The organism is Pseudomonas sp. Pseusp9, assembly GCF_059491265.1.
The window spans coordinates 6,164,825-6,277,015 of the sequence record NZ_CP168500.1 but is presented as its reverse complement, the minus strand read 5'-3'; the positions used below and the strand labels follow the sequence as shown (position 1 = coordinate 6,277,015).

108 protein-coding genes, 1 other RNA gene and 2 pseudogenes (2 of these 111 only partly in view) are annotated in these 112,191 nt (G+C 60.3%); 70 read left to right on the top strand and 41 right to left on the bottom strand.

Annotated features, from left to right (window positions below; all coding sequences use genetic code 11):
* Positions 1-113 carry the 5' portion of an accessory factor UbiK family protein gene (locus tag ACEN8E_RS28710; RefSeq protein WP_495590743.1) on the bottom strand. It extends 148 nt beyond the left edge of the window, so only the first 113 of its 261 coding nucleotides appear in the window; the start codon lies at positions 111-113; its stop codon lies beyond the left edge, outside the window.
* Positions 114-533: 420 nt separating this feature from the next.
* On the opposite strand from ACEN8E_RS28710, the gene glnK reads away from it, so the two are divergent.
* The 4 genes from glnK (at position 534) to sutA (ending at position 3,310) form a co-directional block, all read left to right on the top strand.
* Positions 534-872: a P-II family nitrogen regulator gene (gene glnK, locus ACEN8E_RS28705; RefSeq protein ID WP_002555808.1), complete on the top strand. Its 339-nt coding sequence runs from the start codon at positions 534-536 to the stop codon at positions 870-872.
* 35 nt (positions 873-907) lie between these two features.
* Positions 908-2,245: an ammonium transporter gene (locus ACEN8E_RS28700; RefSeq protein ID WP_111282964.1), complete on the top strand. Its 1,338-nt coding sequence runs from the start codon at positions 908-910 to the stop codon at positions 2,243-2,245.
* 214 nt (positions 2,246-2,459) lie between these two features.
* The gene (locus ACEN8E_RS28695) at positions 2,460-2,885 is read left to right on the top strand and encodes a secondary thiamine-phosphate synthase enzyme YjbQ (RefSeq protein ID WP_008015517.1); all 426 of its coding nucleotides are present in this window, start codon (positions 2,460-2,462) and stop codon (positions 2,883-2,885) included.
* A 101-nt stretch (positions 2,886-2,986) separates the two neighbouring features.
* The gene (gene sutA / locus ACEN8E_RS28690; RefSeq protein WP_007980816.1) at positions 2,987-3,310 is read left to right on the top strand and encodes a dormancy-specific transcriptional regulator SutA; all 324 of its coding nucleotides are present in this window, start codon (positions 2,987-2,989) and stop codon (positions 3,308-3,310) included.
* A gap of 184 nt (positions 3,311-3,494) precedes the next feature.
* Here sutA and ACEN8E_RS28685 read toward each other — a convergent pair whose 3' ends face one another.
* From ACEN8E_RS28685 to lptM, 6 genes are read right to left on the bottom strand one after another with little or no spacing between them, the layout of a single operon-like run.
* Positions 3,495-4,202, bottom strand: coding sequence for an HAD family hydrolase (locus ACEN8E_RS28685; protein WP_429370617.1), 708 nt, complete (start codon positions 4,200-4,202; stop codon positions 3,495-3,497).
* Complete coding sequence (gene xerC / locus ACEN8E_RS28680; protein WP_495590742.1) at positions 4,199-5,098, bottom strand: tyrosine recombinase XerC; 900 nt, start codon at positions 5,096-5,098, stop codon at positions 4,199-4,201. The genes ACEN8E_RS28685 and xerC overlap by 4 nt, the downstream gene beginning before the upstream one ends.
* 2 nt (positions 5,099-5,100) lie before the next feature.
* On the bottom strand, positions 5,101-5,826 hold the full coding sequence (locus tag ACEN8E_RS28675; RefSeq protein WP_495590741.1) for a DUF484 family protein: 726 nt from the start codon (positions 5,824-5,826) through the stop codon (positions 5,101-5,103).
* Between the two features lie 13 nt (positions 5,827-5,839).
* Complete coding sequence (gene dapF, locus ACEN8E_RS28670) at positions 5,840-6,670, bottom strand: diaminopimelate epimerase (protein ID WP_008015513.1); 831 nt, start codon at positions 6,668-6,670, stop codon at positions 5,840-5,842.
* A 4-nt stretch (positions 6,671-6,674) separates the two neighbouring features.
* Positions 6,675-7,922, bottom strand: a complete 1,248-nt coding sequence (lysA, locus tag ACEN8E_RS28665) for a diaminopimelate decarboxylase (protein WP_008015512.1) — start codon at positions 7,920-7,922, stop codon at positions 6,675-6,677.
* A 9-nt stretch (positions 7,923-7,931) separates the two neighbouring features.
* Entirely contained in the window at positions 7,932-8,108 is a 177-nt protein-coding gene (lptM, locus tag ACEN8E_RS28660) for an LPS translocon maturation chaperone LptM (RefSeq protein WP_007980804.1), read from the bottom strand.
* Positions 8,109-8,414: 306 nt separating this feature from the next.
* Here lptM and cyaY point away from each other — a divergent pair, with 306 nt between their 5' ends.
* The 3 genes from cyaY (at position 8,415) to rnk (ending at position 9,513) form a co-directional block, all read left to right on the top strand.
* Complete coding sequence (gene cyaY / locus ACEN8E_RS28655; RefSeq protein WP_495590740.1) at positions 8,415-8,747, top strand: iron donor protein CyaY; 333 nt, start codon at positions 8,415-8,417, stop codon at positions 8,745-8,747.
* A 4-nt stretch (positions 8,748-8,751) separates the two neighbouring features.
* Positions 8,752-8,976, top strand: coding sequence for a DUF1289 domain-containing protein (locus ACEN8E_RS28650; RefSeq protein WP_413427684.1), 225 nt, complete (start codon positions 8,752-8,754; stop codon positions 8,974-8,976).
* Positions 8,977-9,102: 126 nt separating this feature from the next.
* Positions 9,103-9,513: a nucleoside diphosphate kinase regulator gene (gene rnk, locus ACEN8E_RS28645; protein WP_495590739.1), complete on the top strand. Its 411-nt coding sequence runs from the start codon at positions 9,103-9,105 to the stop codon at positions 9,511-9,513.
* 7 nt (positions 9,514-9,520) lie between these two features.
* On the opposite strand, the gene ACEN8E_RS28640 is transcribed toward rnk, so the two are convergent.
* The 3 genes from ACEN8E_RS28640 to ACEN8E_RS28630 form a co-directional block, all read right to left on the bottom strand.
* Positions 9,521-12,364, bottom strand: a complete 2,844-nt coding sequence (locus ACEN8E_RS28640) for a class I adenylate cyclase (RefSeq protein ID WP_495590738.1) — start codon at positions 12,362-12,364, stop codon at positions 9,521-9,523.
* A 192-nt stretch (positions 12,365-12,556) separates the two neighbouring features.
* Positions 12,557-12,802, bottom strand: coding sequence for a TIGR02647 family protein (locus ACEN8E_RS28635; RefSeq protein ID WP_495590737.1), 246 nt, complete (start codon positions 12,800-12,802; stop codon positions 12,557-12,559).
* Between the two features lie 207 nt (positions 12,803-13,009).
* Positions 13,010-13,294, bottom strand: a complete 285-nt coding sequence (locus ACEN8E_RS28630) for a hypothetical protein (RefSeq protein ID WP_495590736.1) — start codon at positions 13,292-13,294, stop codon at positions 13,010-13,012.
* A 126-nt stretch (positions 13,295-13,420) separates the two neighbouring features.
* On the opposite strand from ACEN8E_RS28630, the gene ACEN8E_RS28625 reads away from it, so the two are divergent.
* The gene (locus ACEN8E_RS28625) at positions 13,421-14,080 is read left to right on the top strand and encodes a glutathione S-transferase family protein (RefSeq protein WP_495590735.1); all 660 of its coding nucleotides are present in this window, start codon (positions 13,421-13,423) and stop codon (positions 14,078-14,080) included.
* Positions 14,081-14,206: 126 nt separating this feature from the next.
* Here ACEN8E_RS28625 and argH read toward each other — a convergent pair whose 3' ends face one another.
* The gene (argH, locus tag ACEN8E_RS28620; RefSeq protein ID WP_007978825.1) at positions 14,207-15,601 is read right to left on the bottom strand and encodes an argininosuccinate lyase; all 1,395 of its coding nucleotides are present in this window, start codon (positions 15,599-15,601) and stop codon (positions 14,207-14,209) included.
* Positions 15,602-16,129: 528 nt separating this feature from the next.
* Here argH and ACEN8E_RS28615 point away from each other — a divergent pair.
* From ACEN8E_RS28615 to rsd, 7 genes are all read left to right on the top strand, one after another.
* Positions 16,130-16,876, top strand: a complete 747-nt coding sequence (locus tag ACEN8E_RS28615; RefSeq protein WP_008015500.1) for a LytR/AlgR family response regulator transcription factor — start codon at positions 16,130-16,132, stop codon at positions 16,874-16,876.
* Between the two features lie 138 nt (positions 16,877-17,014).
* Positions 17,015-17,956 (top strand): hydroxymethylbilane synthase, encoded by a 942-nt coding sequence (gene hemC / locus ACEN8E_RS28610; RefSeq protein WP_495590734.1) that lies wholly within the window; start codon positions 17,015-17,017, stop codon positions 17,954-17,956.
* A complete protein-coding gene (locus tag ACEN8E_RS28605; protein WP_495590733.1) occupies positions 17,953-18,720 on the top strand; it encodes a uroporphyrinogen-III synthase in 768 nt (255 codons plus the stop codon). The genes hemC and ACEN8E_RS28605 overlap by 4 nt, the downstream gene beginning before the upstream one ends.
* 16 nt (positions 18,721-18,736) lie before the next feature.
* The gene (locus ACEN8E_RS28600; protein ID WP_495590732.1) at positions 18,737-19,900 is read left to right on the top strand and encodes a uroporphyrinogen-III C-methyltransferase; all 1,164 of its coding nucleotides are present in this window, start codon (positions 18,737-18,739) and stop codon (positions 19,898-19,900) included.
* Entirely contained in the window at positions 19,897-21,135 is a 1,239-nt protein-coding gene (locus tag ACEN8E_RS28595; protein ID WP_495590731.1) for a heme biosynthesis HemY N-terminal domain-containing protein, read from the top strand. Before ACEN8E_RS28600 ends, ACEN8E_RS28595 begins: the two co-directional genes overlap by 4 nt.
* Positions 21,136-21,398: 263 nt before the next feature.
* The gene (locus ACEN8E_RS28590; protein WP_495590730.1) at positions 21,399-21,950 is read left to right on the top strand and encodes a disulfide bond formation protein B; all 552 of its coding nucleotides are present in this window, start codon (positions 21,399-21,401) and stop codon (positions 21,948-21,950) included.
* A 177-nt stretch (positions 21,951-22,127) separates the two neighbouring features.
* Complete coding sequence (rsd, locus tag ACEN8E_RS28585; RefSeq protein WP_495590729.1) at positions 22,128-22,586, top strand: sigma D regulator; 459 nt, start codon at positions 22,128-22,130, stop codon at positions 22,584-22,586.
* Between the two features lie 59 nt (positions 22,587-22,645).
* Here the strand turns inward: rsd and ACEN8E_RS28580 are convergent, their stop codons facing one another.
* Positions 22,646-23,311: an FKBP-type peptidyl-prolyl cis-trans isomerase gene (locus tag ACEN8E_RS28580; protein ID WP_495590728.1), complete on the bottom strand. Its 666-nt coding sequence runs from the start codon at positions 23,309-23,311 to the stop codon at positions 22,646-22,648.
* A gap of 192 nt (positions 23,312-23,503) precedes the next feature.
* Here ACEN8E_RS28580 and ACEN8E_RS28575 point away from each other — a divergent pair, with 192 nt between their 5' ends.
* On the top strand, positions 23,504-24,634 hold the full coding sequence (locus ACEN8E_RS28575; RefSeq protein WP_495590727.1) for an AlgP family protein: 1,131 nt from the start codon (positions 23,504-23,506) through the stop codon (positions 24,632-24,634).
* On the opposite strand, the gene ACEN8E_RS28570 is transcribed toward ACEN8E_RS28575, so the two are convergent.
* Positions 24,631-25,095, bottom strand: coding sequence for a TIGR02444 family protein (locus ACEN8E_RS28570; RefSeq protein WP_495590726.1), 465 nt, complete (start codon positions 25,093-25,095; stop codon positions 24,631-24,633). The genes ACEN8E_RS28575 and ACEN8E_RS28570 overlap by 4 nt on opposite strands.
* 50 nt (positions 25,096-25,145) lie before the next feature.
* Here ACEN8E_RS28570 and ACEN8E_RS28565 point away from each other — a divergent pair, with 50 nt between their 5' ends.
* Both ACEN8E_RS28565 and ACEN8E_RS28560 read left to right on the top strand, forming a co-directional pair.
* Positions 25,146-27,056: an ATP-binding cassette domain-containing protein gene (locus ACEN8E_RS28565; RefSeq protein ID WP_495590725.1), complete on the top strand. Its 1,911-nt coding sequence runs from the start codon at positions 25,146-25,148 to the stop codon at positions 27,054-27,056.
* Positions 27,056-27,637: a mechanosensitive ion channel domain-containing protein gene (locus ACEN8E_RS28560; protein ID WP_495590724.1), complete on the top strand. Its 582-nt coding sequence runs from the start codon at positions 27,056-27,058 to the stop codon at positions 27,635-27,637. The genes ACEN8E_RS28565 and ACEN8E_RS28560 overlap by 1 nt, the downstream gene beginning before the upstream one ends.
* A 95-nt stretch (positions 27,638-27,732) precedes the next feature.
* Here the strand turns inward: ACEN8E_RS28560 and ACEN8E_RS28555 are convergent, their stop codons facing one another.
* On the bottom strand, positions 27,733-28,695 hold the full coding sequence (locus ACEN8E_RS28555) for an IS110 family transposase (protein ID WP_495589505.1): 963 nt from the start codon (positions 28,693-28,695) through the stop codon (positions 27,733-27,735).
* A gap of 339 nt (positions 28,696-29,034) precedes the next feature.
* Here ACEN8E_RS28555 and rhtB point away from each other — a divergent pair, with 339 nt between their 5' ends.
* The 3 genes from rhtB to ACEN8E_RS28540 all read left to right on the top strand — a co-directional run bounded on the left by rhtB (position 29,035) and on the right by ACEN8E_RS28540 (position 32,289).
* The gene (gene rhtB / locus ACEN8E_RS28550; RefSeq protein ID WP_495590723.1) at positions 29,035-29,667 is read left to right on the top strand and encodes a homoserine/homoserine lactone efflux protein; all 633 of its coding nucleotides are present in this window, start codon (positions 29,035-29,037) and stop codon (positions 29,665-29,667) included.
* 162 nt (positions 29,668-29,829) lie between these two features.
* Positions 29,830-31,728, top strand: coding sequence for an FTR1 family protein (locus ACEN8E_RS28545; protein ID WP_495590722.1), 1,899 nt, complete (start codon positions 29,830-29,832; stop codon positions 31,726-31,728).
* 105 nt (positions 31,729-31,833) lie between these two features.
* On the top strand, positions 31,834-32,289 hold the full coding sequence (locus tag ACEN8E_RS28540) for a YaiI/YqxD family protein (RefSeq protein WP_413426465.1): 456 nt from the start codon (positions 31,834-31,836) through the stop codon (positions 32,287-32,289).
* Between the two features lie 100 nt (positions 32,290-32,389).
* Here the strand turns inward: ACEN8E_RS28540 and elbB are convergent, their stop codons facing one another.
* A complete protein-coding gene (elbB, locus tag ACEN8E_RS28535) occupies positions 32,390-33,058 on the bottom strand; it encodes an isoprenoid biosynthesis glyoxalase ElbB (protein ID WP_495590721.1) in 669 nt (222 codons plus the stop codon).
* Between the two features lie 115 nt (positions 33,059-33,173).
* Here elbB and ACEN8E_RS28530 point away from each other — a divergent pair, with 115 nt between their 5' ends.
* A complete protein-coding gene (locus ACEN8E_RS28530) occupies positions 33,174-34,409 on the top strand; it encodes a sterol desaturase family protein (protein WP_495590720.1) in 1,236 nt (411 codons plus the stop codon).
* Here the strand turns inward: ACEN8E_RS28530 and ACEN8E_RS28525 are convergent.
* A complete protein-coding gene (locus tag ACEN8E_RS28525) occupies positions 34,390-35,022 on the bottom strand; it encodes a DedA family protein (protein WP_495590719.1) in 633 nt (210 codons plus the stop codon). The two genes, ACEN8E_RS28530 and ACEN8E_RS28525, sit on opposite strands and share 20 nt — an antisense overlap.
* A 207-nt stretch (positions 35,023-35,229) precedes the next feature.
* Here ACEN8E_RS28525 and hemB point away from each other — a divergent pair, with 207 nt between their 5' ends.
* Together hemB and ppk1 are read left to right on the top strand one after the other, a co-directional pair.
* Positions 35,230-36,243, top strand: coding sequence for a porphobilinogen synthase (hemB, locus tag ACEN8E_RS28520; protein ID WP_495590718.1), 1,014 nt, complete (start codon positions 35,230-35,232; stop codon positions 36,241-36,243).
* Between the two features lie 18 nt (positions 36,244-36,261).
* Entirely contained in the window at positions 36,262-38,484 is a 2,223-nt protein-coding gene (gene ppk1 / locus ACEN8E_RS28515; RefSeq protein WP_495590717.1) for a polyphosphate kinase 1, read from the top strand.
* 149 nt (positions 38,485-38,633) lie between these two features.
* Here ppk1 and ppx read toward each other — a convergent pair whose 3' ends face one another.
* Positions 38,634-40,136 carry an exopolyphosphatase gene (gene ppx / locus ACEN8E_RS28510; protein WP_495590716.1) on the bottom strand — a complete coding sequence of 501 codons (1,503 nt, stop codon included), beginning with the start codon at positions 40,134-40,136 and terminating at the stop codon, positions 38,634-38,636.
* A gap of 243 nt (positions 40,137-40,379) precedes the next feature.
* On the opposite strand from ppx, the gene trxA reads away from it, so the two are divergent.
* The 5 genes from trxA (at position 40,380) to ACEN8E_RS28485 (ending at position 45,782) form a co-directional block, all read left to right on the top strand.
* The gene (gene trxA, locus ACEN8E_RS28505) at positions 40,380-40,709 is read left to right on the top strand and encodes a thioredoxin TrxA (protein ID WP_003206727.1); all 330 of its coding nucleotides are present in this window, start codon (positions 40,380-40,382) and stop codon (positions 40,707-40,709) included.
* Positions 40,710-40,957: 248 nt separating this feature from the next.
* A complete protein-coding gene (rho, locus tag ACEN8E_RS28500; RefSeq protein WP_003206716.1) occupies positions 40,958-42,217 on the top strand; it encodes a transcription termination factor Rho in 1,260 nt (419 codons plus the stop codon).
* Positions 42,218-42,358: 141 nt separating this feature from the next.
* On the top strand, positions 42,359-43,825 hold the full coding sequence (gene ubiD / locus ACEN8E_RS28495; RefSeq protein ID WP_495590715.1) for a 4-hydroxy-3-polyprenylbenzoate decarboxylase: 1,467 nt from the start codon (positions 42,359-42,361) through the stop codon (positions 43,823-43,825).
* The gene (locus ACEN8E_RS28490) at positions 43,825-44,793 is read left to right on the top strand and encodes a CDP-6-deoxy-delta-3,4-glucoseen reductase (RefSeq protein ID WP_495590714.1); all 969 of its coding nucleotides are present in this window, start codon (positions 43,825-43,827) and stop codon (positions 44,791-44,793) included. The genes ubiD and ACEN8E_RS28490 overlap by 1 nt, the downstream gene beginning before the upstream one ends.
* Positions 44,794-45,113: 320 nt before the next feature.
* Positions 45,114-45,782 carry a gamma-glutamylcyclotransferase gene (locus tag ACEN8E_RS28485; protein WP_057398738.1) on the top strand — a complete coding sequence of 223 codons (669 nt, stop codon included), beginning with the start codon at positions 45,114-45,116 and terminating at the stop codon, positions 45,780-45,782.
* On the opposite strand, the gene glpT is transcribed toward ACEN8E_RS28485, so the two are convergent.
* Positions 45,758-47,107 carry a glycerol-3-phosphate transporter gene (gene glpT / locus ACEN8E_RS28480; RefSeq protein WP_495590713.1) on the bottom strand — a complete coding sequence of 450 codons (1,350 nt, stop codon included), beginning with the start codon at positions 47,105-47,107 and terminating at the stop codon, positions 45,758-45,760. The genes ACEN8E_RS28485 and glpT overlap by 25 nt on opposite strands.
* Positions 47,108-47,434: 327 nt before the next feature.
* Between glpT and ACEN8E_RS28475 the strand changes: the two genes are divergently transcribed.
* Positions 47,435-48,049 (top strand): energy transducer TonB, encoded by a 615-nt coding sequence (locus ACEN8E_RS28475; RefSeq protein ID WP_495590712.1) that lies wholly within the window; start codon positions 47,435-47,437, stop codon positions 48,047-48,049.
* 45 nt (positions 48,050-48,094) lie between these two features.
* On the opposite strand, the gene ACEN8E_RS28470 is transcribed toward ACEN8E_RS28475, so the two are convergent.
* The gene (locus ACEN8E_RS28470; RefSeq protein ID WP_495590711.1) at positions 48,095-49,072 is read right to left on the bottom strand and encodes an NADPH:quinone oxidoreductase family protein; all 978 of its coding nucleotides are present in this window, start codon (positions 49,070-49,072) and stop codon (positions 48,095-48,097) included.
* Between the two features lie 150 nt (positions 49,073-49,222).
* Between ACEN8E_RS28470 and ACEN8E_RS28465 the strand changes: the two genes are divergently transcribed.
* Positions 49,223-49,630 carry a flagellar basal body-associated protein FliL gene (locus ACEN8E_RS28465; RefSeq protein ID WP_413426496.1) on the top strand — a complete coding sequence of 136 codons (408 nt, stop codon included), beginning with the start codon at positions 49,223-49,225 and terminating at the stop codon, positions 49,628-49,630.
* Between the two features lie 142 nt (positions 49,631-49,772).
* Here the strand turns inward: ACEN8E_RS28465 and ACEN8E_RS28460 are convergent, their stop codons facing one another.
* Complete coding sequence (locus ACEN8E_RS28460; RefSeq protein ID WP_495590710.1) at positions 49,773-50,225, bottom strand: EVE domain-containing protein; 453 nt, start codon at positions 50,223-50,225, stop codon at positions 49,773-49,775.
* Between the two features lie 195 nt (positions 50,226-50,420).
* Between ACEN8E_RS28460 and ACEN8E_RS28455 the strand changes: the two genes are divergently transcribed.
* On the top strand, positions 50,421-50,576 hold the full coding sequence (locus ACEN8E_RS28455; protein WP_007982896.1) for a hypothetical protein: 156 nt from the start codon (positions 50,421-50,423) through the stop codon (positions 50,574-50,576).
* A 23-nt stretch (positions 50,577-50,599) separates the two neighbouring features.
* Here ACEN8E_RS28455 and ACEN8E_RS28450 read toward each other — a convergent pair whose 3' ends face one another.
* The 5 genes and pseudogenes from ACEN8E_RS28450 to ACEN8E_RS28430 form a co-directional block, all read right to left on the bottom strand.
* Positions 50,600-51,217: a 5-formyltetrahydrofolate cyclo-ligase gene (locus ACEN8E_RS28450; protein ID WP_495590709.1), complete on the bottom strand. Its 618-nt coding sequence runs from the start codon at positions 51,215-51,217 to the stop codon at positions 50,600-50,602.
* A gap of 86 nt (positions 51,218-51,303) precedes the next feature.
* A non-coding RNA gene (gene ssrS / locus ACEN8E_RS28445) (6S RNA) lies at positions 51,304-51,482 on the bottom strand.
* Between the two features lie 30 nt (positions 51,483-51,512).
* Positions 51,513-51,830 (bottom strand): cell division protein ZapA, encoded by a 318-nt coding sequence (locus tag ACEN8E_RS28440; protein ID WP_008015432.1) that lies wholly within the window; start codon positions 51,828-51,830, stop codon positions 51,513-51,515.
* Positions 51,827-52,036: a TIGR02449 family protein gene (locus ACEN8E_RS28435; protein ID WP_007982902.1), complete on the bottom strand. Its 210-nt coding sequence runs from the start codon at positions 52,034-52,036 to the stop codon at positions 51,827-51,829. The genes ACEN8E_RS28440 and ACEN8E_RS28435 overlap by 4 nt, the downstream gene beginning before the upstream one ends.
* A 25-nt stretch (positions 52,037-52,061) precedes the next feature.
* Positions 52,062-52,196, bottom strand: a pseudogene (locus ACEN8E_RS28430) (outer membrane lipoprotein carrier protein LolA); the annotation flags it as partial.
* 34 nt (positions 52,197-52,230) lie between these two features.
* Between ACEN8E_RS28430 and ACEN8E_RS28425 the strand changes: the two are divergent.
* The 9 genes and pseudogenes from ACEN8E_RS28425 to gcvH all read left to right on the top strand — a co-directional run bounded on the left by ACEN8E_RS28425 (position 52,231) and on the right by gcvH (position 61,452).
* A complete protein-coding gene (locus ACEN8E_RS28425; protein ID WP_495590708.1) occupies positions 52,231-52,785 on the top strand; it encodes a YecA/YgfB family protein in 555 nt (184 codons plus the stop codon).
* A 27-nt stretch (positions 52,786-52,812) separates the two neighbouring features.
* Positions 52,813-54,147: a Xaa-Pro aminopeptidase gene (gene pepP / locus ACEN8E_RS28420; protein ID WP_495590707.1), complete on the top strand. Its 1,335-nt coding sequence runs from the start codon at positions 52,813-52,815 to the stop codon at positions 54,145-54,147.
* Positions 54,144-55,331 (top strand): 2-octaprenyl-6-methoxyphenyl hydroxylase, encoded by a 1,188-nt coding sequence (ubiH, locus tag ACEN8E_RS28415; RefSeq protein ID WP_495590706.1) that lies wholly within the window; start codon positions 54,144-54,146, stop codon positions 55,329-55,331. The genes pepP and ubiH overlap by 4 nt, the downstream gene beginning before the upstream one ends.
* Before the next feature lie 38 nt (positions 55,332-55,369).
* Positions 55,370-55,480, top strand: a pseudogene (locus ACEN8E_RS28410) (tetrameric acyl-CoA thioesterase); the annotation flags it as partial.
* Positions 55,481-55,489: 9 nt separating this feature from the next.
* Positions 55,490-56,707, top strand: coding sequence for a 2-octaprenyl-3-methyl-6-methoxy-1,4-benzoquinol hydroxylase (locus ACEN8E_RS28405; RefSeq protein ID WP_495593404.1), 1,218 nt, complete (start codon positions 55,490-55,492; stop codon positions 56,705-56,707).
* Between the two features lie 247 nt (positions 56,708-56,954).
* Positions 56,955-57,959 (top strand): extracellular solute-binding protein, encoded by a 1,005-nt coding sequence (locus ACEN8E_RS28400; RefSeq protein WP_057398749.1) that lies wholly within the window; start codon positions 56,955-56,957, stop codon positions 57,957-57,959.
* A 204-nt stretch (positions 57,960-58,163) separates the two neighbouring features.
* Positions 58,164-59,780, top strand: a complete 1,617-nt coding sequence (locus tag ACEN8E_RS28395) for an ABC transporter permease (RefSeq protein WP_495590705.1) — start codon at positions 58,164-58,166, stop codon at positions 59,778-59,780.
* 156 nt (positions 59,781-59,936) lie between these two features.
* Complete coding sequence (gene gcvT / locus ACEN8E_RS28390; RefSeq protein WP_495590704.1) at positions 59,937-61,019, top strand: glycine cleavage system aminomethyltransferase GcvT; 1,083 nt, start codon at positions 59,937-59,939, stop codon at positions 61,017-61,019.
* Positions 61,020-61,068: 49 nt separating this feature from the next.
* On the top strand, positions 61,069-61,452 hold the full coding sequence (gcvH, locus tag ACEN8E_RS28385) for a glycine cleavage system protein GcvH (protein WP_495590703.1): 384 nt from the start codon (positions 61,069-61,071) through the stop codon (positions 61,450-61,452).
* Positions 61,453-61,566: 114 nt separating this feature from the next.
* On the opposite strand, the gene ACEN8E_RS28380 is transcribed toward gcvH, so the two are convergent.
* A complete protein-coding gene (locus ACEN8E_RS28380; RefSeq protein WP_495590702.1) occupies positions 61,567-62,706 on the bottom strand; it encodes a DegT/DnrJ/EryC1/StrS family aminotransferase in 1,140 nt (379 codons plus the stop codon).
* A gap of 155 nt (positions 62,707-62,861) precedes the next feature.
* Here ACEN8E_RS28380 and gcvP point away from each other — a divergent pair, with 155 nt between their 5' ends.
* On the top strand, positions 62,862-65,735 hold the full coding sequence (gene gcvP, locus ACEN8E_RS28375) for an aminomethyl-transferring glycine dehydrogenase (protein ID WP_495590701.1): 2,874 nt from the start codon (positions 62,862-62,864) through the stop codon (positions 65,733-65,735).
* A gap of 219 nt (positions 65,736-65,954) precedes the next feature.
* Here gcvP and ACEN8E_RS28370 read toward each other — a convergent pair whose 3' ends face one another.
* From ACEN8E_RS28370 to ACEN8E_RS28350, 5 genes are all read right to left on the bottom strand, one after another.
* Positions 65,955-66,272, bottom strand: coding sequence for a DUF2388 domain-containing protein (locus tag ACEN8E_RS28370; RefSeq protein ID WP_495590700.1), 318 nt, complete (start codon positions 66,270-66,272; stop codon positions 65,955-65,957).
* Positions 66,273-66,340: 68 nt separating this feature from the next.
* Positions 66,341-66,790, bottom strand: coding sequence for an NfeD family protein (locus tag ACEN8E_RS28365; protein WP_495590699.1), 450 nt, complete (start codon positions 66,788-66,790; stop codon positions 66,341-66,343).
* A gap of 8 nt (positions 66,791-66,798) precedes the next feature.
* On the bottom strand, positions 66,799-67,719 hold the full coding sequence (locus tag ACEN8E_RS28360; RefSeq protein WP_495590698.1) for an SPFH domain-containing protein: 921 nt from the start codon (positions 67,717-67,719) through the stop codon (positions 66,799-66,801).
* Positions 67,720-67,802: 83 nt separating this feature from the next.
* On the bottom strand, positions 67,803-69,587 hold the full coding sequence (tfpB, locus tag ACEN8E_RS28355) for a type IV pilus assembly ATPase TfpB (RefSeq protein WP_495590697.1): 1,785 nt from the start codon (positions 69,585-69,587) through the stop codon (positions 67,803-67,805).
* 90 nt (positions 69,588-69,677) lie between these two features.
* Positions 69,678-70,016, bottom strand: coding sequence for an ACT-like domain-containing protein (locus tag ACEN8E_RS28350; RefSeq protein WP_495590696.1), 339 nt, complete (start codon positions 70,014-70,016; stop codon positions 69,678-69,680).
* Positions 70,017-70,142: 126 nt separating this feature from the next.
* Between ACEN8E_RS28350 and ACEN8E_RS28345 the strand changes: the two genes are divergently transcribed.
* On the top strand, positions 70,143-70,607 hold the full coding sequence (locus ACEN8E_RS28345; RefSeq protein ID WP_495590695.1) for an Lrp/AsnC family transcriptional regulator: 465 nt from the start codon (positions 70,143-70,145) through the stop codon (positions 70,605-70,607).
* 96 nt (positions 70,608-70,703) lie between these two features.
* Here ACEN8E_RS28345 and ACEN8E_RS28340 read toward each other — a convergent pair whose 3' ends face one another.
* A complete protein-coding gene (locus ACEN8E_RS28340) occupies positions 70,704-72,071 on the bottom strand; it encodes a CYTH domain-containing protein (protein ID WP_495590694.1) in 1,368 nt (455 codons plus the stop codon).
* A gap of 157 nt (positions 72,072-72,228) precedes the next feature.
* Here ACEN8E_RS28340 and argE point away from each other — a divergent pair, with 157 nt between their 5' ends.
* Positions 72,229-73,377 (top strand): acetylornithine deacetylase, encoded by a 1,149-nt coding sequence (gene argE, locus ACEN8E_RS28335; protein WP_495590693.1) that lies wholly within the window; start codon positions 72,229-72,231, stop codon positions 73,375-73,377.
* Positions 73,378-73,622: 245 nt separating this feature from the next.
* Positions 73,623-74,921, top strand: a complete 1,299-nt coding sequence (gene argA / locus ACEN8E_RS28330; RefSeq protein ID WP_007978929.1) for an amino-acid N-acetyltransferase — start codon at positions 73,623-73,625, stop codon at positions 74,919-74,921.
* 128 nt (positions 74,922-75,049) lie between these two features.
* Here the strand turns inward: argA and tauA are convergent, their stop codons facing one another.
* A complete protein-coding gene (gene tauA / locus ACEN8E_RS28325) occupies positions 75,050-76,039 on the bottom strand; it encodes a taurine ABC transporter substrate-binding protein (RefSeq protein WP_495590692.1) in 990 nt (329 codons plus the stop codon).
* 363 nt (positions 76,040-76,402) lie between these two features.
* Between tauA and ACEN8E_RS28320 the strand changes: the two genes are divergently transcribed.
* The 9 genes from ACEN8E_RS28320 (at position 76,403) to ACEN8E_RS28280 (ending at position 85,411) form a co-directional block, all read left to right on the top strand.
* Positions 76,403-77,743: an OprD family outer membrane porin gene (locus tag ACEN8E_RS28320; RefSeq protein WP_429373477.1), complete on the top strand. Its 1,341-nt coding sequence runs from the start codon at positions 76,403-76,405 to the stop codon at positions 77,741-77,743.
* Between the two features lie 411 nt (positions 77,744-78,154).
* Positions 78,155-79,498, top strand: a complete 1,344-nt coding sequence (locus tag ACEN8E_RS28315; RefSeq protein WP_495590691.1) for an OprD family porin — start codon at positions 78,155-78,157, stop codon at positions 79,496-79,498.
* 291 nt (positions 79,499-79,789) lie between these two features.
* The gene (locus ACEN8E_RS28310) at positions 79,790-80,428 is read left to right on the top strand and encodes a peroxiredoxin (protein WP_495590690.1); all 639 of its coding nucleotides are present in this window, start codon (positions 79,790-79,792) and stop codon (positions 80,426-80,428) included.
* Positions 80,429-80,744: 316 nt separating this feature from the next.
* The gene (gene ssuE, locus ACEN8E_RS28305; protein ID WP_495590689.1) at positions 80,745-81,338 is read left to right on the top strand and encodes an NADPH-dependent FMN reductase; all 594 of its coding nucleotides are present in this window, start codon (positions 80,745-80,747) and stop codon (positions 81,336-81,338) included.
* Positions 81,339-81,427: 89 nt separating this feature from the next.
* A complete protein-coding gene (locus tag ACEN8E_RS28300) occupies positions 81,428-82,393 on the top strand; it encodes a sulfonate ABC transporter substrate-binding protein (RefSeq protein ID WP_495590688.1) in 966 nt (321 codons plus the stop codon).
* 25 nt (positions 82,394-82,418) lie between these two features.
* Complete coding sequence (gene ssuD, locus ACEN8E_RS28295) at positions 82,419-83,567, top strand: FMNH2-dependent alkanesulfonate monooxygenase (protein WP_111282858.1); 1,149 nt, start codon at positions 82,419-82,421, stop codon at positions 83,565-83,567.
* Positions 83,568-83,576: 9 nt separating this feature from the next.
* The gene (gene ssuC, locus ACEN8E_RS28290; protein WP_495590687.1) at positions 83,577-84,359 is read left to right on the top strand and encodes an aliphatic sulfonate ABC transporter permease SsuC; all 783 of its coding nucleotides are present in this window, start codon (positions 83,577-83,579) and stop codon (positions 84,357-84,359) included.
* Complete coding sequence (ssuB, locus tag ACEN8E_RS28285) at positions 84,356-85,162, top strand: aliphatic sulfonates ABC transporter ATP-binding protein (protein WP_495590686.1); 807 nt, start codon at positions 84,356-84,358, stop codon at positions 85,160-85,162. Before ssuC ends, ssuB begins: the two co-directional genes overlap by 4 nt.
* Positions 85,163-85,195: 33 nt before the next feature.
* Entirely contained in the window at positions 85,196-85,411 is a 216-nt protein-coding gene (locus ACEN8E_RS28280; protein WP_007967989.1) for a TOBE domain-containing protein, read from the top strand.
* Positions 85,412-85,587: 176 nt separating this feature from the next.
* Here the strand turns inward: ACEN8E_RS28280 and ACEN8E_RS28275 are convergent, their stop codons facing one another.
* Both ACEN8E_RS28275 and ACEN8E_RS28270 read right to left on the bottom strand, forming a co-directional pair.
* Complete coding sequence (locus ACEN8E_RS28275; RefSeq protein WP_495590685.1) at positions 85,588-86,226, bottom strand: TetR/AcrR family transcriptional regulator; 639 nt, start codon at positions 86,224-86,226, stop codon at positions 85,588-85,590.
* 226 nt (positions 86,227-86,452) lie between these two features.
* On the bottom strand, positions 86,453-87,829 hold the full coding sequence (locus ACEN8E_RS28270; protein ID WP_495590684.1) for a glutamine synthetase family protein: 1,377 nt from the start codon (positions 87,827-87,829) through the stop codon (positions 86,453-86,455).
* Positions 87,830-88,496: 667 nt separating this feature from the next.
* Here ACEN8E_RS28270 and ACEN8E_RS28265 point away from each other — a divergent pair.
* The 7 genes from ACEN8E_RS28265 (at position 88,497) to ACEN8E_RS28235 (ending at position 96,881) form a co-directional block, all read left to right on the top strand.
* A complete protein-coding gene (locus ACEN8E_RS28265) occupies positions 88,497-89,855 on the top strand; it encodes a glutamine synthetase family protein (RefSeq protein WP_495590683.1) in 1,359 nt (452 codons plus the stop codon).
* A 59-nt stretch (positions 89,856-89,914) separates the two neighbouring features.
* Positions 89,915-91,279, top strand: coding sequence for an aspartate aminotransferase family protein (locus ACEN8E_RS28260; RefSeq protein WP_495590682.1), 1,365 nt, complete (start codon positions 89,915-89,917; stop codon positions 91,277-91,279).
* A 187-nt stretch (positions 91,280-91,466) separates the two neighbouring features.
* A complete protein-coding gene (locus ACEN8E_RS28255; protein WP_495590681.1) occupies positions 91,467-92,576 on the top strand; it encodes a polyamine ABC transporter substrate-binding protein in 1,110 nt (369 codons plus the stop codon).
* Between the two features lie 187 nt (positions 92,577-92,763).
* Positions 92,764-93,861 (top strand): polyamine ABC transporter substrate-binding protein, encoded by a 1,098-nt coding sequence (locus ACEN8E_RS28250; protein WP_495590680.1) that lies wholly within the window; start codon positions 92,764-92,766, stop codon positions 93,859-93,861.
* A 73-nt stretch (positions 93,862-93,934) separates the two neighbouring features.
* On the top strand, positions 93,935-95,077 hold the full coding sequence (locus tag ACEN8E_RS28245) for an ABC transporter ATP-binding protein (protein WP_495590679.1): 1,143 nt from the start codon (positions 93,935-93,937) through the stop codon (positions 95,075-95,077).
* Positions 95,078-95,112: 35 nt separating this feature from the next.
* The gene (locus ACEN8E_RS28240; protein WP_495593403.1) at positions 95,113-95,994 is read left to right on the top strand and encodes an ABC transporter permease subunit; all 882 of its coding nucleotides are present in this window, start codon (positions 95,113-95,115) and stop codon (positions 95,992-95,994) included.
* Positions 95,991-96,881, top strand: a complete 891-nt coding sequence (locus ACEN8E_RS28235) for an ABC transporter permease subunit (protein WP_495590678.1) — start codon at positions 95,991-95,993, stop codon at positions 96,879-96,881. The genes ACEN8E_RS28240 and ACEN8E_RS28235 overlap by 4 nt, the downstream gene beginning before the upstream one ends.
* A gap of 148 nt (positions 96,882-97,029) precedes the next feature.
* Here ACEN8E_RS28235 and ACEN8E_RS28230 read toward each other — a convergent pair whose 3' ends face one another.
* Complete coding sequence (locus tag ACEN8E_RS28230) at positions 97,030-97,671, bottom strand: HD domain-containing protein (protein ID WP_495590677.1); 642 nt, start codon at positions 97,669-97,671, stop codon at positions 97,030-97,032.
* A 305-nt stretch (positions 97,672-97,976) separates the two neighbouring features.
* On the opposite strand from ACEN8E_RS28230, the gene ACEN8E_RS28225 reads away from it, so the two are divergent.
* A complete protein-coding gene (locus tag ACEN8E_RS28225) occupies positions 97,977-98,942 on the top strand; it encodes a GlxA family transcriptional regulator (protein WP_495590676.1) in 966 nt (321 codons plus the stop codon).
* Between the two features lie 118 nt (positions 98,943-99,060).
* On the opposite strand, the gene ACEN8E_RS28220 is transcribed toward ACEN8E_RS28225, so the two are convergent.
* Positions 99,061-101,460 carry a penicillin acylase family protein gene (locus ACEN8E_RS28220; RefSeq protein ID WP_495590675.1) on the bottom strand — a complete coding sequence of 800 codons (2,400 nt, stop codon included), beginning with the start codon at positions 101,458-101,460 and terminating at the stop codon, positions 99,061-99,063.
* A gap of 102 nt (positions 101,461-101,562) precedes the next feature.
* Positions 101,563-102,144 carry a DUF6436 domain-containing protein gene (locus ACEN8E_RS28215; RefSeq protein WP_495590674.1) on the bottom strand — a complete coding sequence of 194 codons (582 nt, stop codon included), beginning with the start codon at positions 102,142-102,144 and terminating at the stop codon, positions 101,563-101,565.
* 96 nt (positions 102,145-102,240) lie between these two features.
* Here ACEN8E_RS28215 and bipL point away from each other — a divergent pair, with 96 nt between their 5' ends.
* A complete protein-coding gene (gene bipL, locus ACEN8E_RS28210; protein ID WP_495590673.1) occupies positions 102,241-103,188 on the top strand; it encodes a phospholipase BipL in 948 nt (315 codons plus the stop codon).
* Positions 103,189-103,298: 110 nt separating this feature from the next.
* On the opposite strand, the gene ACEN8E_RS28205 is transcribed toward bipL, so the two are convergent.
* Positions 103,299-104,051 carry a hypothetical protein gene (locus ACEN8E_RS28205; protein ID WP_495590672.1) on the bottom strand — a complete coding sequence of 251 codons (753 nt, stop codon included), beginning with the start codon at positions 104,049-104,051 and terminating at the stop codon, positions 103,299-103,301.
* A gap of 108 nt (positions 104,052-104,159) precedes the next feature.
* On the opposite strand from ACEN8E_RS28205, the gene ACEN8E_RS28200 reads away from it, so the two are divergent.
* Positions 104,160-104,792: a 2OG-Fe(II) oxygenase gene (locus ACEN8E_RS28200; RefSeq protein ID WP_495590671.1), complete on the top strand. Its 633-nt coding sequence runs from the start codon at positions 104,160-104,162 to the stop codon at positions 104,790-104,792.
* 2 nt (positions 104,793-104,794) lie between these two features.
* Positions 104,795-105,280: a 2-thiouracil desulfurase family protein gene (locus tag ACEN8E_RS28195; protein WP_495590670.1), complete on the top strand. Its 486-nt coding sequence runs from the start codon at positions 104,795-104,797 to the stop codon at positions 105,278-105,280.
* Positions 105,281-105,418: 138 nt separating this feature from the next.
* Here ACEN8E_RS28195 and ACEN8E_RS28190 read toward each other — a convergent pair whose 3' ends face one another.
* The gene (locus ACEN8E_RS28190; RefSeq protein WP_495590669.1) at positions 105,419-106,003 is read right to left on the bottom strand and encodes a transporter substrate-binding domain-containing protein; all 585 of its coding nucleotides are present in this window, start codon (positions 106,001-106,003) and stop codon (positions 105,419-105,421) included.
* Between the two features lie 135 nt (positions 106,004-106,138).
* Between ACEN8E_RS28190 and ACEN8E_RS28185 the strand changes: the two genes are divergently transcribed.
* Positions 106,139-106,564: a DUF4399 domain-containing protein gene (locus tag ACEN8E_RS28185; RefSeq protein ID WP_495590668.1), complete on the top strand. Its 426-nt coding sequence runs from the start codon at positions 106,139-106,141 to the stop codon at positions 106,562-106,564.
* A 61-nt stretch (positions 106,565-106,625) separates the two neighbouring features.
* Here the strand turns inward: ACEN8E_RS28185 and serA are convergent, their stop codons facing one another.
* Positions 106,626-107,855 (bottom strand): phosphoglycerate dehydrogenase, encoded by a 1,230-nt coding sequence (gene serA / locus ACEN8E_RS28180; RefSeq protein ID WP_495590667.1) that lies wholly within the window; start codon positions 107,853-107,855, stop codon positions 106,626-106,628.
* 206 nt (positions 107,856-108,061) lie between these two features.
* On the opposite strand from serA, the gene ACEN8E_RS28175 reads away from it, so the two are divergent.
* From ACEN8E_RS28175 to ACEN8E_RS28160, 4 genes are all read left to right on the top strand, one after another.
* Positions 108,062-109,456 (top strand): FAD-binding oxidoreductase, encoded by a 1,395-nt coding sequence (locus ACEN8E_RS28175; RefSeq protein WP_057398791.1) that lies wholly within the window; start codon positions 108,062-108,064, stop codon positions 109,454-109,456.
* A 37-nt stretch (positions 109,457-109,493) separates the two neighbouring features.
* Positions 109,494-110,159, top strand: coding sequence for a fumarylacetoacetate hydrolase family protein (locus ACEN8E_RS28170; RefSeq protein ID WP_007995532.1), 666 nt, complete (start codon positions 109,494-109,496; stop codon positions 110,157-110,159).
* Between the two features lie 83 nt (positions 110,160-110,242).
* Positions 110,243-111,169, top strand: a complete 927-nt coding sequence (locus ACEN8E_RS28165) for an SdiA-regulated domain-containing protein (RefSeq protein ID WP_495590666.1) — start codon at positions 110,243-110,245, stop codon at positions 111,167-111,169.
* A gap of 118 nt (positions 111,170-111,287) precedes the next feature.
* Positions 111,288-112,191: the 5' portion of an SdiA-regulated domain-containing protein gene (locus tag ACEN8E_RS28160; protein WP_495590665.1), read on the top strand. Its footprint extends 14 nt past the window's final position; 904 of the gene's 918 nt are visible here — the first part of the coding sequence; the start codon lies at positions 111,288-111,290; its stop codon lies beyond the right edge, outside the window.

Below are 112,191 nucleotides of genomic sequence, written 5' to 3'. Positions count from 1 at the left end.
AGCAACATCTTGAACTGGCTTTCGATTTCAGCTTTCGGCAGAGGCGTGTCGCCGCTGAAGAGGCGGGAGGCGGTGCCGGTCAGGGCGTCGAGGAAGTCTTTTGGTGCGAGCATGGTCAATGTCCTGGAAACAATGACGGGCAGTGTATCACGCAGTGCCTATAGTCATTTGCGCGGGCAAGGGGTGCACGCTTTTCGCGCATGGGGACGGACGGCGTCGCACCGTTGTTGTGCGTAACGTGCCGGGTGTTGTCGCGAAATATCAGCCATCCACCAGCAAGAGCTTGAAAACAGTCAGTTTTGTGGAGATGGCAAGCTTTCTGCTTAGACCCTCATGACCCATGCACTGATGCAGTCGCTGTGACGAATGCAGTGCGCCAAGCGGAACGCGGGGGAGTGTTTCGCAAGGAGCGGTTTGCTGGCGTCGGACGGGCAGGTCAGGCCGACGACGCGTTACAAAGCCAGGCACTGCGCTTAGACTTGAGTCGGGTTTGTTTTCCTGGGGCAAGTCCACCAATTCGGGAGAGAGTTTTCATGAAGCTAGTCACTGCCATCATCAAGCCGTTCAAGCTGGACGACGTACGCGAGTCGCTGTCCGAGATCGGCGTGCAGGGCATTACCGTCACTGAAGTCAAAGGCTTTGGTCGGCAGAAGGGTCACACCGAGCTGTATCGCGGCGCGGAATACGTGGTCGATTTCCTGCCCAAGGTGAAGATCGACGTCGCCATCGACGACAAGGATCTGGACCGGGTAATCGAGGCCATCACCAAGGCGGCCAACACCGGCAAGATCGGTGACGGCAAGATCTTCGTGGTCAATCTGGAACAGGCGATTCGCATCCGTACCGGCGAAACCGATACCGACGCAATCTAAGCCGCCACAAACCCAACGCCCCAGGAGAAAACAATATGACTCTGCGTAAATTCGCAGGGCTAGGAGCCCTGTTGTCCATCGTAATGCCCAGCCTTGCTTTGGCGGCAGACGAAGTGGCGGCCCCGGTCCTCAACTCGGGCGACACCGCCTGGATGTTGACCTCTACAGCTTTGGTGCTGTTCATGACCATTCCCGGCCTCGCGCTGTTCTACGGCGGCATGGTTCGGTCGAAAAACATTCTTTCCGTGATGATGCAGTGCTTCGCCATTACCGGTCTGATCAGCGTCCTGTGGGTCATTTATGGCTACAGCATCGCGTTCGACACCACGGGCATGGAGCAGGGCGTCGTCAATTTCAACTCGTTCTTCGGCGGCATGGGCAAGGCGTTCCTCGCCGGCATCACGCCTGCCAGCCTGACCGGGCCTGCGGCGCTGTTCCCTGAGGCGGTGTTCGTCACCTTCCAGATGACTTTCGCCATCATCACCCCGGCGTTGATCGTCGGCGCCTTCGCCGAGCGGATGAAGTTCTCCGCGATGCTGGTGTTCATGGGCGTGTGGTTCACCCTGGTGTATGCGCCGATTGCGCACATGGTTTGGTCCGGTAACGGCGGCCTGTTGTGGGACTGGGGCGTTCTGGACTTCGCCGGCGGCACCGTGGTGCACATCAACGCCGGTGTGGCCGGTCTGGTTGCCTGCCTGGTGCTGGGCAAGCGCAAAGGCTTCCCGACCACGCCGATGGCGCCGCACAACCTCGGTTACACCCTGATGGGCGCGGCCATGCTGTGGGTCGGCTGGTTCGGTTTCAACGCCGGTTCCGCCGCTGCGGCCAACGGCACCGCCGGTATGGCCATGCTGGTGACGCAAATCGCTACCGCCGCTGCGGCGCTGGGCTGGATGTTTGCCGAGTGGATCACCCATGGCAAACCTAGTGCACTGGGTATCGCTTCTGGCGTGGTTGCCGGTCTGGTGGCAATCACCCCGGCCGCCGGCACCGTTGGCCCGATGGGCGCTCTGGTAATCGGTCTGGCGGCTGGCGTGGTGTGCTTCTTCTGCGCCACTACCCTGAAGCGCAAGCTCGGCTATGACGACTCCCTGGACGCCTTCGGCGTGCACGGTATCGGCGGTATCCTTGGCGCGATTCTGACCGGTGTGTTTGCCGCACCGTCCCTGGGTGGCTTCGGCACCGTGACCGACATCGCCGCACAAGTGTGGATTCAGTGCAAAGGCGTGGGTTTCACGGTGATCTACACCGCGATCGCCACATTCATCATCCTCAAGGTGCTGGATGCGGTCATGGGCCTGCGCATCAACGAAGAAGAAGAAGCGGTCGGCATCGATCTGGCGCTTCACAACGAACGCGGCTACAACTTGTAAGTACGCGTGTAAAAACTTGCCCGGCTTGCCGGGCATTTTTTTTGTCTGAAATTTGTCATTGAAGAGCGCGCTGAAAGGTTTTTTCCTACAGGTTTTACGATGTTTGCGCCGGGTGTTTTTGTGCAGTCGAAGGCTTACAGGATTGAAGGAATATTAGGGCCTTTGTTTTTTCCCAGAGCGCGCTAGAATGCGCCCCGAACGTGCGGAGAACTGTATGTGGCAACAGACTCTGATTACCTTGCGGGCGAGGCCCCGGGGCTTTCATCTGGTAACGGACGAGTTACTCGCCGGCCTGCCTGAACTCAAGGCGTGTCGGGTCGGTCTGTTGCATTTGTGGCTGCAGCATACCTCGGCGTCGTTGACCATCAACGAGAACGCCGATCCGGCGGTACGTCGCGACTTCGAACGGTTTTTCAATCGTCTGATCCCACAAGGAACAGACGGCTATGAGCATAACGACGAAGGCCTGGACGACCTCCCGGCGCACTTCAAGGCCAGCGTGCTTGGCTGTCAGCTCAGTTTGCCGATTTCGGCAGGCCGGCTGGCGTTGGGGACCTGGCAAGGCGTTTACCTGGGCGAGCACCGTGATCATGGCGGTGCCCGTAAAGTCCTCGCCACCGTGCACGGTGAAGAGGCATAACCGCTGGTCAGCAGCGGTTGTTGATTTTTTTCCGGCAGCCTTCGACAGAGGGCAAAGCTGGGCTATAACTAATCTGCTTTTCGCAAGTCATGAGGTAGAACATGAGCGACGATGATCTGGAAAACGACGACCTCGAAGTAGGCGACGACGACGAAACCGAAGAAGGTCTGGAAGCAGCGGCCGAAGACGTCGCTGAAGACGACGGTGGTGATGCGCCCGTTCCGACCGCCAAAGGCAAGGCCAAGGCAGCGGTATCGGTCGATGAGCTGCCGAGTGTCGAAGCCAAGAACAAGGAACGTGACGCCCTGGCCAAGGCCATGGAAGAGTTCCTGGCTCGTGGCGGCAAGGTGCAGGAAGTGGAGGCCAATGTGGTCGCAGATCCTCCCAAGAAGCCTGACAACAAGTACGGCAGCCGGCCTATCTGAGCCTGCTACCCGCTTGCTGAAAAAGCCCGCCGTCGCTGCGGGCTTTTTCGTGCCTGAAACAAAATTCTGAATTCAACACAATCCCTGTGGGAGCGGGCTTGCCCGCGATGGGGCCACCAAATCCAACATTGATGTTGCCCGATGGATTGCTATCGCGGGCAAGCCCGCTCCCACAGGTTTTGTGTCAGGCCGAAGCCTTGTTCCACCGCGCCAACAACGCCGGCAACTCAGTCAAACTGCGAATCTCGGCATCCGGCAGATGTTCAGCTTCCCAGGCCTTGCCCGCCGGGTTGAACCAGATTGCGCGCATTCCCGCCTGCTGCGCCCCGGCAATGTCATCACCCGGATGATCACCGATATGCACCGCCGTTTCCGCAGTTGCGCCACCGCGTTGCAAGGCCTCATGAAACAGGCGCGCATCGGGTTTGGCGATGCCGATGTCTTCGGCGCACAACGCAAACTTGAAGTAGTCCGCCAGCCCCAGCCGACGCACATCGGCATTGCCGTTGGTGACCACACCGAGGGCGTAATGGTTGGCGAGGATTTCAAGGGTCGGTTCAACCTCCGGAAACACATCGATCTGATGGCGGGCGTGCAGAAACACTTCAAAACTCTTGTCCGCCAGGTCCGACGCCTCGTCATGCCCGTAACCGGACTCTTCCAGCGCATGGAACAGCACACGCCGACGTAGCGCGCTGATGCGGTGCTTGAGGCTTGGCTCGTTGCTCAATACTCGCTCGCGAATAGCCCACAGATGCTCCACCGGCACTGCTCCCAGGTTGGGCGCGTGCTCGGTCAGCCATTCACGCAAAACGGCTTCGGCGCTGACGATGACCGGGGCGGTGTCCCACAGGGTGTCGTCGAGGTCGAAGGTGATCAACTGAATACTCATGAATCGTCGCCTTTCATGCGTTTGGCCCGTGGATGGGCGCTGTCGTAGACCGCTGCCAGGTGCTGGAAGTCCAGGTGGGTGTAGATCTGCGTGGTCTTGATGTCTGAATGGCCGAGCAACTCCTGCACCGCGCGCAGGTCCTGAGAGGACTCCAGCAGGTGGCTGGCGAAGGAGTGCCGCAGCATGTGCGGGTGCAGGTTCTGCCCCAGTTCGCGCTCGCCGGCCGCCTTGACCCGTACCTGGATCGCTCTTGGGCCGAGTCGTCGGCCTTGCTGGCTGACAAACACCGCATCGTCCGCCGGGTTGGCCATGGCCCGCAGGGGCAGCCACTGTTCCAGCGCCTCGCGGGCCTTTGTCCCTACCGGCAGCAGGCGGGTCTTGCTGCCTTTGCCGAGCACCTGGACCATGCCGTCTGCCAGGTCGAGCTGGTCTAGATTGAGCCCCGTCAGCTCCGAAAGCCGTAGCCCGGAGGAGTAGAACAACTCCAGGATCGCCTGGTCCCGACGCGCCAGAAAGTCATCTTCAACCCCGCCTTCCAGCAGTTGCAGGGCGCGGTCGGTGTCGAGGGTTTTCGGCAGGCGGCGCTCGCCTTTGGGCGGTGCCAGGCCATTGGCCGGATCGTGGTCGCACAGGCCTTCGCGGTTCAGATAGTGATAAAGCCCGCGAACGGCCGACAGCAATCGCGCCAGGCTGCGCGATGATTGACCCTGGGCGTGCAGGCGGGCAACCAGGCTGCGCAGGCGCTGGATGTCCAGCGCCGCCCAGCTGCCGATGTTCTGTTTGACGCACCAGCCCAGCACTTTGTCGAGGTCACGGCGATAGGCCGACAGCGTGTGCGGCGACACCTGCCGCTCACTGCGCAGGTGTTCGCAGTAAGCGTCCAGTTGCCGTTCCATGTTCAGCGTACCGAGCGCAGGGAGTTGTTGACCCGTGGCAGCACACGACCCATGACTTCAGCGATGTAGCTCAGGAACAGGGTGCCCACCGAGCTTTTGTAGTGCTGCGGATCACGGCTGGCGATGGCCAGGATGCCGTGGATGCCCTGGTGGCTGATGGCAACGACCGCAGTGGAGCCGATCTGCTTGCGCTGTTCTTCGCCGAACAGGAAGTCCAGCTCATGTTCGCGCAGGCTGCCGCTGACGCTTTTTTCTTCCGAGAGCAAGCCGCCGATGGCCACCTGCGCTTCGGCGTGAGTGGCCCAGCGGCCGACCGGCATGGCGTTGTCACCAAGCAGGATGAGGCTGACGAAGGGCACCTGGAATTCCTGGCGCAGGCTGTCTTCGACGCACATCACCACATCTTCCAGGCTGGCGGCATCCATCAGCGCCAGGATCAGGCGACGGGTCTTGTCGAAAAGACGGTCGTTGTCGCGGGCCACGTCCATCAGGTGCGACAGGCGATGACGCAGCTCGATGTTGCGCTCGCGCAGGATGGTCATCTGACGCTCCACCAGCGACACGGTATCGCCGCGCCGATGGGGGATGCGCAGGGACGGGAGCAGTTCTTCGTGCTCGACGAAGAAGTCCGGATGAGCCTCCAGGTACGCGGCTACAGCCGCCGCCTCCAGGCTTTCGGACGGTGATTCGTCAGCTTGTCGTGCGGGTACCTGGGGCTTGTCGGTCATGGGTTTCGCTCACTCAAAGACGCACTTGTCCTTCATATACGCGCACTGCCGGGCCGGTCATCATCACCGGTTGGCCAGGGCCTGCCCATTCGATGGACAGGCGCCCGCCAGGCAGGTCGATCAATAGCGGCGAATCCATCCACCCCTGGCTGATCGCAGCCACTGCGGCAGCACAGGCGCCGGTTCCGCAAGCCTGGGTTTCCCCGGCACCGCGTTCCCAGACGCGCAACTGCGCGCGGCTCCGGTCGATGACCTGGAGAAAGCCGACATTGACCCGTGCCGGGAAGCGCGGGTGATGTTCGATTTTCGGGCCCAGTTCATGCACCGGCGCGTTGTTGATGTCGCTGACCCGTACCACCGCATGGGGATTGCCCATGGACACGGCAGCCAGATCGACCGGGGTGCCGTCGACGTCGACCTGATAACTCTTGGCCTGCTCCGGCGCCTGGAACGGAATATCCGCTGGCACCAGGCGCGGGGCGCCCATGTTGACGCTGATCTGGCCGTCGTTACGCACGTCCAGCTCAATAATGCCGCTTTTGGTCTCGACGCGAATCACACGTTTTGCGGTCAGGCGCTTGTCGAGCACGAAACGGGCGAAGCAGCGCGCACCGTTGCCGCACTGTTCCACTTCGGAACCGTCGGAGTTGAAGATCCGATAGCGGAAGTCTACGTCCGGGTTGCTCGGTGCCTCGACGATCAGCAACTGGTCGAAACCGATGCCGGTGTGCCGGTCGCCCCATTGCTTGGCATGCTTGGGCAGAATGTGCGCGTGCTGGCTGACCAGGTCGAGAACCATGAAGTCGTTGCCCAGGCCGTGCATCTTGGTAAAACGCAGCAGCATGGTTTTACTCCGGCAGCAGGCTTTCGCCAGCAAACAACTCGGCTACCGTCTCACGGCGACGCACTTCAAATGCCTGATCACCGTCCACCAACACTTCAGCGGTACGACCGCGGGTGTTGTAGTTGGAACTCATGACAAACCCGTAGGCACCGGCCGAATGCACGGCCAGCAGGTCGCCTTCTTCCAGGGCCAGCTGACGATCCTTGGCCAGGAAGTCACCGGTCTCGCAGATCGGGCCGACGATGTCGTAGGCGCGGGCAGCGGTAGTGCGTGGGCGCACGGCCGTGACGTCCATCCAGGCCTGGTACAGCGCCGGGCGGATCAAGTCGTTCATGGCCGCGTCGACGATGGCGAAGTCTTTGTGCTCGGTGTGCTTGAGGTACTCGACCTGAGTCAGCAGCACGCCGGCATTGGCCACGATGAAGCGGCCAGGTTCGAACACCAGCGCCAGGTCGCGACCGTCGAGACGCTCACGCACGGCCTTGATGTAGTCGGCGGCCAATGGCGGCTCTTCGTCGCGATAACGCACACCCAGTCCGCCACCGAGATCGATGTGGCGCAGGTAGATGCCGCAATCGCCGAGTCGGTCGACCAGGCCCAGCAGGCGGTCGAGGGCGTCGATGAACGGCGGCAGGGTGGTCAGTTGCGAGCCGATGTGGCAATCGACGCCGACCACTTCCAGGTTCGGCAGCTGAGCGGCACGCACGTACACGTCTTCGGCGTCGGCGATGGCGATGCCGAACTTGTTCTCTTTGAGACCGGTGGAAATGTACGGGTGGGTGCCGGCATCGACGTCCGGGTTGACGCGCAGCGAAATCGGCGCGCGAACGCCCAGTTCGGCGGCGACCACTTGCAGGCGTTCCAGCTCGTCAGTGGATTCGACGTTGAAGCAGTGCACGCCGACTTCCAGGGCGCGACGCATGTCGTCACGGGTCTTGCCGACGCCGGAGAACACGATCTTGTCGGCACTGCCGCCAGCGGCCAGTACGCGCTCCAGCTCACCACGGGAGACGATGTCGAAACCGGCGCCAAGACGCGCGAGGACATTCAGGACACCCAGGTTGGAATTGGCCTTGACCGCGTAGCACACCAGGTGCGGCGTGCCGACCAGCGCATCGGCATAAGCCAGGTATTGGGCTTCGATGTGCGCACGGGAGTAAACGTACGTTGGCGTACCAAAGCGCTCGGCGATGGCAGACAGGGCAACACCTTCCGCGAACAGTTCACCGTCACGGTAGTTAAAAGCGTCCATGAGGTTCCCTTATTGGTAGACGTCGTGCTTGTGTGCTTTGGAGGCAGGCTGCTGTTGCGACGACTTGGCCTGTTCGACAGGGTCCTGGTCTTCATCAGGCAGGTAGAGCGGGCCTTTTTGGCCGCAGGCCGACACAAGGCAGGCGACCGCGAGGAGCGCAGCAAGGGAAGAGATCAGGCGCTTCATGGCGAAATCCTTGAAAATGCATTAATTGCGCCGGAGTATACCGGCCACCCGGCAGCTTGCCTATGCAACGGACCGCCCGTCCGGCGGGGCTTGGGCGATGCCGGTCGGTATCATGCAATCCCTGTGGGAGCGAGCCTGCTCGCGAAGGCGTCGTGTCAGGCGACATCAATGTTGAATGTCAGTGCGCATTCGCGAGCAGGCTCGCTCCCACAATGGGTCACTCGGTCGTTATCCTTTGCAATCGACGGAGCTCGGTCGTATCTTGCGGCGCTTGAGCCTGATCAGACACTTTTTGAGGTTGCCGTAATGAGTTTGTCCGAAGCGCGTTTCCATGACCTGGTCGATGCCACCCAGCAAACCCTGGAGGACATCTTTGACGAAAGCGACCTGGATATCGACCTCGAAAGCTCGGCCGGTGTGCTGACCGTCAAGTTCGAGAACGGCAGCCAGTTGATCTTCAGTCGCCAGGAGCCACTGCGCCAGCTGTGGCTGGCGGCGGTATCCGGTGGTTTCCACTTCGACTACGACGAAGAAAGCGAGCGCTGGATGTGTGACAAGAGCGAAGAGCAGTTGGGTGAAATGCTCGAGCGTATCGTCAAGCAACAGGCTGAAGTCGATCTCGATTTCGAAGGCTTGTGAGATCGTGACCCAGCCTGCGCCTGTCCGTGCGCCCAAGCCGCTCTACAGCAATGTCAGCCCGGCGGTGCCATCGCCGTGCAGCGGTGTGTGTCGGCTGGACGAGCAGAAAGTCTGCCTGGGCTGCTTCCGCCATGTCGAAGACATCCGTGAATGGCGCTCGGCCGATGACGAGCGCCGACGGGTGATTTGTGCGCAGGCTTCGCAGCGCAAACAGGGCTCCGGGCCATGACTTGTATATTTTTTGAGCTGTGATAGTGTCCGGAAACGCCTCAACCCATCGAGGCTTGTGAAAACCCCGCCTTTTTCTGGCGGGGTTTTGCTTTTTTCGTGCAGAAGAAAGGAGTCTGCCCAGATCATGACCGCACCTTCCATCACCCTTACCCGTCTGGACGTTCAGCGTCTGGAGCGTCTGATCGACAGCCTGGACGATACGCTGCCGGGCGTTATTGCGTTGCAAACCGAACTGGATCGCGCCGATGCCGTGGTCGGCCACGAAGAAGTGCCGACGGATGTCGTGACCATGAATTCCCGTGTGCATTGCCGCGAAGAAGGCAGTGGCAAGGACTACCACCTGACCCTGGTATACCCCAAGGATGCGAATGCCGACGAAGGCAAGATCTCGATCCTGGCGCCGGTGGGCAGCGCGCTGCTCGGCCTGAAGGTTGGTCAGCACATCGACTGGCCGGCTCCGGGCGGCAAGACCCTGAAGCTGACCTTGCTGGAAGTCGAATCGCAGCCAGCCAACGGTGGCGACTACAACGTTTGACCCCGCCTCAGACCTGATCGAGCGCCTCGTTCAATGCGCGCTCCAGGTCAGCCTTGTAGCGCAGGTACAGATGGGTGGAACTCTGCCCTTCGCCAGGCAGGCCTGACAGGTCGAGGTCGGTGATGTAGCAGCGGTAGCGTTCGGTTTCCCGGCGCTGCCCGACGATTTCCCGGGCGACCACGCTGAACAGCTGATCGCCGTGCTCCAGTTCGGAAAACTCCTGTTGATTGCAATACAGCGTTACCTGCACCTGACCCGGTGCGGCTTTGCCGACAATTGCCTGCACGTCATAGAACGGTTTGTTCACCGGAGTCTGCGGTACCGGCCGGGCTTCGATGCGGCGCGCCCGGCCAGGGCCTGACGGCAGCAACTGGCAATACAGTGTGTCGAGGTTCAGCGGGTGGGCTGCGTCCATCGGCAACAAGGCATCGCGACGGTACCGGATCGATTGCAGGAAGCGCTGCAGCGGCACCAGCAGGCTTTGCTCGTCGTGCCAGGGCAGGCGTTGCTGCCACAGGGCATTGAACTCATCGAGCACGTACAGATCGGCCTGATCTTCGTTGACCCGGTAGAACACTTGAATGCAACCCGGCTGGCCCGTGGGCAGGAACAGCGCAAGGTCGTGCTCTTCCAGTGCCTTCGGGTCCAGGTGAAGCGGGCTGTAGCTCGCCATTTCCTCGCCCAGGTAATCGATCAGCGCCGGCAGGGTGGCCAGCGCGATGTGCTGGACCTGACCCGGCACCAGTTCCAGCACGTGGTAGTGCTGCTGGACCTGGATCAGGTAGCGATGATTGAGCCGGCTCAGCAGCAGGTTCTGCGCGGTATCGAGGATTTCTTCCACCCGTTGGGCGATGAACTGCGCACGGTTATGGCAGAAGCAACGCACCCGTAACTTTGGCTGTTGCGGCCCGGCCGGCAGGTTGTTGAGGTAGTCGCGGATGCAGTCGAGCAGGGCGTGGGGGCCGTCATAGCGACCGACCAGCACTTCGTTCCAGCTATTGAGCGTGACCTGGTCCAGGGTCAGCACCAGGTTTTCCCGGACGCCGGCATAGCTCAATGAGTCGGTGCGCTCGGTGGTCATCAGGATATTCAGGTCGCGATGGTGCTTGAGCGGATCGATGCCGACATTCACCAGAATCAGCACCTCACTCGGCACGCTGGCGCGCAACAGAGGTTCTTCGGCGACGGTGGGCAAGGGCAGGGCGATGGTCTGTTGCAGGCTGCCGAACAGGTTGAACAGTTCGAATTCGCTCAAGTCGCTGGCGCCTGGATGCAAGGCCAGGCGGGTACTGCTGTCGATCACGCCATTGCGGTGGCACCAGGTCAGCAGCTCGAGCAAGTGCCGGCTGCGTTTGATCGGTGCGAAATGTTCCCACTCCAGCGCCGTCAGGCTGCCGTTGTACAAGCCCCACTGGCCTTGCCCCGGTTCTTTCCTGTTCGGCGCGTGCACCAGCGTCAGGGTGTCTTCGGCCAGGTCCGGGGCGATGCCGGGGTTGATGAATTCGACTTTGCCGGCCTTGCGCTCGAAAGCGGCATGCAGTCGGCGACCGAGGACGCTCAGGTCGCGCTTGTTGATGCGACTGACTGTCTGTTCGTGACGGGCAAACTGGGTAAGGAAGCGATAGCTGTAGTTCAGCTCGTTGACCAGCGCCCGTCGCTCGGCGCTGACCTGGCGGACTTTCCACTGGCTGCGGCTATCGAGCAGCGCCAGTTGGCGCTGGTCCCAGTGCCATTCGCGGGCGAGGCGCTCAAGCAATGAACGTTGCCAGCTCTGGGTGCGGCTGCTGCCGGTCAGCTTGCGATTGACCTTCAGATACAGCGCGCGACGCACCAGTTCCAGCCGTTCCGGTTCGTTGCGGGCGAGCAGGTATTCTTCGATGCGCCGGTACACCACGACGTACGGATCCAGCTCGTCGAGGTCGAGGCGGTTGGCGAACACCGCTTGCTTGAAGCGCAGGCTCAGGCAATGAACCCTGGGGTGTTCGCTGGCGTAAACCTCGGTCAGCAATAGCTTGAGCACCGACTTGTAGGGCGACTCGATACCCTTGAACAACTGCCAGAGCCCGGCACCGATAAATTCGCCGGGCGGGATGAAGGCCAGGTTGCCGAGGTCGAGGGTTTCATCGGCGCGGATAAAGCGTTTGGAGATCAGGGTATGGGTGTAGCGGTCATAGCTCGACTCTTCATAGACCGGCACCAGCCACCAGATCGGTGTACGCCCGGCCAGCCAGATTGCGGTGCGGTAAAACTCGTCGAGCAACAGGTAATGCTGGGTGGTGCCGCAATCCTCCGAACTGAGTTGGGTATCGCGCTCGCCACGGACGAAACGGCTCGGGTCAATCAGGAAAAAGTGCGCTTCGGCGCCCTGGCTGGCGGCCCAGGTTTCCAGCAGCTGGCATTTCTTGCGCAGTTCGGCGAGTTCGTTCTCGGTCAGGTCCGGCCCATGGCAGACCCACACATCCATGTCGCTCTGGTCGGCCTGAGCCAGGGTGCCGAGGCTGCCCATCAGGAACAGTCCGTGAATCGGCCGGGGCGGGTTGCTGCCGTGGCGCGGCTTGTAGGAAAACGAGCGGGTCAGGCGCTGGGCTTCAGCGAGGACATTGGCATCCGGCTCGAAATTCGACAGCCCGGCCGGCGTACTACCGGAAACATAGCCGGGCAGTAGTGGATGATTGACGTGGAAAAACAACGGCAGCAAGGTCAGGACCCCTTGCTGGCGCGTCGACAACCCTTCCATGGCGCGGGCCATGCGTCCTTCGTTGAGTTTCAGAAAGCGTGCGCGCAGCTGGCTGAGAACCTTGCGGTCGATTCCCTCGTCCAGATCAGGGCGGATTTCATGGGTGCGGGTCATGTCAGCTCAAACCGGCTCGCAGGGCTCGGACGTGGGGGCTCAGGTGAGGGGCAGTTTAGCGTCTTGAGGCGAGGACTTTTAAGTTGATTTTGTTTTTCTGGCGTCAGATTTCTATCGGCTGGAGGCAGAAATCAGGGGGGTGTGCCCGCGGAAATCCCTGGATCGGGGTCTCCGTGGGCAATGCGGCAGAATTCAGGCTGTTGCTTCGGCGTTAAGAATAGTCAGCACGGATTGCACATTTTGCGCGGCGTCACGACCCAGGCTGGTCAGGTAACCGCCATCAGGCTGGTCGGTCAGTTCTTTTTCAAAGAGGCGTTTGGCGGCGGCAATGTGTTTCGGGGCAGCGGTCTGATGAATTTTCAGCCCTTCCTGGGAACTGTCCAGGTTGAAGAGTGCGAGGACTTCCAGTTCGGCAACCAACTCAGGGGTAAGCGACATAAGGACTCCAGACTTTCTAGGAATTTGGCGACAGCGTCCCTAAGGTGAACCCGCTTGTGCGGCATGTCCAGTGTCCGTGACAGGGTTTTTTTTCTTTGCAGGAGCGAGCTTGCTCGCGATGGTCGTCAGCGATGACGCGTAAAACCAGATGCCAGCGGCGTTCTCGGGTTTTTCGCGAGCGGGCTCGCTCCTACAGGGGGTGTAGCCTTATTTTTTTTCCGGCGGCAACTCGGGCAATGCGCGCAGTGCTGCTTCGTACCACTCGGTGTTGAACGCGCGGTCTTCTTCGAGGATCGCGTCGATTTCAACCGCCAGAACGTGGGCCATCAAGTTGAGGATTTCTTCTCGTTCGTAACCCACTAGCGTCAGCTTGTTGAAGGTCGCCTTGGCCGCTGGCGGGTTGTCGCTTTCGATCTGGTTTTCGATGGCCTGGATCAGGGTACTTTCGGCGAACTCTTCTTCGTCGTTGTCGATATCGTTCGGCTCGCTCATGGCAGGCTCCTCAGGGAAAGGTGGCCAGTTTACCCGCATTCAGGGCCGTGATGCTGCTGGCAAGAACAGCCCGGGCGTTCTATAACAAGGCACTGCCAACCCCTTGCACGGCCCGGAGGCTATGTGATGCTCAAGCTTTATGGATTTTCCGTCAGCAACTACTACAACATGGTCAAGCTGGCGTTACTGGAGAAGGGGTTGCCATTCGAAGAAGTGCCGTTTTATGCCGGCCAGACACCTGAAGCGCTGGCCATCAGCCCTCGCGGCAAGGTACCGGTGTTGGGTGTCGAACAGGGTTTCATCAATGAAACCAGCGTGATCCTCGAATATATCGAGCAAAACCACACAGGCAAGCCACTGTTGCCAGCCGAGCCCTTCGAGCGGGCACAGGTGCTGGCGTTGGCCAGGGAAATCGAGCTGTACATCGAACTGCCAGCTCGCGCCAGTTATCCAGAGGCGTTTTTCGGCGCGACGCTGCCGGATGCGATCAAGGAAAAAACCAAAGCCGAGCTACTGTTGGGAATTGCGTCGCTCGGCAGGCACGGCAAGTTCAGCCCTTATGTGGCTGGCGACAGCTTGAGCATTGCGGATCTGTATTTCCTGTACAGCGTGCCACTGGCCTGTGGTGTGGCGAAGAAGCTGTTTGATATCGATCTGTTGGCTGAGCTGCCGGCGGCCAAGGCGCTGCTGGGGCGTCTGGGGGACAATCCGAATGTTCAGCGGATTGCGGCGGACAAGGAAGCGGCGATGCCGGCGTTCATGGCGATGGTCGCGGCCAAGAAGTAGCTCTGTTACGCCTTTAAGATCGCATTCGCGAGCAGGCTCGCTCCCACTTTGTGCTGCGTCACACACAAAACCTGTGTCTGACGCATACCTTTGTGGGAGCGAGCCTGCTCGCGAAGCTTTTGGCTTTTAGCGGCTGGCGAGCAGCGCCTGACCGCGCGCCACAGCAGCCTTCACCTGCGCCGGTGCAGTGCCGCCGATGTGGTTACGGGCATTGACCGAACCTTCGAGTGTCAGCACCGCGAACACGTCCTGATCGATCTGGTCGCTGAACTTGCGCAGTTCTTCCAGGCTCATTTCCGCCAGGTCCTTGCCGCTGTCCACGCCGTACTTCACGGCATGACCCACGATTTCGTGGCAATCACGGAATGGCAGGCCGCGACGCACCAGGTAGTCGGCCAGGTCTGTGGCGGTGGAGAAACCACGCAGGGCCGCTTCGCGCATCATCGCGTGCTTGGGCTTGATCGCCGGAACCATGTCGGCGAAGGCCCGCAGCGAGTCGCGCAGGGTGTCGGCGGCGTCAAACAGCGGTTCCTTGTCTTCCTGGTTGTCCTTGTTGTAGGCCAGGGGCTGGCCCTTCATCAGGGTCAGCAGGCCCATCAGTGCGCCGAATACGCGGCCGGTCTTGCCGCGCACGAGCTCCGGCACGTCCGGGTTTTTCTTTTGCGGCATGATCGAACTGCCGGTGCAGAAACGGTCGGGCAAATCGATGAACTGGAATTGCGCACTGGTCCACAGCACCAGCTCTTCGGAGAAACGCGACAGGTGCATCATCGCGATGCTGGCGGCCGAGCAGAACTCGATGGCGAAATCGCGATCGGAGACATTATCCAGCGAATTGCCGCCAACCGCGTCGAAACCCAGCAATTGTGCGGTGTATTCACGATCGATCGGGTAGGTAGTGCCGGCCAGCGCCGCGCTGCCCAGCGGCATGCGGTTGGTGCGTTTGCGGCAGTCGACCAGGCGCTCGTAGTCGCGGCTGAGCATTTCGAACCAGGCCAGCATGTGGTGCCCGAACGTCACCGGCTGTGCGGTCTGCAAATGGGTGAAGCCCGGCATGATGCTGGCGGCTTCACGCTCGGCCTGCTCCAGCAGGCCTTTTTGCAGGCGAGTGATTTCGGCCAGGATCAGGTCGATCTCGTCACGTAGCCACAGACGGATGTCGGTGGCGACCTGATCGTTACGGCTACGGCCGGTGTGCAGTTTTTTACCGGTCACGCCGATGCGGTCGGTCAGGCGCGCCTCGATGTTCATGTGGACGTCTTCGAGATCGATGCGCCAGTCGAACTGGCCGGCCTCGATTTCACCCTGGATGGTCTTCAGGCCATCGATGATGCTGTCGCGCTCGGCATCGGTCAGCACGCCGACCTTGGCCAGCATGGTGGCGTGGGCGATCGAGCCCATGATGTCGTGGCGATACAGGCGCTGGTCGAAGGTGACGGAGGCGGTGAAGCGGGCGACGAAGGCGTCGACGGGTTCACTGAAGCGGCCGCCCCAGGACTGATTGGTCTTGTCAGTGCTCATGAATTCGCTCGTATCGGCTTGATGAAAGAAGGCGTGGAACGCTGGCGCGGATAATAACAGGGTTGCCAATCCTGTCGCTGGCACTGGTCGACAGGTTTTCACTGGACCTGCAGGAGCGGGCAGGCTCGCGATGAACCTGACGTCGACGCGTTTATCCAGGAAGCACGCGTTATGGTTAACGCCCATCGCGAGCAGGCTCGCTCCTACATTGGCGCAACGATATTTATCAATTGAGCAATAACGTCCCGGCAACCGTCTACAGTTGGACAATAGGCTCAGCGCAATTCTCGGTGCAGCCGCTGACCATAAAGAGAGTGGGGTGTTCATATTGCGTATCAGCAAACCCTGTGGCGATGTGTCGCCAATGCGGGCCCGGGCTGCCAGTCGCCTGGCAGATGAAAATTTAGCCGCCCGACCAGCGGCACTTTTTGACGTTCGGGCTAGTCTTAGCGTGGATCGCGGTGACAGACGTCACTTCACCTGTCTACGCTATCCTTGTGCGAGACTCACGCAGGAATCCAGCGCAATATGAATGTCCTGATCGTTGATGACGAACCCTTGGCCCGCGAGCGCCTGAGCCGAATGGTTGGCGAACTCGAGGGATACAGTGTCCTGGAGCCTAGTGCCACGAATGGCGAAGAGGCGTTGGCACTGATCGACAGCCACAAGCCGGATATCGTGCTGCTTGATATCCGCATGCCCGGCCTCGATGGCCTGCAAGTGGCTGCGCGGTTGTGTGAACGCGAAACTCCGCCCGCCGTGGTGTTCTGCGCCGGGCCCGATGAATTTGCCGTGGAAGCCTTACAGGCCAGCGCCGTAGGCTATCTGGTGAAACCTGTGAGAACTGAACAGTTACATGACGCATTAAAGAGAGCCGAGCGCCCCAGCCGTGCCCAGCTCGCCGCCCTGACCCGCCCTGCTGCCGAAAGCGGCAACGGCCCGCGCAGCCATATCAGCGCCCGAACCCGTAAAGGGATCGAGTTGATTCCGCTGGATCAGGTGGTGTACTTCATTGCCGACCACAAATACGTGACCTTGCGCCACGAAGGCGGTGAGGTGCTGCTCGATGAGCCGCTCAAGGCCCTCGAGGACGAATTCGGTGACCGTTTCGTGCGTATCCATCGCAATGCACTGGTCGCCCGCGAGCGTATCGAGCGATTGCAACGCACACCCCTGGGGCATTTTCAGCTGTTCCTCAAAGGCCTCAATGGTGATGCGCTGATCGTCAGCCGGCGCCATGTGGCTGGCGTGCGCAAGATGATGCAGCAGCTTTAAACAGCTGTCCGCAGGTGAATTTCACACCCGATTGCCGGACATCCGGGGCCAGGGAGGCCGAGTAGTATCTGATACAAGTCAAAGTGGATTTGGCTGAGCTGTTATTATCTGCCGTATCTATTCAGTACGGATTGATCCATGTCCTCTCGCCAGATCCGCATCGCCACCCGCAAAAGCGCACTCGCCCTGTGGCAGGCCGAATACGTCAAAGCTCGCCTTGAAGCGGCTCATCCGGGCTTGCTGGTGACTCTCGTCCCCATGGTCAGTCGTGGCGACAAGCTGCTCGACTCACCGCTGTCGAAGATCGGCGGCAAGGGCCTGTTCGTCAAGGAGCTCGAAACCGCGCTGTTGGAAAATGAAGCCGACATCGCCGTGCACTCCATGAAGGACGTGCCGATGGACTTCCCCGAAGGCCTCGGCCTGTTCTGCATCTGCGAACGGGAAGACCCGCGCGATGCCTTCGTTTCCAACACCTACACCAGCCTGGACGAGTTGCCCAAGGGCAGCATCGTCGGCACCTCCAGCCTGCGCCGTCAGGCTCAATTGCTGACCCGTCGACCGGACCTGGAAATCCGCTTCCTGCGCGGCAACGTCAACACCCGTCTGGCCAAGCTCGATGCCGGTGAATACGACGCCATCATCCTTGCCGCTGCCGGCCTGATCCGTCTGGGCTTTGAAGATCGCATCACCTCGGCCATCAGTGTCGACGACAGCCTTCCGGCCGGTGGCCAGGGTGCGGTGGGGATCGAATGCCGCAGCGCCGACAGCGAAATTCATGCGCTGCTGGCACCCCTGCATCACCAGGACACCGCCACCCGTGTGACCGCCGAACGTGCCCTGAACAAGCACCTCAATGGCGGTTGCCAGGTGCCGATTGCCTGTTACGCCGTGCTGGAAGGTGAGCAGGTCTGGTTGCGCGGGCTGGTCGGTGATCCGAGTGGTGGCCGGCTGCTCAGTGCCCAGGCCCGTGCGCCGCGTGGCGATGCCGAGGCGCTTGGTGTGCAAGTGGCCGAAGACCTTTTGAGCCAGGGCGCCGACGAGATTCTGAAAGCGGTCTATGGCGAGGCTGGTCACGAGTGACTGGCTGGCGCTTGCTGCTGACGCGTCCCGCCGATGAGTCGGCGGCGCTGAGCAGTTTTTTGGCCGAGCAGGGGATATTCAGTAACAGTCTGCCGCTTTTGGACATCGTGCCCCTTGCGACCACTGACACAATGCGTCAGGTGATTCAGGTGCTGGATCAGTTTTGCGCCGTCATCGTGGTCAGCAAGCCGGCCGCGCGGATCGGCGTCGAACTGCTTGAGCGGTTTTGGCCTGCGCCGCCCGCTGTGAAGTGGTTCACCGTTGGCGCGGCGACTGCGCAGATCCTCGAGGATCACGGATTGGACGTGAGCTTCCCGGCAGAAGGCGATGACAGTGAAGCCTTGCTCGAACTTTCCCGACTGCGCGAGGCTATCGCACAACCCGATGCGCGAGTGCTGATCCTGCGCGGGGAGGGCGGGCGCGAGTTGCTGGCTGAACGCTTGCGTGAGCTTGGTGTTAGTGTCGAGTATCTGGAGGTGTACCGCCGGGCATTGCCGATTTACCCGCCGGCAGTGCTGCCGCAACGGATCCAGGCGGAACGCCTGAACGGGCTGGTGGTCAGCAGTGGACAAGGTTTTGAGCACCTGCATCAATTGGCCGGCGACGCCTGGCCGCAATTGGCGCGGTTGCCGTTGTTTGTACCAAGCCCCAGGGTTGCCGAGCTGGCGCGTGCCGCCGGGGCCAAAACAGTTGTGGATTGCCGCGGTGCCAGTGCCGCGGCCTTGCTGACGGCGTTACGGGAGCATCCCGTGCCCGTTTTCTAATGCAAAGGATGGATACGTGAGCGAAACAGCCTTGCCGAAAGATGACTCGCGACTGGTGCTTGATACACCTGTTGATGCTCCTGTTGATGAAATGCCGCCGCCGCCACCTGCTGCCGTGCAGCGTCGAGGCAATGGTCTGGCTATCGTCGCGCTGCTGCTGGGCGCGGCCGGTGTCGCGGTGGGCGGTTGGGGTGTCTGGCAGGTGCGTCACCTGCAGGCCAATAGTCAGCAGCAACTGAGCCAGGTTCAGGCGTTGAATGACCAGGCGCAGAACCTCAAGCTCAATGAGGAGCGCTTGAGCGCACGCCTGGCACAATTGCCTGCCGCCGATGAACTGGAAGCACGCAGTCGCCTGGTGATCCAGCTGCAGGGCGATCAGCAGCGTCTGAATCAGCGTCTGGAAACCGTACTCGGCGCCAGTCGCAAGGATTGGCGACTGGCCGAGGCCGAGCATCTGTTGCGTCTGGCCAGCCTGCGACTGTCTGCCTTGCAGGATATCGGCAGCGCCCAGGCACTGGTCCAGGGTGCCGACGAGATACTGCGTGAGCAGAACGATCCGGGCGCCTTTGCCGCTCGCGAGCAGGTGGCCAAGACCCTGATTGCCTTGCGCAGTACCGAACAGCCGGATCGCACAGGGTTGTTCCTGCGTCTGGGCGCGTTGCGCGATCAGGTGGCCAGCCTCACCGAGCTGGCGCCGGAGTACAAGGATCGCGGCGATTCGCTGCTGGGCCTGACCGCCGATGGCGACGGTGCCAGTCGCTGGGCACAATGGTGGGATCAGATTTCGCGTTACATCCGTATCGATTTCAATGCCGATAAAAACGTTCGCCCATTGTTGGCCGGGCAGAGCCTGAGTCAGGTGCGCCTGGCCCTGAGCCTGGCACTGGAGCAAGCACAGTGGGCCGCACTCAATGGCCAGGCGGCGGTTTACTCCCAAGTGCTGGACGAAGCGCGGGACATCCTCAAAGGCAACTTCAACCCGGACAACGCGCAAAGCAAAATCATGCTTGAGCAGGTGGCCGAGTTGAGCCAGCAACCCGTCACCGTCGTCACGCCGGATATGACCGGCACCCTGAGTGCGGTGCAGGGGTATCTGGAGCGGCGCAACGTCAACGCCGAAGATTCGGTCAAGCCACTGGCCAGGCCAGCCGCGAACACCGCGCCGGAGGCCACGCCATGAAACGCCTCTATGTGATCGTGTTCCTCGTGATCGCCGCTGCCGCTGCGCTGGGGCTGGCGATTGCAGAACATTCCGGCTACGTGCTGATTGCCTACAAGACCTTCCGCTATGAGTCGAGCCTGTGGGCTACGTTGGCGCTGGTGGCTGTTCTCTGGCTGGTGATCTGGGGCGTCAAGTCGCTGGTCGAACTGTTGATGGCCTCCAGTGGCGTGGTCAATCCGTGGTCGCGACGTAACCGCAGCCGTCGTGTGCAAGTGGCAATCGAGCACGGTCAACTCGATCTCGCCGAGGGTCGCTGGGCCAGCGCGCAGCGTCACTTGCATCGGGCTGCCGAAGCCGAGCGCCAACCGCTGCTTTACTACTTCGGTGCGGCCCGTGCCGCAAACGAACAAGGCAATTACGAAGAAAGCGACAGCTTGCTGGAGCGTGCCCTGGAGCGTCAGCCTCAGGCCGAGTTGGCGATCGCCTTGAACCACGCCCAGTTGCAGACTGATCGCGGTGATACCGAAGGCGCCCTCTCCACCCTGCAAGCCATGCGCGAGCGCCACCCTCATAACGCACAGACCCTGCGTCAGTTGCAGCGCCTGCTTCAGCAGCGTGGTGACTGGTCGGCAGTGATCCGCCTGTTGCCGGAGCTGCGCAAGGACAAAATTCTGCCGGCGGCCGAGCTTGCCGAACTGGAGCGTCGGGCCTGGGGGGCGAACCTGTCGCTGGCGGCGCAACGGGAAGAAGACGGGACGGTGGGGCAACAATCGCTCGAACGTGCCTGGCAACAACTGACCTCGGCACAGCGTCAGGAGCCGCAACTGGTGCTCGCGTATGCCGAACAACTGCGTCAGTTGGGGGCTCAGGTCGAAGCCGAAGAAGTGCTGCGCACCGCTCTCAAACGCAGCTTCGACAGTCACCTGGCGCGTCTCTACGGACTGGTTCGCGGCAAAGAACCGGCCCGCCAGTTGCAGGCCGCCGAAGGCTGGCTCAAAGACCATCCGGCCGATCCGGGCCTGCTGTTGACGCTGGGTCGTCTGTGCCTGCAAAACAGTTTGTGGGGCAAGGCCCGGGACTACCTGGAAAACAGCCTGCGAGTACAACGCAATCCGGAAGCCTGTGCGGAACTGGCGAGGTTGCTGGCGCAAATGGGCGATACCGAGCGCAGCAATCAGCTGTTTCAGGAAGGCCTGGGCTTGCTGGACGAACGCTTGCTCGCGGCCCCCCTGCCAGTGCCGGTCCGCGCCTGACCCATTTGCAGGCGCCAGGCTCAGGCGTCCAGGCGATGACCTGCGGCGAGGCAGAAAACTTCCTCGCCGCAGTACGATGATGGGTTGAAATTCAGTTGCCAGATTTCGTCGCAGGCAAAGTCCTACAGAGGACTACTTATTATCCTCTCGCCTGCGTCGGGATTTCCCTACACCTTTGCTGAAGTCTCTGTGGGCGCTTGCCTTGAAAGGCCGTCGCGCTTTCCTCTACCGTAACGGTCTGTCACTACTTTTACGGAAAAGCCATGTCTTTGGCCTGCTCACGCTCATTGTTTTTCATGGCTTTCGTTGCGGGTGCCCTGGCGATGGGCGTTTCCTATTATCTGGAATATGCAGTCGGTCTGCGGCCTTGCGGCTTGTGTCTCATGCAACGGTTTTGCCTGGCACTCTTTACCGGTATCTGCCTGATGGCTTCGGTCCATGGCCCTGGTCGCATCGGAAACGTTCTGTATTGGCTGCTCAGTCTTGGTTGCAGTCTGGCCGGCACTGTCACGGCGTGGCGACAGGTCCTGCTGCAAAGCCTTCCGGCGGAACAGGCAGCGGCGTGCTCGACCCATCTGGCAGAGCTGTTGGTCAGCTCCCCGTGGCTATCCGTCGTACAACAAATGTTCAAGGGCGCTGTCGATTGTGTGGAGATTTCCTGGACACTGTTCGATCTGAGTCTCACAGAGTGGAGCCTGCTGTTCTTCGTCGCGATGTTGATTCTGGCCGTTTACCAGTCGTTGCGACTGGTCTGGATCAGCTATCAGCGACCACTCAGCGGCGAGTCGTCGCACCGGGCCTTGGCGGGCGATTAAACACTTGTATGAACATTATCGCCTGCGTACCTTGAAGCCAGTGTCGTGCGGGCATAATCTGGCCCGCACGTGTCATTGGAATTTTGTTGCTCGATGACGCTCTGCCTGACCGCCCACTGACGTTACAAGAGGCGAACGGGCATAGAGCAGCTGACCCACAAGGGAAGAGAGATCACCATGCTCGAAAGTTGTCAGAATGCTCAGGAACGCTGGGGTGGAGTGCACCTGCTTATTGACCGCTGGTTGCAGGAGCGCAAAGAGCTGATCGATGCCTACGACAAGCTTGGCGCAAAGCCTGAGGCGCTAGGCGAGGATCGTAAACCCTTGCAGGAGTTCTGCGGTGTGCTGGTGGATTATGTGTCCGCCGGGCATTTCGAGATCTACGAACAGCTGACGGGGGAGGCCAAGGCCTTCAACGACAAGCGTGGGTTGGAGCTCGCCGAGACCATCTACCCGCGCATCGATGTCATCACTGAAAAGTTGCTTGCGTTCAATGACCTTTGCGACGAAGGCAAATGCGTCGCGGAGAAGTTCAAGGAACTCGGTGGACTGCTGCATGAACGCTTCGAACTGGAAGACTGCCTGATCGAAGTGCTGCACACAGCCCACAAGGAAACCGATTCGGTTCAGGCCTGAAGCGCTTCCTGCAAGATCCCGAAACGGCGTGCCAAGGCACGCCGTTTTCGTTTGTGTCGTCAGTCGGTAGCGCCACGCAATTCGACTTCGAACACCAGTGGAGTGAACGGTGCGATCACGTCGCCGGCACCGTCGGCACCATAGGCCTGGGCCGATGGAATCACCAGTCGCCATTTCGCCCCGACCGGCATGTTTTGCAATGCGCTGCGCCATCCGGCGATCACGCTGTCGAGACTGAACCATTGTGGCTGACTGTTCTGATCGAACACCGTGCCGTCGGGCAAGCGACCGATATACAGCACCTGTACCTTGCCGTTCGGTCCGGCCTTGGCGCCAGCACCCGGCGTCAATTCGGTTAGCAGCACGCCATCAGCCAGTTCGCGCACGCCGGGTCTGGCTTTCTCTGCAGCGAGAAAACTCTGTTCTTTTTCCAGTGCCATTTCGCTTTGCGGCTCGGCTGACTGCATGGCAATCCGGGCCTCATGCTCGGTCAATATCTGCTGGATCTGTTCGTCCTTCAGCGCCAGCGGCTTGCCCTGATAGGCCTGCTGCAATCCTTCGACCAGTGCCTGGAGTTGCAGGTCGGGAGCCTCCTGGCGCAAGCGTTCGCCAAGGCTCGCACCCAGGCTGTAAGCGAGATCGTGGGCTTCATTTTCCTGTGTTGTTGCGGCGGCCTGAGTCGCCGAAAAAAACACGCACAGCGATAAAAAAAGGTAGCGCGACATGGGCACTCTCCGACCTGAATTGCGGGCGATTATGCCAGTGAGAATGCGCGCAACGGTGAACTGCTTTTGCTTCGGCACAGAAGTTTTTCAGTCCTTTGCAACGCAACGCTTTCGATAGTGTCAACATGCCCTAGCGGCGGTTGCAGCAGAGGTCTAGTATGAGCCGCACTCACTTCAGCCAGGAGGTAAACCATGTCGGCCACCAAGAAGCCAGTAAACACTCCATTGCACCTGCTCCAACAACTCTCGGGCAGCCTGCTCGAGCACCTGGAAACCGCTTGTTCCGAAGCCTTGGCTGATGCTGAAAAACTGCTCGCCAAACTGGAAAAGCAGCGCGGAAAAGCGCAAGAAAAACTGCACAAGTCCCGCACCAAATTGCAGGACGCTGCGGCAGCCGGAAAAGCCAAGGCGCAAGCCAAGGCCAAGGACGCAGTGGCTGATCTTGAGGAGCTGCTCGATGCCCTGAAGGATCGTCAATCGGAAACCCGCGGCTACATTCTGCAACTCAAGCGCGATGCTCAGGAAAGCCTGAAACTGGCCCAGGGCGTCGGTCGTGTACAAGAGGCTGTCGGCAAGGTGTTGTCCCTGCGCGCGGCCAAACCTGCTGCGGCACCTGCGAAGAAAGCCGCCGCCAAACCGGCTGCTGCAAAAGCACCGGCCAAGCCTGCTGCTGCAAAACCGGCAGCTGCCAAACCAGCAGCGAGAACTGCCGCTGCCAAACCGGCTGCCAGACCGGCTGCGAGAAAACCGGCTGCTGCCAGCGCCGCAAAACCTGCGGCTAAAACCACGGCTGCCAAGCCAGCCGCCGCACGACCTGCCGCCGCACGACCTGCCGCTGCAAAAGCCGCCGCTGCCAAACCAGCAGCGAAAACCGCCGCCGCTAAACCGGCTGCAAAACCGGCCGCTAAACCAGCCACCCGGACCGCCGCGGCGAAACCTGCTGCCAAGCCGGCTGCCAAACCCGTCGCTGCCAAACCAGCAGCCAAGCCAGCGGCAAAACCGGCTGTAAAAGCGACTGCCAAACCGGCTGCAAAACCAGCCGCAAAACCGGCAGCAGCGAAACCTGCCGCTGCCGCCAAGCCAGCCGCTGCAAAGCCAGTTGCCGCCAAACCGGCTGCTGCAAAACCCGCCGCAAAACCAGCGGCCAAACCTGCAGTGAAAAAGCCGGTCGCCGCCAAGCCAGCCACCGCACCGGTTGCCAAGCCAGTCGCTCCGGCCGCGCCAGCAGCACCTGCTCCGGCAGCAACGACCTCGACAGTCGCGCCAGCGCCTACGCCTGCCGCAACTTCGAGCGCTGTAACCACCCCAACCAGCGCTTCCTAAGTGCCGGTTACCGCGACGCGCAGCTGATGCAGCGCGTCGCGGTGCAGGTGGGCGGCCTCAGCCGCCACACCTTCCAGCCAGGCCGATAGATCGGTCTCGGCACCTTGCGGCCAACTCTGCGCCGCTCTTTCCAGCCGCAACAACAGATGTCGCTCGGCTTCCAGTTCGAGTGCCTTTACTTGTTCACGCAGGGTATGCAGATCGGCGTCCTCCGTGGCCCCGGCTTTCCATTGTGTGCGCAAGGCGCGTAACGGTCGCACGACATCGCTGTCCCACGAGACGGCCACGCCGCATAGTTGCTGCAAGCGTTGCTCATCGCAGGCAACACCCCGTTGTCCCAACCACGCACCACACAGCAACAGACACACATTGACCCCCGCCGATTGCAATTGCAGGCATGCCTGCTCGACGCCGGGACGGGCGTAGGTGGTCAGGGAAAAGCTCCACAGGTCAGAGGACATAGTGCTACTCGCGCCAGTTGCGAGCGAAGCTGGTAGACTCCGCCGCCATTATGATTCGACTTCAGAACCTGACTTTACAGCGTGGCCCGCAACGTCTGCTAGAAGACGCCGAGCTGACCCTGCACGCCGGCCAGAAAGCCGGCCTCATCGGTGCCAACGGCGCCGGCAAATCGAGCCTGTTCGCCCTGCTTCGGGGCGAGCTGCACCCGGACTCGGGTGATTGCTTCCTGCCGGCCGACTGGCGTATCGCCCACATGCGCCAGGAGGTCGACACCCTCGAACGCCTGGCGGTCGACTACGTGCTCGATGGCGACCTGCGCCTGCGCCAGGTGCAACGCGACCTGGCGGCAGCCGAAGCGGCCCATGATGGTGCCGCACAGGCCCGCCTGCACTCGGAACTCGACAGCGCCGACGGTTACACCGCCGACGCCCGGGCGCGCAAGCTGCTGGCCGGCCTTGGGTTCACCAACGAGCAGATGGATCGTCAGGTCGGGGATTTCTCCGGTGGCTGGCGGATGCGCCTGAACCTGGCGCAGGCCTTGATGTGCCCATCGGACCTGCTGCTGCTCGACGAGCCGACCAACCACCTGGACCTCGACGCCATCATCTGGCTCGAAGAATGGCTCAAGAGCTATCCGGGCACCCTGATGCTGATTTCCCATGACCGGGACTTCCTCGATGCCGTGGTCGACCACGTGGCCCACGTCGATCAGCGCAAGATCACCCTGTACCGCGGTGGCTACAGCGCCTTCGAGCGCGCCCGTGCCGAACGCCTGGCCCAGCAACAGCAAGCCTACGAGAAGCAGCAGGCGCAACGTGCGCATATGGAAAGCTACATCGCCCGCTTCAAGGCCCAGGCCACCAAGGCCCGTCAGGCCCAGAGCCGGATCAAGGCGCTGGAGCGGATGGAAGAGCTGACCGCCGCCCATGTCGATTCGCCGTTCGACTTTGTCTTCCGTGAATCGCAGAAGATTTCCAGCCCGTTGATCGACCTGTCCGATGCCCGCCTGGGTTATGGCGATAAAGCCGTACTGGAGAAGGTCAAGCTGCAACTGACCCCCGGGGCGCGAATCGGTCTGCTCGGACCTAACGGTGCCGGTAAATCGACCCTGATCAAGAACCTTGCCGGTGAGCTTTCGCCATTGGCAGGCCGCTTGACCCGTGGCGAGAACACCGTGGTCGGTTACTTCGCCCAGCATCAACTCGATTCTCTGGACTCCAAGGCCAGCCCGTTGTTGCATTTGCAACGCCTGGCGCCGACCGAGCGCGAACAGACCCTGCGCGACTTCCTCGGCGGTTTCGACTTCCGTGGTGCGCGAATCGACGAGCCGGTGCTGAATTTTTCCGGTGGCGAAAAGGCGCGCCTGGCGTTGGCCTTGATCGCCTGGGATCGACCGAACCTGTTGCTGCTCGACGAACCGACCAACCACCTGGACCTGGAGATGCGCCTGGCGCTGACCATGGCCCTGCAGGAATTCAGTGGTGCGGTACTGGTGGTCTCCCACGACCGTCACCTGCTCAAAAGCACCACCGATAACTTCTACCTGGTGGCGGACGGCAAGGTCGAAGAGTTCGACGGCGACCTGGAGGACTACACCCGCTGGCTGGTGGATTATCGCCAGCGCAATGCCCCGGTCAGCAATACGCCGGTCAACCCGGACAAGACCGACAAGAAAGCCCAGCGTCAGGCCGCCGCTGCGTTGCGCCAGCAACTGGCGCCGCACAAACGCGAAGCTGACAAGCTTGAAACCGAGCTGGGCAAGCTGCACGAAAAACTCGCGAAAATCGATGCCAGCCTCGGCGACAGCGATATCTATGAGCCGGCGCGAAAGAACGAATTGCGTGATCTGCTGGCCGAACAGGCCAAGCTGAAGGGGCGTGAGGCGGAGCTGGAAGAAGCGTGGATGGAAGCCCTGGAGTTGCTGGAAAGCATGCAGGCGGAGCTGGAGGCGCTGTCCTGATGGACGCCTTCAAGCTGCCGTTGCCGGCGGTGTGGGCCGAGCCGATCTGGCTCGGCGTGCAAATCCTGCTGATCCTGTTGGCTGGCTACTTCGCCCAGCGCTTTGTCGCCAAGTGCCTGACCCGCCTCGGTGAGCGCTATCCGTTTCCGCCGCAATTGCTGATGCCGCTGCGCGGCGGCCTGCGCTGGCTGATCATGGGCAGTGCGCTGATTTTCGTGCTGGAGCGACTCGGTGTATCGGCCACGGTGCTCTGGACGGCGCTGTCGGGATTCGTCGCAGTCGCGGCGGTGGCGTTTTTCGCCATGTGGAGCGTGCTGTCGAACCTGCTGTGCGCGATCCTGATCTTCACTGTCGGCCCGTTCCGCCTGGGTGATGTGGTCGAATTGGTGGATACCACCGACAAGCCCGGCGTCAAAGGCCGGGTGGTAGCAATCAATCTGCTGTACACCACGCTGGTCGAGGCCGAAGAACTCGGCACTGGCAGCGCCATGGTGCAAGTGCCTAACAGTTTGTTCTTCCAGCGCTCGGTTAGGCGTTGGCGCGGGACGGATGTTTTCCCTTCCAACGGGTTCGAAAAGTAAGCCTTTTGTTGCCTGACAGGCCGCCTTCGCGAGCAGGCTCGCTCCCACACTCGACCGAGTTCCTCCGCAAGACACGCAATTCCCTGTGGGAGATTCTATGTTGCAGGGGAACCCTGCAGCCTTAAATTTGGCTGGTATTCGCTCTGATTTTTCATGAGGGCGAATGCCACCCGACAGAGCTTGCGGGCGAGGATGACCAGAGCCTGAGTTCTGGCCAGGCCTCTTGCCAAGTAAGACTCATAGAGCGGTTTCCAGACGGGAGACCGGCAAGCCGCCATTGCTGCATTGTGCGCAAGACGCCGCAGCTCCCCATCGCCTTTTTTGCTCAAGTGGCGCGGGCTGTGCTTCTTTCCTGAGTCCTTCGGCCTCAGGTCCATTCCCAAAAAGGCAATAAACGCATCGGCACTGGCGAATTGACCACGCATAAAAGTGGCTGCCAGACCCGTGGCCGTGAGCTCGCCAATCCCTTCAATCGCTTGGCAACGTCTGATGTTTTCGGTGATCCCGGCCTCTTGGCTGGCTTTGCGCAGCAATTTCTGAATAGCCTGATCAGTCTGTTTGAAGTGCTCCAGCTCTTGGGCCAGAAGGTCTTTGAGAAGGGGCTCACTCGACCAGCTCAGCATGATGCTAACCCGGGCTTTCATCAGTTCTGCACGTTTGTTGAGGAGGCTTTTCAACACGGTGTAGAGCTTCGGAGGTGGATTCCAGATGCGAAGCCGATCCTGCTCACTGGTCAGGTAACGTGCCAGCAAACGCGCATCACAGGGGTCGGTTTTTGCTCGCTGGCCAATGCTTTCGCGGTAGTGGCTCACCCGATAAGGGTCCACAACGTAAACTCGGTGCCCCATGCCATGGGCCAGTTCAGCGGTATCCAGGTGGTAGAGACTGGTGGCTTCCAAGGCAATCGAGCTTTGCGCCGGCAGGGATTTGAGCCAGCGCCCAATAGCTGTGCGATCGTTGTTGATGAACTGAGTGATTTTCAGATCTTCGCGGTAAACGACGATTTCTGCCTTGGCCACATCGACACCAACCACCGTTGGCGAGGTAAGGATTGTCATGACGAATCCTCGGAGCTAGGGTTTAAGTGCTTGTCGGGGTCTACCGTAGCGCTGGCTTGCCTCTATCGTCGGTATTAACCGATGAATTCCTTATCGGCGCTTTAGGTAGAAAGGGCGGAACGAGAAGTCTCCCACGGTCCGTACTGGCTAGAGTCGGAATCGAGCTTTTAGTCCCGCCCACCCCTTCAAGTCTAAACATACAAGCGAGCCTGCTCGCGAAGGGGCCCTCAAGCCGTAAGCGCTGGTCGGCAACCGCAACATCCAGCAAAAAATCGGTAGTCATCCACCCAAAGCCGCATTAGCTTAGACGTCTGTCACGAGTCTGAGTCGAGGTGTGCAATGGAGCTTCAAACATGGCTGGCGTTTTTTGCCGCCTGCTGGGTGATCAGCCTGTCTCCCGGTGCCGGCGCCATTGCGTCGATGTCCAGCGGTCTGCAGTACGGTTTCTGGCGCGGATACTGGAACGCTCTGGGCCTGCAACTGGGCCTGGCTTTGCAGATCGCCATCGTCGGCGCCGGAGTTGGCGCGATTCTTACCGCATCGGCCACCGCGTTCCATGTGATCAAATGGTTCGGTGTGGCGTATCTGGTTTACCTCGCGATCAAGCAATGGCGTGCACTGCCCAGCGATATGAGCGATGACGCGGCGGTGCGCCAGATCGGCAAGCCGATGGCCCTGGTGTTCCGTGGTTTTCTGGTGAACATCAGTAACCCCAAGGCGCTTGTGTTCATGCTGGCGGTGTTGCCACAGTTCATCGATCCGCACGCGCCACTGCTGATCCAGTACGTGATCATCGGCGTGACCATGGTCTGCGTCGACCTGATCGTCATGGCCGGCTACACCGGCCTGGCCTCCAAGGTGCTGCGTCTGTTGCGCACACCGAAACAGCAAAAACGCATGAACCGAACCTTTGCCGGGCTGTTCATCGGTGCGGCAGCGTTCATGGCGACGCTACGCAGAGCCGCGGCGTAAATCGACCGAAACCCGAGAAGGCGACCCAAGCGGTCGCCTTTTTTATCGGCGCATCAGTACCTTGGAGAGTCCTCGAAGTCGCAGGAAGCCCCAACAACGCTTGAGCGAAACCCGTTGGGCGTTAACAATATGTAACTTCGTTTTTAAAATTGAGACTCATTCATGATTTCCCCCTCCCGTTTCCTGGCCTGGCTATTGCTGCCGCTGTTCGCGGCGTGCAGCGTTCAGCTGCTGGCCGCCCCCGCCGAAGGTGCGCCGCAGGCGCTGCACTTGCTCGATTACATCGGCGCGGATTACCCGGACACGGTGCAGGCGGGCAGCATCATGGATCAGACCGGATTTCGTGCGCAGCAAGAGTCGGTCAAGACGCTGGGCAGTCTGCTGGCGGCGATGCCGGCCAAACCGGAAAAAATTGCGCTGGAGCAAAGCCTGACCACGCTGGGAAGTTCCATCAGCGCCCGTCAGGAGGGTGCTGACGTCGCGCGCCAGGCCCGGCAACTGGGGGCGAAGCTGGCCGTGGCCTATGAAGTCAGCCAGGCCCCGGTCATTACGCCGGACCCGGCGCGTGGTGCGCCGCTGTACGCTCAGCACTGCTCGGTCTGCCATGGCGATACAGGGGCCGGTGACGGCCCGGCAGGTGTTGGCATGACGCCACCGCCGTCCAATTTGCGCGATAGCACACGACTGGATCGACTGAGCCTCTACGCGATCTACAACACCTTGGGCCTTGGCGTTGAAGGGACTGACATGCCGGCCTTTGCCGATCAACTGGATGATCGTCAGCGTTGGGACCTGGCCACCTATATCGCCAGCTTCAGTGTCAACCTGGCGACAGCCAATGCTGACAAAACCTACAACATCGCCGACCTGGCTCGTCAGACTCCGGCCGAAGTGCAGGCTGTCGAAGGCCCGCAAGCCGGCGCGACCTTCCGTGCCCAGCGGGCACAACCGCCGCAGGTCAAGCGTGGCCCGGCGCAATTGCTAGACTACACCGCAGCCACTCTGGACAAGAGCATCGCGGCGTATCGTGCCGGTGAGCATGATCAGGCTTATGACTTATCGGTAGCGGCGTATCTGGAAGGCTTCGAGCTTGTTGAAAGCTCGCTGGACAACATTGACGCCAACGTGCGCAAAGACACGGAAAAATCCCTGATGGCCTACCGTCAGTCGTTGCAGGACGGTCTGCCGGTGAGCGACGTCGAACAGCGTCTGGAGGTGGCCAAGGCCAGGTTGAAGGCATCGGCCGAGCTGCTGGGTAACGATGGTTTGAGCTGGTCGCTGAGCTACATTTCCGGTCTGCTGATTCTTCTGCGCGAAGGTCTCGAAGCGATTCTGGTGCTGGCGGCGATCCTTGCTTTCCTGCGTAACACGGGTCAACAGGCGGCGGTGCGCAGCGTCAACGTCGGTTGGGGCCTGGCGTTTCTGGCGGGGTTGGGCACCTGGGCGCTGGCAGCCTATGTGATTGATGTCAGCGGTTCGCAGCGTGAGTTGCTGGAAGGCGCGACGGCGTTGTTTGCCAGCGTCATGGTGCTGTGGCTGGGGGTGTGGATGCATGACCGTCGTCACGCGGCGGCCTGGCAGGACTACATCAAGACCAGCCTGGTGGGTGGCGGTGGGCGTTTCGGCTTTGCCACCCTGGCATTTTTCTCGGTGTATCGCGAACTGTTCGAAGTGATTCTGTTCTACGAAACCCTGTGGTTGCAGGCAGGTCCCGCGGGACACAACGCGGTGCTGGCCGGTGGGGCCACGGCGCTGGTGCTGCTGATCGGCTTGGCCTGGGTGATCTTGCGCGGCTCGGCGAAGTTGCCGCTGGCACTGTTCTTCAGCATCAACGCCGGTCTTTTGTGCGCCTTGTCGGTGGTGTTTGCCGGGCATGGCGTGAAGGCGCTGCAGGAAGCGGGAGTTTTCGGTACGCGGCCGGTGCCGTTCTTTGAGTTCGACTGGCTGGGGATTCATGCCGATGCGTATTCGTTGAGCGCCCAGGCGGTGGCGATCATTGCGATTGTTGTGCTGTATGGTCGTAGTCGGGTGGTTGAGAAGCAGCGGGTGCAGGTTTCCTGAAGCATTCGCTTCGCTCATATTCGCGAGCAGGCTCGCTCCCACAGGATTGCGTATAACCTGTGGGAGCGGGCTTGCCCGCGATGCTTTTTCAGAAAGGATCAAAACATGCGTGTCTGGATCGATGCCGACGCCTGCCCTCGGGCAGCGAAGGATCTGGTGGTGAAGTTCGCCCTCAAGCGCCAGTTCGAAGTGGTGCTGGTGGCCGGGCAGCCGCAGATCAAGCCAGGTCTGGCACTGGTCAAGCTGATCGTGGTGCCGAGCGGCCCGGATGCGGCCGATGATTACCTGGTAGAGCACGCAGTTCCCGGTGAATTGGTGATTTGCAGCGATGTGCCGTTGGCCGACCGTCTGGTGAAAAAGGGCGTGGCCGCGCTGGACCCGCGCGGGAAGGAGTTCGATGCGCAGAACATGGGTGATCGGCTGGCGGTGCGCAACCTGTTCACCGATTTACGCGAACAGGGGCAAATGGGTGGAGGGCCAGCGCCGTTTGGTGACCGAGAGAAGCAGGCGTTTGCCAATGCGCTGGACCGGATACTCACACGGCTGGCCCGCAAACTGTAGGAGCGAGCTTGCTCGCGATGGGCGTCAACGATGACGAGTGTTGCCTGGATGAACGCGGCGCTCTCAGGTCCTTCGCGAGCAAGCTCGCTCCTACAGTGTGTCAGGCGTCGTTTTCGTGGGTCAGTTCCAGTACCCGGTCTACCAGCTTGTTGATCCCCGATGCCGCTTCACTGATCGATTGCGCCAGCATGTAGGCCGGGGTGCTCACCAGTTTGCGTGCCTTGTCCTCGACAATATCACTGACCGCGCAATCGGTATGGGTCGCGCCCATCTTGTTCATCGCGGCAGCGGTGTCGGTGTCGTTGCCAATGGTGCAGGTCACGCCGGGACCGTAGATCTTGGCCGCCAGGGCCGGGGAAATGCACATCAACCCCACCGGCTTGCCGGCCTCGGCAAAAGCTTCGGTCAGTGCCAGGACATCCGGCTGAACGGTGCAGCCGGCGCCTTGAATGGCGAAGTTGGAGAGGTTCTTGGCCGAGCCGAAGCCGCCGGGCACGATCAGCGCATCGAAGTCATCGACGTTCGCGTCACGGATATCCTTGATGTTGCCCCGGGCAATCCGCGCCGACTCCACCAGCACGTTGCGCGACTCGGGCATTTCTTCGCCGGTCAGGTGATTGATTACATGCAACTGCGCGATGTTCGGTGCGAAACACTGCACCAGCGCCCCGCGCTGATCCAGGCGCAGCAAAGTGATGACGCTCTCGTGGAGCTCGGCGCCGTCGTACACGCCACAACCGGAAAGGATCACTGCAACTTTTTTGCTCATGGGCTTTTCTCCAGATTCATGGCGTTAAATGTCCACTAATTTGGCACGCGTTGCCATAGGGTTAAACCACGGCAACACATAGCATCTGTCCTCAGTATTCCGATCAGGGCGCGTCATGGACTTCATTCTGTATGCGGTGCCGTTTTTCTTTGTCCTGATCGCCATCGAGCTGCTGGCCGACCATTGGCGCGGGGTGCGCAATTATCGAGTGGCGGATGCGATCAACAGCATCAGCACCGGCGTGCTGTCGACCACCACGGGGCTGCTGACCAAAGGCGTGGGGTTGGTGACCTACGCGTTTGCCCTCAAGCATCTGGCACTGTTCGAGTTGTCGGCCGACAGCGTCTGGACCTGGGTGTTCGCCTTTGTCTTCTATGACTTGTGCTACTACTGGCTGCACCGCATGGGCCACGAGCGCAACATTCTCTGGGCTGCGCACTCGGTGCATCACCAGAGCGAGGACTACAACCTGTCCACGGCATTGCGCCAGACCAGCACCGGATTCCTGCTGAGCTGGATCTTCTATCTGCCGCTGGCGATGTTTGGCGTACCGCTGTTGGTGTTTGTGAGCGTCGCCGCGCTGAACCTGCTGTACCAGTTCTGGGTGCACACCCGACATATTCCCAAGCTTGGCTGGTTCGAATGGTTTTTCGTCACGCCATCCAATCATCGGGCTCACCATGCACAGAACGCGCTCTACATGGATCGCAACTACGGCGGCGTGTTCATTATCTGGGATCGTCTGTTCGGTTCGTTCCAGGAAGAAGACGACAACGAACCGGTGATCTTCGGCGTGACCACGCCGCTGGCGAGCTGGAATCCCGTGTGGGCGAACGTGCAGTTCTACGCACAATTGTGGGCAGATGCACGGCGTGCCGAAAGCACCTGGGACAAGCTGCGGATCTGGTTCATGCGCACCGGCTGGCGCCCGGCTGACGTGGCGGCCAAATACCCGATGAACAAGCCGGACCTGGCCCGGTTCCGCAAATTCGAGGTGCCGCTGGACGGGCGTCAGCAGCTCTACATCCTGTTGCAGTTCTGCGTGTACATCGCGCTGGGCAGCTACTTGATGAACCTTGAACCGAAGCTGCCAGTCGCCGCCCTGGTGTTGGGCTGGGGAGTGGTGACGTTCGGTCTGTTTGTGCTGGGCGTGGCCCTGGAGAATCGCCCGTGGGCGTTGCAGCTGGAGCTGGGCCGGCTGGCGTCCAATCTGCCTTTGGTGTGGCTGGCCCCGATGGTGGGGCTGTGGCCGACCAGCGCGGTGGGCTGGGCCGGCCTGCTCAGTTACAGCCTGTTGAGCGGCATCGGTCTCTACTGTTGCAGAAATCGCATCACTCGGCTGGCGTCGTAGGGTCTTCGGTTTTGATTCTTTCGGCTTTCAGCGCTTGTTCGTCGGCGTAAACCTGCCGCGCAAGGCGGGCATTCTTGAAGCGCCGACGCAGCCACAGTACGAAGCCCAGGACCAGCAGGGCGCCGAGCACCCAGAGCTCGTATTTCTTTACACTGCCAAGCATGCCTTCGAGCACTGCGCCGAAATGATATGCCGCCGCCGCCAGGGCTGCGGCCCAGATCGCGGCGCCAATGCCGTTGAGCAGCAGGTAGCGGCCCGGCGGATACCCCGACAGGCCGATGGCCACCGGCATGACCGTACGCAACCCGTAGACGAAGCGGAAGCTCAATACCCAGATGTCCGGGTGCTTGCGAATGTGTTCCAGTGCCCGGTCACCCATCATCTGCCAGCGCGGCTTGCGCGCCAGCAGTTTGCGGCCGTGCTTGCGCCCCAGGAAATACCACAGTTGGTCGCCGGCGTAGCTGCCGAAGAAGGCCACGACCACCACCAGGTTGATGTCCATGTATCCACGGAACGCGAGGAAGCCCGCGAGTACCAGGATGGTTTCGCCTTCGAAGAACGTGCCTAGAAAAAGGGCAAAGTAGCCGAAGTCATGCAGAAATTGTTGGAGCATTGTCTGGGTGCTGGCGAAATGAACGCGCAGCCTAACCCTTCGGACACATTCAGGAAAGTGTCCAAATGTGTCTCGACGTGAACATTTCCTACAACGACAATGGAATGCGGCTACGTGTCACAGGTTGCACATAACTGTCATGTGTTCGTCATAATGGCCGCTTATAACTGTCACGCTCGCCCGTCTGCGCGGGCTCAGGAGTCTGCCGTGAGCTTTACCCCCGCCAATCGTTTGTTCCCCGCAACCCGCCTGCGCCGCAACCGTCGTGACGACTTCTCGCGTCGTCTGGTCCGTGAAAACGTCCTGACCGTCGACGACCTGATCCTGCCGGTGTTCGTACTGGACGGTGAAAACCGTCGCGAAGCGGTGGTTTCGATGCCGGGTGTCGAACGCCTGACCATCGACCTGTTGCTGGAAGAGGCAGCCAAGTGGGTCGAGCTGGGGATTCCAGCGTTGGCGTTGTTCCCGGTGACGCCGGCGGAGCTCAAGTCCCTTGACGCCGCCGAAGCGTGGAACCCGCAAGGCATCGCCCAACGCGCAACCCGTGCGCTGCGTACGCGATTCCCGGAGCTGGGCGTGATCACCGACGTCGCCCTGGACCCGTTCACCACCCACGGCCAGGACGGCATTCTTGATGAAGAAGGCTACGTGCAGAACGACATCACCGTCGACGCACTGGTCAGGCAAGCCCTGTCCCACGCCGAAGCCGGCGCTCAGGTCGTGGCACCCTCGGACATGATGGACGGTCGTATCCAGGCGATCCGCGAAGCCCTCGAAGTGGCCGGTCACGTCAATGTACGGATCATGGCCTACTCGGCGAAGTACGCCAGCGCCTATTACGGCCCGTTCCGCGATGCGGTCGGTTCGGCGCTGAACCTGGGCAAGGCCAACAAGGCCTCCTATCAGATGGACCCGGCCAACAGCAACGAAGCGCTGCACGAAGTGGCGGCGGACTTGTCAGAAGGTGCAGACATGGTCATGGTCAAGCCAGGCATGCCGTACCTGGACATCCTGTGCCGGGTAAAAGAAGAGTTCAAAGTGCCGACGTTTGTTTATCAAGTCAGCGGCGAATACGCCATGCACATGGCGGCGATCCAGAATGGCTGGTTGAGCGAAGGGGTTATCCTCGAGTCGCTGACCGCTTTCAAACGTGCAGGGGCTGATGGCATCCTGACGTACTTTGCCGTTCGTGCCGCTCAATTGTTACGAGAGCAAAAATAGCCCTCCCAGGAACATTCGATGAATACCGAAGTACTCACTGAAGTTGCCGTAAAAGACGCTCAACCTGTGGTGGAGCAAGTCGACGAGACCCCGCCGGAGCTGGAGCCAGCTCCGCCCGCGGCGGTCGTCGAAACCGCTGCGACCGCGCCAGCGGTGGCCATTCCCGGTCTGGATGACAGTAGCCTGTATATCCACCGCGAGCTCTCGCAACTGCAGTTCAACATCCGCGTGCTGGAACAGGCGCTGGACGAGTCCTACCCATTGCTGGAGCGGCTGAAGTTTCTGTTGATCTTCTCTAGCAACCTGGACGAGTTCTTCGAAATTCGTGTCGCCGGCCTCAAGAAGCAGATCACCTTCGCCCGTGAACAGGCCGGCGCCGATGGTCTGCAACCGCATCAGGCCCTGGCCCGCATCAGCGAACTGGTCCACGGTCACGTTGATCGCCAGTACGCGATCCTCAATGACATTCTGTTGCCGGAGCTGGAAAAACATCAGGTCCGCTTCATCCGTCGCCGCTACTGGACGACCAAGCTCAAAACCTGGGTCCGCCGCTATTTCCGCGACGAGATTGCGCCGATCATCACCCCGATCGGTCTCGACCCGACGCACCCGTTCCCGTTGCTGGTGAACAAGAGCCTGAACTTCATCGTCGAACTCGAAGGCATCGACGCCTTTGGCCGCGATTCCGGTCTGGCGATCATCCCGGCGCCACGCCTGCTGCCGCGCATCATCAAGGTGCCGGAAGAAGTCGGTGGCCCTGGCGACAACTATGTATTCCTGTCGTCGATGATTCACGCTCACGCCGATGACCTGTTCCAGGGCATGAAGGTCAAGGGCTGCTACCAGTTCCGCCTGACCCGTAACGCCGACCTGGCGCTGGACTCCGAAGACGTCGAGGACCTGGCTCGCGCCTTGCGCGGCGAACTGTTCTCTCGGCGCTATGGCGATGCGGTGCGACTGGAAGTGGCTGACACGTGCCCGAAACACCTGTCCGACTATCTGCTCAAGCAGTTCAACCTGGGCGAGACCGAGTTGTATCAGGTCAACGGTCCGGTGAACCTGACGCGGCTGTTCAGCATCACCGGCCTGGACAGCCAGCGCGAGCTGCAATACCTGCCGTTCACCCCGCAGATCCCGAAACTGCTGCAGAACAGCGAAAACATTTTCAGCGTGATCAGCAAGCAGGACATCCTGCTGCTGCACCCGTTCGAGTCGTTCACCCCGGTGGTCGACCTGCTGCGCCAGGCTGCCAAGGACCCACACGTGCTGGCGGTGCGCCAGACCCTGTACCGGTCCGGCGCCAACTCGGAAATCGTCGATGCGCTGGTGGATGCGGCGCGTAACGGCAAGGAAGTCACCGCGGTGATCGAACTGCGGGCGCGGTTCGACGAAGAGTCCAACCTGCAACTGGCCAGCCGTCTGCAAGCGGCCGGTGCGGTGGTGATCTATGGTGTGGTCGGCTTCAAGACCCACGCCAAGATGATGCTGATCCTGCGTCGCGAGGCGGGTGAAATCGTGCGTTACGCGCACCTGGGTACAGGTAACTACCACGCCGGCAACGCCCGCCTGTACACCGACTACAGTCTGCTGACCTCCGACGATGCCTTGTGCGAAGACGTCGGCAAACTGTTCAGCCAGTTGATCGGCATGGGCAAGACGCTGCGCATGAAGAAATTGCTGCATGCGCCGTTCACCCTGAAAAAGGGCATGCTCGACATGATTGCCCGCGAAACCCAGTTCGCCCTCGAGGGTAAACCGGCGCACATCATCGCCAAGTTCAACTCGCTGACCGATCCGAAGATCATCCGTGCGTTGTACAAGGCCAGCCAGTCGGGCGTGCGCATCGATCTGGTGGTGCGTGGCATGTGCTGCCTGCGGCCGGGCATCGCCGGGGTTTCCCACAACATCCACGTGCGCTCGATCATCGGTCGCTTCCTGGAGCACACACGGGTCTTCTATTTCCTCAATGGCGGCGAAGAACAGATGTTCCTCTCCAGTGCCGACTGGATGGAGCGCAACCTCGACAAGCGCGTCGAGACCTGCTTCCCGGTGGAAGGCAAGAAGCTGATCATGCGGGTCAAGAAAGAGCTGGAGCTGTATCTCACCGATAACACCCACAGCTGGAGCCTGCAGTCGGACGGTCGTTACATCCGTAACACGCCGACCGGCAACCAGAACCCGCGCAGCGCCCAGGCGACATTGCTGGAGCGTTTGGGCAGCCCGATCCTGGCGGTTCGGTAACGCCAGAAACCTGTGGGAACGAGCCTGCTCGCGAAGGGGACAGCACATTCAATATGGATGTTGACTGATACACCGCCTTCGCGAGCAGGCTCGCTCCCACATAAATCGCACGCACAAAAAAGGCCTTCTGCAGAAGGCCTTTTTCAATTTCAGCGAGCGTTCAGCACGATATCTACGCGAGTCAGCCATTCCGCCTCAATGGCAAAGTCGGCCTGGGTCAGCTGGTTTTCATCCAGCCAGTTTTCCGGGAAAACCACTTCCAGGTGGTTGTCCTGGGCGTTCAGTTCCACCTGGGGCATTTGCTGGGTGCCACGGATGTGGTGGAACAGAATCGCAAAGCGCAGCAGCGTGCACAGGCGAATCAGTTTGATGCCGTCGTCGCCGAACTCGGCGAACTTGTCCTTGGGAATGTTGCGTCGGTGGCCGCGTACCAGCAGCGCGAGCATTAACTGGTCTTCGCGGGAGAACCCGGCGAGGTCCGAGTGCTCGATCAGGTAGGCCCCGTGCTTGTGGTACTGGTAGTGAGCGATGTCCAGGCCCACTTCATGGACCTTGGCCGCCCAGCCGAGCAGTTCGCGCCAGACTCCATCTTCCAGGTCCCAGTCCGCGGCCACCTGGTCGAACGCATGCAACGCCTTGCGCTCGACTCGTGCCGCCTGTTCCTGATCGACGTGGTAACGCTCCATCAGCGAAGTGAGGGTGCGTTCGCGCACGTCTTCGTGATGATGGCGGCCCAGCAGGTCATAGAGCACGCCTTCGCGCAGGGCGCCTTCGCAGTGATCCATGCGTTGCAGTTCGAGGGAGTCGAAGATCGCTTCGAGGATCGCAAGGCCAGCCGGGAAAATCGCCCGGCGATCCGGTTTGATGCCTTCGAAATCGATTTTCTCGACGTCGCCCAGCTTGATCAGTTTGCGCTTGAGCCAGGCCAGACCTTCGGCGTTGACCTCGCCGGTGCCATGGCCGCCAGCCTTCAGCGCCAGGCCAATGGCGCGGATGGTGCCCGAGGAGCCGATGGCTTCATCCCAGGTCAGGCGGTGCAGGGCGTGCTCGATGCTCATGATCTCCAGCCGCGCCGCGGTGTACGCCTGGGCGTAGCGGGCCGGGGTGATCTTGCCGTCCTTGAAATAGCGTTGGGTGTAGCTGACGCAACCCATCTGCAGGCTTTCGCGCAGCAGCGGTTCGAAGCGCTGACCAATGATGAATTCGGTACTGCCGCCACCGATGTCGGCCACCAGGCGCTTGCCCGGAGTGTCGGCGAGGGTGTGGGACACGCCGAGATAGATCAGGCGCGCTTCTTCACGGCCGGAAATGACTTCCACCGGGTGGCCGAGAATTTCTTCGGCGCGACGGATGAATTCGGCGCGGTTGCGCGCTTCACGCAAGGCGTTGGTACCGACGATGCGAACGGCACCGGTGGGCATACCGCTGATCAGTTGGGCGAAGCGCTTGAGGCAGTCGAGCCCGCGTTGCATCGATTCTTCGCTGAGATGGCGCTCTTCGTCGATACCGGCGGCCAGCTGAACCTTCTCCCCGAGACGCTCGAGAATGCGGATTTCACCGTTCTGGGCCTTGGCCACGACCATGTGAAAACTGTTGGAGCCCAGGTCGATTGCGGCGATCAGGGACAGATTCTTGGCTTGGGATTGCGGCATGGTCTGGGGTCTCGGTCGATAACCTCGACATCGTGCCACGATCACAGGCTGGCGCCAACGCGCAGTGCTGAAAGGGTTGATCCAACACAACCTTTGCGGCGATGGGGCACGGCGTACTTTGACTTGAGCTATACCCAAACTCATGGAATGCCATAGCGAGACTCAATCAACTGCACCTTCCTGAACGAGGGAAGGGCGGCTATGATGGGCCACGTTTTTTTGCTTACAACCCTGGAGAATTCCATGAGCAGCGATCTTATCAAACACGTTAGCGACGCTAGCTTCGAGGCCGACGTACTCAAGGCTGAAGGCGCTGTACTGGTCGATTACTGGGCTGAGTGGTGCGGCCCTTGCAAAATGATCGCTCCTGTCTTGGACGAGATTGCCGAGACCTACAAAGGCAAGCTGACCGTTGCCAAGCTGAACATCGACGAAAACCAGGAAACCCCGGCCAAGCATGGCGTGCGCGGTATCCCGACCCTGATGCTGTTCAAGAACGGCAACGTTGAAGCGACCAAGGTCGGCGCACTGTCGAAGTCGCAACTGGCTGCTTTCCTCGACGCCAACATCTAAGCGTCGCTGCAAGTGTCCTGAAAAAAGCCCCGCAAATAGCGGGGCTTTTTGCGTATTCAGGGCTAGACGCTCCTGATACTCAGGTGGTACATTCGGCCCCGCATTGGTTTCTCCATTGCCCCCTGCTAGCCGTCGCCGACGCACTCCTTTTCGAATAAGTACGCGATCCTGTCGCCTTCTCAGCGGCGCGGCCTCATTAAGCCAAAAGCTTAATTTCCCCCCTCCATAAATGATTACGTCATTCCTATATGAATCTGACTGAACTCAAGCAAAAGCCGATTACCGAACTGCTCGAATTGGCCGAACAGATGGGCATAGAAAATATGGCCCGTTCGCGCAAGCAGGACGTGATTTTCTCCCTGCTCAAGAAGCACGCGAAAAGCGGTGAGGAAATCTCCGGTGATGGCGTGCTGGAGATTCTCCAGGACGGCTTCGGCTTCCTGCGCTCCGCTGACGCTTCCTATCTCGCAGGTCCAGACGATATCTACGTCTCGCCGAGCCAGATCCGTCGTTTCAACTTGCGCACCGGTGACACCATCGTTGGCAAGATCCGCCCTCCAAAGGAAGGCGAGCGTTATTTCGCGCTGCTCAAGGTCGACACGATCAACTTCGATCGTCCGGAAAACGCGAAAAACAAGATTCTCTTCGAGAACCTGACCCCGCTGTTCCCGACCGTGCGCATGAAGATGGAAGCCGGTAACGGTTCCACCGAAGACCTGACGGGTCGTGTCATCGACCTGTGCGCCCCGATCGGTAAAGGCCAGCGCGGTCTGATCGTTGCTCCGCCGAAAGCCGGCAAGACGATCATGCTGCAGAACATCGCGGCGAACATCGCGCGTAACAACCCTGAAGTTCACCTGATCGTGCTGCTGATCGACGAACGTCCGGAAGAAGTAACCGAAATGCAGCGCACCGTGCGCGGCGAAGTGGTTGCCTCGACGTTCGACGAGCCGCCAACCCGCCACGTGCAGGTTGCCGAAATGGTGATCGAGAAGGCCAAGCGCCTGGTCGAGCACAAGAAAGACGTGGTGATCCTGCTCGACTCCATCACCCGTCTGGCCCGTGCCTACAACACCGTGATCCCGAGCTCCGGCAAGGTACTGACCGGTGGTGTCGATGCCCACGCCCTGGAGAAGCCGAAGCGTTTCTTCGGTGCTGCACGGAACATCGAAGAAGGCGGCTCGCTGACCATCATCGCTACCGCGCTGGTTGAAACCGGCTCGAAGATGGACGAAGTGATCTACGAAGAGTTCAAAGGCACCGGCAACATGGAGCTGCCGCTGGATCGCCGTATCGCTGAAAAGCGCGTCTTCCCGGCCATCAACATCAACCGTTCCGGTACCCGCCGCGAAGAGTTGCTGACCGCCGACGACGAGCTGCAGCGCATGTGGATCCTGCGCAAGCTGCTGCACCCGATGGATGAAGTCGCTGCCATCGAGTTCCTGGTCGACAAGCTGAAAACGACCAAGACTAACGATGAGTTCTTCCTGTCGATGAAACGCAAGTAAGTCGAACAGGCACAAAAAGCCGGGGAAACCCGGCTTTTTGCTATCTGATTTTTGATCAAATGCCAGTTCGTGGTTCTGAATAGAGGGCTTCGGCGCTAAACTGCCTGCCCCCGAACGCCACGGCCAACACGAGGCTCACGCATGCAGTATCGCGACTTGCGCGACTTTATCAGCGGGCTGGAAAAGCGCGGTGAACTCAAGCGCATCCAGGTTCCGGTTTCCCCGGTGCTCGAAATGACCGAGGTCTGCGACCGCACCTTGCGCGCCAAGGGCCCGGCCCTGCTTTTCGAAAACCCTACCGGTTATGACATTCCCGTGCTCGGCAACCTGTTCGGCACCCCCGAGCGTGTCGCGCTGGGCATGGGCGCCGAAGCGGTCAGCGAACTGCGCGAGATCGGCAAGCTGCTGGCATTCCTCAAGGAGCCAGAGCCGCCGAAAGGCCTGAAGGATGCCTGGTCCAAGCTGCCGATCTTCCGCAAGATCATTTCGATGGCGCCGAAAGTCGTCAAGGACGCGGTGTGCCAGGAAGTGGTCATCGAAGGCGACGACGTCGACCTGGCCATGTTGCCGGTGCAGACCTGTTGGCCGGGCGATGTCGGTCCGCTGATCACCTGGGGCCTGACCGTCACCAAAGGCCCGAACAAGGATCGCCAGAACCTCGGCATTTATCGTCAGCAAGTGATCGGCCGCAACAAGGTCATCATGCGCTGGCTGAGCCACCGTGGCGGCGCGCTGGATTTTCGCGAATGGTGCGAGAAGCATCCCGGCCAACCGTTTCCGGTATCGGTTGCGTTGGGCGCCGACCCGGCGACCATCCTCGGTGCCGTGACCCCGGTGCCCGACAGCCTCTCCGAGTACGCCTTCGCCGGCCTGTTGCGCGGTAACCGCACTGAGCTGGTGAAGTGCCGTGGCAACGACTTGCAAGTACCGGCCACCGCCGAAATCATCCTCGAAGGCGTGATCCATCCGGGCGAGATGGCCGACGAAGGCCCGTACGGCGACCACACCGGTTACTACAACGAAGTCGACAGCTTCCCGGTGTTCACCGTCGAGCGCATCACCCACCGGATCAAACCGATCTACCACAGCACCTACACCGGTCGTCCACCGGATGAGCCGGCGATTCTCGGCGTGGCGTTGAACGAAGTGTTCGTGCCGATCCTGCAGAAGCAGTTCCCGGAAATCACCGATTTCTACCTGCCGCCCGAAGGTTGTTCGTACCGCATGGCCGTCGTGACCATGAAAAAGTCGTATCCCGGCCATGCCAAGCGGGTAATGCTCGGTGTCTGGTCGTTTTTGCGACAGTTCATGTACACCAAGTTCGTTATCGTCACCGACGACGATATCAACGCCCGGGACTGGAACGACGTGATCTGGGCCATCACCACGCGCATGGACCCCAAGCGCGACACGGTGATGATCGAGAACACACCGATCGACTACCTGGACTTCGCTTCGCCGGTGTCGGGCCTGGGTTCGAAAATGGGCCTCGATGCCACGCATAAATGGCCGGGCGAAACCACCCGCGAGTGGGGCCGGGTCATCGTCAAGGACGATGCCGTGACCCAGCGGATCGATGCCATCTGGAATCAGTTAGGAATAGATTGATGCGTGTAACCTTGCAGCCCTCCGGAGCAGTGCTTGAGATATTGCCCGGCGAGCGGATTCTCGATGGCGCGCGACGATTGGGCTACGAATGCCCGCAAAGTTGCCGCAACGGCAATTGCCACGTCTGCGCGGCGCTGCTGGTGGAAGGGCGGGTCGAGCAGGCCGGCGATGTGCGCGACCATGGCGAGTTCTACACTTGCATAGCGGAGCCGCTCGAAGACTGCATCGTGCTGTGGGATGGCGTGCTCGCGCTGGGAGAATTGCCGGTGCGCAGCTTGTCGTGTCAGGTCATTGAGTGCAGGGACGTGGGCGGCGACACCTGGCGCGTGCGTCTGCGGGCACCAGCCGGCAAACCGCCGCGCTACCACGCCGGTCAGTACCTGATGATCGAGCGCGAGAACGGCGAAAAGTCGGCTTTCTCCCTCGCCTCGGCACCGCATGCGGGGCGTGACCTGGAAATCCATGTACTGGCGCGTGAATCCAGTGCGCTGAGCCTGATCGAACAGCTTCAGCGCAACAGCATGGTGCGGGTCGAATTGCCGTTCGGCGATACCCATCTGGCAGAGTTGCCGGACGGTCCGCTCGTGCTGATCGCCGCCGGCACCGGTATGGGCCAGATCCACGGCCTGATCGAACATTGCCGGGCCTCGGGTTTCAAGCATCCGGTGCACCTGTATTGGGGCGTGCGTCGTCCGGAAGACTTTTATCAAGTCGAGCATTGGGACGAATGGCTGAAATTGTCCAACCTGTTCCTGCACAAGGTCGTCAGCGATCAATGCGGCTGGAAGGGGCGCTGCGGCATGTTGCATGAAGCGGTCTGTGAAGACTTTCCCGATCTCAAGGCCTTGCATGTGTATGCCAGTGGCTCACCGGCGATGGTCTACGGCACCCTGGATGCGCTGGTCGAGGCTGGGATGGATGCTCACCAGATGCGCGCCGACGTATTTGCCTACGCACCAAGATCCTGAAGCTGCCCCCCCATACTTGTAGGAGCGAGCTTGCTCGCGATGGACGTTAACGATTACGCGGGAAGTCAGGCTGCCCGCAGTGTTCCTGAGTCCATCGCGAGCAGGCTCGCTCCTGCAGGGTTATAGGTTTATAACTCTCCATATAGCCCATCGGTATTTATAAAAATGTATAAATGTCGGTAGGTTATATCTCGTTCAAGTGATTGATTAAGATCTGCACCAAGGCACTTAAATTACTTGAAAACATATGTGCCTTATTGTTTCGGCGGTGCGTTCTATTTAGTAACTGTTTACTCGCGGGGAGCTGAACGCTATTCGCCATGAGCGCCATCGAATCGGCTTTTTTGAATCTGGCTTATCCTCCGCGGCTCGATCTGGGGCCGCAGCTCACTCACGAACAATTGCTTAGCTCGATGCAATCGACCATGGCCCGCCACAAGGGTGGGCCGGTGTGGCTGTTTGCCTATGGGTCGCTGATCTGGCGGCCGGAATGCACCGCGGTTGAGCGGGTTCGCGGCCGAGTGCATGGCTACCATCGCGGGTTGTACCTGTGGTCCCACGAACATCGCGGCACGCCGGAAATGCCTGGCCTGGTGTTTGGCCTGGATCGCGGTGGTTCGTGCAGCGGTTTCGCCTATCGCTTGCCCGAAGAGCAACTCGAAGCGTCGCTGTACGCACTTTGGCAGCGCGAAATGCCATTTCCTTCCTACCGCCCGCACTGGCTTAACTGCCGTCTCGAAGATGGCAGCCAGGTACAGGCCTTGGGCTTTGTGCTGGAGCGACATCTGCCCAGCTATGCCGGCAACCTGCCGGATCACGTGCTGAGCCATGTGTTCGAGAACGCTTGCGGGCGCTACGGCACCACCCGCGATTATGTCGAGCAAACCGCCCACGCCCTGCGCAGCCACGCCATGCCAGACCGGAATCTGGAGGCGCGGCTCAAGCGCTGTAAATCAAAGGCCGATCATGCGAGCGCTTCGCGGCCCTGACTGGCGGTTTGTTTGTGCCCTAGCGTCGGAGCCAGGAAGGCCATCGCCAGCAGGCAGGCGCCGACCAGCAGCACGAAGCCGCCGTCCCAACCGAAGTGGTCCACGGTGTAGCCCATGGCTGCACTGGCCGCTACCGAGCCGCCCAGGTAACCGAACAGACCGGTAAAGCCCGCCGCCGTACCCGCAGCTTTCTTCGGTGCCAGTTCCAGCGCCTGCAGGCCGATCAGCATGACCGGGCCGTAGATCAGGAAGCCAATGGAAAGCAGCGCGATCATGTCGACCATCGGATTGCCGGCCGGGTTGAGCCAGTAAACCAGCGTTGCGACAGTCACCAGCGCCATGAACACCATGCCGGTCAGGCCGCGGTTGCCACGGAAGATCTTGTCCGACATCCAGCCGCACAGCAGCGTGCCCGGGATACCTGCCCACTCGTAGAAGAAATACGCCCACGAAGTTTTGTCTACGGTGAAACCCTTGGCTTCCTTGAGGTAGGTCGGCGCCCAGTCCAGCACGCCGTAGCGCAGCAGATAGACAAACACGTTGGCCAAGGCGATGTACCAGAGCATTTTGTTGCGCAGCACATATTTGACGAAGATTTCCTTGGCGCTGAATTCTTCTTCGTGGCTGGCGTCGTAGCCTTGCGGGTAGTCGTTCTTGTACTGCTCGATCGGCGGCAGGCCAACCGATTGCGGGGTGTCGCGCATGGTCATAAAGGCAAACACCGCTACCGCCAGCGCCACTGCTGCCGGCACGTAGAATGCGGCGTGCCAGTCATTGAACAGGCCCATGCCGATCAGGAACAGCGGGCCGATCAGGCCGCCGCCGACGTTGTGCGCCACGTTCCACACAGACACCACGCCGCCTCGTTCCTTCTGCGACCACCAGTGCACCATGGTCCGGCCGCTCGGAGGCCAACCCATGCCCTGCGCCCAGCCGTTGATGAACAGCAGAATGAACATCATGGTCACGCTGGACGTCGCCCAAGGTGCGAATCCGAAAATGAACATCACCCCGGCCGAAACCAGCAGGCCGAACGGCAGGAAGAAGCGCGGGTTGGAGCGGTCGGACACCAGGCCCATCAGAAACTTCGACAGGCCGTAGGCAATCGCGATGGCGGACATCGCCAGGCCCAACTGACCACGGGAGTAGCCCTCGTCGATCAGGTACGGCATGGCCAGGGAGAAGTTCTTGCGCAGCAGGTAGTAACCGGCGTAGCCAAAGAAGATACCGGCGAAGATCTGCCAGCGCAGGCGTCGGTAGGTGCTGTCTATTTTTTCTTCAGGCAATGGAGCCTGATGTGCGGCAGGACGAAAGAAAGCAAACATTCAAGAGCTCCAGATTTCTTGTTTTGACTGCGGATGCGAATATTACAGTTTCGTTACCGAAAATAGCACCGCTTCTCATTGGCAAAAAAGTGCAAATGTTGGATATCGCGCGTTCCTTTATGAACATGTCGCTCAGATGTAAGTGAGGGGCGTTGTAGGAAGCGTTACCCGTTTCCGTATTGATGGCTTTGCTGTGCCGAAAATAAGGTGGTTTTTTGCGAAAGGTCCTTCGTTCAATGCGGAAGCCATGGCGTTATGCCGGACGACTGAGCCCCGTAACCTTTGTGCTGTTGCCAGGTCTGGCATTGCCGATGAAGGGAGAGGGATATGCGGTGGTGGTTGTGTGGGGTTTTGTTGCTGGTCTCTGCGGATGTCAGGGCTGGGGAGGTGTTCCTGATACCCGAGAATAATCCCGGGCCGGTGTATCCGGTGGAGCTTTACCGCGCCGGTGTTATCGGCATGGTGCGTGTCAGCCTGACCGTGCAGGCCGATGGTTCTGTCAGCAAGGCTGTGATTGCCGAAGATGCGCATCCCGGACTCGGTGAGGCTTCATTGGCCGCAGTCAGCCAATGGCGGTTCAAGCCGTGGAAGATCACTGGCGATCAGCCCGCGCAAGTCATCGTCATCGCACCAATGGATTACAGGCTGGACCGGGAGCAGCCCATCCACATCAACAAGACGCTGGAACGGCTGAAATGTGGTGACATCGGACGGGCAGCACTGAACATCGCTGACACGGCGTGGGTAGACCTGCCGGTATTCCGTTGGACCCGCAGTTACCTGACGCACTCCCTTTCGCCGACGCAATTGCCGGAGCACAAGCGTCTGGCGCTGATTGCGAGGCTCAATAAAAGCATCCCTTTGATAGTCAGGCGCTGTAATACCTATCCCGCGAGCCGATACGTGCGGCTTCTTCCGGCAGAGATAGCGACTCTGTTTTGACGAAAAAGCGCGGCAGCGTGGCCGCGCTTTTTTGCAGATAGAGATTCAGCGAACCTGCACCACCACTTTCCCGACCGCTTTACGCTGGCCAAGATCATTGATCGCTTGCGCCGCATTGCCCAGCGGATAGACCTGCGACACCAGCGGCTTCAACTTGCCTTCGGCAAGCCAGCCGAACAGTTGCTGGAAGTTCGCTGCGTTGTCCTGTGGCTGGCGCTGGGCGAAGGAGCCCCAGAACACCCCGAGTACTGCGGCGCCCTTGAGCAGCGCGAGGTTCACCGGCAGTTCGGGTATGCGCCCGCTGGCGAAGCCGACTACCAGCAGGCGGCCGTTCCAGGCGATGGCGCGGATGGCCTGGTCGAACAGGTCGCCGCCCACCGGGTCGTAGATCACGTCGACGCCCTGGCCATCGGTCAGGCGCTTGATTTCATCCTTGAGGCTGGTTTCGCTGTAGTTGATCAATTCGTCGGCGCCGGCGGCCTTGGCTACGGCGAGTTTTTCCGCACTGCTGGCCGCGGCAATCACCCGGGCGCCCATGGCTTTGCCGATTTCCACCGCGGCCAGGCCGACACCGCCGGAGGCGCCCAGCACCAACAGGGTTTCGCCCGGTTGCAGGTTGCCGCGCTGCTTGAGGGCGTGCATCGAGGTGCCGTAGGTCATGCTGAAGGCGGCGGCGGTGTTGAAGTCCATGGACGGCGGGATCGGCAATACGTTGTAGCCCGGTACGGCGACCTGCTCGGCAAAGCTGCCCCAGCCAGTCAGGGCCATGACCCGGTCACCGACTTTCAAGTGGCTGACCTTTTCACCCACGGCGCTGATCACGCCTGACGCTTCGCCACCTGGAGAGAACGGGAAGGGCGGCTTGAACTGGTATTTGCCCTCGATGATCAACGTGTCGGGAAAATTGACCCCGGCGGCGTGCACGTCCAGCAGGATTTCATTCTTCTTCGCGACAGGACTGGCGACGTCTTCCAGCACCAGCGATTCGGCAGGGCCGAAGGCTTTGCACAGCACGGCTTTCATCAGGGCTATTCCTTTGGGAGTGATGGCCGATAAGTGTAGGTGTGTGGGTCGACGGGTCAACGAGCATGCCCGGCCCTGATAGCCAGCCATAAGCTTGTGCTTGTGCGACGGGTCGTTATGCTAGGCCGCAAACCGGATAAGGAGCGAATTGTGAAAGCGTGGATCATGTTGTTGCTGGCCCTGTCTCTGCCTGTGGCAGCGGTGGCCGAAGAAGCCAAAGAAGATGCAGCTCCGAAGGTCAGCTACATCACTCTGAGCCCGCCGTTCGTGGGTAACTACGGGCTGGACGGTACGCCGAAACTGAAGGTCTACAAGGCCGATGTGGCGTTGCGGGTGACCGGTGACGAAGCTGCCAAGGCGGTGAAGGCCAATGAACCTTTGATTCGCAATCAATTGGTCGCGCTGTTCGCCCAGCAGACCACCGAGACGATGAACAACGTCGAGGCCAAGGAGAAGCTGCGTCAGGAAGCCCTGAAGCAGGCCCAGCAGGTGATGAATGATGAAACCGGCAAGCCGGTGGTTGAGGATCTGTTGTTCAACAATCTGATCATCCAGTAAGGCTTTCTCTGCTCTTGCGGGCCTCATCGCGAGCAGGCTCGCTCCTACAGTGGTTTTGTGTTGAAACACAACCCGGTGTTCGCCGCAAAACCCTGTGGGAGCGGGCTTGCCCGCGAATGCATTCTGATCGACGCCGAAAATCTCAGGGTTTGAGTGCAATCACCGCCGCCCACTGCTCTGGCGTTACCGGCATCACCGATAGCCGCGAACCTTTCTGCACCAGTGGCAACTCGGCCAGCGTCGTCTGCTGCTTCAGATAATCCAGCTTCAGCACTCGGGCAAACGTCTCGACATGCGCGACATCAATCGCGCTCCAGGCGTTTTTCTCCGAGGTGGCCTTCGGGTCGAAATAATGGCTCTGTGGCTCCAGTGCCGTCGGGTCCGGATAGGCGGCTTCGACAATCCTGCCGATTCCCGCGATGCCCGGCTCGGGGCAGCTGGAATGATAGAAAAAGAACTCGTCTCCCACCGCCATGGCCCGCAGGAAGTTGCGTGCCTGATAGTTGCGAACCCCGTCCCAGCGCGCTTTACCGAGCTTTTCCAGCCCTTTGATCGAGAGTTCGTCGGGTTCGGATTTCATCAGCCAATAGGCCATGTCTTTTGCTCCTTGCGGGGTGATTGAGCAGCTTGTCGGCGATTTTATGACAAACCGACAGTCGGTTGGCGTCAGCGTTTGCGCAGCGGTTCACGTTGTCGCAAAATGCCGGCCTTTCAAGCTTGACGCTGCTGCACGGCCTGCAAACGGAAACCGCTGCTGTCATCGTGTTGATATGCCTTTGGGGGGCAATCGATGAAACGCAAACCGGATTTACTATGGATTCTGGTCATTTTGTTCGGCCTTGGCGTCGTGACCACTGGCTATGCCCAAAGCCTGTGGGCCAACAAGACCGATGCACCGGTCGAACTCGCCCAATTGCAGCAACAGTCGACAGCCTTCAAGCGCTGATCCTGTTGCCGCGGCACCACTGATCAAAGTGGTGCCTGGCCTGCGTAATACCAGGCCTTGTCGGTCACCGTTCCTTGCAACGGCACATCCCAGCTCGCCTGAGCCAATCGCCCGACCTTCTGACATTCATGGGCCAGCCCCAGCAGCGTAGGTTTGCGCCAGTCTTGTCGGCGCGCCAGGTAGGCCAGGCTCCGATCGTAGAAGCCGCCCCCCATCCCCAGGCGTCCGCCGACATCGTCAAAACCCACCAATGGCAACAACACCAGGTCCAGCGCCCAGATCCTGCGCTGCCGGGCGAGGTTGGCCCGTGGCTCGAGGATGCGGAAGCGGTTGGGTTTGAGTTTCTCTCCGGGCCGGATGCGCTGGAACACCATTTTGGTTCGCGGCCAGGCACTCAGCACTGGCAGGTAGGTGGCCTTGCCCCGGCGCTGTGCGGCACGCAGTAGCAGGCGCGGATCAATTTCACCGTCGGTCGGAAGATAGAGCGAGATGTGTCTGGCGCGGCGAAACAGCGGTTGCTGGGCCAATTGCTTGTACAGCCCGCGAGCGGCCTGGCGCTGTTGACTCGGTGTCAGTGCGCGGCGGGCATTGCGCAGCATGCGTCGAAGTTGCGGGCGGGGAAGCAGCGCAGGTTCGGTCATGGTTTCTGGCTTCGGCAGGACGGATACGCAAAGCGTACCCGTAAAAACGCCGATGCCGGTATTTAAACCGGCATCGGACTGAAATCAGGCTCCCCGAATGTGTCGCTGTCGACTTAGCCCTTGAACCCGAAAGTTCAAGGTGGAAGATGCAGTAGGCTTTAAGGCTTTCCGTCTAGCGGACATGCACACCAGCCCAACGTGCAACCTCCAGGGTATAGCAAATCGGCTCAGGGACATCGCCAACTGGCAAGCACCCCAGGGAGTGATTCGAGTATACCTCAAGCCGTCGCGCGAATCAGCCTTTGGTGACGTCCGGATCGGTGGCGAGCGCCAGATCGACGCGATCGAGCAGGTCGCGCACCTGTTCACGGGTCGATCCGCTGACCTGTACATCCGGGCGATCTTCCTTGTGCAACAGATCGTGTGTGATGTTCAGGGCAGCCATCACGGCGATACGGTCGGCGCCGATGACTTTGCCGCTGCTGCGGATCTCGCGCATCTTGCCGTCCAGGTAACGGGCGGCGCTGATCAGGTTGCTGCGCTCTTCCTGAGGGCAGATGATCGAATATTCTTTGTCGAGGATCTGCACGGTGACGCTATTGCTTGAACTCATGAGTCTTGCTCCAGGGCCTTGAGGCGCGAAATCATCGATTCGACCTTACGCCGGGCGATTTCGTTTTTTTCAATGAGGTGTGCGCGTTCCTCGCGCCAGGTCTTTTCCTGAGCTAGTAAGAGTCCGTTTTGACTCTTAAGTTGCTCGACTCGGGTAATCAGCAGTTCGAGTCTGGCCATCAGCGCTTGCAGGTCGGTGTCTTCCATTGTCTTCACTGTCTGATGGGGGTCGGACTGTAGGAGCGAGCTTGCTCGCGATGAACCTGAGAGCGCCGCGGGGTATCAGGTACCCAGTGTTATCGTTGGCGACCATCGCGAGCAAGCTCGCTCCTACAGGGGTAGTCGATGTAGGATACAAGGCCTTCATTCTAGACATAGCGCCGTCTGGCGCCTAGCTGCCCATGACCATTCAGAATTCCCCGTACCAAGCCTTCGCCGCCCTGCTGACCTCCAGCGGTCATAACGTCTCGCCTGCCGAACTGCACGGCCTGCTGCTCGGTCGCAGCTGCGCCGGCGCCGGCTTCGATGCCGAAGGCTGGCTGATCGACGCCGCCGAACTGCTCGAAAGCGAGCCGCAGGATAATGTTCGCAACGCCCTGATCGGCCTGCAGGCAATGGTCAAGGGTGAGCTCACCGGCGATGACGTGACCGTCGTACTGCTGCTGCCGACCGACGAGGCTCCGCTCACCGAGCGTGCCGCTGCACTGGGCCAATGGTGTCAGGGTTTCCTCAGCGGTTTCGGCCTGAACTGCCGTGACAGCAGCATGCTGAGCACCGAGGCCACGGAAGTGCTGCAGGACCTGGCGGCCATTTCCCAGGTGCAAGATGCCCTGGAAGAGTCCGAAGACGGCGAAACCGACTATATGGAAGTCATGGAGTACCTGCGCGTCGCGCCGTTGCTGCTGTTCTCCGAGACCAAAAAAGACGTGCCAGCCACCAAACCGTCGCTGCACTAATCGCTTGCCAGGGAACGCCATCTGCCCATGATCCACATCCCGAAATCGGAATACAGCCGTCGCCGCAAGGCCCTGATGGCGCAGATGGAACCCAACAGCATCGCCATCCTGCCCGCCGCCGCGGTGGCCATTCGCAACCGCGATGTCGAGCACGTTTACCGCCAGGACAGCGACTTCCAGTACCTCAGCGGTTTTCCCGAGCCCCAGGCGGTACTGGTGCTGATGCCGGGGCGCGTGCATGGCGAATACATCCTGTTCTGCCGTGAGCGCAACGCCGAACGCGAGCTGTGGGATGGCCTGCGCGCCGGTCAGGAAGGCGCGATTCGCGATTTCGGCGCCGACGACGCCTTTCCGATCACGGATATCGACGACATCCTGCCGGGCCTGATCGAAGGCCGTGACCGGGTGTACTCGGCCATGGGCAGCAACCCCGAATTCGACCGTCACCTGATGGAGTGGATCAACGTGATCCGTTCCAAGGCCAACCTCGGTGCCCAGCCGCCGAACGAATTCGTTGCCCTGGATCATCTGCTGCACGACATGCGCCTGTATAAATCGGCGGCGGAAGTGAAAGTGATGCGTGAGGCAGCGCGGATTTCCGCCCAGGCGCACGTGCGGGCAATGCAGGCCTGTCGCGCCGGGTTGCACGAATTCAGCCTGGAAGCCGAGCTCGATTACGAATTCCGCAAGGGCGGGGCGAAGATGCCGGCCTACGGCTCGATCGTCGCGGTGGGGCGTAACAGCTGCATCCTGCATTACCAGCAGAATGACGCGCTGCTCAAGGACGGTGACCTGGTGCTGATCGATGCCGGTTGCGAGATCGACTGTTACGCCAGCGACATCACCCGGACCTTTCCTGTCAGCGGCAAGTATTCAACGGAACAGAAAGCGATTTACGAATTGGTGCTGGCCTCCCAGGAGGCCGCCTTTGCCGAAATCGCCCCGAACAAACACTGGAACCAGGCGCACGAGGCCACGGTCAGGGTCATCACGGCCGGGCTGGTCAAGCTGGGACTGCTGCAGGGCGACGTCGACGAACTGATCGCCAGTGAAGCCTACAAGGCGTTCTACATGCACCGCGCCGGCCATTGGCTGGGCATGGATGTGCATGATGTCGGCGAATACAAGGTCGGCGGCGAGTGGCGCGTGCTGGAGGTCGGCATGGCGCTGACCGTGGAGCCGGGGATCTATATCGCCCCGGACAACCAGAATGTGGCGAAGAAATGGCGCGGCATCGGCGTGCGCATCGAGGACGACGTAGTGGTCACCAAGACCGGTTGTGAAATATTGACGGGCGGCGTGCCGAAAACCGTCGCCGACATCGAGGCCCTGATGGCGCAAGCACGGACACAAGCGGCATGAGTCGAGTCAACCTGGCAATCATCGGTGGCGGGCTGGTCGGTGCAAGCCTGGCCCTTGCGCTGCAGGCCGGCGCCAAGGCCCGAGGCTGGAAGATCGTGCTGATCGAGCCCTTCGCTCCTGGCGACACCTGGCAACCGAGTTACGACGCCCGTTCTTCGGCGTTGTCCTTCGGTTCGCGGCAAATCTATCAACGGTTGGGCATCTGGCAGGAAGTCACCCGCCGCGCCGAGCCGATCAAGCAGATTCACGTGTCCGATCGCGGGCGTTTCTCCACTGCCCGGTTGTCGGCGATGGAAGAGGGCGTTCCAGCGCTGGGTTATGTCGTTGAAAACGCCTGGCTCGGCCAATGCCTGTGGCAAGGCCTGGACAAGGATGTGATCAGTTGGCGTTGCCCGGCGGAGGTCACCCGCATGGAGCCGCTGACCGATGGCTATCGCCTGACCCTCAACGATGAAACCACCCTGGAATGCGATCTCGCGGTGCTCGCCGATGGTGGCCGCTCCGGCCTGCGCGAGCAATTGGGGATCGGCATCCGCAAGCGTCCGTATAACCAGAGCGCGCTGATCGCCAACATCACCCCGAGTGAAGCCCACAACGGCATGGCCTTCGAGCGTTTCACCGACGAAGGCCCGATGGCATTGCTGCCGCTGCCGGAAAACCGCTGCGCACTGGTCTGGACCCGCCTGGGCATGGACGCGCAACGCTTGGCGGCCCTTGATGAGCGCAGCTTCCTCAGCGAGTTGCAGGGTGTGTTCGGTTATCGCCTTGGCACATTGAAACAGGTCGGTGCACGGCACCTGTATCCGCTGACGCTGGTCGAGGCCGAAGAACAGGTGCGTCCGCATCTGGCGGTGCTCGGCAACGCGGCGCACAGCCTGCATCCGATTGCCGGCCAGGGGTTCAACCTGTCCTTGCGCGATGCCCAGGCCCTGGCCGACGCCTTGCTCGCCAGCGAAAAACCATTGGGCGACTTCGCCACGTTGCAAGCCTATCGCGAACGCCAGCGTCTTGATCAGAACCTCACCGTGGGCTTCTCTGATCAGGTCACGCGCCTGTTCGGCAGCACCCAGCCATTGGTTTCCCTGGGGCGCAACATCGGCTTGCTCGGCCTCGATCTGCTGCCACCGGCCAAACGCTGGTTTGCCCGACAGGCGATGGGGCTGGGTACCCGTCCGGATGCGTGACTGGCTGATCCGCCGTTTTGGCAAGGCACGACTGATAAAAATACCTGCCGCAATTGCAGGTCGACATTCATGACAGCGCCGGCCACCTGGTGGCGCGGGTCGGGAAAACCTTTTACGTGCGGCTCAAGCCGCAAGAGAGACAGGCTTAAAGCATGGAAATGCGCGCAGATCTGCTGATTGTCGGGGCCGGAATGGTCGGCAGCGCCCTGGCGCTGGCGTTGCAGGACAGCGGGCTGGAAGTCCTGCTGCTGGACGGCAGCCCCATGAGTGTCAAACCCTTCGACACTCAAGCTGCGTTTGAACCGCGGGTGAGCGCCTTGTCGGCCGCCAGCCAGCGGATTCTCGAACGCCTTGGTGTCTGGGATGGCATCGCCGGGCGCCGAAGCAGCCCCTACACCGACATGCAGGTCTGGGATGGCAGCGGCACCGGGCAAATCCACTTCTCGGCGGCCAGCGTGCATGCCGAGGTGTTGGGGCATATCGTCGAGAACCGCGTGGTCCAGGATGCCTTGCTTGACCGCCTGCACGACTGCGACCTGGGGTTGCTGGCCAATGCACGGCTGGAACAGATGCGTCGCTCCGGCGATGACTGGCTGCTGACCCTGGCCGATGGCCGTACCTTGCGCGCACCGCTGGTGATCGCGGCGGATGGCGCCAACTCGGCGGTGCGGCGCCTGACCGGGGTCGCGACCCGTGAATGGGATTATCTGCACCATGCCATCGTCACCAGCGTGCGTTGCGCCAAACCGCATCAAATGACGGCCTGGCAGCGCTTCACCGACACCGGCCCGTTGGCGTTTCTGCCCCTTGAGCGCGACGGCCAGCAGGATTGGTGTTCAATCGTCTGGTCGACCACGCCCGGCGAAGCCGAACGTCTGATGGCAATGGATGAGCAAGGCTTCTGCAAGGCGCTGGAGCGGGCCTTTGAAGGTCGGCTCGGTGAAGTACTGAGCGCCGATCCGCGGCTGTGCGTACCCCTGCGTCAACGGCATGCCAAGCGTTATGTGGCTGAAGGCCTGGCGTTGATCGGCGACGCGGCCCACACCATTCACCCGTTGGCCGGGCAGGGGGTGAATCTCGGATTCCTTGATGCCGCCGTTCTGGCCGAAGTGTTGCTGCAGGCGGCAAACCGTGGCGAACGCCTGGCGGATGTGAAAGTCCTCAGCCGTTACGAGCGTCGGCGCATGCCTCACAACCTGGCATTGATGGCGGCGATGGAAGGTTTCGAGCGCTTGTTCCAGGCCGATCCGTTGCCGGTGCGCTGGTTGCGCAATACCGGGTTGAAAATGGTTGAGAAAATGCCGGAAGCCAAAGCCTTGTTCGTGCGTGAAGCGCTGGGGCTGACCGGGGATTTGCCGGCGCTCGCCAAGGCCTGAGGTTTGTGCTGTGGCGGCCGGCCTCATCGCGAGCAGGCTCGCTTCCACAGGTGATCTCCAGCGTCCAGGATTTTGTGCTCACCACAAATCCTTGTGGGAGCGAGCCTGCTCGCGATTGCGGCGGTAAATTCACCCTCATTTTCTGCTTGTGCAACATCCGGTAACTCCTCCATAAGCGGGTTCGATTGAGAAGCTAAATGTGAGTCCTTATCATTTGGCCTCATTTTTCAATCGAAGGATCGCTCCCATGTTGGCATCGAAGCGTCTACTGACCGCACTGGCCTTGACCCTGATCGGCAGCACCGCCGCCCAGGCCGCTGACGAGGTGGTGGTCTACTCCTCGCGAATCGACGAGCTGATCAAGCCGGTATTCGATGCCTACACCGCCAAGACCGGGGTGAAGGTGAAGTTCATCACCGACAAGGAAGCGCCCCTGATGCAGCGGCTCAAGGCCGAAGGCGCAAATACGCCGGCCGACCTGCTGCTCACCGTCGATGCCGGCAACCTCTGGCAAGCCGAGCAGATGGGTATCCTCCAGCCGTTCACCTCGAAAACCATCGACGCCAACATTCCGCTGCAATACCGGGCAGCCTCCCACGCCTGGACCGGCCTGAGCCTGCGGGCGCGGACCATTGCCTATTCCACTGATCGGGTAAAGCCGGGTGAACTGACCACTTACGAAGCGCTGGCCGACAAGCAATGGGAAGGCCGTCTGTGCCTGCGCACGGCGAAGAAGGTCTATAACCAGTCCCTGACCGCGACCATGATCGAAGTGCATGGTGCCGGGAAGACCGAGGAAATCCTCAAGGGCTGGGTCAAGAACCTGTCCACAGACGTGTTCTCCGACGACACCGCGGTGCTGGAAGCGATCAACGCCGGCCAGTGCGACGTCGGTATCGTCAACACCTACTACTACGGTCGCCTGCACAAGCAGAAGCCAGACCTGCCGGTGAAGCTGTTCTGGCCGAACCAGGCTGACCGTGGCGTACACGTGAACCTGTCGGGTATCGGCCTGACGCAACACGCGCCGCACCCGGAAGCGGCCAAGGCCCTGGTGGAGTGGATGACTACGCCTGAAGCGCAGAAAATCTTTGCCGACGTGAACCAGGAGTTCCCGGCGAATCCTGCCGTTCATCCATCCGAAGAAGTGGCGGCCTGGGGCAAGTTCATTGCCGATACCTTGCCGGTGGAAATTGCCGGCAAGCGTCAGGCTGAGGCGATTCGCATGATGGACAAGGCTGGCTGGAACTGAGTCAGCCGTGATGCTGCGCCCCGCCTGTGCGGGGCGTTTGTTTTTGCGCTACGCGCCTCTGACGCTGTAGGAGCGAGCAAGCTCGCGATGAACGTCAGGGCACCGCGGACCGTCAGGCTTCCCGCGTTATCGTTGACGTTTTTCGCGAGCTTGCTCGCTCCTACAGTGTCGATCTCATCCATTAGATAGTAGAGAACCAAGCCTGTGGCCCACCCCGCCCAACGCCGCTGGTATCCAGTCGTCTTCGCCATCGCTGCGCTGGTTCTGTTGCCACTGAGCGTCCTGTTGCTTTCCTGGCAAACCATTGACGTTCAAATCTGGTCTCACTTGTGGGACACACAGATGCCGCGCCTGTTGGGCAACACGCTGACGCTGGTGCTTGGTGTCGGTGCGGGTGTCACCTTGCTGGGTGTCAGCCTCGCCTGGTTGACCAGCCTCTGTGAATTCCCCGGCAGGCGCTGGCTGGACTGGGCATTGATGCTGCCCTTTGCGATTCCAGCCTATGTGCTCGCGTTCGTATTTGTTGGCCTGCTGGATTTCGCCGGCCCTGTGCAAACCCTGCTGCGCGAGTGGTTCGGCAGTGGTCTGCGGCTGCCGCGCGTGCGCTCCACGGGCGGTGTGATTGTGGTGCTGGTGCTGGTTTTCTATCCCTATGTATATCTGCTGGCCCGCACGGCTTTCCTCGCCCAGGGCAAAGGCCTGATGGAAGCCGCGCGGGTCCTTGGCCAATCGCCCTGGCAGGCGTTCTGGCGGGTGGCATTGCCCATGGCGCGACCGGCCATCGGTGCGGGCGTGGCATTGGCGCTGATGGAGACCCTGGCGGATTTCGGCGCAGTGTCGGTGTTCAACTTCGATACCTTCACCACGGCCATCTACAAGACCTGGTACGGTTTTTTCAGCCTGTCTTCCGCCGCGCAACTGGCCAGCCTCTTGCTGCTGGTGGTGATGCTCGTGCTATACGGTGAACGGCGTGCTCGCGGGAACAACCGGGCGAGCAACGAGCGACCACGGGTCAAGGCGCTGTATCACCTGCGAGGCTTCAAGGCACTGGCGGCCACGACGTGGTGCTGTCTGGTGTTTGCCTGCGCTTTCATGATCCCGATGCTGCAATTGGCGGTGTGGTTCTGGCAGCGTGGGCGCTTCGATCTCGACGAGCGCTACGCCGGGTTGATCGTCCACACCTTGTACCTGGGGGCGATGGCGGCGTTGATCACCGTCAGCGTCGCCCTGTTACTGGCGTTTGCCCGACGACTGGCGCCCACCCGGATCATTCGTTCCGGGGTCAGTCTGGCCAACCTGGGTTATGCCTTGCCGGGTTCGGTGCTGGCGGTGTCGATCATGCTGGCGTTCAGTTACCTCGATCGCGAGCTGGTGATCCCGCTCTCTAGCTGGCTTGGTGGCGCGGGCAAGCCGCTGCTGCTGGGTAGTCTGTCGGCATTGTTGCTGGCCTATCTGGTGCGCTTCGTTGCCGTGGCCTACGGGCCACTCGAAAGCAGTCTGGCGCGTATACGGCCATCTTTGCCCGAAGCGGCACGTAGCCTTGGCGTCAGTGGGCCGCGACTGTTTTTCAAAGTGTATCTACCATTGTTGTTGCCCGGCACCTTGAGCGCTGGCCTGCTGGTGTTCGTCGACGTGCTCAAGGAAATGCCCGCGACCCTGCTGATGCGCCCGTTTGGCTGGGACACGCTGGCGGTGCGGATCTTTGAAATGACCAGCGAAGGAGAATGGGCGAGGGCATCTTTGCCAGCGTTGACGCTGGTGCTGGTCGGGCTGTTGCCGGTCATCGGATTGATCCGGCGTTCGGCACATCGAAACAGCTAGGTGCCAGTCCTACACCTTGCGGCTACAATGCGCGGCATTCGGTGCGGTCCGTCTGACAGACCAGGTAGCTGAAATCGGCTAAAGGCCCTTTGTTTCAAGGCATTCAGTCCGTGCAGCACTTGCCCGCACCTTCGCCACGCCCGGAAGGAGAAACCCATGGGACAGCGTACGCCTCTGTATGACCTTCATCTCGCACTCGGCGCGAAGATGGTCGATTTTGGCGGTTGGGACATGCCTCTGCATTATGGATCGCAGGTCGAGGAGCACCATCAGGTGCGCCGCGATTGCGGTGTCTTCGATGTATCCCACATGACCGTAATCGACGTCGGTGGCGCCCAGGCCAAAGCCTGGCTCCGGCATTTGCTGGCCAATGATGTCGAACGCCTGCACAGCCCCGGCCGTGCGTTGTACAGCACCATGCTCAATGAGCAGGGCGGCATTGTCGACGACATGATCGTCTATCGTCTCGATGAGGGTTATCGCCTGGTGGTCAATGCCTCCACCCGCGATCAGGATCTGACCTGGATGCAGGCGCATCTCGACGGTTTCGACGTGCAACTTCGCGAGCGTTCCGAGTTGGCGATGCTGGCCATTCAGGGCCCCCACGCCCGGCAAAAAATTGCCGAGCTGGTCAACCAGTCCCGGGGTAACCTGATTCAGCTCCTCAAACCCTTTGAAGGGCAGCCCGACGGTGACTGGTTCATCGCGCGCACCGGTTATACCGGCGAAGACGGCCTGGAAATCATTCTGCCGGCCGATCAGGCGCCAGGCTTTTTCAACGATCTGGTCGGTGCCGGGATTTCCCCCATCGGTCTTGGCGCGCGGGATACCTTGCGGGTCGAAGCCGGCATGAACCTTTACGGTCAGGACATCCAGCAGGACATTTCACCGTTGGCTTCCAATATGGCCTGGACCATTGCCTGGGAACCTGCCACCCGGCAGTTCATCGGGCGCAAGGCGCTGGAAGCCGAGCAGGCTGTCGGCGTGCAGCAAAAACTGGTCGGTCTGGTCCTTGAGGAGCGCGGTGTTTTGCGCGCTCATCAGGTGGTCCGCATCGCCGATGTTGGCGAAGGGGAGATCACCAGTGGTAGTTTCTCTCCTACGCTTAGCAAGTCGATTGCACTGGCGCGCGTGCCGATGGCAACTGCCGACCGCGCTGAAGTGGAAATCCGTGGCAAGTGGTACCCGGTACGAGTGGTCAAACCGACCTTCGTCCGTCACGGCAAAACCTTGATCTAATCTATTTCGGCGGGCACGACCGCTGACCTATTTCCTGAGGACACAGAACATGAGCAATATCCCCGCCGACCTGCGTTTTGCCGAAAGTCACGAGTGGGCACGTCTGGAAGCTGATGGCACCGTCACCGTGGGCATCAGCGATCACGCGCAGGAAGCGCTGGGTGATGTGGTGTTCGTCGAGCTGACTGAAGTCGGCAACGTGTTTGCTGCTGGTGATCAGTCGGGTGTCGTTGAATCGGTTAAAGCCGCTTCCGACATTTATGCACCGATCAGCGGTGAAGTGATCGCTGTCAATGAAGCGCTGAGCGGTGAGCCTGAGTTGCTCAATTCCGATCCGTACGGCGCGTGGATCTTCAAGCTCAAGCCAAGCGACAAGTCCGAGCTGGACAAACTGCTGGATGCTGCCGGCTACCAGGCTGCCATCGGCGAATAACGCTCGCTTTGTGAAAATCCATGTGGGAGCGAGCCTGCTCGCGAAAGCGTTGTGTCAGCAAGCATTCATGCCAACTGACACTCCCCATTCGCGAGCAGGCTCGCTCCCACAGGTTTATTGGGCTAGAACGGCCTTCACGGCCGTCACCGAACGCTCGACATCGGCCTTGCTCATCGCCGTGAACATCGGCAATGAGACAATCAGCCGACCGACCCGCTCGGCGACCGGGAACATGCCTTCCTTGAATCCGCGCTCGCGGTAAAGGCTCAACAGGTGAATCGGCGGATAGTGATAGCCGATCCCGACACCCAAAGCCTGCATCTGCTCCATGAAAGTCGCCCGTGCCGGCTTGCCATCCGTACGCTCCGGCAGTACCAGCTGGAGCAAATGCCAGTTGCTGTGGGTGAAATCCGCTGGCGGCAGTTGCGCTCCGTACTGCGCTTCGAAATCCTCGCCAAAGCAGGCGAAATAGTGCCGGGCCAGGTCACGGCGATGAGCGGTGATCGCTTCGATATGAGCAAATTGCCCCAGGCCAATGGCTGCGGCGACGTCGGTCATGTTGAACTTGCCGCCCAGCACATCGACGTCCAGGCCATCGAAGCCGGTGCGGGTAACGCCCTGCAGCCGGTATTTCTCTGCCAGTCGTACTTCTTCGGCCGTATTCAGCACCAGACAACCGCCCTCGGAGGAGGTGACGTTTTTGTTCGCCTGGAAACTGAAGGACACGAAATCACCGGTCGAGCCAATGCGCTGACCGTTCCAGCTGGAGCCCAGTGCCTGGGCCGCATCTTCGACGATCCGCAGACCGTGCTTTTTCGCCAGGGCGTACAACCGCGCCATGTCCACGGGCAACCCGGCAAGATACACCGGGATGATGGCCTTGGTGCGGGGGGTAATCGCCGCTTCCAGTTGATCCAGATCGATATTGCGGGTCACCGGGTCGATGTCGGCAAACACCGGGGTGGCGCCGACTTCCAGGATGACGTTGGCGGTGGCGACCCAGGAAATAGGCGTGGTGATCACTTCATCGCCCGGCCCGACCCCGGCAATACGCAAGGCGATTTCCATGGTGCAGGTGCCGGAGTTGAAGGTGCGCACCGGGCGCCCGCCGAAATACTCCGAGAGTTGCGCTTCGAAGGCCTGGACCTTGGGGCCGCTGGTGATCCAGCCCGAGCGCAGTACGTCGCCGACAGCGGCAATCGTGGTTTCATCGATGGTGGGTTTGGAAAACGGCAGGAACGGCAGTTGGCTCATGGATACAGATCACCCGATCAGCGGACATTAGGTTGACGCCGCACATGATGATCCGGATTGGATCGCCGCGCTACGACATCCACGCGGATATCGACTGCTATGCTGGTTTGACCGTGTTGCATCGACGCTGAGCGCCAGTCAAGAGAGAGCCCGTCATGTCCCAGTTGCCGTCCCTGAGCCAGTTACACGACCCCAATGCCTTTCTGCGCCGCCACCTCGGACCCGATGCCGTCGAGCAACAGGCGATGCTCGACAGCCTCGGCCTGGGCAGCCGGGTCGAATTGATCGAGCAAACCGTGCCGCCGGGCATCCGCCTCAATCGGGCGCTGGACCTGCCCCCGGCACTCGATGAAGAAGCCGCGCTGGCCAGACTTCGCGGTTATGCCGAGCAGAACCAGGTCTGGACCAGCCTGATCGGCATGGGCTACCACGGCACCCTCACACCGGCCGTCATTTTGCGTAACGTGCTGGAAAATCCCGGCTGGTACACCGCGTACACGCCCTATCAGCCGGAGATCGCCCAAGGCCGACTCGAAGCGTTGCTGAACTTCCAGCAACTGACCATCGACCTGACCGGTCTTGAGCTGGCCAACGCCTCGCTGCTTGATGAGGCCACTGCCGCGGCGGAAGCCATGGCCTTGGCCAAGCGGGTCGCCAAGTCCAAAAGCAACCTGTTCTTTGTCGACGAAAACTGCCACCCGCAAACCATTTCAGTAGTGCAGACACGTGCTGAAGGTTTCGGTTTCGAGTTGATCGTCGACACTGTGGATAACTTGAAGCAACACCAGGTGTTCGGCGCGCTGCTGCAATACCCTGACACCCACGGCGAGATCCACGACCTGCGGCCGCTGGTTGATTACCTCCACGCACAACAGGCCCTGGCCTGTGTCGCCACGGATTTGCTGAGCCTGTTGTTGCTGACCCCGCCGGGTGAACTGGGCGCCGATGTGGTGTTCGGTTCGTCCCAGCGATTTGGCGTACCCATGGGCTACGGCGGGCCCCATGCGGCATTTTTTGCCAGCCGCGATGAATACAAGCGAGCGATTCCCGGGCGGATCATCGGTGTTTCGAAAGATGCGCGGGGCAACACAGCCCTGCGCATGGCCCTGCAAACCCGCGAGCAACACATCCGCCGGGAGAAGGCCAACTCCAACATCTGTACGGCCCAGGTGCTGCTGGCCAATATCGCCAGTTTTTATGCGGTCTACCACGGTCCGGAAGGGCTCAAGCGGATCGCCCAGCGGGTTCATCGGCTGACCTGCATCCTTGCCGCCGGGCTTGAGCGCAACGGTATTAGCCGGGTCAACCGGCACTTCTTCGACACCCTGACGCTGGAGGTGGGTGGAACCCAGACAGCCATCATCGAAAGTGCCCGGGCCGCGCAGATCAACCTGCGTATTCTCGGGCGCGGCCAACTGGGCTTGAGCCTCGACGAGAGCTGCGACGAAAACACCGTGGCGAAGCTGTTCGACGTGTTTCTGGGGGCCGATCACGGGCTCAGCATCGAGGACCTGGATGCCGAAGTCTTGCCTGGCGGAATTCCCGAAGGATTGGTGCGAACTTCGCCTTATCTGCGCCACCCCGTGTTCAGCGCCCATCACAGCGAAACCGAAATGCTGCGTTACCTCAAGCAATTGGAAAGCAAGGATCTGGCGCTCAATCAATCGATGATCCCGCTGGGCTCCTGCACCATGAAGCTGAACGCCACCAGCGAGATGATCCCGATCACCTGGCCCCAATTCGCCAACCTGCATCCGTTCGTGCCGAAAGAGCAGGCTGCCGGGTATGGGTTGATGATCGAAGAACTGGAGCGCTGGCTGTGCGCGATCACCGGTTTCGATGCAATCTGCATGCAGCCCAACTCCGGTGCCCAGGGCGAATATGCCGGGCTGCTGGCGATCCGCAAATACCATGAGAGTCGTCATCAGGGCGGCCGCGATATTTGCCTGATTCCTTCGTCGGCTCACGGCACCAATCCCGCGTCGGCGCAAATGGCCGGGATGCGCGTGGTGATCGTCGAGTGTGACGAGGCGGGCAACGTCGACCTGGATGACCTCAAGGAAAAAGCCGCGCAGGCCGCAGACAAACTCGCCTGCCTGATGGCGACCTATCCTTCGACCCATGGCGTGTATGAGGAAGGTATCAGCGAAATCTGTGAAGTGATCCACCAGCACGGCGGTCAGGTGTACATGGATGGTGCCAACCTCAACGCCCAGGTCGGGCTGGCGCGGCCGGCCGATATTGGCGCCGACGTCTCGCACATGAACCTGCACAAGACCTTCTGCATTCCCCATGGTGGCGGTGGGCCGGGCATGGGGCCGATTGGCGTCCGGGCGCATCTGGCACCGTTCGTGGCCAACCATCCGGTGGTGCCGATCGACGGGCCGCACCCGCAAAATGGTGCCGTCAGCGCAGCGCCCTGGGGCAGTGCAAGCATTCTACCGATCAGCTGGATGTACATCGCCATGATGGGGCCGCAACTGGCGGACGCCAGCGAGGTGGCGATCCTGGCCGCGAATTACCTGGCGCGGCATTTGTCGGGCGCGTTCCCGGTGCTCTACACCGGGCGCAACGAACGAGTGGCTCACGAATGCATCCTTGACCTGCGACCGCTCAAGGCATTGACCGGTATCACCGAAGAGGACGTCGCCAAGCGCCTGATGGATTACGGCTTCCATGCCCCGACCATGTCATTTCCGGTGCCAGGGACGCTGATGGTCGAACCGACCGAAAGTGAATCGAAGGCGGAGCTGGACCGGTTTATCGGAGCAATGCTGAGCATCCGTGCGGAAATCAACGAGGTGCAAAATGGCAACTGGCCGGCGGAAGAAAACCCGTTGAAAGGTGCGCCACACACGTTGGCCGATATCACTGGAGTGTGGGAGCGGCCATACAGCATCGAGCAAGCGGTCACACCGGACGCGCACACCAAGGCTCACAAATACTGGCCGGTGGTGAACCGGGTGGACAACGTGTATGGGGACCGGAACCTGTTTTGTGCGTGTGTGCCGGTGGATGATTACCGCTGATCTCCCAGGCAACACATCACCCCTGTAGGAGCGAGCCTGCTCGCGATGGACTCAAGTGCGCTGCGTTTAGTCAGTAGACACGCGGCATCGTTAACGACCATCGTCGGAACGCCGCCCGGAGCAAGCTCGCTCCTACAGGGGTATCAGTGAACCTGGGACAGGTGTACGCAGGGCAAAAAAATGCCGCTCATGTGAGCGGCATTTTTATGCGGGTATTACTTACTCCGAAGCCACGGCATTCTTCGCCAGGATCGCGTTCGCCAGTTCCATGTCCGTGGCTTGCAGGCCCGGGTTGGCGGCGCGGACTTTCTGCATGGCCGCTTCCAGGTACGGGCCGCGGATACCGCCGTCGCTGGCGACGAAGCTGCTGGCGTCGTCCTGTGCCGCGACGATCAGCTTGTTATCCCTGGACGTCAGATAGCTCGAACCGGTGGTTGCGCCGGATGTAAGAACGTTACTCCAAAAAGTATCAGCCATCGCCGAACCGACAGGCAGGGACAACAGGGCGACGGTAGCGACAGCAAGCTTGAAACGCATGAAAGGGTGACTCCACTGGGTTAACTACGCCCTTGGATTGCCAACCCTCAATCGAGTTCCATGGTCACTTATTCCGCCGCTTCGACCAGCAGGATTGCGCCTTGCTGGCCGACCACCCGCACGCGGCTGCCAATGGCAGTGTCTGGCCCGCGGGCCATCCACACGCCGTCGGCCACCTTGATTTTGCCGCGACCGTCGACAATCGCTTCATGCACCACGAAGGTTTTGCCGATCAGTTCCTGGCCGCGCAGATTCAGGTGCGGCTGATCGCTCGGGCGCGTCGCCGTACGCTGACGCCGCCACCAGTACAACGCGGTGGCGATCGACAGCAGGCCGAACAACAGAAACTGCCATTCCCAGGACAGGCCCGGCAGGAGGAAGGTCAAGACGCCCACGGCTGCTGCCGCCATGCCGATCCACAACAGGTAGCCGCCAGCGCCGAACACTTCAAGAATCAACAGCACCGTGCCCAGTGCCAACCAGTCCCAGAACGAAAGGTGCTGCAAAAATGCCCACATGGTGCGCCTCAGGCTTTCTTGTTATCGAAAGTGGCCTTGACGATTTCGCCAATGCCGCCCACCGCACCGATCATCGAACTGGCCTCCAGCGGCATCAGGATCACCTTGCTGTTGTTGGCCGAAGACAACTTGCCCAGCGCATCGATGTACTTCTGCGCCACGAAGTAATTGACCGCTTGCACATTGCCGCTGGCGATGGCCTCGGACACCACTTTGGTGGCCTGGGCTTCTGCCTCGGCTTGTCGTTCACGGGCTTCGGCCTCCAGGAAGGCGGCTTGCCGGCTGCCTTCGGCCTCGAGGATCTGTGCCTGCTTCTTGCCTTCGGCGGTCAGGATCGCTGCGGCACGCAGGCCTTCGGCTTCCAGAATCTGCGCACGCTTGATCCGCTCGGCTTTCATCTGCCCCGACATTGCCGCCATCAGGTCGGCGGGCGGGCTGATGTCCTTGATTTCGATCCGGGTGATCTTGATGCCCCAAGGCGCGGTCGCTTCATCGACGGTGCGCAGCAGCTTTTCGTTAATGGCGTCACGCTGGCTGAGCATGGCGTCGAGTTCCATCGAGCCGAGCACCGTACGGATGTTGGTTTGCAGCAGATTGCGGATGGCGTGCTCGAGGTTGTTGACCTCGTAGGCGGCCTGGGCCGAGTTGACCACCTGGAAGAAACACACGGCGTCGATCTGCACCGTGGCGTTGTCGGCGGTGATGACTTCCTGCGGCGGAATATCCAGCACGCTTTCCATCACGTTCATCTTGCGACCGATGCGGTCCATGACCGGAACGATGACGTTCAGCCCCGGCTTGAGCGTGTTGGTGTAGCGCCCGAAACGCTCGACGGTCCATTCAAAGCCTTGGGGCACGACCTTGAAACCCATGAACAGTATGGCGACCACCAGGCCGACAAAAAGCAAAAGCACACTACCGGTCTGCATAACGATTCCTTGTTGATGTGTGGATCTGTGGAGTTGCACTCGCTGGAGTGTAGCGGGGCCCTGCCGGATAGGAACAGTCGGGCTCAGTTCTGCTCGCTCTGGGGTGTCACTCGCAGAACTTCCTCGATGGTCGTCAACCCGGCGGCGACCTTTTGCGCCCCCGACAGCCGCAAGCTGCGCATGCCTTCCTTGAATGCCTGCCGGCGCACGGCCAGCAAATCGGTATCGGGACTGATCAGCGCTTTGATGCCATCGCTCAGTTGCATGATTTCGTAGACCCCGGCGCGACCGTGATAACCGGTGTCGCGGCATTCCAGGCAACCGACGGCACGCTGGGCATTGCCCGGCAATGGTGCCTGCCAGGGACGGGTCAGGGTTTGCCAATCGTCTTCACCCAGCGTCAGCGGCGCCTTGCAGTGCGGGCACAGGGTTCGCACCAGCCGCTGGGCCATGACGCCGAGCACCGTGGCCTTGATCAGGTAGTGCGGCACACCGAGTTCCAGCAGGCGACTGATGGCACCGGGTGCATCGTTGGTGTGCAGGGTCGACAGCACCAGGTGCCCGGTGAGCGCAGCCTGGATCGCCATCTCCGCGGTTTCGAGGTCGCGGATCTCGCCGATCATGATGATGTCCGGGTCTTGCCGCATCAGCGCGCGCACGCCGGCGGCGAAGGTCAGGTCGATATTGTGCTGGACCTGCATCTGGTTGAACGCCGGCTCGACCATTTCAATCGGGTCTTCGATGGTGCAGAGGTTGACCTGCGGCGTCGCCAGTTTTTTCAGGGTGGTGTAGAGGGTCGTGGTCTTGCCCGAACCCGTCGGCCCGGTGACGAGGATGATGCCGTGGGGCTGGCGGGTCATGTCCTGCCAGCGGCGCAGGTCGTCGACAGAAAACCCGAGCTGATCGAAGTCCTTGAGCAGGACCTCCGGGTCGAAGATCCGCATGACCATTTTTTCGCCGAAGGCTGTAGGCAGCGTCGACAAACGCAGCTCGACTTCGCCGCCGTCCGGGGTCTTGGTTTTCACCCGGCCGTCCTGGGGTTTGCGTTTCTCCGCAACGTTCATGCGCCCCAGGGTTTTCAGGCGACTGACGATGGCCATGGTGACCTGGGGCGGGAATTGATAGACGTTGTGCAGCACGCCGTCGATGCGAAAGCGCACCGTGCCTTGTTCGCGCCGGGGTTCGATGTGGATGTCACTGGCGCGTTGCTGGAACGCGTACTGGAACAGCCAGTCGACGATATTGACGATGTGTGCGTCATTGGCGTCCGGCTCCTGGTCGCTGGCGCCGAGGTTGAGCAACTGTTCGAAATTGCCGAGGGTGCTGACTTGTGGGTCGGCACTGTTCGCCCCGGTGACCGATTTGGCCAGGCGGAAGAATTCGACACTGTAGCGCTGTATCTCCGCCGGGTTGGCCACCACGCGCTTGATCGGCAATTTGAGCACGTGGGTCAGGTCCGCCTCCCAGCCGCTGACATAAGGCTGGGCGCTGGCCACGGTCACCGCATCGCGGTCGATCGCTACCGCGAGGATCTTGTGGCGCTGGGCAAAGGCATAGGACATCAGCGGGGTCACGGCGGCGACGTTGATTTTCAACGGGTCGATGCGAAGGTAAGGCTGGCCGGCCTGCCGGGACAGCCACAGGGTCAGGCTTTCGAGGTCCAGTGGTTTGCCGGGACGGCTGAGGTCGTCCAGTTGCTGGCTGGCGATGAATTCCAATGGATGCATCTGGCCATGGGTGGCGTTGCGGCGGCGGGCATTGAGCGCATGTTCGGCCGAGTCCTGGCTGATAAAGCCTTGGGCGACCAGTTCGCGCAGCACATCATTGAGATCCAGCCAGCGGTCCTGAAGGGTGATTTGTACGGACATGCGGGCTCCTTTTGAACGACAGTGCGCAAAGGATAGCCGTGGTCCGACCGACCGCTGGGCCACTACCCGCCGAAGCCGTTTCGGCGTTTTTCAGCCCGCCGCTTGAACCGCTTCGGCCCATGTGGAATCAGCATCTTGCAGCTCCACCGAGCAGACGCTGATCAGATTACGAAGTTTTTCCGCAATCACTTGCGCACGGTGCCAGCTCAATCCGTCGATGACGACTTCGATGGCCAGCCAGTCGTCCTGGCGTTGCACGTTGACCTGCTCCGGCGTGAGCAATTGCAAGGCGAACAGGTTGAGGGCGCGACACAGCAGGTCGGGTTCTGCCTCGGCCAGCATTTGATAGCGAACGCGGCAATGGGCGTTGCTGACGTTCCAGACATCGGCGCGGGCAGGTGGGGTGTTCACGGCTTCGAGATACGGCATGGTCAGGCTCCAGAATTACTGGAGAAATGTTTACATCCCGTGCCGGGTATTTCTTCTCTATGATTGGCAACATTGCAGGAATTTAGAATCAATTAATTCACTTGTTGGCCAGAAAAAGGTTTTTTTATGCAGAACGAGCTGGATAGCTACGACCGCAAGATCCTCGCCTTGCTGCAAGAGGATGCTTCGCTGTCCAGCGCGCAGATCGCCGAGCAGGTGGGGCTCTCGCAATCGCCGTGCTGGCGGCGGATTCAGCGGATGAAAGAGGAGGGCATCATTCGCGGCCAGGTGACCTTGCTCGATCGCAAGAAAATCGGCCTGAACACGCAGATCTTCGCGGAGGTGAAACTCAATGCCCACGGGCGTTCGAACTTCACCGAATTCACCGAGGCGATTCGCGGCTTTCCGGAAGTGCTGGAGTGTTACGTGCTGATGGGGGCGGTGGATTTCCTGCTGCGGATTGTCACGGCGGACATCGAGGCGTATGAGCGCTTCTTCTTTGAGAAGCTGTCGATGGTGCCGGGGATCCAGGAGGTCAATTCGATCGTGGCGTTGTCGGAGATCAAGTCGACCACCAGTTTGCCGGTCTGAAATGTGTAGTGAATGTCCCGGCCTCTTCGCTGGCAAGCCAGCTCCCACAAGGACCGCATAAATCCTGTGGGAGCTGGCTTGCCAGCGAAGGCGGTATTACAGACGCAGCAGCATTTTCCAGGCGCGGTTCTGATACACCGCAATCGCCTGCTGCTTGCGCGCATCCAGGACTTCGTCGGTGATCGATTCGTTGGCCAGTTGTGCCAGCTTGTTCAGCTCACCGTACAGGCGATCCATTTCCGGGATCTCCAGCACGCTACGCGCATGGTGCAGCCAGACCTGGATGCGTTCGATGCGCGGCAGTTGCTCGGCCAGGTCTTCCGGCTGTTGCTGGTAGCGCTGCAATTGCAGCGAGTTGGCTTCTTCGCCCAGCAGGCGCGGCAACCAACTGCCCAATTGCGCAGCGCCCTGGCGATTGCCACGGGTGTTGCGGTCGGCAGCCCAGGTGCGGGCCAGCAACCAGCGCGAGGTGGTCAGAGAGAACAGGCCCCAGCGCGGGTCTTCGAGCTCTTCGAGGAACTGTTCGGGCGCGGCCTTGCGCACGTCTTCATCGTCCAGGCCGGCCTGAACCAGCGGACGCCAGTCCTCGAGCAAGGCATCGAGGGCGATACGCAGATCGTGGGTCGACTGACGCGGAGCAGCCTGGCCCAGGCTGCTGATCAGCGCGCGCATTTCCGCGAGGTTTTCGACCCAATCCTGCAACAGGCGCCAGTGACCGTTGAAGCGATACTGCTCGGCCAGACGCTGGCTGCTGCCCAGCAAATGCCAGCTCAGCGCGGCGAACGCGTCGTCCAGTGGCGTTTCGGCGGTGATCTGCGGCGCTGGCAGGCTCAACGAATAACTGTGGGCGTCGTACAGACGATAGCCGCGTTCGGCCTTGCTGATGTCGCAGGGCATCAGGGCCAGTTTCTCGGCCAGCTCGGCAGCCAGTTCCAGTAATGCGGCAGGCTCGCCTTCGCGTAGTTCCAGTTCCAGCTCGCAGATTTCTTCTTTCTGCTTGCCGACCACGACGTGACCCAGGTCCAGCGCGGCTTCGATGACCACTTTGGTCTTGCCACGGCCCCAGGCGATTTCCGCGCGTTCGCGGACGAAATCGGTGGTGAAGATCGGCTTCAGGGTTTTCTTGTCCAGTTCGGCCAGTTCCTCGGGCCAGCATTCGCCGTCGAGTTTCTTCAGGTCGAGCTTGGCTTTGGGCAGGTTCCAGTCGTACTCGTTACGTACCGACAGACCGGCGACGCTCTGGCCGCGGGTCTTGAGGGTCTGGATCACTTCTTCGCCATCCTTGCGCAGGCGCAGGGCCACCTTGGCCTGGGCCAGATCACGCTCGGGCGTGTCGAAGTACTGGTTCATCAACTCACGGCGTTCCCAGCCACTTTTGTTGCGTTTTTTCAGTAATGGGTGCTCGCGCAGGGCGGCGAGGGTTTCGCGGCTGACGCGGAGTTTGATTTCGGTTTCTTTCTGCATGGCCGGAAAATCCAGGATCGGGAGCGCAGCCGGGGGAATGTGTGGCTGCCAAGGTCGTGCAGTGTACAGGACTCAAGGTTAGTACGCGCCGCGACGGTTTATTCCTGTCATCGGTTGGCTCTATGATGGACTTCAATTCGGGAGCCGGGAGTCAGCGATGCCATTGCCGTCGATGAAAGAACAATTCGCTGCGCTGATCGCTGCACCGTCCGTCAGTTGCACCCAACCCAGTCTCGATCAGAGCAACCGCCCGGTCATCGATCTGCTGGCGACTTGGCTCGGTGAGCTGGGTTTTACCTGTGAGATCCAGCAGGTCAGCCCCGGCAAGTTCAACCTGCTGGCCAGTTTCGGTTCCGGCCCCGGCGGCCTGGTGCTGGCCGGGCACAGCGACACCGTGCCGTTCGACGCTGCGCTGTGGCAAACCGACCCGCTGAAGCTGACTGAAGTCGACGGTCGCTGGATCGGCCTGGGCAGTTGCGACATGAAGGGCTTTTTTGCCCTGGCGATCGAGGCGGTCATACCGCTGCTCGATCAGCCGTTCAAACAGCCGTTGCTGATTCTCGCCACCTGCGATGAAGAAAGTTCGATGTCCGGCGCTCGGGCGCTGGCCGAAGCGGGGCGACCGCTGGGGCGGGCGGCGGTGATCGGCGAGCCGACCGGGCTCAAGCCGATCCGCATGCACAAAGGCATCATGATGGAGCGCATCGACATCCTCGGGCAGAGCGGTCATTCCTCCGACCCGCGCCTGGGCCACAGCGCCCTGGAAGCCATGCACGATGCCATCGGTGAACTGCGTGGCCTGCGCTTGTTATGGCAGCGCGAATTCCGCAACCCACAGTTTGGCGTACCGATGCCCACGATGAATTTCGGCTGCATCCATGGCGGCGACAATCCCAACCGTATCTGCGGCCAGTGTTCTCTGGAGTTCGATCTGCGGCCGTTGCCCGGCATGGACCCCAAGGTCCTGCGCGCCGAGATCCTGCAGAAGCTCAAGCCGGTTGCCGAGCGGCATCAGGTCAGGATCGATTACGCGCCGTTGTTCCCTGACGTGCCGGCATTCGAGCAGACCGAGGACGCAGCGCTGGTGCGCATTGCCGAAAAGCTCACCGGCCACAGCGCCGAAGCAGTGGCGTTTGGCACCGAAGCACCTTATCTTCAGCGCCTCGGCTGTGAAACGCTGGTGCTTGGCCCGGGTGATATCGCCTGTGCCCACCAGCCGGGGGAATACCTCGAAATGTCACGTTTGCAGCCTACGGTGCATCTATTAAGGCAACTGATCGAACACTATTGCCTGACCCCCCTGTAGGAGCGAGCCTGCTCGCGAAGGACGTTAACGATGACGAGCATTGCCTGAATGTACGCGGCGACCTCAAATTCATCGCGAGCAAGCTCGCTCCTACAAGGTTTCGCGGTTAAATTGCCGGTACCCAAACCCGTATTCATGAGGAGAGCGCGCGTGTCGCCAAGCCTGTTCCGACGATAACCATCAGCCCGCTGTGCGTTTTCAGTTTCGCCCTTTTTTCGGCTGCTATTTATTACAGGCCCAGGTTCATGCCCGAATACGTCAATTGGCTTCGTCACGCTTCGCCCTATATCAACGCCCACCGCGATTGCACCTTTGTCGTCATGCTGCCCGGCGACGGCGTTGAGCATCCCAACTTCGGCAATATCGTCCACGACCTGGTGCTGTTGCACAGCCTGGGTGTGCGTCTGGTGCTGGTTCACGGCTCCCGGCCGCAAATCGAAGCGCGCCTCGCCGCCCGTGGCCTGACTCCGCATTACCATCACGGCATGCGCATCACCGATGCCGCGACCCTGGAGTGCGTGATCGACGCAGTTGGCCAGTTGCGCATTGCCATCGAGGCTCGCCTGTCGATGGACATGGCGTCGTCGCCGATGCAGGGTTCGCGCCTGCGGGTGGCCAGCGGCAACCTGGTGACGGCACGGCCGATCGGCGTGCTTGAGGGTGTCGACTATCACCACACCGGCGAAGTGCGTCGGGTCGACCGCAAAGGCATCAACCGCCTGCTGGACGAGCGCTCCATCGTGCTGCTGTCGCCCCTGGGCTATTCGCCGACCGGGGAGATTTTCAATCTCGCCTGCGAAGACGTCGCCACCCGCGCGGCCATCGACCTGGGCGCGGACAAACTGCTGCTGTTCGGTGCCGACCTGGGCCTGATCGACGAACACGGGCGCCTGGTACGCGAACTGCGTCCGCAGCAAGTGCCGGCGCATCTGCAACGGCTGGGCAGCAACTATCAGGCGGAATTGCTGGACGCCGCCGCCGAAGCTTGCCGTGGCGGCGTAGCCCGCAGCCATATTGTCAGTTATGCCGAAGACGGTGCGCTGCTGACCGAACTGTTCACCCGCGACGGTGGCGGTACGCTGGTGGCCCAGGAGCAGTTCGAAGTGGTGCGCGAAGCGGCCATTGAAGACGTCGGTGGTTTGCTGGACTTGATCAGTCCGCTGGAAGAGCAGGGCATCCTGGTGCGTCGTTCCCGCGAGGTGCTGGAACGCGAGATCGAGCAATTCAGTGTGGTTGAACGCGAAGGCATGATCATCGCCTGTGCGGCGCTGTACCAGATCGCCGATTCGGATGCCGGTGAACTGGCGTGCCTGGCGGTGAACCCGGAGTATCGCCATGGCGGTCGTGGTGATGAGCTGCTGGAACGTATCGAAACCCGCGCGCGTGCGCAGGGGTTGAAAACCTTGTTCGTCCTGACCACCCGCACCGCGCACTGGTTCCGCGAGCGTGGTTTCGAACCGAGCAGCGTCGACCGACTGCCGTCGGCGCGGGCATCGCTGTACAACTATCAGCGTAATTCGAAGATCTTCGAAAAAGCCCTTTGACCAGGATGCTGTCCCTGTAGGAGCGAGCTCGCTCGCGATGGACTCAAGAGCGCTGCGTTTAGTCAGTAAACACGCGGCATCGTTAACGACCATCGCGAGCGAGCTCGCTCCTACAAAGGTCGGTGGTGTTACTCGGTGACAAACTTCGCACTGACATACGGCGAATAATCCGGCAGCACCGTTTCAACCTTCCCTTGTTCCTTCAGGAATTTCGCCGTCTCGCCAATGGCCCTGGCTGTGCCACCGTCCAGCAGCGCGGTGCTCTGTTGCGCCTTGGCATCCGGGAAGGCGGAACCGGCCAATAGCTCCGGTACATCGGCGGCGTTGGCACCGGTCAGTTTGGCGATTTTTTGAACGGGCAGCGAATCTACGGTCCATTGGTCCTTGTGTGCCGCATAGTCGGTGAACGAATCCAGGGTGACCCTGGCGAACCTGGCCACGACCTCCGGATGTTTTTCGGCGTAGTCCTTGCGCGCCACCCAGACCTCAAAGGTTGGTGCGCCCCATTGGCCCACCTGCGCAGCGTCGGTCAGGGTCTTGCCAGTCTTGCGGATTTCCCCCAGGGCAGGCGACCAGACAAACGCGCCATCAATATCGCCGCGCTTCCAGGCTGCGGCGATTTCCGCTGGCTGCAGGTTCACCACTTTGACTTTCGAGCTGTCCAGGCCCCAGTGCTTCAACGCACCGAGCAGGCTGTAGTGGGAGGTTGAAACGAAAGGCGTGGCGATGGTCTTTCCAATCAGATCTTGCGGTTTTTCAATACCGCTGCCGTTGCGTACCACCAGCGCTTCGGCGGCATTGATCTGGGCCGAGACGATGAACGCAACGATCGGCAGGTTGCGCGAGGCGGCAGCGGCCAGCGGACTGGAGCCGAGATTGCCGATTTGCACATCGCCCGAGGCAATCGCCGTGACCACTTCCGGACCGCTGTTGAAGCGCCGCCAGTCGATGGGCTGGCCGATGGTTTTTTCATAAAGGCCATCGGCCTGGGGGACTTTGCTGGGGTCGATTCCGGTTTGATAGCCGACGGTGAGGTTCGCCGCCTGTGCCGTGAAAGAAAGTGCCAGCGATACACAAACTGTAACAATTGATCCGGATAGTGCGCGTTTGGTCGTCATGGGATCGCCTTTCGGTAAAGAATTTGTTTCCGATTTATGTCGGAAACTAATCGATCTAAAAAAGCGAAAATAAATACCGTTTAGTAATTAGCTTATGGGCAGAACCGTCTATTCTGAGGTAGTCGTGCAGTGGGGAGCTAAATTCCTAAACGGTATTAGAAAAGAATCGGGTAATTCTTTTCAGGTTCATGACGAAATCATGACCCAGCAGGGACCAAAAAATCGGGGATTAGACTATGGTCGTAGACACATATAGTTACGATTGACTTGTGGGTCACGGTCTGGCGCTAATCGCGCATCTTAGGATTTCGGGCATCGACTCGAGACCAGGAATACAAGAATTAGAATCGAGAGGAGCTACAAATGAACAAGTCCAACTTGGCTCTGGCCGTGGCCGTAGGGGTTTTGGCGCAGCAGGCAGGCGCCGCAGGTTTCCTGGAAGACAGCAAGGCTTCCATCAGCTCTCGCACCATGTATTACGACGCCGATATGCGCGAAGGCGCGAGCACGCCGGCTAACCGTCAGCGAGAAACCGCTGAGGGTCTGAAGTTCGATTACCTGTCCGGTTTCACCCAGGGTACCGTAGGTTTTGGTATCGACGCCCAGGCCCTGGTGGGTATCCACCTGGATGGCGGCAAGGGGCATCACCCGACCGGTAACGCCAACTCGTTCTTCCCGAGCGATGGCAATGAGGCGGCCGACGAGTGGAGCCGTCTGGATGGCAACGTCAAGGCGCGCTTCTCGAAGACCGAAGCCCACCTGGGTGGCGCTCTGGCACCGAACATGCCGATCCTGATCGCGAACGACAGCCGTCTGCTGCCGCAGACCTTTGACGGTGGCACCATCACCTCCAAAGAAATCGACAACGTGACCTTCAACCTGGGTCAACTGGAGCACGCGTCGGGTCGTGCCTCCTCGAACCGCACTGGCCTGTCTGTGGCTGGCGCGACTGAGGACAGCAACCAGTTCCGTTACGCCGGTGCCGACTGGAAGGTCACCAAAGACCTCCTGCTGCAGTACTACTACGCGAACCTGGAAGACTTCTACAAACAGAACTTCCTCGGCCTGGTGCACGTCTACCCGATCGCGGCCAACCAGTCGTTCAAGACCGATATTCGCTACTTCGACAGCAGCTCCGACGGCAAGAACGGTGACCCAGGTTTCCGTTTCAACAACAACAACGGTTTCGCCAAGAACCCGGGCGAGGTCGATAACAAGACCTGGAGCGCCACATTCACCTATACCCTGGGTGGCAGCGCGTTCCTGCTCGGCCATCAGCGTGTCAACGATGACGGCGGCTTCGTGTTCCTGAACCAGGGCAGCCTGATCGATGACAAAGGTCGCCAGGAAGGTGCCGGCGGCTCCAGCTTCTACTCGTTTACCGATGCCGTGGTGGGCAGCTTCATCCGCGCCGGTGAAAACACCACGTACGGTCAGTACTCCTATGACTTCGCGTCACTGGGTGTACCAGGCTTGAAAGCTTCGATTGCCTACTTGAATGGCCAGGACATCAAGGCAACCAGTGGTGTGGGTAAAGACCTGAGTGAGCACGAGACTGACGCGCGTATCGATTACGTGATTCAAACGGGCGCACTGAAAGGGTTTGGTACGACCCTGCGTCACGGTACCTACCGTGGCAACACCAGCACCCTTGATCAAGACCAGACCCGTCTGATCTTCAACTACACCTACAGCTTCATGTAATAGCCACAAGAAAAAGCCCCGTCGGTTGGCGGGGCTTTTTTTTGCGTTGAGTTTTATATTCCATAAACGCAGATGCTACTTCTTTTTTATTCTTTTTGGTTTTTTCATCCTCGCACTAAAGTGCGTCCTCCGACACTCATCCCTGAGCTCGGATTTGGCAATTTCCTCCCTCGACAATTGATCAGGTTCAGGTGTCGGCCCTGTCGCCGATACCTCGGTCCTGTCGTGGGAAGTCATATTCCATAGTGGTATTAAAAAATCTAAAATAATTCTTTTTGGCTTTAATGCCATGTATCCTGCGGCCCGCCAAATGACCGGCCTAGACGGTTTGCCGCGAAATTATGCATTCAGGATCCCGGGCAATCGATTCGGGACCAGGAACATCAGAATTAGAAATGAGAGGAGCGAAACATGAACAAATCCACCTTGGCCATTGCTGTGGCCGTCGGGGTATTGGCCCAGCAGGCAAATGCCGCGGGTTTTATCGAAGACAGCAAGGCAACATTGGGGCTGCGTAATTTCTACATCAACACTGACAACCGTGACGGTGCCGGTGCCAACAAAAACGAAGAATGGGGCCAGGGCTTCGATCTGCGTTTCATCTCCGGCTACACCCAAGGCACTGTCGGCTTCGGTATCGATGCGATCGGCCTGTTGGGCGTCAAGCTGGATTCGGGCGGCGGCACCAACGGCGCCACGGCGACCTCTTACGGCGGCACGGTTTTCCCGAGCAAATCCAATGGCGAGGCAGTAGATGATTTCTCCAGCCTGGGCCTTACCGCCAAAGCCAAGGTTTCCCAGACCGAACTGAAGCTGGGCACCCTGCAGCCGAAAAACCCGGTGATCGTGACCAACGATGGCCGCCTGCTACCGCAAACCTGGCAGGGTGGCCAGATCACGTCCGGCGACATCAAGGATCTGACGCTGGTCGGTGGCCAGATCGAAGCCGTCAAAGGCCGTAACTCCAGCAACAATGAGCAGATGTCGATTTCGGGCGCGAACACTCGCGGCAGCAAATTCCGCGACAGCAACAAGTTCATCTATGCCGGTGGCGACTACAAGGTCACCAAGGACCTGACTGCCCAGTACTACTACGGCAACCTGGAAGAGTTCTACAAGCAACACTTCCTGGGTCTGGTTCACAACTGGGCTATCGGCCCGGGCGTGTTGAAGTCGGACTTCCGTTACTTCAACAGCTCCGACGACGGTGCCAACGGTCACGACCCTCTGTTCTTCACCACTGGCAACTACAGCGGTGCAGCCAACGGTAAAGGCAAGGTCGACAACAACCTGTACAGCGGCCTGTTCCTGTACAGCGTTGCCGGTCACACCTTCGGTGGCGGTTATCAGGTCAGCAACGGCAGCAGCGACTTCCCTTGGCTGAACCAGGGTGACGGTTCGTCGAACTACACCATCACCGATTCGCAAATCCAGAAGTTCGGCCGTGCCGGCGAGAAAACCTGGCTAGCACGCTACTCGTTCGACTTCGCCAAGGTCGGCGTACCTGGTCTGACGGCGGGTCTGGTGTACCTGCACGGCGACGATATCGATACCGTCAACGCCAAGGGTGGCGAGGCGGCCAATGGTGCTTCCGAGTGGGAGCGCGATCTGAGCGTGGCTTACGTCGTTCAGGAAGGTCCGCTGAAAAACCTGGGTCTGGCGTGGAAAAACGCTACCTGGCGCACCGACCTGCCGAACACCCGTTCGCAGGACGAAAACCGCCTGATCGTCAGCTACTCGATCCCGCTGTTGTAATAGCGCTCGCGTAACCGAGACAAAAAAGCCCCGCCCGGTATTGCACCGGGCGGGGCTTTTACATTTTCAAGACGGGTTCACCCCCGTAATCCCGCCTTGAAGTTCCCTCTTTGCAGCAACTCAAGGCCTTCTCGAACCTCATGGCCGATGTTCGGTGGGTTGCGCGTGTACGTCCAGTGAACAGATCTTTAATATTTCTTAATGATCTAAATAAATCGATATTTATTCTTTTTAATAGATAAAAAACACAGGCACAGTTGAACCCATCAAGCACTCACAAGGAGCAGCACCATGGGTCTCAGACTTGGCGATATCGCCCCCGATTTCGAACAGAACTCCAGCGCCGGCATCATCCGTTTCCATCAGTGGCTGGGCGATAGCTGGGGCGTGCTGTTTTCCCATCCGGCGGATTTCACGCCAGTGTGCACCACCGAACTGGGTTTCACCGCCAGGCTCAAGGATGAATTTGCGGCGCGCGGCGTCAAGGCTATCGCACTGTCCGTTGACCCCGTCGAGTCGCACCACAAGTGGATCGAGGACATCAACGAAACCCAGGGCACCGTGGTCAACTTTCCGATCCTCGATGACGCCGACCGCAAGGTCTCGGACCTCTACGACCTGATCCATCCCCATGCCAACGACACCCTGACCGTGCGTTCTCTGTTCGTGATCGATCCGAACAAAAAGGTCCGGCTGACGATTACCTACCCGGCGAGCACCGGCCGCAACTTCAATGAAATCCTGCGGGTGATCGACTCGCTGCAACTCACCGACAACTTCAAGGTGGCCACCCCGGCCAACTGGCAGGACGGTGACGAGGTGGTGATCGTGCCGTCGCTCAAGGATGAGGATGAAATCAGACAGCGCTTTCCCAAGGGATATCGCGCGGTGAAGCCTTATCTGCGCCTGACGCCGCAGCCGAACCGGTAATCCATTCATTTGTGGTGGAGCGGATGCCGCTTTCGCGAGCAGGCTCGCTCCCACAGTTGATCGCGTACTCATGTGGGAGCGAGCCTGCTCGCGAAGGCGATAGCCTAGGCACCACAGTTATCTCACAAAGCAGGGGATTTCAGGCCGTTTCGACGGCCTGTTTTTTTGCCTGGAAGAAACGAATCTTTATATCTCTTAAATGCATAACCAAATGAATAAATATGATTTATGGATATATAAATCAGCTGATAAGGTCACTCCATCGAAGCGAGATCGCAAACCGCGAATCGCCAGCACTACGCAAGGAATCGTCTGAATGTTGGTTGTCTCGATCGGTGGCAGTCCCAGTCTGCGCTCTCGTTCCGGAGTGTTGCTGGATCGCTCCCGGAAATGGTTACAGGAGCAGGGCGTGGAAGTGGTCAGTTATCAGGTACGGGACTTCCCGGCCGAGGACTTGCTGCACGCACGCTTCGACAGCCCCAAGGTCATCGACCTGCTGCAACAGATTGAAAACGCCGATGGCCTGCTGATCGCCACACCGGTTTACAAGGCATCGTTTTCCGGAGCCCTGAAAGTCTTGCTGGATCTGCTGCCCGAACGCGCCCTGAGCCACAAGGTTGTTTTGCCAATGGCTACAGGCGGCAGCATCGCCCACATGCTGGTGGTGGATTACGCGCTCAAGCCGGTGTTGTCGGCATTGAAGGCCCAGGAAATGCTGCAAGGGATTTTCGCCATCGACAGCCAGGTCGCTTACGGCGAAGGCAGCGCCCAGGCGCAATTGGCGCCGGAGCTGGAGCAACGCTTACAAGAAGCGCTGGAGCAGTTTTCCAGCGCCATGGCGCGACGGCCCAAACCGCTCGATCCGAACCTGTTGAATGATCGTTTGTTGAGTGCTCGCTGGAGCATTTAAGCCTCACCGAAAATTGAAGTACTGGCCTTACTCGCCCGCCAACGGGCAAGCAGGTGCAGCCAAAACCCAACTGCAGAAAGGAGAGCGCCATGCGCCCTGTCATTTTGCGTCGTGGTCTGGTCGCTCTGTTTGCTGCGGCTGTCACCTTCGGCGCCATTACTCAAGCTCAGGCCGAGACGCTACGAATCGGCTATCAGAAATACGGCACCCTGGTGCTGCTCAAAGCCAAGGGCACCCTGGAAAAACGCCTCGCCGCCCAAGGTGTGGACGTGCAATGGACTGAATTCCCCGGCGGCCCGCAACTGCTTGAAGGCTTGAACGTCGGCTCCATCGACTTCGGCGTCACCGGCGAGACTCCGCCAGTGTTCGCTCAGGCAGCCGGTGCTGATTTGCTCTACGTCGCCTACGAACCACCAGCGCCGCACAGTGAGGCGATCCTGGTGCCGAAGGACTCGGCAATCAAATCGGTGGCAGAGCTCAAGGGCAAGAAAGTCGTGCTCAACAAGGGCTCCAACGTGCACTACCTGCTGGTGCGTGCACTGGAGGACGCCGGCCTCAAATACACCGATGTCCAGACGGTATTCCTGCCACCGGCCGATGCCCGCGCTGCGTTCGAGCGTGGCAGCGTCGACGCCTGGGTCATCTGGGACCCGTACCAGGCGGCCGCCGAACAACAGCTGCAAGCGCGCACCCTGCGTGACGGCCAGGGCCTCGTCGACAACCATCAGTTCTACCTGGCGACCAAACCTTACGCGCAAAAAAATCCCGAGGTGATCAAGACCCTGGTGGAAGAAGTGCGGGCAGTGGGCGAGTGGTCCAAGGCCAATCCCCAGGACGTGACCCAGCAGGTGTCGCCACTGCTCGGCCTGCCGGCGGACATCACCCTGACCTCGGTGAAACGCCAGGGTTACGGCGCGCTGTTCCTCACCCCGGAAGTGGTCGCCGCACAGCAGAAAATCGCCGACAGCTTTTACCAGCTCAAGCTGATTCCTAAGCCGCTCAGCATCCAAGACGTGATCTGGACGCCGCCGGCCGCCGTGGCCAAAGCCCAATAATTCGATTTCCCAAGGAGACCACTCCATGAGCCTCAATATCTTCTGGTTCCTGCCTACCCACGGCGACGGCCATTACCTTGGCACCGCCGAAGGCGCCCGCGCCGTTGACCACGGTTACCTGCAACAAGTCGCGCAAGCGGCGGATCGCCTGGGTTTCGGCGGGGTGCTGATTCCCACCGGCCGCTCCTGCGAAGACTCGTGGCTGGTGGCGGCATCGCTGATTCCGGTGACCCAGCGTCTGAAGTTCCTTGTCGCCCTGCGCCCCGGGATCATTTCCCCGACGGTGGCGGCGCGTCAGGCCGCGACCCTGGATCGGCTGTCTGGCGGACGGGCGTTGTTCAATCTGGTGACGGGTGGTGATCCGGAGGAGTTGGCGGGCGATGGACTGTTCCTCAGTCACGAAGAGCGCTACCAGGCTTCTGTGGAGTTCACCCGCATCTGGCGCCGCGTGCTGGAAGGCGAAACCGTCGATTACGACGGCCAGCACATCAGCGTGAAGGGGGCGAAGTTGCTCTATCCGCCGATCCAGCAGCCGCGTCCACCGCTGTACTTCGGCGGCTCGTCGGAAGCCGCGCAGGATCTGGCGGCAGAGCAGGTGGAAATGGTCCTCACCTGGGGCGAGCCACCGGCCGCCGTGGCGGAAAAGATCGAGCAGGTCCGTGCCAAAGCCGCCAAGCTCGGACGTACTGTGCGCTTTGGCATCCGCTTGCATGTGATCGTACGCGAAACCAATGCCGAGGCCTGGCAAGCGGCGGATCGACTGATCTCGCATCTGGACGACGACACCATCGCTCGTGCCCAGGCTTCGCTGGCGCGTTTCGATTCGGTCGGTCAGCAGCGCATGGCCGCCTTGCATGGCGGCAACCGCGACAACCTGGAAGTAAGCCCCAACCTGTGGGCCGGTGTTGGTCTGGTGCGCGGCGGTGCCGGTACAGCGTTGGTGGGCGATGGCCCGACCGTGGCTGCCCGCGTGAAGGAGTATGCGGACCTGGGCATCGACACCTTTATTTTTTCCGGATACCCGCACCTGGAAGAGTCGTATCGGGTGGCGGAGCTGCTGTTCCCGCACCTCGATGTCGAGCGTCCCGAGCTGCCGAAAAGTGCCGGTTACGTCAGCCCGTTCGGCGAGATGGTCGCCAACGACATTCTGCCCAAAGCTGCGTCCCAGAGCTGAGGCGCAGTCATGAAGAAAATCATCCACAGCCTGGCGCCCTGGGCGTTGCCGGTGTTGCTGCTGGCGGTGTGGCAGTTGAGTGTGTCGGCGGGCTGGTTGTCGACACGGATTCTGCCGGCGCCGATTGCCGTGATCGAAGCCGGCGTGAGCCTGGTGCGCAGCGGCGAAATCTGGACGCACCTGGCTATCAGTGGCTGGCGTGCCGCGCTGGGTTTCACCATTGGTGGCGGCATCGGTCTGACCCTGGGCTTTATCACCGGCCTGTCGAAGTGGGGCGAACGCCTGCTCGACAGTTCGGTGCAGATGATCCGCAACGTGCCGCACCTGGCGCTGATTCCGCTGGTGATTCTCTGGTTCGGCATCGACGAGTCGGCGAAGATTTTCCTGGTGGCGCTGGGCACGTTGTTCCCGATTTACCTCAACACCTATCACGGCATCCGCAACGTCGACCCGGCGTTGGTGGAGATGTCGCGTAGCTATGGCCTGACCGGTTTCAGCCTGTTCTGGCAGGTGATTCTGCCAGGGGCGCTGCCTTCGATTCTGGTCGGCGTGCGTTTCGCCCTGGGTTTCATGTGGCTGACGCTGATCGTCGCGGAAACCATTTCCGCGAGTTCCGGCATCGGCTACCTGGCCATGAATGCCCGGGAGTTTTTACAGACTGACGTGGTGGTACTGGCGATCCTGTTGTACGCGGTACTCGGCAAACTGGCCGACCTCGCGGCCCGTGGACTTGAGCGTGTGTGGCTGCGCTGGCACCCGGCGTATCAGGTCACCAAGGGAGGTGCGGCATGATCGCGGAACAACCTCCACGCCTGCTGCGCGGGATTCCGCTGGCGGTGCGCAAGCTGCAAAAGACCTTTGGCGCGCGACAGGTGCTGCGTGAGATCGACCTGCACATTCCGGCCGGCCAGTTTGTCGCCGTGGTGGGCCGCAGTGGTTGCGGTAAAAGCACCTTGCTGCGCTTGCTCGCCGGCCTCGACCAGCCAACGGGCGGTGAATTGCTGGCCGGTGCCGCACCGCTGAGTGAGGCGCGGGAGGACACGCGGCTGATGTTCCAGGAAGCGCGTTTGCTGCCCTGGAAAAAGATCATCGACAACGTCGGTCTTGGCCTCAAGGGCAACTGGCGGCCGCAAGCGTTGCAAGCCCTGGAAGCGGTCGGTCTGGCCGATCGTGCCCACGAGTGGCCGGCAGCGCTGTCCGGCGGACAGAAACAGCGCGTGGCGTTGGCCCGTGCATTGATTCATCAGCCGCGCCTGCTGTTGCTCGACGAACCCTTGGGCGCGCTGGATGCCCTGACCCGAATTGAAATGCAGCAACTGATCGAACGGCTCTGGCAACAGCATGGCTTTACCGTGTTGCTGGTCACCCACGACGTCAGCGAAGCGGTGGCGATTGCCGATCGGGTGATCCTGATCGAAGAGGGCGAAGTCGGCCTCGACCTGCATGTCGACCTGCCACGCCCCCGGGCTCGTGGCTCCCATCGGCTGGCGGCGCTGGAAACCGAAGTGCTCAACCGCGTGCTGGCGCTACCCGGCCAGCCGCCGGAACCGGAACCTGTTTCACCCTTGCCTACGCAATTGCGCTGGGCTCAATAACTCAAGTCTTATCCCACGACAGGAATCAACATCATGACTATCAAAGCCATCAACGTTCGTAACCAGTTCAAAGGCTCCATCAAGGAAATCGTCCTCGGCGACGTGCTGTCGGAAATCGACGTGCAGACCGCATCCGGCATCGTCACGTCGGTGATCACCACGCGTTCAGTGAAAGAGCTGGAGCTGGCGGTCGGCAGTGAAGTGATCGCGTTCGTGAAATCCACCGAGGTGTCGATCGCCAAGTTGTAAGCAGCATGCGTAAACAACAACCCCGAAGGGTTTGAGCCCTTCGGGGTTTTTTGTGCGTGTGATTCATAGAGATCGGTGGTGTGGCCTTCGCGAGCAGGCTCGCTCCCACATTTGGAATGCGCTTCCCTGTGGGAGCGAGCCTGCTCGCGAAGAGGCCGGTAAGGCCAATCAAGAAATCAGACTGGAATGCTGCGCTTGGGCAAATATGGCGGCAGATACAACCCGATGTAAGCATCAAACACTCGCATCCCTTCCTCGGCCATGCGCGGTGTAATCTGCCCATGCTGCTGCACCGAACGCGCATACACCCGGTCGCCAAGCTCCATGGCCAGGGCGAACACATCGACGTCGCTCGGTAATGTCGGCAGTTCGAAGTGATGGTCGAACAGTTTGTGCATCAGATCGCCCAGCTCGATGTCGTGTTGGCGGTCGGCCTGGGTGACTTCGGTCAGGCCGTGTTGGGCCAGGATGAGTTGGCGGGCGGCGGCGTCCTCTGCGTAAATGTCGAGCATACGTTGTTCCACCAGTCGCGACAGGTCGCGCCAACCGCTCAAGGACGGGTGATCGATGGGGGCTTGCAGGCAGGCGCGGAAGGCGGCGTGGATGTCGGCGGTCAAGGCTTCAAGCAACGCCGGTACGCTGGCGAAAAAGTGGTAGACCGAGGAGGGCGGTATCTCCGCGCGCTCGGCGACGCTGTAGATCGACAGACTGGCCACGCCCTCGGCGGCCAACAGCGTGCGGGCCGCATCGAGTATCGAGTCGATCCGGGCCTGGCTGCGTGCGCGGGGTTTGCGGGGGGTGGCTACGCGTGTCATTGGAGTCTCCTGCGGGGCAGCGGGCATTGTACGAGCCGGGTTGTGTGTTGTCTTCTCAGCCGCCTTCGCGAGCAGGCTCGCTCCCACAGTTACCGGTGTGGACATGCATTCTCCATACGCAGGAAATCCCTTGTGGGAGCGAGCCTGCTCGCGATCCGCCGCAGGCGGCCATAAAAAAACGCCGTCGGCATTTCCAGCCGGCGGCGTTCTTTTTCACTGCAACCGCTTAAACGGTATGCAGGTACCAGTTGTACTCGAGGTCGGAGATAGAGTGTTCGAACTCCTCCAGCTCGCTCTCTTTACAGGCCACGAAAATATCGATGTATTTCGGATCGATGTACTTGGCCATGACTTCGCTGTCGTCCAGCTCGCGCAGGGCATCGCGCAGGTTGTTCGGCAGGCTCTGCTCGTTCTGCTCGTAGCTGTTGCCTTCGACCGGAGCGCCAGGTTCGATCTTGTTGGTCAGGCCGTGGTGAACGCCGGCCAATACCGAAGCCATCAGCAGGTACGGGTTGGCATCGGCGCCGGCCACGCGGTGTTCCAGGCGCACGGCGTCGGAAGAACCAGTCGGTACGCGCAGGGCTACGGTACGGTTGTCCAGGCCCCAGCTTGGCGAGTTCGGCACATAGAACTGTGCGCCGAAACGACGGTAGGAGTTGACGTTCGGGCAGAGGAAAGCCATCTGCGCCGGCAGGGTCTCGAGCACACCGCCGATCGCGTGACGCAGTGCGGCGTTCTGCTCGGGATCCTCGCTGGCAAAAATGTTCTTGCCATCTTTATCAAGAATCGAGATATGGACGTGCAGACCATTACCCGCCTGGCCTGGATACGGCTTGGCCATGAAGGTGGTGTCCATCTCATGGTCATAGGCAATGTTTTTGATCAGACGCTTGAGCAGGACTGCGTAGTCGCACGCCTTGATCGGGTCAGCCACGTGGTGCAGGTTCACTTCGAACTGCGCCGGGGCACTTTCCTTGACGATGGCGTCGGCCGGGATGCCCTGCTCTTTGGCACCTTCCAGAATGTCCTGGAGGCAGTCGACGTACTCGTCGAGGTCGTCGATCAGGTAGACCTGTGTCGAGTGCGGACGCTTGCCGGAAACCGGCGAACGAGGTGGTTGCGGACGACCGTTCACGTTCTCCTGGTCGATCAGGTAGAACTCCAGTTCGAACGCGGCGCAGATGGTCAGGCCCATTTCGTCGAACTTGCGCACGACATTGGCCAGCACTTCGCGCGGGTCGGCGAAGAATGGCTCGCCTTCGAGTTCGTGCATGGTCATCAACAGTTGCGCAGTAGGGCGCTTCTGCCATGGCTCATTGCACAGGGTATCGGGGATTGGATAGCAGATTCGATCGGCGTCGCCGATGTCCAGGCCCAGGCCGGTGCTTTCCACCGTGGAGCCATTGATATCCAGAGCAAATAGAGAGGCCGGCAGGTTGATGCCTTTCTCGTAAACCTTGTGGAGGCTGGTGCGTTCGATGCGCTTGCCGCGCACCACACCATTCATATCCGCAATCAGAAGGTCAACGTACAGAACCTCAGGATGTTCCTTAAGGAACGCGTTCGCTTCGTTAAGCTGAACGGCACGCGGGGGTACCGACATGATGCAACACCTTTGTTGTTAAAAATATCAATCATTGATCTTTTCAGATTCCAGTCAACCCGAACGGCATGCCGAAGTCAAGCGAGGCCTTTTTTGCCCTAAAAAAGCGCTCGTGTGGCTTTTTTGAGGCGCTTTGGGGCGTTTTTGCTTCGCCGGCCCCGGCGGTGGCCGCGAGCTTGAGCGGGCCGTGTTGTATTTTTTACGGGGGTGTTGTGTAAAAAAATGAACAAGGCTAAGCTCGAATCAAACCCATAACAGCAATAATACCGGGGTGCTTCATGTCTCGCCTGCCGATAATCGGCATCACCGACTGCTCAAGACAGGTCGGTCGGCATGTTTATCACGTCAGTGGTAACAGGCCCGTCCGTTCCATGACCTCAGCGATTGCGGTGATCCTCCCGTCCCTGACGGCTCGTCCGTCCCCGTCCGTTATTCTGGACGGTCGCGATGGCACCCCCATTACGGTTACTCCATTCAATATAGAACCGATTCACAATAGCGGCCTGACCATTGTTCAGGGCACCGCTCGCAATTCTGCACGCCCGGCCTCTGCAGCAGTGTTGGCAAACACGATAATCTGCCGCAGGAACGCTCTACAACGCGACGCCGATGCGTCAATCAGCGCCTGACCTTAAAAGGGTCAGACAACTCAAGCCTAGAGGCATTTATGAGTAACAACCTCGACCAGCTCACCGATTGGTTGAAAAACCACAAGATCACAGAAGTCGAATGCATGATCGCCGACTTGACCGGGATTACCCGGGGCAAGATTTCGCCGACCAACAAATTCATCGCCGAAAAGGGCATGCGCCTGCCAGAAAGCGTGCTGCTGCAGACCGTGACCGGCGATTACGTCGAAGACGACATCTATTACGAACTGCTCGACCCGGCCGACATCGACATGGTCTGCAAGCCGGACGCCGACGCCGTTTACGTGGTGCCGTGGGCCATCGAGCCGACCGCCATCGTCATCCACGATACCTACGACAAGCAAGGCAACCCGATCGAGCTGTCGCCGCGCAACGTGCTCAAGAAAGTCCTGAAACTCTATGCCGACAAAGGCTGGCAGCCAATCGTGGCGCCGGAAATGGAGTTTTACCTGACCAAGCGCAGTGACGACCCGGACTACCCGCTGCAACCGCCGATCGGCCGCTCCGGTCGCCCGGAAATCGGTCGTCAGTCGTTCTCCATTGAAGCGGCGAACGAATTCGATCCATTGTTCGAAGACGTTTACGACTGGTGCGAACTGCAGGACCTGGACCTCGACACGCTGATCCACGAGGACGGCACCGCGCAGATGGAAATCAACTTCCGTCACGGCGATGCCCTGTCCCTGGCCGACCAGATCCTGGTGTTCAAGCGCACCATGCGCGAAGCCGCGCTCAAGCACGACGTGGCCGCGACCTTCATGGCCAAGCCGATGACCGGTGAGCCGGGCAGTGCCATGCACTTGCACCAGAGCATCGTCGACATCGAGACCGGCAAGAACATCTTCTCCAACGACGACGGGACCATGAGCCAGTTGTTCCTGCACCACATCGGTGGCCTGCAGAAACTCATTCCCGAACTGTTGCCGCTGTTCGCCCCGAACGTGAACTCGTTCCGCCGCTTCCTGCCGGACACTTCGGCACCCGTGAACGTGGAGTGGGGCGAAGAAAACCGCACGGTGGGCCTGCGGGTACCGGATGCCGGGCCGCAAAATCGTCGGGTGGAAAACCGCCTGCCAGGCGCCGATGCCAACCCTTACCTGGCGATTGCCGCGAGCCTGCTCTGCGGCTACATCGGCATGGTCGAAGGCCTGAACCCGAGTGCGCCGGTGGTGGGGCGCGGCTATGAACGCCGCAACCTGCGCCTGCCGCTCACCATCGAGGACGCGCTGGAACGCATGGAAAACAGCGCGACCATCGAGCGTTACCTGGGCAAAAATTTCATCACTGGCTACGTCGCGGTCAAGCGGGCCGAGCATGAAAACTTCAAGCGCGTCATCAGTTCGTGGGAAAGGGAATTCCTGCTCTTTGCCGTCTGATACGCCGGGCGCCGTCGCTACCTGTCGGCGCTTTCAACTGATTTTTTTAGGAGATTCGTATGACCAGCAACAATCCGCAAACCCGTGAATGGCAAACCTTGAGCAATGATCACCACCTGGCTCCGTTCAGCGACTTCAAACAGCTGAAAGAGAAAGGTCCGCGGATCATCACCAACGCCAAGGGCGTTTACCTCTGGGACAGCGAAGGCAACAAGATCCTCGACGGTATGGCCGGCCTGTGGTGTGTCGCGATTGGTTATGGTCGCGATGAACTGGCCGATGCCGCCAGCAAACAGATGCGCGAGCTGCCTTACTACAACCTGTTCTTCCAGACGGCGCACCCGCCGGTACTGGAGCTGGCCAAGGCCATCGCCGACATTGCGCCAGAAGGCATGAACCACGTGTTCTTCACCGGTTCCGGCTCTGAAGGCAACGACACCATGCTGCGTATGGTTCGCCACTACTGGGCGATCAAGGGCCAGCCGAACAAGAAAGTCATCATCAGCCGCAAGAACGGGTATCACGGTTCCACCGTGGCCGGCGCGAGCCTGGGTGGCATGACGTACATGCACGAACAGGGCGACTTGCCGATCCCGGGCATCGTCCACATTGCCCAGCCGTACTGGTTCTCCGAGGGCGGCGACATGACCCCGGAAGAGTTCGGTATCTGGGCAGCCAACCAGCTGGAAGAAAAGATTCTGGAAGTTGGCGTCGACAACGTCGGTGCCTTTATTGCCGAGCCGATCCAGGGCGCCGGTGGCGTGATCATTCCGCCAGAGACCTACTGGCCGCGCATCAAGGAAATCCTCGCCAAGTACGACATCCTGTTCGTGGCGGACGAAGTGATTTGCGGTTTCGGCCGTACCGGTGAGTGGTTCGGCACCGATTTCTACGATCTCAAGCCGGACATGATGACCATCGCCAAGGGCCTGACTTCGGGCTATATCCCGATGGGTGGCCTGATTGTGCGTGACGCAGTGGTGGACGTGCTCAACGAGGGCGGTGACTTCAACCACGGCTTCACCTACTCCGGGCACCCGGTGGCGGCAGCTGTGGGGCTGGAAAACATCCGTATCCTGCGCGACGAGAAAATTGTCGAGCGCGTGAAGTCGGAAACGGCACCGTATTTGCAAAAGCGTCTGCGGGAACTGAACGATCACCCGCTGGTGGGTGAAGTTCGTGGGGTTGGGCTGTTGGGGGCCATCGAACTGGTCCAGGACAAGGCCACTCGCAAGCGTTACGAGGGCAAGGGCGTCGGCATGATCTGCCGTCAGTTCTGCTTCGACAATGGCCTGATCATGCGCGCAGTCGGCGATACCATGATCATCGCTCCGCCACTGGTGATCACGCCGGCGGAAATCGATGAGCTGGTGACCAAGGCTCGCAAGTGCCTTGACCTGACGCTGAGTGCATTGCAGGGCTAAGTGCTAGGCTTTGAGCGAGAGTTGCCGGGGTTTGTATCAAAACAGCTACTTTCGCTCAGAGCTGTCAGAAAGCGTGGCCTTTCCTTGAAAGACCGATGTGGATCTTGCCAGACTAGCCGCGGTTCCAGTTGCCCGGGTTCGGTCGCTGAACAAGTGGTTCAAAAAAGAAAAATTTGGAGCATTACGCATGAAGGCACTAGGTAAAAAGCTCGCTGGCAAGACTCTTCTTGCCATGTCCCTGACGGGCTTGATGGCGGGCGCGGTTCAGGCCGATGACAAAGTACTGCACGTGTACAACTGGTCCGACTACATTGCACCGGACACCATCGCGAACTTCGAGAAAGAGTCGGGGATCAAGGTCGTTTACGACGTATTCGACAGCAACGAGACCCTGGAAGCCAAATTGCTGGCGGGCAAGTCCGGCTACGACGTGGTCGTACCGTCGAACAACTTCCTGGCCAAGCAGATCAAGGCCGGCGTATATCAGGAGCTGGACCAGTCCAAGCTGCCTAACTGGAAAAACCTGAACCAGGACCTGCTCAAGGCCGTATCGGTCAGTGACCCAGGCAACAAGCACGCCTTCCCGTACATGTGGGGCTCGATCGGCATCGGTTACAACCCGGAGAAGGTCAAGGCTGCGCTGGGCGTCGACACCATCGACTCCTGGGACGTGCTGCTCAAGCCGGAAAACATCGCCAAGCTCAAGGGTTGCGGTGTGAGCTTCCTCGATTCGCCGACCGAAATGCTCCCGGTCGCTCTGCACTACCTGGGCCTGCCAACCGACAGCCAGAAGAAAGAAGACATCAAGAAAGCCGAGGACCTGTTCCTCAAGATTCGTCCTTCGATCACCTATTTCCACTCGTCCAAGTACATTTCGGACCTGGCCAACGGCAACATCTGCGTAGCGGTCGGCTACTCGGGTGACGTGCAGCAGGCCAAGTCCCGTGCTGCCGAGGCCGGTGACAAGGTCAAGGTCAGCTACGCCATTCCGAAAGAGGGCGCTGGCAGCTTCTTCGACATGGTCGCGATTCCCAAGGATGCCGAGAACGTCGAGGGTGCCTACAAGTTCATGACCTTCCTGCAGAAGCCTGAAGTCATGGCCGGCATCACCAACGCCGTACGCTTCCCGAACGGTAACGCCGCTGCAACGCCACTGGTGGAAAAAGACATCACCAGCGATCCAGGCATCTACCCGCCAGCCGACGTGCAGGCCAAGTTGTATGCCATCGCCGATCTGCCCGCGGCGACCCAGCGTGAAATGACCCGCAGCTGGACCAAGATCAAATCCGGTAAATAAGCCGGTTTGATGCAATAGCCTGTTGTCGTCATCCAGGTGATGGTGACAACAGGTTGAATTAAATGACAAAAGTTTTGCTGGAACGGTTTTTCGAGGGTAAGTTGCGCGCCGGTTTTGTTGCTGGGCAATCACGGTTGTCATGTAACGCGGGGCAACTTGGGCCCAACTAAATTCAGAGGACCTCCACTTGCCTATTTTTTCCATGTTGCGTAATGCCTTGCTGGTTGGCGCCGGGCTGACGATTGCTGTCAGTGCCCAGGCTGCCGGCACTGTGCATATTTATAATTGGTCCGATTACATCGGCGAGACAACCCTGGCCGACTTCCAGAAAGAGACCAGCATCAAGCCGGTTTACGACGTCTTCGATTCCAACGAAACCCTGGAAGGCAAGTTGCTGGCCGGGCGTACCGGCTACGACGTGGTTGTACCGTCGAACCACTTCCTCGGCAAACAGATCAAGGCCGGGGCATTCCAGAAGCTCGACAAGTCGCAGCTGCCGAACTATTCCAACCTCGACCCGGTACTGCTCAAGCGTCTGGAGCAGAACGATCCGGGCAACCTGTACGCCGTGCCGTACCTGTGGGGCACCAACGGCATCGGTTACAACGTCGAGAAGGTCAAGGCTGTGCTGGGTGTCGACAAGATCGACTCCTGGGGTGTTCTGTTCGAGCCGGAAAACATCAAGAAACTGCACAGCTGTGGCGTCGCGTTCCTCGACTCCGCCGATGAAATGATGCCGACAGTGCTTAACTACATGGGCCTGAACGCCAACAGCACTGATCCCAAGGACTACGAAAAGGCCACCGCCAAGTTGCTCGCAGTGCGCCCTTACGTGACCTACTTCCACTCCTCCAAGTACATCGCGGATCTGGCCAATGGCGATATCTGCGTGGCGATCGGTTTCTCCGGCGATATCTTCCAGGCCAAGCACCGTGCCGAAGAAGCCAAGAAGGGCGTGAACATCGCCTACTCGATCCCGAAAGAGGGCGGTGCGCTCTGGTTCGACATGCTGGCGATTCCGAAGGACTCGGCCAACGTCAAGCAGGCCCACGCCTTCATCAACTATTTGCTGAAGCCTGAGGTGATTGCCCAGGTCAGTGATTACGTCGGCTATGCCAACCCTAACCCGGGGTCGGACAAACTGATGGAACAGTCCATCCGTACCGACGAAGCGGTTTATCCACCGCAAGAGGTTCTCGACAAGACCTACGTGTCCATCGAACTACCGCCGAATATTCAACGTTCGATGACCCGCAGCTGGACCAAGGTCAAGTCGGGTAAATAGTTTCAAGGCTCAAATTATCCAAGGTTGGCTCACCTTGAGCGAACTGCACTCTTTTTTTTCGGGAGTTTCGTAAATGGCAGTTGCCTCCGGCGCCTATAAGAAAGCCCTCGAGGGCGACCAGCAACCTAAACAGGTGCTGGTCAAAATCGACCGGGTCACGAAGAAGTTCGACGAGACGATTGCCGTGGACGATGTGTCCCTGGAAATCAAGAAAGGCGAAATTTTCGCCCTGCTCGGCGGTTCGGGATCGGGCAAATCCACTCTGCTGCGCATGCTCGCCGGTTTCGAACGGCCCACGGAGGGGCGCATTTTCCTCGATGGCGTAGACATCACCGATATGCCGCCCTACGAGCGGCCGATCAACATGATGTTCCAGTCCTACGCCTTGTTCCCGCACATGACCGTGGCGCAGAACATCGCCTTCGGCCTCAAGCAGGACAAGATCCCGAACGCTGAAATCGATGCCCGCGTGGCCGAAATGCTCAAGCTGGTACAGATGAGCCAATACGCCAAGCGCAAGCCGCATCAGTTGTCCGGCGGCCAGCGTCAGCGTGTGGCCCTGGCCCGTTCCCTGGCCAAGCGACCGAAGCTGTTGCTGCTCGACGAACCGATGGGCGCGCTGGACAAGAAGCTGCGCTCGCAAATGCAACTGGAGCTGGTGGAGATCATCGAGCGCGTCGGCGTAACCTGCGTCATGGTGACCCACGACCAGGAAGAGGCCATGACCATGGCCGAGCGTATCGCGATCATGCACCTGGGCTGGATCGCCCAGATCGGCAGCCCGATCGACATCTACGAAACCCCGACCAGCCGCCTGGTCTGCGAATTCATCGGTAACGTGAACATCTTCGAAGGCGAAGTGATCGATGACGCCGAAGGCCACGCAACCATTACCTGCAAGGATCTGGACCGCCAGATCTACGTCGGTCACGGCATCAGCACCTCGGTGCAGGACAAGTCGGTCACCTACGCGATCCGTCCGGAAAAACTGCTGGTCACCGCCGACATGCCGACCTGCCAGTACAACTGGTCCAGCGGCAAGGTGCATGACATCGCCTACCTCGGCGGGCACTCGGTGTTCTACGTCGAACTGCCAAGCGGCAAGCTGGTGCAGTCGTTCGTGGCCAACGCCGAACGTCGCGGGCAGCGTCCGACCTGGGGTGATCAGGTCTACGTGTACTGGGAAGACGACAGCGGCGTGGTACTTCGCTCATGAACATGCGCAAATTGAAACGCCGTTTCAGCCGAATAATTCCCGGTGGCCGTCAGATGGTCATCGGCATTCCATTCATCTGGCTGTTCCTGTTCTTCATGCTGCCGTTCTTCATCGTCCTGAAGATCAGCTTCGCTGAAGCAGACGTGGCCATTCCGCCGTATACCGAAATCTACAGCTACGCCGAGCAGAAGCTGCAGTTGCTGCTGAACCTGGGCAACTACGCGATGCTGGGCGGTGACGAGCTGTACATCGCCGCTTACCTCGGCTCGTTGAAGATGGCGTTTTTCAGCACCATCCTCTGCCTGTTGATCGGCTACCCGATGGCCTACGGCATCTCCGTTGCCCGCAAGGAAGTGCAGACGGTGCTGGTGCTGCTGATCATGATGCCGACCTGGACTGCGATCCTGATCCGTGTCTATGCGTGGATGGGTATCCTCAGCAACAATGGCCTGCTCAACGGCTTCCTGATGAGCATGGGCTGGATCGACGAACCGCTGCAGATCCTCAACACCAACCTTGCGGTCTACATCGGTGTGGTTTATTCCTACCTACCGTTCATGATCCTGCCGCTGTACGCCAACCTGGTGAAGCATGACCACAGCTTGCTGGAAGCCGCATCGGACCTGGGGTCGAGCACCTTCAACAGCTTCTGGAAAATCACCGTGCCGCTGTCGAAAAACGGCATCATCGCCGGCTGCATGCTGGTGTTCATCCCGGTGGTGGGCGAGTTCGTGATCCCGGAACTGCTCGGCGGTCCGGAAACCCTGATGATCGGTAAAGTGCTCTGGCAAGAGTTCTTCAACAACCGTGACTGGCCGGTGGCTTCCGCCCTGGCGGTGGTGATGCTGGCGATCCTGATTGTGCCGATCATCCTGTTCAACCGCAGTCAGGCCAAGGAAATGGAGGGTAAAGAATGAAGCGCTTCCGTTTCTCCAGCCTGATGCTGGTAGTGGGTCTGTTGTTCATCTACCTGCCGATGCTGATCCTGGTGATCTACTCGTTCAACGCCTCGAAACTGGTAACGGTGTGGGGCGGCTGGTCGATCAAGTGGTACGTCGGCCTGCTCGACAACACCCAACTGATGGGCTCGGTGGTGCGCTCGCTGGAAATCGCCTGCTACACGGCGGTGGCGGCGGTGGCACTGGGTACATTGGCGGCGTTCGTCCTGACGCGCATCACGCGCTTCAAGGGTCGCACCCTGTTCGGGGGGCTGGTGACCGCGCCGCTGGTAATGCCCGAGGTGATCACCGGTCTGTCGCTGTTGCTGCTGTTCGTGGCCATGGCGCAGATGATCGGCTGGCCGCAGGAACGCGGCATCGTCACCATCTGGATCGCCCACACCACGTTCTGCGCGGCCTATGTGGCGGTGGTGGTCTCGGCGCGCTTGCGTGAGCTGGACCTGTCCATCGAAGAGGCGGCCATGGACCTGGGCGCGAAACCGTGGAAGGTGTTCTTCCTGATCACCATCCCGATGATCGCCCCATCGTTGGCAGCGGGCGGCATGATGTCGTTTGCCCTGTCCCTCGATGACCTGGTGCTGGCGAGCTTCGTGTCGGGACCTGGTTCCACGACCCTGCCGATGGAAGTGTTCTCGGCGGTGCGTCTGGGCGTGAAGCCCGAGATCAACGCCGTGGCCAGCCTGATTCTGCTGGCGGTGTCGATCGTGACCTTCATGGTCTGGTTCTTCAGCCGTCGTGCCGAAGAGAGCCGCAAGCGTGCGATCCAGCAAGCGATCGAAGAAGCGGCAGCCGATTCGTGGAAGCAGCCGGACGTGCGTCGCGCGCAGGCACCGGAAGCGGCTTGAGTAATGTCGGGTTGGCCTCATGCACGAGGCCAACCCAAATCCAAATGTGGGAGCGAGCCTGCTCGCGAATGCGTTCTGTCAGCCAATTTCAATGTGGCTGGCACACCGCTTTCGCGAGCAGGCTCGCTCCCACAGGTTTTTCTGGTGTTTAGACAATCCAGGGTGAATTGCGGATGACCTCGACGAAGTTCATCGGCTTGAACCCCGGCTCCTGATCCACCAGCACATCGGTCTTCACATTGCCGAACGTGGTCTGCGGGCGATGGCGCAAGCCGTCGGCAAACGCGCAGATGATGCATTCCTTGAATCCCTCGCCCCGTGGATGCGCATGCACCACTGCTTCGCGCTGCACGATGGAAAACGCTGCGTAGTCCATGCCCAGCACGTCCATCTCGACACCCGCGGTCACCAGCGCCACGGTGGGCCGCAAGTGTTGAGGCACGCCCGGTGTGGTGTGCAGGGCAATCGACAGCCAGACCTGTTCGATATCGTCATCGCTCAACCCATAAGGCTTGAGGAACGCCGCTGCGGCGTTGGCCCCATCGACTTCGAAGCGCTCGTTGTCACTGCGATGACCTTCCACCAGGCCCAGGTCATGGAACATGGCCCCGACGTACAGCAACTCCGGGTTGTAGGCCAGTTGCTTGCGCTCACCGCTCAGTGCGCCGAACAGGAAGACCCGGCGCGAGTGGTGGTAGAGCAAGTCCGATTCGATGTCGCGGATGTATTCGGTGGTGGCCCTGGCCAAGGCACTGTCGGGGATACTGATGCCGGCGATGGTGGCGCTCATGGGGTTTTCCTCGTCGTGAACGCCCGGGTGGCGCTGAGGGTTCAAGTCTGTTCCGACCCCCGAAGCCGGACAATCGATCCATGGCTGCGATCCCGGCCAATGAGCGTGCATATCGCGCCACCCTCGCTTGTTGGGCGGGGATTGGCTAGGGTGCATGCAGACTCTGTAGGAGCGAGCCTGCTCGCGATGCACGTGAGGGCGCCGCGTACATCCAGGTAGCCCCCATCATCGTTGACGTCCATCGCGAGCAGGCTCGCCCCTACAGGTGAGCGTTGCAAACAGTGCCATGAGAGGCGCTTCAAACCATGAGTAAAACCGTCGCCATCGTGGTGTTCGCCGGCGTCCAGTCGCTGGATGTCACCGGTCCCATGGATGTGTTTTCCGAGGCCAATCGTTTCCTCGCGCCCGAGGATCACTATCGGCTGGAGGTGATTGGCGTGGAGCGCGGGGTGATGGCGTGTTCCAACGGTCTGGCGCTGAACGCCCATCGGCATTTCAGCGATGCGTTGCAGGCCTATGACCTGCTGCTGGTGGCCGGCGGTCCGCAGTTGCCGTTCATGGATTTTGGCGCCGCGTTCGATGCCTGGTTGCGCGATGCATGCGCGCGGGCCAGGCGCTTTGGCTCGATCTGCAACGGCGCCTTCATGCTCGCCCGTGCAGGGTTGCTGGAGGGACGCACGGTCACCACGCATTGGCAGGACGCATCGGATCTGGCAGCGCTGTGCCCCTCGTCCCGGGTTGAAGCCGATCGCCTTTACGTAGAAGACGGAGAGCTGTTCACCTCGGCCGGAGTCACAGCTGGGATCGATCTGTCCCTGTACCTGCTGGGGCGGGATCACGGACCGGAAGTGGCGCTGAATGTGGCCAAGCGGCTGGTGGTGTTCACCCAGCGTTCGGGTGGGCAATCGCAGTTCAGCCCGTTCCTCACGCCCCACGCCGAGCCGGACTCGGCGGTGGCGATGGTTCAGCATTACGTGTTGGCCAACCTGACCGGTGACCTGACCATCGCTGATCTGGCCAACGCCGCCAACATGAGTGCGCGCAATTTTTCCCGGGTATTTGCCAGGGAAGCGAAAATTACCCCGGCCGAGTTCGTCGAACGTGCGCGGCTCGATGCGGCGCGGGTGATGCTCGAAAGCACTCGTGCACCGCTCAAGACCGTGGCCTATCAATGCGGCTTCCGCGATGCCCAGCACATGCGAAGTGTGTTCAATCGCAGGCTGGGGGTGACGCCTCAGCAGTTCCGGCTGAATTTTACGGCGATGGTTTGAGCTGGCATTTTTGTCGGCTGTGAGGGCCTCTTCGCGAGCAGACTCGCTCCCACATTGAAATGCATTCCACTGTGGGAGCGAGCCTGCTCGCGAAGGGGCCGGCCCGGCCAGAGAAGATCTACTGCCCAGCCCGCGCCGGCAGCAGCTTCAAGGTGCTACGGGTATTGGCCGTGACCTCTTCATCATTCAGATGCGCCTGGAAGTACACCCCTTCGACGTAGGCCTCGGCCTGGTCATCATAGTGACTGTCGAACAGCACACCGCTCTGGCCAACCGGGTTGACGGTCAGGCTGTGGGCCGGGTCGGCGAAGTCGATCAGGCGCCGGGTCGAGGGGCCATAGGTGACAGGCCACGGCGCCGGGCCGATCTTCGCCGAGAGATTGTTCGGCACTTCATGGCTGCCGGGTGCGGCGAAGGGGCCGACATTGAAGATCAGGTCCAGCGGCTTTTGCTGCCCCAGCGGATGGCCATGGGTCAACGTGTGCGCGCTGCCCCATTGCCATTGCGAGGCGTCTGCGCCGAGGGTGTTCTTGAGGTGCGCAATGCTGGCTTGCCAGGCCGCCTTGACCGTGTCGGCACGGGTTTCCTTGGCGAGGGTGCTGCGGTTGTCCCACCATGGCGAGTCGGCAGTGGCGGCCAGTCGCGGTAGCGCGGCGTCGATTATCCGGGTCGAGAGCAACGTTTCGAAGAAGTCATTACCCAGCTCATCGCGCATCGTCGCGTCAGCCAGGTTGAACAGGAACTGGTTGAACAGCGTGGCGCTGGTCGAGTCGAGTGGATAGTCGCCTTTCCACCGGGCCAGTTGCTCCACCAGTTTGAGTTCGGCGGGATCCTTTACCACTTCGCGCAACACCGGCAGCAGCGGCGCCAACAAGCGCGGGCCGTAGGCGGTGGTGGTACCCAGTTGCAGCTTCTGGCTGTTTTCCAGGTCCCATTTGACGGCATTGTCGCTGAGCTGGCGATTGAGCTGCTGGCCACGATCGGCAAGGTTGTAATAACCGGGAATCTCCATGCCGGTCGGTGATACCGGCTGGAAGTTGGCCGAGACGATGTAGCCCCGCGCCGGGTTCTCTTCCTGAGGGTTGGCGCTGAACGGGTAGAAGCCATCCTTGTCTGCCTCGGTGGTGCTGCCATCGAGGATGAACCACGGGCGTACACCCGCCGGACGTTTAGGCAATTGCGCCGCCGCCCACCAGCCGATGTCACCCTTGGCATTGGCCCAGACAACGTTCAGGCCCGGGGCCTGGATTTTTGACGCGGCGCTGCGGGCCTTGGTCAGGTTGTCGGCGCGATTGAGCTGATAGAAGCCTTCCAGGATCGGGTTCTGGCTTTCGAGAAACGCCCACCACATGGCAATCGGTGTCTTGCCGACGCCGTTGCCCAACGCATCGTTGACGATCGGACCATGAGGCGACTGGCGCAGCACCAGGGTGACCGGAGCCTGGCCCTTGACCGCGATCTGCTGCTCGCTGGTCGTCATGTCCACCCACTTGCCGCGATACCAGACCTGGTTGGGGTTGTCCGGGTTGACCTTCTCGGCGATCAGGTCGAGGTCGTCGTTCTGGAACATGGTGATGCTCCAGCCGAAGTCGTGGTTCATGCCCAGGGAGGCGAACGGCATCAGGGCCTGATAATGGCCGTAGAGTTCGAAGCCTGGTGCCGAGAGCTGCGCTTCGTACCACACCGACGGCGAGGAAAAACGGATATGCGGATCGCCCGCCAGCAGCGGCTTGCCGCTTTGGGTCCGGCTGCCCGCAACGACCCAGGCGTTGCTGCCCTCGAACTGGGGCAGGCCGTTGTCTGCCAGGGCTTGTTCGCTCAGGCGGGCGAGGGCGTTGAGGTCTTTCCAGTCGGCGCTGGCCAAGGCGGGAGCGGTCTCGTTGAGCGCGCCCTTTGGCTGCCAGTCGAGATCGAAGATGTTCAGGTAGTCGGGCCCCAGTTGATCGCGCACGAATGTCAGCAGGGGTTCGGTACGAAAGGCCGCGGCAAAGCTGTAGGCCATGTATCCGGCAATGCTGATGGTGTCCTGGGCAGTGAATGGGCGCTTGGGAATACCCAGCACATCGAACTCCACGGGTTTGGCGTGGCTGTCCTGATACTGGTTGACGCCGTCCAGATAGGCTTGCATGGCAATGAAGCTGGGCGACTGCTTGTCGAGATTCGCCAGGTAGGTTTCGGCGCGTTCGCGAATGCGCAGGCTACGCATCAGTTTGTCGGTGTCGAGCAGCTTTGGCCCAAGCACTTCAGCCAGTTCACCACGGGCCAGACGACGCAGGACTTCCATCTGGAACAAGCGGTCCTGGGCATGCACGTAGCCGAGGGCGCGGTACAGGTCGGTGTCGTTTTCGGCGCGGATGTGCGGGACGCCGCGCTCGTCGTAGCGCACGGTGACGGAGCCTTGCAGGTGTTGCAGTTCCACCATGCCCTGGCGTGACGGCTGCTTGCTGTAGAGGTACCCGCCGGCACCGGCGGCCAGCACGACGATCAACAGGGCGAGAGCGGTCAGGCTGCGTTTCATGGCGACTCCTTGTTTTTATTGTGATTCCAGGGGCCACTGTGTAACACGGCACGCCGATTTGGCGCATCGCCCGTAGGAGGGATTCGTATTGCGCGCCTTTCCCTACTTCGCGGGTTCGACAGGCCACGGGCAGTAACAACCCACGGCCAGTGTGTGCGTGGCACTCACTGCGCGGCCTTCATCCAGCGCTTGCAGGATCGGCTCGATAAAGCTGTTGCTCGAATTGCAGGTCAGGCCTTCGCTGTACGGGCCGAAGTACGCCAGTTTGCCGCTGCGATCCCAGATCGCCACGGCCGGGCTGGCGGGGATCTGTTCGGAGCCGGGCAGGATGTCGATGCTCTTGAGGCTGCTCAAGGTGCTCGGCAACTGGCCATGGCTACCGGGTTTTTGCACGGCATAGAATTCCACGCCATGGGGTACGTACCGCTCCACCAGTTCGGCCAGGTGTTGTTGATTGCCGACATTGCACGGGCAGGCCGGGTCCCAGAAATGCACCAGGCGGATGGCGCCGGGACCGGCGAGGGATTCGGGAAGGCGTAGCGGATCACCGGAAAACATTGCCGTGTGCTCGCTGAACGCCCGCAGGTAACGCCCCTGGAACCAGTCGTACGCCGCCCACAACACGCCGGCACACACCACGGCGAGCAGGCTGGCAAACAGGGTGGTGCGAAAGGGCGGGCGCATCGGTTCGGTCCTCGAAGGCCGGCTAGCTTGCCATGCTTGCCGCGACAGAAGAATATCGCAGGCCTATAAAGTCCGTTTTACGCTCTGGAATCGTCCATGCCGGCTACTTTCGACCCCGATCTTCTACGTGCAAGCTTGCTGCCACTGGCGGCCGGGCAGCCGTTGTCGGCACAGGCGCAGGCTTACCAGCAATTCTACGGACTGGATTATGCGTCGCGTCAGGTGCGCAGCGGTCTTGGGCGATTCGAGGTCGATGGTTATGAGCTGGTCAGCCAGTTCTGGTGGCCCGAGCGGGCGAAGGCGACGCTGTTTGTCATACACGGTTTCTACGATCACACCGGGCTCTACCGGCATGTGATCGAGTGGGCACTGGACCAGGGCTTTGCGGTGATTGCCTGCGATTTGCCGGGGCATGGCCTGTCCAGTGGCGAGCGGGCGAACATCAAGGATTTCGCTGAGTATCAGGACGCTTTGCAAGGGCTGTTCCGCGAGGCGCAATCGCTCGACCTGCCGCAACCGTGGCACCTGTGCGGGCAGAGTACCGGCGGGGCGATCGTGATCGATCATGTATTGAATGCGGGGGCGAACAGCCCGGCGCAGGGTCAGGTGATTCTGCTCTCGCCGCTGGTGCGGCCGCGGGCGTGGGGTTGGTCGCAGCTGAGTTACTACGTGCTCAAGCCGTTCGTCAAAGCCATCGCCCGACGCTTCAGCGAGAACTCCAACGACCCGGCCTTTTTGCCGTTCCTGCAAGCCGATCCGTTGCAGCCGCTGCGCTTGCCGACAGCCTGGGTGGGGGCGTTGGCACGCTGGATCAAGCGCATCGAAGCCGCCCCCATGAGTCCCCGTCGACCGCTGATCGTGCAGGGGCAGGCTGACATGACGGTGGATTGGGAGCACAACCTGCAAGTGTTGCGGAGCAAGTTTGACCGACCGCAGGTGCTGATGTTGCCCGAGGCACGGCATCATCTGGCGAATGAAACGCTGGTGATGCGACAGGAGTATTTCGGGTTTTTGACCCGGCGGATCAAGGGCCGGAATTCTTAGCGACTGTTCTGGCCTCTTCGCGAGCAGGCTCGCTCCCACATTAGTTCTGTGTACACCGCCCCCTGTGGGAGCGAGCCCGCTCGCGAAAGCGGCCTATCTGACGCCCAAAATCACTGGGTCAGGTTCGAATTGCTCTGTCCCACCGCCAACCCCGCCCGAATCGCCGCCAGCGCCGCCTGGTAATAAGCCTGGCCTTCTGCCGATTCGGCAAAGGTCGCGAACTCTTCCAGCTCGTCGTCCGACAGGTCGCGATAGACGTACAGCAGTGTGTTGTTGAGGTCGCTGCCTATCTGGTCCATCAGGCGCTGGCGCTGGCCGTTGAGCATGCCCTGGGCCTGACCGGCACCGAGCAACCCCGGGATCATCGAACTCAAGCTATCGGCGGCAACCCCGGCAATCGCCAGGCTGACTTCAGCGCCGGCCTCGCGAGCGGGCAGGGCTTGTGCCAAATGGCCGATGATCAGCATGCGGCTGTCGCTGGCCTGCATCTTGGGTAGGCCCTTGGCGTTTTTCGCCAGTTGGTCGCGGCGGGTCGCCAGCAATTCGGCGGCGACGATTTTCTTGCCCAGGGACGATTGGAAAAACGTCAGCGCGGGTTTGGGATCGGCGAGATTCTTGCGCAATTGTGCTTCGGCACGCTGGTCCACGGCCTGGGCAGAAAATCGCTGATTGCTGTTGCTGACCAGTGCCTCAAACACCGCCGGCGGCAGGCTACCCTGGTAGCGTTGCTGAGCGGCGGAGAGGGCGTCGTTGAAATGCGCGCGTTGTTCCGGCCAGCCGGCGACCTTGTACAACTGGTCGTGGCCGTCTGCCCAGGCGGGCAAAGCACAGAACATCAGCATTGATAAAAGCAAACGGCGCATAGGGACTCCTGTCAGCAGGCGACTATTCTCCGTGCGGCATCCGTACTTGTCGAGAATTCGTATCAACCCGCTGCGCGGCTCTGTCGGATTTCCGGGCACAGGAATACTATGCGCGGCATGCAAATATCCTCTGATCACCCGCTGCTGTTACGAATCGTCGACGACCTGGCCGAGAACGGCTGGTCGCAGCAGAATATTTTCCTGCCTCAGGACCTGACCCAGGCACTGGCGGCCGAGTGCCGTAAACGTGCGGCCGAGGGTGAACTGGCTCCGGCGGCGGTGGGCCGCGGGCTTTCATCGGAGATCCGCGAAGGGATTCGTGGCGACCATATCCAGTGGATCGACCCCGGCCAGGCAGAGGCGTGCGACAGCTATCTGAGTTTGATGGACAGCCTGCGCGAGGCGATCAATCGCGGCCTGTTTCTTGGCCTGGAGGATTTCGAAAGCCATTTTGCGCTGTACCCGCCCGGAGCGTTCTACCTGAAGCATGTCGACCGCTTTCGCGATGACGACCGGCGCATGGTTTCGGCAGTGGTTTACCTCAATGACGGCTGGCTCCCCGAACACGGCGGCCAGTTGCGCATGTACCTCGACAATGATCGGGCCTACGACGTGCAACCTATCGGCGGCTGCCTGGTGGTGTTTCTCTCCGGAGAAGTTCCCCATGAAGTCCTGCCCGCGACCCGGGATCGACTGTCGCTGACCGGCTGGTTCCGGCGGCGCGGCAACGAGCCGTTCTGATCATGCAGAAAATTCTCGTCAGCCGCTGCCTGTTGGGCCACCGCGTACGTTATGACGGCGGGGCCAGCGGGCCGTTCGATCAGCTTCAGCAGTGGCTTGATGACGATCGGGTCGTGCCATTGTGCCCGGAGGTCGCCGGTGGCTTGCCAACGCCACGGCCGGCAGCGGAAATTCCAGGCGGGCAGGGCGCGCAAGTCCTCGATGGCCAGGCGTTGGTGATCTCTACCGAAGGCGAGGACGTCAGTGCGGCGTTTTTGTCGGGGGCGTATCAGGCGCTGGAGCTGGTGCAAAAGCATGGCATCCGCATTGCCGTGCTCAAGGCCGGCAGTCCGTCCTGCGGCAATCTGCTGACCTATGACGGGACGTTCAGCGGCGTGAAGGTCAGTGGCGAGGGGGTGACGGCGGCGCTGCTCAAGCGCCATGGGGTGCAGGTGTTCAGTGAGCTGGAGTTGCCGCAAGCGGCGCAGGCATTGGCAATGCTCGATTAACGAGCGACGCAAGACACTGTAGGAGCGAGCCTGCTCGCGATGGCTGCCTGACATTCAACATCAATGTTGACTGGACCGGCCTCATCGCGAGCAGGCTCGCTCCTACAGGATCAGCTTTCACTCCAGGCCTGCAACACTTCAAGGTTTCGGCACCACACCCGCATCCGCCCCCAACCACTTCTGCTCCAGCGCTTGCAGGCGCCCATCATCCTTGATCCGCTGTAATGCGTTTTCCAGGCTGGCATGGAACGCCGGATTGCCCTTCTGAAACGGAATCGCCAGGCTCACGGCCGGGTTGGTCCTGGGCTTCTCTTCTGTCAGCGACTGCACCAGCAGAATGGAGCGCGGCTCTTCTTTCTGCGCGATCAATTGCGCATGGGTCTGAATGTAAGGTTCGCTGAAGTCGAAACGATCCTTGAGATCCGGAGTCACTGCTATGTGGTTGATAGCGATGTCGTATTTGCCGCTTTCGACACCGGTCAGCAGATCGCTGCCGTCGGTGACGACAAAGTCGGCCCGGACATCGAGTTCACTTGCCAGCAGTTGGCCCAGTTCAACTTCGAAACCGGTGAGCTTGTCGTCATCCTTGAAGTTGAATGGGGGAGTGTTGGCTTCAACGGCAATGCGCAATTCGCCTCGGTCGTTGATGTCATCAATCAGTTCGGCGTGAGCCAAAGGGCTCAAAAGGGGTAGCAGGCAGATCAGGCCAGGCAGAAAGCGCATGGTCACTCCTTTGAATTTATTATCGCGACCCACTGATTCAGGCTCGCTTTGCTATGGTTGTCGAGTGCCTTCGACAACGAATGGTCATGAAGTTGTCACGGTCATGCGGATTTTACGGAAAAACTGGAGAAGAGAATGAAAACCTTTATGTCACGTGCTGCTTTGGCTGGCCTGTTGATGGGTGTTTCGGTACTGGCCAGTGCTGCAACGCCGGCGCCGAAAGGTGCCGAAGTGTCCATCGTTTCTCCCAAGGACGGCGCGACCGTTCCACAGACGTTCGTCGTCAAGTTCGCGGTCGAGAATATTGCCCTGGCACCGGCGGGTGATCCCACCAAGAACACCGGTCATCACCACGTGCTGGTCGATGTCAATGAGCTGCCAGCCGCCGGAGTGCCGATCCCCAAGGATGACAACCACCTGCATTTCGGCGGTGCGCAGACCCAGGCTGAAATAACGCTCACGCCGGGCAAGCACACCCTGCAGCTTGAACTGGGCGATAGCAACCACATGCCGTTCGATCCGCCGATCATTTCCGAGAAGATCACCGTCAACGTCAAATAACGTTGTTGCGTGAATGAAAAAGGGAGCCCGAAGGCTCCCTTTTTTGTCGCTCAAGTCGCGATCAGAACAACACACGGCTACGGATGGTGCCGTTGACGTGTTGCAGCTTCTCTTGCGCCAGGTCCGAGTAATCGGCGTCGACGTCGATCACCACGTAGCCGACTTTCTCGTTGGTCTGCAGGAACTGACCAGAGATGTTGATGCCGTTTTCGGCGAAGACCTTGTTGATCTCGCTCATCACACCCGGGATGTTTTCGTGGATGTGCAGCAGGCGGTGCTTGCCAGGGTGAGCCGGCAGGGCCACTTCCGGGAAGTTCACGGACGATACCGAAGTACCGTTGTCGCTGTACTTGACCAGTTTTTCCGCCACTTCCAGACCGATGTTGGCCTGGGCTTCAGCGGTAGAGCCACCGATGTGCGGGGTCAGGATCACGTTGTCCAGGCCACGCAGCGGGCTTTCGAACTCTTCGTCGTTGGAGCGTGGCTCCACCGGGAATACGTCGATGGCCGCGCCGATCAGGTGTTTGTCCTTGATGGCAGCAGCCAGATGGTCCAGTTCGACCACGGTGCCACGGGCGGCGTTGATCAGGATGCCGCCTTTCTTGATAGCGCGGATTTCCTTCTCGCCCATCATCCACTGGGTGGCGGCGGTTTCTGGTACGTGCAGCGAAACGATGTCGGACATCGCCAGCAGCTCGTGCAGGTTACCTACCTGAGTGGCGTTACCCAATGGCAGCTTGGTGATGGTGTCGTAGAAGTACACCTGCATGCCCAGGCCTTCAGCCAGGACCGACAGTTGAGTACCGATCGAGCCGTAACCGACGATACCCAGCTTCTTGCCACGGATTTCGAAGGAGTTGGCCGCGCTCTTGATCCAGCCGCCACGGTGGCAGGAAGCGTTCTTCTCGGGGATGCCGCGCAACAGCAGGATCGCTTCGGCCAGTACCAGCTCGGCTACGGAGCGGGTGTTGGAGTACGGTGCGTTGAACACGGCGATACCGCGCTCGCGGGCAGCGTCCAGATCGACCTGGTTGGTGCCGATGCAGAAACACCCTACAGCCACCAGCTTCTTCGCGTGATCGAAGATCTCTTCGGTCAGTTGAGTGCGCGAGCGAATGCCGATGAAGTGAGCATCGGCGATCTTTTCCTTGAGCTGGGCTTCCGGCAGAGAACCAGTGAGGTACTCGATGCTGGTGTAGCCCGCCGCCTTGAGGACGTCGACAGCCGATTGGTGGACGCCTTCGAGAAGAAGGAACTTGATCTTGCTCTTATCGAGAGAAGTCTTGCTCATCTGCGTAAACCTGTATCCCGGAGAAAAATGGCAGGGAGGGGCGCAGCCCGGAGCTGACCCGGACGGCAGGAAAGCCGTCGCCGCAGAACAGCCGTTGGGCACTATCCTGCGGGGTCGGTATGCTAGCATATGCGCCCCGCTAAACACTCATTCCTGCGACGTGAAGCGTTCTCAGGATGACCATGAATTGTTCGAGAGTTCTGTCGATGACCAATCCTGCCCTGATTGATGAGCTGAAGACCCTGGTTGAGCCTGGCAAGGTGCTGACCGATGCCGACTCCCTGAATGCTTACGGAAAGGATTGGACCAAGCATTTCGCCCCGGCCCCGACCGCCATCGTGTTCCCCAAAACCACCGAGCAGGTCCAGGCCATTGTCCTGTGGGCCAATAAACACAAGGTGGCGCTGGTGCCGTCCGGCGGTCGTACCGGCCTTTCCGCGGCTGCCGTGGCGGCCAACGGCGAAGTGGTCGTGTCGTTCGACTACATGAACCAGATCCTCGACGTGAACCTCACTGACCGCACCGCCGTGTGTCAGCCGGGCGTGGTCACCGAGCAGTTGCAGAACGCGGCTGAAGAAAAAGGCCTGTACTACCCGGTGGACTTCGCTTCGGCAGGTTCCAGCCAGATTGGCGGCAATATCGGCACCAATGCCGGCGGAATCAAGGTCATTCGCTACGGCATGACCCGTAACTGGGTCGCCGGCATGAAAGTCGTCACCGGCAAGGGCGATGTGCTGGAACTGAACCGCGACCTGATCAAGAACGCCACCGGCTATGACATGCGTCAGCTGTTCATCGGCGCCGAAGGCACCCTCGGGTTCGTGGTCGAAGCGACCATGCGCCTGGACCGCGCGCCGAAAAACCTCACCGCGATGGTCCTCGGCACCGCCGATTTCGACTCGATCATGCCGGTGCTGCACGCCTTCCAGAGCAAGCTAGACCTGACCGCCTTCGAATTCTTCTCCGACAAGGCCCTGGCCAAAGTCATGGCTCGTGGCGATGTGCCAGCGCCGTTCGAATCCGACTGCCCGTTCTATGCGCTGCTGGAATTCGAAGCGACCACCGAAGAAGTGGCCAACCACGCCCTGGAAACCTTCGAGCACTGCGTCGAGCAGGGCTGGGTGCTGGACGGCGTGATGAGCCAGAGCGAAACCCAGTTGCAGAACCTGTGGAAGCTGCGCGAATACATCTCGGAAACCATTTCCCACTGGACGCCGTACAAGAACGACATCTCGGTCACCGTGTCGAAAGTTCCAGCGTTCCTGAAGGAAATCGACGCGATCGTCGGCGAACACTACCCGGACTTCGAAATTGTCTGGTTCGGCCACATCGGCGACGGCAACCTGCACTTGAACATCCTCAAGCCGGATAACCTGAGCAAGGATGAGTTCTTCGCCAAGTGCGCCACCGTCAACAAGTGGGTGTTCGAAACCGTCGAGAAGTACAACGGTTCGATCTCCGCCGAGCACGGCGTGGGCATGACCAAGCGTGATTACTTGACCTACAGCCGCTCGCCGGTTGAGATCGAGTACATGAAAGCCGTCAAGGCGGTGTTCGACCCGAACGGCATCATGAACCCGGGCAAGATCTTCGCTGTTTGATTTTCGAATTCAAGAGCTACGAACCAGGAGTCGGTCCATGAGCTATCAGCACCAGTATGTCGACGGTACGCGTATTCACTTCCCTCTGGGGAAGGTGGTGTGCATCGGCCGAAACTACGCCGAACACGCCAAGGAACTGGACAACCCGGTGCCGACCGAGCCATTGCTGTTCATCAAGCCGGGCAGTTGCGTAGTGCCGCTGGAAGGCGGTTTCAGCATTCCGACCGAGCGCGGTTCGGTGCATTACGAAGCGGAAATCGCGGTCTTGATCGGCAAGCCGTTGTCGACCAAGCCGAGCCGTGAAGAAGTGCTCGACGCCATCTCCGGTTTCGCGCCAGCACTGGACCTGACCCTGCGCGACAAGCAGGCCGAGCTGAAATCCAAGGGTTTGCCTTGGGAAATCGCCAAGTCTTTTGACGGTGCGGCAGTGATTGCGCCGTTCGTGTCCGGCAGCACCTTTGCCGACCTGACCGACATCGGCATCCGTCTGACCATCAACGGTGAAGTGCGCCAGGACGGCAACAGCAGCGCCATGCTCAACCCGATCGTGCCGATGATCCAGCACATGGCCGGCTGTTTCTCGCTGCAGGCCGGGGACGTGATCCTCACCGGCACGCCAGTGGGCGTTGGTCCGCTGAATGTCGGTGATGAGATCGTTCTGGAGTTGCCGGGCGCCAGCCGGTTTACCAGCAGCGTTCGCTGATTTACCCCTGCCCCCTGCAGGGGCTGGCAAGCCAGCTCCTGCAGCTATTACCCCTAGCCTGAATTTCTGGAATGCATTCTCCGATGGCCACTCCTCCGCTTTCCACGCTTAAACCTGCCCGCCGCTCACGCTTTGCCCTGCGCTGGCAAATCTGGCTACTGCTGGTGGCTGTTGTCGCCTACGGCGTTGCATTTGCCATGCACTGGGATGCGCGGGGCGTGCTCTGGGTGAAAGAGCAATTCAAGAGCCCGGCCGAGCGTCAGGCCAGTATCTGGCTCCCGGACTATCGGGCAGTGATCGACGCCAAGCCGTTGCCGGGAATGGAAAAGGACGAAGCATCGGACCTGGCCTATGACCCCCAGACCAAAACCCTGTTTTCGGTCATGGGCAAGAACCCGTTCCTGGTCGAGCTGACGTTGCAGGGCGATGTGCTGCGCAAAATGCCGCTGGTGGGTTGGAGCAATCCTGAAGGCGTTGCCGTACTGGGTAACGGCCTGTTGGCGATTGTCGATGAGCGCGATCACCTGATCACCATCGTCAAGGTCGATGCCGGCACCCGAGAACTAAACATCGCCGATTTCCCGAAATACGACCTGGGGCCCTCCAAAGACCAGAACAAGGCCTTCGAAGGTGTCACCTGGGATTCGATTAATCAGCAACTGGTGCTGGGCGAAGAGCGTCCGCCGGCATTGTTTGCCTGGAAAGGTGACGGCAAGGTCCTTACCGGCGACAAGCTGAAACTGGCCAGCCATGCGCTGGATATGCGCAACCTGTCGGCACTGGCCATCGACCCGCGGACCGGCCACATGCTGGTGTTGTCGGCCGACTCGCACCTGTTGCTGGAGCTGGACAAGAAGGGTGAGCAGGTCAGTTTCATTACTCTGTTAGGCGGCTTCAACGGCCTGAAAAATACCATTCCGCGTGCCGAAGGCGTGGCCATGGATGAGGCGGGTACGCTGTACATGGTGAGCGAGCCGAACCTGTTTTATCGCTTCGAAAAACAGCATTGACGTTAACCATTTGCAGGATTGCCCGTGCTCGGTTGTAGGATCGGGCCGGTGGCCATTAAGCTTCAGTTCAGACAGGCGTGATATTTCATCCGCCTGTCTTGACCCTGAGCCCGCCCGAATGCATCGATTTGCCCGCCTCAAATCCCTGATTCTGATCCTGTCGGTAGTCTCGCTGATCGCGTTGATTGCGCTCGGTCAGTACCAGCGCCTGTTCGAGCGCGCCTGGTTCAATCTGCATACGCTATGGCAGCCGGTGAGTTCCCGGTCCATGGGCCTTGACCAATATCAGGTCGTGACCGAAGCGCAGGTGATCGATAGCCAGGTTGAAAACATTTCAGCATTGACCTACGACCCGGTGCGCAAAAGCCTGTTCACCGTTACCAATAAGCGAAGCGAGTTGATCGAGTTGTCCCTCGACGGCAGGATTTTGCGCCGTGTGGCACTGGTCGGTTTCGGCGATCCCGAGGCGGTGGAGTTCATCAGCGCCGACACCTACGTGGTCGCTGACGAAAGCCAGCAGCGTCTGATCAAGATTCATCTGGAGCAGGACACGACCTTCGTCGATGCGGCAGACGCCGAACAAGTGACCATCGGCGTACACATGAGCAACAACAAGGGCTTCGAGGGCCTGGCATACGACTCAGTGGGCAAGCGCCTGTTCGTGGCCAAGGAGCGCGATCCGATGCTGATCTACGAGGTGCACGGCTTTCCGCGCTTCAATCCTGAAGATTCCTACTCGGTGCACGTGATCAACGACCCCAAGCGTGATGCCGGGATGTTTGTACGGGACCTGTCGAGCCTGCAGTACGACGAGCGCAGCGGGCATTTGCTGGCGCTGTCGGATGAGTCTCGGTTGATTCTGGAACTGGATGTGGATGGGCGTCCACTGAGCACAATGTCATTGAGCAAGGGGAGCCAGGGCCTGCAGAAAAACGTGCCGCAAGGAGAGGGGATCGCCATGGGAGATGACGGTACGCTGTACCTGGTCAGTGAGCCGAATTTGTTTTACGTGTTCAAGAAAC

Bases quoted from the DNA above. Each gene is read 5' to 3' on its own strand.
- glnK (WP_002555808.1), top strand. From the start codon at position 534: ATGAAGCTAGTCACTGCCATCATCAAGCCGTTCAAGCTGGACGACGTA.
- ACEN8E_RS28700 (WP_111282964.1), top strand. From the start codon at position 908: ATGACTCTGCGTAAATTCGCAGGGCTAGGAGCCCTGTTGTCCATCGTA.
- ACEN8E_RS28695 (WP_008015517.1), top strand. From the start codon at position 2,460: ATGTGGCAACAGACTCTGATTACCTTGCGGGCGAGGCCCCGGGGCTTT.
- sutA (WP_007980816.1), top strand. From the start codon at position 2,987: ATGAGCGACGATGATCTGGAAAACGACGACCTCGAAGTAGGCGACGAC.
- ACEN8E_RS28685 (WP_429370617.1), bottom strand. From the start codon at position 4,202: ATGAGTATTCAGTTGATCACCTTCGACCTCGACGACACCCTGTGGGAC.
- xerC (WP_495590742.1), bottom strand. From the start codon at position 5,098: ATGGAACGGCAACTGGACGCTTACTGCGAACACCTGCGCAGTGAGCGG.
- ACEN8E_RS28675 (WP_495590741.1), bottom strand. From the start codon at position 5,826: ATGACCGACAAGCCCCAGGTACCCGCACGACAAGCTGACGAATCACCG.
- dapF (WP_008015513.1), bottom strand. From the start codon at position 6,670: ATGCTGCTGCGTTTTACCAAGATGCACGGCCTGGGCAACGACTTCATG.
- lysA (WP_008015512.1), bottom strand. From the start codon at position 7,922: ATGGACGCTTTTAACTACCGTGACGGTGAACTGTTCGCGGAAGGTGTT.
- lptM (WP_007980804.1), bottom strand. From the start codon at position 8,108: ATGAAGCGCCTGATCTCTTCCCTTGCTGCGCTCCTCGCGGTCGCCTGC.
- cyaY (WP_495590740.1), top strand. From the start codon at position 8,415: ATGAGTTTGTCCGAAGCGCGTTTCCATGACCTGGTCGATGCCACCCAG.
- rnk (WP_495590739.1), top strand. From the start codon at position 9,103: ATGACCGCACCTTCCATCACCCTTACCCGTCTGGACGTTCAGCGTCTG.
- ACEN8E_RS28640 (WP_495590738.1), bottom strand. From the start codon at position 12,364: ATGACCCGCACCCATGAAATCCGCCCTGATCTGGACGAGGGAATCGAC.
- ACEN8E_RS28635 (WP_495590737.1), bottom strand. From the start codon at position 12,802: ATGTCGCTTACCCCTGAGTTGGTTGCCGAACTGGAAGTCCTCGCACTC.
- ACEN8E_RS28630 (WP_495590736.1), bottom strand. From the start codon at position 13,294: ATGAGCGAGCCGAACGATATCGACAACGACGAAGAAGAGTTCGCCGAA.
- ACEN8E_RS28625 (WP_495590735.1), top strand. From the start codon at position 13,421: ATGCTCAAGCTTTATGGATTTTCCGTCAGCAACTACTACAACATGGTC.
- argH (WP_007978825.1), bottom strand. From the start codon at position 15,601: ATGAGCACTGACAAGACCAATCAGTCCTGGGGCGGCCGCTTCAGTGAA.
- ACEN8E_RS28615 (WP_008015500.1), top strand. From the start codon at position 16,130: ATGAATGTCCTGATCGTTGATGACGAACCCTTGGCCCGCGAGCGCCTG.
- hemC (WP_495590734.1), top strand. From the start codon at position 17,015: ATGTCCTCTCGCCAGATCCGCATCGCCACCCGCAAAAGCGCACTCGCC.
- ACEN8E_RS28595 (WP_495590731.1), top strand. From the start codon at position 19,897: ATGAAACGCCTCTATGTGATCGTGTTCCTCGTGATCGCCGCTGCCGCT.
- ACEN8E_RS28590 (WP_495590730.1), top strand. From the start codon at position 21,399: ATGTCTTTGGCCTGCTCACGCTCATTGTTTTTCATGGCTTTCGTTGCG.
- rsd (WP_495590729.1), top strand. From the start codon at position 22,128: ATGCTCGAAAGTTGTCAGAATGCTCAGGAACGCTGGGGTGGAGTGCAC.
- ACEN8E_RS28580 (WP_495590728.1), bottom strand. From the start codon at position 23,311: ATGTCGCGCTACCTTTTTTTATCGCTGTGCGTGTTTTTTTCGGCGACT.
- ACEN8E_RS28575 (WP_495590727.1), top strand. From the start codon at position 23,504: ATGTCGGCCACCAAGAAGCCAGTAAACACTCCATTGCACCTGCTCCAA.
- ACEN8E_RS28570 (WP_495590726.1), bottom strand. From the start codon at position 25,095: ATGTCCTCTGACCTGTGGAGCTTTTCCCTGACCACCTACGCCCGTCCC.
- ACEN8E_RS28565 (WP_495590725.1), top strand. From the start codon at position 25,146: ATGATTCGACTTCAGAACCTGACTTTACAGCGTGGCCCGCAACGTCTG.
- ACEN8E_RS28560 (WP_495590724.1), top strand. From the start codon at position 27,056: ATGGACGCCTTCAAGCTGCCGTTGCCGGCGGTGTGGGCCGAGCCGATC.
- ACEN8E_RS28555 (WP_495589505.1), bottom strand. From the start codon at position 28,695: ATGACAATCCTTACCTCGCCAACGGTGGTTGGTGTCGATGTGGCCAAG.
- rhtB (WP_495590723.1), top strand. From the start codon at position 29,035: ATGGAGCTTCAAACATGGCTGGCGTTTTTTGCCGCCTGCTGGGTGATC.
- ACEN8E_RS28545 (WP_495590722.1), top strand. From the start codon at position 29,830: ATGATTTCCCCCTCCCGTTTCCTGGCCTGGCTATTGCTGCCGCTGTTC.
- ACEN8E_RS28540 (WP_413426465.1), top strand. From the start codon at position 31,834: ATGCGTGTCTGGATCGATGCCGACGCCTGCCCTCGGGCAGCGAAGGAT.
- elbB (WP_495590721.1), bottom strand. From the start codon at position 33,058: ATGAGCAAAAAAGTTGCAGTGATCCTTTCCGGTTGTGGCGTGTACGAC.
- ACEN8E_RS28530 (WP_495590720.1), top strand. From the start codon at position 33,174: ATGGACTTCATTCTGTATGCGGTGCCGTTTTTCTTTGTCCTGATCGCC.
- ACEN8E_RS28525 (WP_495590719.1), bottom strand. From the start codon at position 35,022: ATGCTCCAACAATTTCTGCATGACTTCGGCTACTTTGCCCTTTTTCTA.
- ppk1 (WP_495590717.1), top strand. From the start codon at position 36,262: ATGAATACCGAAGTACTCACTGAAGTTGCCGTAAAAGACGCTCAACCT.
- ppx (WP_495590716.1), bottom strand. From the start codon at position 40,136: ATGCCGCAATCCCAAGCCAAGAATCTGTCCCTGATCGCCGCAATCGAC.
- trxA (WP_003206727.1), top strand. From the start codon at position 40,380: ATGAGCAGCGATCTTATCAAACACGTTAGCGACGCTAGCTTCGAGGCC.
- rho (WP_003206716.1), top strand. From the start codon at position 40,958: ATGAATCTGACTGAACTCAAGCAAAAGCCGATTACCGAACTGCTCGAA.
- ubiD (WP_495590715.1), top strand. From the start codon at position 42,359: ATGCAGTATCGCGACTTGCGCGACTTTATCAGCGGGCTGGAAAAGCGC.
- ACEN8E_RS28490 (WP_495590714.1), top strand. From the start codon at position 43,825: ATGCGTGTAACCTTGCAGCCCTCCGGAGCAGTGCTTGAGATATTGCCC.
- ACEN8E_RS28485 (WP_057398738.1), top strand. From the start codon at position 45,114: ATGAGCGCCATCGAATCGGCTTTTTTGAATCTGGCTTATCCTCCGCGG.
- glpT (WP_495590713.1), bottom strand. From the start codon at position 47,107: ATGTTTGCTTTCTTTCGTCCTGCCGCACATCAGGCTCCATTGCCTGAA.
- ACEN8E_RS28475 (WP_495590712.1), top strand. From the start codon at position 47,435: ATGCGGTGGTGGTTGTGTGGGGTTTTGTTGCTGGTCTCTGCGGATGTC.
- ACEN8E_RS28470 (WP_495590711.1), bottom strand. From the start codon at position 49,072: ATGAAAGCCGTGCTGTGCAAAGCCTTCGGCCCTGCCGAATCGCTGGTG.
- ACEN8E_RS28460 (WP_495590710.1), bottom strand. From the start codon at position 50,225: ATGGCCTATTGGCTGATGAAATCCGAACCCGACGAACTCTCGATCAAA.
- ACEN8E_RS28455 (WP_007982896.1), top strand. From the start codon at position 50,421: ATGAAACGCAAACCGGATTTACTATGGATTCTGGTCATTTTGTTCGGC.
- ACEN8E_RS28450 (WP_495590709.1), bottom strand. From the start codon at position 51,217: ATGACCGAACCTGCGCTGCTTCCCCGCCCGCAACTTCGACGCATGCTG.
- ACEN8E_RS28440 (WP_008015432.1), bottom strand. From the start codon at position 51,830: ATGAGTTCAAGCAATAGCGTCACCGTGCAGATCCTCGACAAAGAATAT.
- ACEN8E_RS28435 (WP_007982902.1), bottom strand. From the start codon at position 52,036: ATGGAAGACACCGACCTGCAAGCGCTGATGGCCAGACTCGAACTGCTG.
- ACEN8E_RS28425 (WP_495590708.1), top strand. From the start codon at position 52,231: ATGACCATTCAGAATTCCCCGTACCAAGCCTTCGCCGCCCTGCTGACC.
- pepP (WP_495590707.1), top strand. From the start codon at position 52,813: ATGATCCACATCCCGAAATCGGAATACAGCCGTCGCCGCAAGGCCCTG.
- ubiH (WP_495590706.1), top strand. From the start codon at position 54,144: ATGAGTCGAGTCAACCTGGCAATCATCGGTGGCGGGCTGGTCGGTGCA.
- ACEN8E_RS28405 (WP_495593404.1), top strand. From the start codon at position 55,490: ATGCGCGCAGATCTGCTGATTGTCGGGGCCGGAATGGTCGGCAGCGCC.
- ACEN8E_RS28400 (WP_057398749.1), top strand. From the start codon at position 56,955: ATGTTGGCATCGAAGCGTCTACTGACCGCACTGGCCTTGACCCTGATC.
- gcvT (WP_495590704.1), top strand. From the start codon at position 59,937: ATGGGACAGCGTACGCCTCTGTATGACCTTCATCTCGCACTCGGCGCG.
- gcvH (WP_495590703.1), top strand. From the start codon at position 61,069: ATGAGCAATATCCCCGCCGACCTGCGTTTTGCCGAAAGTCACGAGTGG.
- ACEN8E_RS28380 (WP_495590702.1), bottom strand. From the start codon at position 62,706: ATGAGCCAACTGCCGTTCCTGCCGTTTTCCAAACCCACCATCGATGAA.
- gcvP (WP_495590701.1), top strand. From the start codon at position 62,862: ATGTCCCAGTTGCCGTCCCTGAGCCAGTTACACGACCCCAATGCCTTT.
- ACEN8E_RS28370 (WP_495590700.1), bottom strand. From the start codon at position 66,272: ATGCGTTTCAAGCTTGCTGTCGCTACCGTCGCCCTGTTGTCCCTGCCT.
- ACEN8E_RS28365 (WP_495590699.1), bottom strand. From the start codon at position 66,790: ATGTGGGCATTTTTGCAGCACCTTTCGTTCTGGGACTGGTTGGCACTG.
- ACEN8E_RS28360 (WP_495590698.1), bottom strand. From the start codon at position 67,719: ATGCAGACCGGTAGTGTGCTTTTGCTTTTTGTCGGCCTGGTGGTCGCC.
- tfpB (WP_495590697.1), bottom strand. From the start codon at position 69,587: ATGTCCGTACAAATCACCCTTCAGGACCGCTGGCTGGATCTCAATGAT.
- ACEN8E_RS28350 (WP_495590696.1), bottom strand. From the start codon at position 70,016: ATGCCGTATCTCGAAGCCGTGAACACCCCACCTGCCCGCGCCGATGTC.
- ACEN8E_RS28345 (WP_495590695.1), top strand. From the start codon at position 70,143: ATGCAGAACGAGCTGGATAGCTACGACCGCAAGATCCTCGCCTTGCTG.
- ACEN8E_RS28340 (WP_495590694.1), bottom strand. From the start codon at position 72,071: ATGCAGAAAGAAACCGAAATCAAACTCCGCGTCAGCCGCGAAACCCTC.
- argE (WP_495590693.1), top strand. From the start codon at position 72,229: ATGCCATTGCCGTCGATGAAAGAACAATTCGCTGCGCTGATCGCTGCA.
- argA (WP_007978929.1), top strand. From the start codon at position 73,623: ATGCCCGAATACGTCAATTGGCTTCGTCACGCTTCGCCCTATATCAAC.
- tauA (WP_495590692.1), bottom strand. From the start codon at position 76,039: ATGACGACCAAACGCGCACTATCCGGATCAATTGTTACAGTTTGTGTA.
- ACEN8E_RS28320 (WP_429373477.1), top strand. From the start codon at position 76,403: ATGAACAAGTCCAACTTGGCTCTGGCCGTGGCCGTAGGGGTTTTGGCG.
- ACEN8E_RS28315 (WP_495590691.1), top strand. From the start codon at position 78,155: ATGAACAAATCCACCTTGGCCATTGCTGTGGCCGTCGGGGTATTGGCC.
- ACEN8E_RS28310 (WP_495590690.1), top strand. From the start codon at position 79,790: ATGGGTCTCAGACTTGGCGATATCGCCCCCGATTTCGAACAGAACTCC.
- ssuE (WP_495590689.1), top strand. From the start codon at position 80,745: ATGTTGGTTGTCTCGATCGGTGGCAGTCCCAGTCTGCGCTCTCGTTCC.
- ACEN8E_RS28300 (WP_495590688.1), top strand. From the start codon at position 81,428: ATGCGCCCTGTCATTTTGCGTCGTGGTCTGGTCGCTCTGTTTGCTGCG.
- ssuD (WP_111282858.1), top strand. From the start codon at position 82,419: ATGAGCCTCAATATCTTCTGGTTCCTGCCTACCCACGGCGACGGCCAT.
- ssuC (WP_495590687.1), top strand. From the start codon at position 83,577: ATGAAGAAAATCATCCACAGCCTGGCGCCCTGGGCGTTGCCGGTGTTG.
- ssuB (WP_495590686.1), top strand. From the start codon at position 84,356: ATGATCGCGGAACAACCTCCACGCCTGCTGCGCGGGATTCCGCTGGCG.
- ACEN8E_RS28280 (WP_007967989.1), top strand. From the start codon at position 85,196: ATGACTATCAAAGCCATCAACGTTCGTAACCAGTTCAAAGGCTCCATC.
- ACEN8E_RS28275 (WP_495590685.1), bottom strand. From the start codon at position 86,226: ATGACACGCGTAGCCACCCCCCGCAAACCCCGCGCACGCAGCCAGGCC.
- ACEN8E_RS28270 (WP_495590684.1), bottom strand. From the start codon at position 87,829: ATGTCGGTACCCCCGCGTGCCGTTCAGCTTAACGAAGCGAACGCGTTC.
- ACEN8E_RS28265 (WP_495590683.1), top strand. From the start codon at position 88,497: ATGAGTAACAACCTCGACCAGCTCACCGATTGGTTGAAAAACCACAAG.
- ACEN8E_RS28260 (WP_495590682.1), top strand. From the start codon at position 89,915: ATGACCAGCAACAATCCGCAAACCCGTGAATGGCAAACCTTGAGCAAT.
- ACEN8E_RS28255 (WP_495590681.1), top strand. From the start codon at position 91,467: ATGAAGGCACTAGGTAAAAAGCTCGCTGGCAAGACTCTTCTTGCCATG.
- ACEN8E_RS28245 (WP_495590679.1), top strand. From the start codon at position 93,935: ATGGCAGTTGCCTCCGGCGCCTATAAGAAAGCCCTCGAGGGCGACCAG.
- ACEN8E_RS28235 (WP_495590678.1), top strand. From the start codon at position 95,991: ATGAAGCGCTTCCGTTTCTCCAGCCTGATGCTGGTAGTGGGTCTGTTG.
- ACEN8E_RS28230 (WP_495590677.1), bottom strand. From the start codon at position 97,671: ATGAGCGCCACCATCGCCGGCATCAGTATCCCCGACAGTGCCTTGGCC.
- ACEN8E_RS28225 (WP_495590676.1), top strand. From the start codon at position 97,977: ATGAGTAAAACCGTCGCCATCGTGGTGTTCGCCGGCGTCCAGTCGCTG.
- ACEN8E_RS28220 (WP_495590675.1), bottom strand. From the start codon at position 101,460: ATGAAACGCAGCCTGACCGCTCTCGCCCTGTTGATCGTCGTGCTGGCC.
- ACEN8E_RS28215 (WP_495590674.1), bottom strand. From the start codon at position 102,144: ATGCGCCCGCCCTTTCGCACCACCCTGTTTGCCAGCCTGCTCGCCGTG.
- bipL (WP_495590673.1), top strand. From the start codon at position 102,241: ATGCCGGCTACTTTCGACCCCGATCTTCTACGTGCAAGCTTGCTGCCA.
- ACEN8E_RS28205 (WP_495590672.1), bottom strand. From the start codon at position 104,051: ATGCGCCGTTTGCTTTTATCAATGCTGATGTTCTGTGCTTTGCCCGCC.
- ACEN8E_RS28200 (WP_495590671.1), top strand. From the start codon at position 104,160: ATGCGCGGCATGCAAATATCCTCTGATCACCCGCTGCTGTTACGAATC.
- ACEN8E_RS28195 (WP_495590670.1), top strand. From the start codon at position 104,795: ATGCAGAAAATTCTCGTCAGCCGCTGCCTGTTGGGCCACCGCGTACGT.
- ACEN8E_RS28190 (WP_495590669.1), bottom strand. From the start codon at position 106,003: ATGCGCTTTCTGCCTGGCCTGATCTGCCTGCTACCCCTTTTGAGCCCT.
- ACEN8E_RS28185 (WP_495590668.1), top strand. From the start codon at position 106,139: ATGAAAACCTTTATGTCACGTGCTGCTTTGGCTGGCCTGTTGATGGGT.
- serA (WP_495590667.1), bottom strand. From the start codon at position 107,855: ATGAGCAAGACTTCTCTCGATAAGAGCAAGATCAAGTTCCTTCTTCTC.
- ACEN8E_RS28175 (WP_057398791.1), top strand. From the start codon at position 108,062: ATGACCAATCCTGCCCTGATTGATGAGCTGAAGACCCTGGTTGAGCCT.
- ACEN8E_RS28170 (WP_007995532.1), top strand. From the start codon at position 109,494: ATGAGCTATCAGCACCAGTATGTCGACGGTACGCGTATTCACTTCCCT.
- ACEN8E_RS28165 (WP_495590666.1), top strand. From the start codon at position 110,243: ATGGCCACTCCTCCGCTTTCCACGCTTAAACCTGCCCGCCGCTCACGC.